Genomic DNA, 100,321 nt, shown 5'->3' on the forward strand with positions numbered 1-100,321 from the left:
GGCCTAAACGATTCCAAGAGAGCATTTTCCACTGGTTTTCCATCTATCCAAATTGCTACCTCATCTTTATTTTTCCATGATTCAAAATCTTTGTGTTCCGGATTTCTCTTTTCCACAGGACCGTTTTTATACAAAAGCCTTTCTTTTTGTGCTTCTGAAAGTTGAGAATAGCTTTTCTGTTTGTACTGCTTCTTTTCTTCGCTTTCGATTAAAAAAATGGCACCTTGGTAGTACTTTTCTTTTTCTGCCTCAACTCCACTAGTTGAAGTTTGAACTTTAGATTCCAATGAAGTAGCATTCTCAAAAACCGAAACTGAATCTTGAGCTGGCTTGTAAACACTTACTTTTTCTGCAAATACAGTCACTACAATCCCCAAAAAGGCAAATAGGCCAGCCAGTTTAAGAAGTTGAATTCCGGATTTCGATGTCTTGGTCATCATGGAAAATCGTTTTTTGGTAAGGGAAAATTTTAAGCTACTTCCGAGCGAAAATCCATTTTGCCCGGAAAGAACAGAAACAAGGAGATATTGGTATTCTTGGATAGGAGTTCTTTTGATCACTTCATGATCTGCAATAAACTCGTGATTGAGACGGATGGCCTGTAGTGCGAAATGTAAGCCAGGATGAAACCAGAATGGTATTAGCAAAAGCTCAATGAAGAGAATATCCCAACTATGTCTTTCCCGCACGTGGCATTGCTCATGGAGAAAAATCGGTTCGGGAATCCCTTCCTTTTCAAAGCTTGACTTGGGATAAAAAATATAATCAAGAAAGGAAAACGGAGGAGTCTCTCCATTTATTAAAACCAAATTTTCACCTCGGTAGCGGACCCGGATATTCTTCCGAATCTGATCTTGGATAAGATAAATATTCCGAAGAAAACGAATCAAGAAAACGACCACAACCAGAAGATAAATCCCCCATGCTATTTTTCCCCAAGCAATCTTCGTCGTATGAGAGTCAACACCTTTAGTAAATTCAATAGTAGTTATAGTGGTTTGAGATGGATAAACAGGGTCTTTAGAAGTCGAATTAACTCCCGAAAAAAGCTCTTCAGGCACTTCCTGCACCACTTCAAAGGTGATCAAAGGAATAAAAAAAGATCCAATGACGACAGACAAAAGAACGAAGCGATTAAATCGATACAAGACTTCCTGCTGCAAAAACAGACGATAAAATAGCAGCAATAGCAGTAAGCAAAGGATGGATTTGAGCAAGTATTCCATTACTTTTTTTGGTTTAGTTGGTCATCTATCATAGACTTTAGCTCTTTTAATTGAGCCTCGGTAAAAGAGCTTTGCTTCGCAAAAAATGAAGCAAACTGAGCAGGAGAATCATTGAAAAAGTTCTTTATCAGACCTTGAAGGTGGTTGCCAAAATAGGACTCTTTTGATACCAAGGGAAAATAAAGCCTAGCCTTTCCCTCTGTCTGATAGTCCACGAATTTTTTCTCCTGCATTCGTTTGAGCAAGGTGGAAATAGTAGTCGCTGCAGGCTTGGGATCAGGGTACATTTCAATCAGATCTTTCAGAAAAGCTTTTTCCTTTTCCCAAAGGTGATTCATTAATTCTTCTTCGGCTTTGGATAGCATAGATGTTGAGATTAACATTCTACAAATGTAGAAGAGTTTTATTATTCTACAAATGTAGAAGAATAGTTTTATGATATTTTTAGAAAAGCATAAGTGAATTCTAAAAACTGAGAAATAGGCACTTTAAAGGAGTTCGTTTCATAAACAGCTGAAAAACAACCTCTAAATACTTCCTCTCCAAGAAAAAATAATCAGCTGAGCTGAACAGAATTGTGAATTTTCGGCTTAAATACCCAGAAATTGATAATTTCACCACCTGCTCAAGAAGAAGACCATGTTAGCCGAACATATACGATTACAGGAAGATAGAGAATACAAAAAGCACTGGAAAAAATGGGGCCCCTATCTCACTGAGAGACAGTGGGGAACCGTCCGTGAAGACTATAGCCCTGATGGTGCAGCCTGGGAAAATGTGACACACGATGAAGCACGTAGCAAGGCATATCGCTGGGGAGAGGAAGGCATCGGTGGAATCTCCGACCACAAACAAAAACTTTGTCTTGCCTGGGCATTTTGGAATGGAAAAGACCCATTTATCAAAGAGCGACTTTTTGGATTGACAGGAAATCAGGGAAATCATGGAGAGGACGTCAAGGAAATCTATTACTATCTTGACTCCACGCCGACTCACTCCTACATGAAGATGCTTTATAAGTATCCTCAAGCCGAATTCCCTTACCAAAAACTACTTCTGGAAAATAAGAAAAGGCAAAAGACCGACCCTGAATTTGAACTGATCGACACAGGAGTCTTTGACGAGGATCGGTACTTTGACATTTTTATAGAATATGCCAAAAATGACGCAGAAGACATTGTCGCGAAAGTAACCATCCATAACAGAGGTCCCGAATCAGCTCCCATTTGGGTGATGCCCACGCTTTGGTTTCGAAAAACTTGGTTTACAGGTCACGAACCCTTCATGCCAAAGTTGAGTCTGGTCCGCTCAAATAGAATCAAAGCGTTCAATCCCAAATCAGGAAACTATTCCATCACCTTCAGTGGCAACCCAGATATTCGGTTTTGTGATAATGAAACCAATCGGGAAAGGCTCTACAATATCCCCAACGAGCGGGAGTTTCATAAAGACGGTATCAATGATTATCTGATCAAAAAGGATGACTCCAAAGTCAATCCAAAGTTTACCGGCACCAAAGCAGCGGCCATTTACCACCTTGACATTCCAGCTGGAGAAAAAGTAGAGATCAAAATGCGACTTCAGCATCAGTTGGAAGATCAGCCACTAGAAATTTGTGAAACCTGCTTAGAAGAAAGAAAGCGGGAGGCCGATGAGTTTTACAGTCAATTGCAAGATCGGGTTACGGATCCTGACCTAAGACAAATACAGCGGCAAGCCTATGCGGGCATGATGTGGTCTAAGCAGTTTTATTATTACGATGTAGAGCGGTGGCTGGAAGGAGACCCTGGGAGATATGTCCCTCCATGTGCTCGAAAGAAAGGCCGAAATCATCAGTGGCGACACCTTCAAAACTACGATATCATTTCCATGCCGGACAAATGGGAATATCCATGGTATGCGGCATGGGACTTAGCATTTCATTGTATTCCAATAGCTCGAATTGACCCGGAATTTGCCAAAGATCAGCTGCTACTGCTACTCAATGAGTGGTACATGCATCCCAATGGTCAAATCCCAGCCTATGAGTGGAACTTCTCGGATGTCAATCCACCGGTTCATGCTTATGCGGTGCAGCGCGTTTATCAAATAGATAAAAAAGCCAATGGAGGAAAAGGTGACCAGGAATTTCTAGAGCGTGCAATGCACAAACTCATGCTCAATTTCACCTGGTGGGTCAATCGAAAAGATAATGACGGCAAAAATATATTCGAGGGAGGATTCTTAGGACTGGATAATATTTCCATTTTCGATAGATCTGCAGCGGAGTATTATCAGGGCAAACTGGAACAAGCCGATGGTACTTCTTGGATGGCTATGTTTTCGTTGAATATGCTTCGAATGTCCTTGGATCTTTGCGAGTTCAACACTGTGTATCAGTACACTGCGACTAAATTTCTGGAGCATTTTCTCTACATCGCCGGAGCAATGAACAATATCTCAAAGGAACACATATCGCTTTGGGATGATGAGGATCAGTTTTTCTATGACGTTTTCCACTTCAAAGGAAAAGAGCCAGAAAAGCTAAAGGTTCGCTCTATTGTGGGTTTGATTCCACTTTTTGCGGTGGAGCCTATACGAGAAGAGCTCTTCGAAAGCCTGCCTGAATTCAAGAAAAGGCTGGACTTCTTTATGCGAGAAAAGCCAAAATTAGCAGCGCTGGTATCAAGTTGGATTCATCCAGGAAAAGGTAAACGCAGACTTTTCTCTTTGCTGCGAGGACACCGAATGCGAAGTGTCCTTCACAAGATGTTGGATTCCGAGGAGTTTTTGAGTGATTTTGGGATTCGATCCCTATCCAAATTCCATTTGGCCAAACCTTACACACTTCAAATGAACGGAGATGCCTATTCAATCAGATATACTCCCGGAGAGTCTGACACCCGGATGTTTGGAGGCAACTCAAATTGGCGAGGACCGATATGGTTCCCTATTAATTACCTGATCATTGAGTCGCTGAAGAAATTCAACTTCTACTATGGCGGTGACTTCTCGATCGAATACCCAACCGGATCGGGCAATTACCTTTCCATGGATATGATTGCAAAGGAACTTTCTCTGCGATGTATGAAGATTTTCATGCGAGATGCGAATGGAAACAGACCTGTCTTTGGGAATCAGGAAAAATTCCAGAAAGACCCTCATTTCAAGGATCACATATTATTCTATGAATATTTTCATGGTGATAGTGGCAAAGGCCTTGGCGCTTCCCATCAGACAGGATGGACAGGCTTAGTGGCAGAGATGATCCATAAGTATTACAAGGAAGAAAAACTAGAAGTACATGCCTCTACTCCCCTTTTTAGAAGCTAATCGCCTCGAAGCAGGCTGTGATGAAGTAGGAAGGGGCTGTCTTGCAGGTCCCGTCGTGGCAGCTGCTGTTATTCTACCTGAGGATTTTTCGAACCCTTGGGTAAATGACTCCAAAAAATTACTCAAATCGCAGCGGGAAGAATTGGTAGAAGAAATCAAGTCCACTGCACTTAGCTGGGCCATCGCAGAGGCAAGCGTAGCCGAGATCGACCAAATCAATATTTTGAATGCCTCTTTCTTAGCAATGAAGCGAGCTGTTTTGGGACTAAAAACTCAACCCCATCACTTATTGATCGATGGGAATCGATGGAAGTCTGATTTACAAATACCTCATACCTGCGTGATCAAGGGCGATGGAAAGTATGCCAGCATTGCAGCTGCTTCCATTTTGGCAAAAGTCTATCGAGATGATTTGATGGCCCAACTAGCAGAGGATTTCCCTTACTACGGATGGGAAACCAATGCAGGATACCCCACAAAAGTGCATCGAAAGGGAATCTCAGACCATGGAGCTACGCCGTGGCACCGATCAAGCTTTAAGCTTTTACCAGATCAGTTGGAGCTCAATTTTAAGTAGTTTATTTTTTAGGCTTTTCTACTACTCGCTCAAAAACCAGTTTACCACTATTGCCTGACTTTGTAATGGGTTCCAGCACCAATCTATTCTCATCAAAGTCTACGATTTTTGCCTTTCGCTCCATTTCTCCCTCACGGATGATCAATACATCCCCTTCACCGATCTCAATTTGAGCACGACGCTGTACGATGGTCTGATTGACCATGTCGGTATAGCGAAGGGAATCTCCTGGGGTAAATTGATATATCGTGGACTCAAGCCTATTCTTGATTCGATATTCCATATTTGCCCGGGTAGCTGAGTCGGCTTCTCTGAATTGGGCGGAATTTCTAATTCGATCAATCCCATCGAAGTAAACCAATTGCCATTTACCGATGAGTTGTTGTGCTTCTATGCTAGAAATGCTCAAGAAGAGCGAAAGCAGTACAGGGGAAAAAAAGGATAGGTTCATATTGATACCTAGGCAATTTTATTGCCAAAAAAAATTTTATCAGCCAGGAACAACTTTCACATTTAAAAAAGGAAGCCATTCCTCGGCATGTCTCTCGGCATAATCAGCCAAAAAATAAGATAGGGTTGGCTTAAAAGGAAGGATTTTTAGAGGCATTCCTGCTTCTTCCGGTGTCTTGTTTCCTTTATTTACGTTGCAGCGATTGCAGGCGGTAACCAGATTGGTCCAGGACGTTTTTCCACCCTTAGATCGAGGTACAACATGATCAATTGTCAAATGCTTCACCGATCCACAATACTGACATTCTCCATTGTCTCTTCGAAAAAGGTTAGCCCGATTGAGCATCACCCCCCGATAAGGAATGCTTTTATATTGATTAAGTCGGATGACAGCGGGATATTCAAAACTTCTACTAATGGTTCGGATCTGTAAAAGTTCGTAGGTGGATAGCATGGTTGCCTTCTCAAGCAAAGTAAGAACAATAGCCTTTTGGGCCGAAACCACTGCCACTGGTGAGTGATCTAAATTTAATACCAATACCCGCTTTTCCATCTTCAATTAAACACTGACCTAGCTTCCAAAACGACCTGTTTATTTCGATTGTTTGCAAGAAAACCCTCCCATTCCTCAAGATCTGATACTTTCATCCGACTATCCATCCAAAGTACTTCCTCCATGCCCAGGTAGATTGCGAATTGATCTTGACGAGAATCTTCATCATGAAAAATAAATAAATCTCCCGGCATGGCATGATTAAAAGGTAAAATTCTTCCGGGCAAAGTAGCTGAAGACCATTGATATCCGGCGATGGAGTAGATCAAAGCGAATCCCTGAAGCTCGTCCAAACCAAAAATACTTCGGCCTCCCGCTTGCCAAGGAGCATTGATATACCGAAGTGCAATTTCCAGTAATTCATCCCGATCTGCTCGCTTAGCATGGGCTCGGCTAGTTCCGGTAAAGCCTATAGTTTCCTGCCAATTGAAGAGCTCTAATTCCGAAAAGTGCAAGCGGCTTCCAGGCAGCAAATATAGATTTGTCCCCATATATTCTATGGCTGCTATGGGGCTTGTAACTATCTGAAAATCTTGGTCTAGAAAATTTTGATACTCGTCTTTGTGGATTTCCTTGAGTGACTTTGTCGAGATCCAGCCTCCCATTCTACTGTCCTCATGAAAAATGCGATACCACTGACGATCTGTAGACACAGCCAGTACTTGATAGCATTCCCCAAATAAAAGTTGGGAAATCATCGCCGAATTGGTACTTGGCTGTCGATATACGGGGAGCAGGGTTTGCCTACAAATCCCGAAGGAATCAATTAAGGGCCATTCGTTGAAGTTCTCTTTTGGCATCTTTAGCTTTCAAGTCCTGTCGCTTGTCGTGAGTCTTTTTACCTCTTCCGAGGGCAATTTCCATTTTTGCCAGCCCACGATCATTGATAAATATACGAACAGGAATGATAGTCAGCCCCTTTTCTTGGGACTTCGTGTGGAGTTTTTCAAGTTCTTTCTTATTGAGAAGGAGTTTCCGGTCTCTTACCGCCTCGTGATTATAGCTAGAAGCCATGGAGTAAGGGGCGATATGCATTTGCCTCACAAAAAGTTCCCCGTCTAAAAAAACGCAGAAAGACTCTGTGAGAGAGACCTTTCCCTCGCGGATGGATTTGATTTCCGTGCCTTTCAGCATGATTCCAGCTTTGAACGTATCAATAAACTCAAATTGAAAGCTTGCCTTCTTATTCTTGATATTGACAATCTTATCAAACTTCTTCTTATCTGCCATTTTAGATTTTCATTTTTGCAAGAGGCGTGACCTCCAAAGAGGAAAATTCCCCTTCCAAATATTTAAAGTGTGCTGCCATGGCTATCATCGCCGCATTGTCTGTGCAGTACTCAAATTTTGGAATAAAAAGTTCCCAGTTTCTCTTTTTTGCCTCCAATTCCAATGTCTTCCTCAACCCTGAATTAGCCGAAACACCCCCTGCTATGGCTATTTGCCGGATCCCAGTTTCTTTGGCAGCTTGCACCAATTTGATACGAAGCATTTCGATCAAAGTATATTGAATGCTTGCACAGAGGTCGAATAAATTTTCCTGAATAAAGTCCGGATTTCCTTGAAGTTGCTCTTTCAGAAAATATAAAACTGCAGTCTTGATTCCACTGAAGGAAAAATCCAGATTCGGCATTCGGGTCACCGGAAAATCAAAAGCTTTAGGATTTCCCTCTTTTGCATATTTATCGATCAAAGGACCACCTGGATAAGGCAAGCCGAGAAGTTTCGCCGTCTTATCAAATGCCTCGCCTACAGCATCATCCCGAGTCTCCCCAATTACTTGCATGTCCAAGGCTGAATTTACTTTGACCAATTGCGTATGGCCTCCACTTACTGTCAAACAGAGAAATGGAAAAGTAGGCTTGGGATCCTCAATAAAATGCGCTAAGACGTGCGCCTGCATATGATTTACCTCAATAAGCGGGATATCCAATGCCTGTGCCATTGCCTTGGCAAAACTCACTCCCACCAAAAGCGCTCCCATCAGACCGGGTCCACGGGTAAATGCTATCGCAGAAAGCTCAGATTTTGAAATACTTGCGGAATCCAATGCCTCCTGGACGACTGGCACTATATTTTCTTGATGTGCCCGAGAAGCTAGCTCCGGAACTACCCCTCCATATTTTTCGTGAACTGATTGTGTGGCGATGATATTATTAAGTACTTTGCCATTAGCGATCACTGAGGCGGATGTTTCGTCACAGGATGATTCGATAGCTAGTATGTAATTAGTCTTAGTACCCATTGGAAAATAAACCGAAAGTTACGGATTTTTTGCACAAAGCGTTCCGGATAGTCTTATGGGTAATCTTTTCTCTGACAGTGTTCCTGATCGCTGTTGCCCTATTGGTTCAAACTGCTCCAGTCCAAAATTGGCTCATTCAACGGGCTACTAATTTTCTGAATTCTGACAGTCAGTTTGAAACCTCTATTGGAAGAATTCACCTGAATTGGATGGACGCTTTGAGTCTCTCGGATGTAGAAATCCGAGATCACCGAGATAGTATCATGATTGGTGCAGGGGAAATCTTTGTGGATTTTGAATTGGGAAAGCTCCTTGCGGCAGGTCAGCCAAGCCTTGACCAGGTGAGGATCGAAAAAGCAAAAATTCAGCTTTTGACCCATCAAGGTGACTCATCAATGAATATTAACCTTTGGGTCAATGAATTAAGCAATCGTTTCAGCTCAGGAGGCGGAGGAGCAAGCCCGAAATTTGGGATTGGGCAGATCGATATGCGCAACTCAAGCTTTGCCTTGGTCAACTTCAATTCCGAGCCCATTTCTGAAGGCTTGGATTATAACCGTATGCGGTTTGAGGACATTAGCATTTCTGCCAGTGAATTCTACCTCGACGGAGGTGAAATTGGCATCAAGATAGCCCACATGGTTGGCCTCGAATCTGGGTCTGGATTAAATATCAAGGAATTTCGGACTGATTTCATTTACTCTCCCCGGTTTATGGAATTTGCGAATTTGAAGCTAGTAACGAATGAAAGTCACATCAAAGATTTTTTAAGACTGGAATATAGTTCAGTCGGGGCTTTCTCGGAATTCATTACCGAGGTGACAATCAATGCCAACATGAAAGAAACCACTTTAGGATTGGGAGATCTTCGCTTTTTCGCCCCTACTCTTCCCGATATTCAGGATGAACTAGTAATCACGGGAAACTTCACAGGTCCGGTTTCAGAAATCAAAACAGATGAATTTATTCTTAGACTCGGCGAAAAAACGGAGGTATTTGGATCGATTTTGCTAGACGGCTTGCCAGATATAGAAAATACATACATCAACCTTTCTCTTCAAAACTCCACGCTTGACACCAAAGATTTAAGTCCTTACTTGCCAGAATCCAGCAAAACGGAGGTTTTGAAATTTGGAACTATTCGCCTCAGTTCAAATTTCAGAGGTTTTTTAGATCGGTTCGATACGGATGGAGATTTTCGAACTTCAATAGGAAAAGTTTCAGGCAGGATCCGCTATGAAAACCAAAACGGGAAGAATGAAGTCGTGTCCCGAGTAGATGTTGAAAACTTCAATCTAGGCATCCTGACCGATCAGCGAGAAACTTTTCAAAAAATCTCATTAAGCGGTACGGTAGAGGCAGAAGGAAAGTCACTGGATGATTTGCTTTTGGACCTAGACGCCAATGTTTCAAATTTCGGACTATTGGGCTACAATTACACAGGGATCCAAACTGACGCAAAATACGGCTTGGAGCTTTTCGAAGGGAATATCAGCATCAATGACCCAAACCTAAAATTAAATGGTGGGGGAAGTATCAATCTAAAGGACAGCTCGGAAGCTATTTCTCTTCTGCTCACACTAGACTCGGCCAATCTTCAAGCTATTAATCTGATTGACACACCAGCATATTTCAAAGGAAAGTTGGAAATTGACACCCAAGGGATCAATATCGACGATTTGACTGGAATTATGCGATTCAATGATTTAGTCGTCGGCTACCAAGACAGGGTATTGGAAGTAGGAGATTTTTATTTTCAGTCACTTTTTGCCGGAGGTACGAGGACTATGTCTCTAAACTCTGACTACATCGTTGCTGGTGCGTCGGGTCAGTTTAAATTGGAGCAAATGGCAAAGGATTTACCTTTTTTGCTTCAGCAATATTTGGCCATACTTCTGCAAGACGAAGCCCCAGTGGCGGAAAACACGGACTATTTTTCTGTCCCTTACAATCTTGACCTGAATATCAACCTGATTGATATAAATCCCATTCTACGACTACTCAAACCCGATCTTTATATTTCTAAAAACACCCTAGTCGAAGGAGCATTTTATCAAACAGAAGAAAATACGATTTTCAACTTTTTCTCAGGGGTTGACACGCTACGATATGGTTCTAATGAAGCAAGGCAGGTAAATATTGATTTCAACACTTCCAAAATCATCAACAGTCCCGAGATTTTAGCTTCTTTTTACATCTTCTCAAAGCAACAAAATATTGGCGGAAAGCTCGATTTCAGCAATTTGGGATTTGAAGCAATTTGGAACAACGATGCCCTGGATCTGAATTTAGCCCTGGATCAGGACTCGACTCAAAGCAAGGCCCGTGTCAATGCAGTAGCTCAATTTTCCCCTTCTCAAACCACTCTACAGCTCAAGCCTTCCCAACTCACTGTACTAAGTAGTAACTGGCAGTTTGACCCCAACAACCTCGTCACACTCCTTCCCGGTTCTGTAAAGTTTGAAAACCTGATGCTCATTTCTGGCGAACAAAAAATTGACTTAGAGGGAGTTTTAAGCAATCGCCCGGAGGATGAATGGACTTTGAGCCTTGATCAGGTGAATGCCAATATTCTCAACACCCTGACTCCACAGGAATATGAAGGAAAGGTAAACGGACTGATTCGCTCCAGTACAGGAGAGGCAGGTAAAATGACTTTGGATGCCGAAATCGGAATAAAGAATCTGACGATTAACGAAATCCCTATCGGAGACCTCTCAACAGAAGCTCATCTTAAGGATGATGCAATGGTTTTGCAAATTGAAAATATGCTTGATGGAAAAAAAACCATCACTCTGGGAGGTGACTTGGAGCTCGGCTCTCTTGAATTTGATCTCAACGGAAAACTTCAAGAGGCAGAAATCAAAATTTTCGAGCCATTTCTCTCCAATTACCTCTCTGACATGGGGGGGCAGATCACCGGTGACATTCAGCTGAAAGGTGATGCCATTAATCCTACCTTGGTGGGTGAGGGAAAGATCGATCAGGGAAAATTACGTGTCAATTACCTGAATACTCTTTATCAATTGGATGGGAGCGTGCTTTTTACTCCAGGTCAAGTTCGCTTTGACAAATTAATTGCAAAGGATGTACGGGGAAATACAGCTGACCTGAAGGGTGGATTAAACTACCAAGGCTTGGATAACATCAGACTTGACATACAGGCTGACTTAAGAAACTTTCAAGTCATGAATACCTCTGCCAAAGACAATGAGGTCTTTTACGGGAACATTTATGTGACAGGGGAAATGGATTTAAGTGGAAATACCGATAATCTCATCATGGACGCAAGAGCAAGAAGTGAACGCGATACCCGGATTTTCATTCCTTTGAGCAGCAGTAATGAGCAGGTCAGTGAAGACTACATCACTTTTATCAATATTTATGATACAGTATCTGTCCAGTCAATTAATGAAGAAATAGATCGCCTAGACATTCAGAACTTCCAGATGAACTTCACCATGGAGGTAACTCCCGATGCCTATGCTGAAATAATCATTGACCCACGGACGCAGGAAAAAATCTCAGGACGAGGCAGAGGTGTCCTGACCATGAATATCGATACCCAAGGGACCTTCCAGCTGAATGGTACCTACGAGGTGACCGAAGCGAGTTATGATTTCTCCCTTTACAATGTCGTGAATAAAAAATTCACCGTACAGCCCGGGGGCAGAATATCTTGGTATGGAGATCCGTATGAGGGAATCCTCGACCTTACCGCACAATACACAGAGTCCGTATCTATTCAGCCTTTACTGGCCACGAGTACGACACAAGATCAGCAAAATGGTACCAACAGGCGTTACCCAGTCAGTGTTATCATGAATCTTGACGGGGAACTGATGTCGCCTGATATTTCCTTTGGTTTTGATTTCTCTGAGCTTCCCAATAGTGGAGAAGTTCAAACTGCCATCTCATCCTTTCAGTCTCGTATCGCCAACGATGAGCAGGAAATGAACCGACAGGTTTTCTCAGTGATCATGAGCCGTTCATTTTCTCCGGAGGGTCAGTTTGCAGGCGTCAACTCCATATCAAATAGCTTGGGGCAATTGCTATCAGCCCAACTTAATTCACTTGCCAGCCAAGTGGATAAAAACCTTGAAATCAATATAGACCTTGCCAACCTGGATCAAAACACCCTGGAAACTTTCCAGCTAAGTGTTGCCTATACTTTCCTCGACGGCCGACTAAGGGTGTCAAGAGATGGTGGATTTACAGATAATACCGGGCAGGCTGGAGCTGCATCCATCATTGGTGACTGGCAAGCTGAATACTTACTCACAGACGATGGGGTATATCGAATGCGAATATTCAATAGAAATAACTTCAATACCTTCACTTCGCTCTCGCTATCACAGAATATTGTCACCTACGGGGTAGCACTCACTCAAAATGTTTCCTTCAATTCTTTCTCCGAACTATTCCAGAAAATCACACAGCGGAAGGAGAAAAAAAGAAACACCTCCCTGATTGAAGACTCTGATAACTACCTCAGATTTCAAGAAGAAGCCGATTGGAAACCGATCGATCTAAGCCCGGTAGTGGAGAGACTTGATTCTATTTACAATAAACCCGTTCAAATTATCCATATCGATCAACGATAAGAAAACATTTTTGTAGGCTATGGGCTTATTTTGAAAAAGTAAATTATGCAAAAAATCACGCTGTTTTGGTTTCGACGAGACCTTCGTCTGGATGACAATACTGGACTGTATTACGCACTTTCGCAGGAGGAAAATGTACTCCCCCTATTCATTTTTGATCAAAATATCCTCGAAAAACTGGAGGATAAATATGATGCAAGAGTAGGCTTCATCCACGATCAAATCACAGATCTCAAGTCACAATTTGAAGAAAAAGACAGCAGCCTTCTGGTGAAAATTGGACGTCCTGTGGAAGTTTTCAAATCCCTTCTCGAGGATTACGACGTGCAGGCAGTCTATACCAATAGGGATTATGAGCCCTATGCCAAAGAGCGTGATAAGGAAGTGGCAAAACTTCTTAAGGAAAAAGATATTGAACTCTTCACCTTCAAAGATCAAATGATTTTTGAGCCGGGAGAAGTTTTGAATGGCTCCGGAGATTTCTACAAAGTCTTCACCCCATACAGTAGGGTTTGGCTAGAGGAGTTTAAAAAACAGACCATAGAGCCCCTGAATTATTTCCATTGGAAAAATCTTCTAGAGTGCAAAGCATTTGATCTCCCCTCGCTCAAAGAGGTAGGCTTCGAAAAATCTTCGATTGAAATTCCTCCTAAAATGACAGACGAAGATATCATTCGGCATTATGATAAAAATCGAAACTTCCCTGCAAAAGAAGGAACGAGTCGACTTGGAATTCACCTACGATTTGGCACAATCTCGATTCGGAAATTAGCCCTTACTGCCTCCAAACTCAACGATACTTACTTGAATGAATTGATATGGAGAGAGTTTTACATGACTATTTTGGCATACAATCCACAGGTGGTGGATAAGGCATTCAAGCCGGCGTATGACCAGATTCCATGGAGAAATAACGAAGAGGAGTTCAAAGCCTGGTGTGAAGGCAAAACCGGCTATCCTATAGTCGATGCGGGAATGAGAGAACTCAACACCACCGGATACATGCACAACCGTGTACGAATGATCGTGGCGTCCTTTCTTACCAAACACCTTTTGATAGATTGGAGATGGGGAGAGGCCTATTTCGCACGGAAGCTTCTGGACTTTGAACTTGCCTCTAACAATGGTGGCTGGCAATGGGCCGCTGGGACGGGAACGGACGCTCAGCCTTACTTCCGAGTATTTAATCCGGAGTCTCAAACAGACAAATTTGACAAGGATCTACGCTACATTAAAAAATGGATTCCTGAATTAGACAGCAATGATTATCCAAAACCCATCGTAGATCATAAATTTGCAAGGCAAAGAGCCATTGACACCTATAAAGAAGCACTAAATTCATGAATATCGGAGACCGAGTCAGACTACTACGAAGCACAGAAGAGGGAATTGTACGAAAAATTTCCTCTAGCGGTAGGATTGAAGTAGAAATCGAAGATGGGTTCACTATTCCTGCTCTCAAGTCTGAAGCGGTAGTCATCCACTCGGCCGAGGAAGCCTATTTTGGAAGAAAAGAAGAGGGAGTCGAGGAGGAAAAAACACCCTTACCTATTTCCAAGCCCAAGGATCAAGGTTTGTATCTTGCCTTTATTCCCATCAATGATCAAAACATCAGCCTGTACCTCATCAACGATAGCCGGGATGGATATTTGGTGCATTGCTCGGAGGTTTTTGGCACGAATCATCGGACGCTTTTCGCCGACAAATTACTTTCCGGAGAAAGCAAAAAATTTGATGACCGAATCCTAAAGCAACTCGATGAATGGCCGGCTTTTTTACTTCGGTTTTTTCCAATTCAAACCCAGCTAGGCCCAGAGAAGAAACCTTTTGAAAGAAAACTCAAGATCAAAGCTTCCCAGTTTTTCAAACATCTTGGAGAAGCACCTCTTTTGGGTAAGAGAGGATATCTTTTTCATTTGGCGCAAACCACCCATGATTTGGACGTTCAGAAACTGAATCTTGAGCTGGAAAATATCAAGCCAAAACCAATCACCGAACCCATCAAAAAGCCAGCAAAGCGAATCGATTTACACATCGAAGAGCTCGTACAAGACCCGACAGGAATGAGTAATTCGGAGATGCTAAGAATTCAGCTTGAGACCTTTGAAAAAAACCTCAATCAAGCAATTGCATCTGGAATGCATGAAATCACCTTCGTTCATGGAATCGGTAATGGAGTCCTCCGCAAAGAAATTCAAAAGCGACTGAGTGAATTGAGAAATATTCAGTACTTTAAGGACACCCAGAAGGATAAATGGGGATATGGGGCGACCCTAGTACGAATCTCTTGATCCATGCAGACTAAAGTTTCGCCTGTTTTTTCTGTTTTTGAAAAAAGCCATCAGGAGGCTATTCAATTGTTTTTCGAGCTTAGCAAGCGGATTCGATCCAAAAAAGCCGGGCAACTCTATGACAAGCTGCTATACCTCGAGCTATTCGCAGATTTGATTGGCAAAATCCATTTTGAGCAAAAAGAACTCTCTAACCAACTCATTCGGGACTTCAGGCCTTTGGAAAAAGATCTAAAAAAAATCATCCGCCTAAAGGCCGTAGAACAAGGGCTGGAAAAGAGACAATCAAATCTAGCTATCCGATATAATTCCTATGAGCAGTTTATCCAAACTCACAAGAGGGGATTGCATAAAGTAGCTTTTGATCGAATCGTGGGTAGTACTACCTCGGAATGGAGTCAACTACTCGACCAGGTCAAAAAATCAAGTAAGGGACTTAAAGTCCTTGAAGTGAGTACGGCGATTCATCAGTTGGTCCAAGATGAGTTGGAATTTTTCGAACTCGAGTGGAAAAAAGGAATGGATAGCCGAGCTTATAAAGACTTGCATTTGGGACTGCAGAAAATCATGAAGCTGGAACAACTGCTAGGGCATTTGGGATTAAACCCGATTTTCATAGCGCGTATTCATGCAGAAATGAAGCAAATGATTAATAGCCTGGATAGCTGGTATATCAATCATTTGGAGATTCAATTTCTCAGTCAGTTTTTGGCAGAAAAACCAAAGGTATCTCAGAAATACCTTGATTGGGCCAAGGAGTTGAAGCAGAAAAAGAAAGGCCTGTCTTCCGTGATCGAAAAACAGGCCAGTCAATTATTTGCTAAAATTCTCGGTTAATCAGATACCAGATAAAGCTTGAGCAAGATCATTTTTTAGATCCTCAGCATCTTCCACACCCACACTGAGACGGATCAGGGAATCTACCAAACCGACCTTTTCACGCTCTTCTTTTGGAATGCTGGCGTGGGTCATACTTGCAGGGTGGCCGCAAAGCGACTCTACTCCTCCCAAGGACTCTGCTAATGCGAAAACTTGGAAGTTTTCCATCACTTTCTTCGCATCTTCCAGACGATTGCCTTTCAGCGTAAATGAAATCATGCCGCCAAAGTCACGCATTTGTTTTTTAGCAATATCATGATTGGGGTGATCTTCAAATCCAGGCCAATATACCTTTTCAACTTTCGGGTGATTTTTTAAATAGGCAGCAATGGTCTTCCCATTTTGGGAGTGACGCTCCATCCGTAGGTGAAGTGTTTTGATGCCTCGAAGTACCAGGAAGCAATCCTGAGGACCTGGAGTCGCTCCGGAGGCGTTTTGCAAAAAGACCAAACGCTCTGCGAGCGAATCATCATTCACTACCAAAGCTCCCATCACCACATCCGAATGTCCGCCAAGGTATTTAGTCACCGAGTGCATCACGATGTCTGCTCCTAGATCGAGTGGGTTTTGGATAAAAGGGGAGGCAAATGTATTGTCCACAGCCACGAGTACTCCATATTTTTTTCCCAAGTCTGCCACTGCCTGAATATCAATAATATTCATCATGGGATTAGTAGGTGTTTCCACCCAGATCATCTTGGTATTCGCAGTGATTTTGGACTCGATTGCTGCCGGGTCTGCCATAGGCACAAAGTGAAACTTGATACCGAAAGGCTCAAACACTTTGGTGAAAAGCCGATAAGTACCACCGTAAAGGTCATTGGTACTGATGATTTCATCACCAGGTCGGAATAGTTTGATTACGGCATCGATCGCACCTAATCCGGATGAAAAACAGATTCCATGCTTGCCATTTTCAAGTGCAGCAAGATTTTGCTGGAGAGCAGTTCGGGTGGGATTATGGGTACGGGAATACTCATAGCCCTGATGATCTCCGGGAGAGCGCTGCACGTATGTGGAAGTCTGAAAGATAGGGGTCATGATAGCCCCCGTACTCGGATCTGGCTCTACACCTGCATGAATGGCTTTGGTTCCGAATTTCATATTTCTTTGTATAGTTGATTGATGAATAATAAAGTTAATTTGGGTTGATTTTCACTAAACTTGCGACATCCCAACCGCTGTAGGGAAGCCAAAGATGACAAAAAAGAGGAGTTTTTTCAACCAAATTTTATATTACCTCCAGAGGCATCCATTGGCGCTTCTTTCTTGGATTTGGGTGACTCTTGTACCTTTTTTGGGCAGCTTATGGGTGGTGTCAAATTATACTTTCTTTTCTGAAATCCCGATAAGCGGTTTTTCTTCCCTGAGTCTTTACACTCTCATTGCAGCCCTTGCTATGGGACTAGCTTTGATCCCCACTACACTTACCTCCTTGTTAACCGGCTATTGGCTCGGATGGATAGGTTTTCCGATTATGGTTTTGGCTTATTCCTTTGCCAATGTAATCGGCTATCTGCTTGGTCACTACCTTAATATAGATTTCAGAGATTTTGTTTTTCGAAAGTATCCAGATTTGGAATTAGCTTTTAAAAAACGAATGCAGCGAATCGGTTCTCTGATTTTCTTTGTCAGAATCAGCCCGGTAATACCTTTTGCAATTTCCAATTTCCTCTTTGCTTCGCTGAAGATCCCGCTCAAACAAGTACTGGTCTATGGTATCCCGGGAATGCTTCCCCGGACCTTGATGGCATTTCTTGCCGGAATTATCGCCAGTGATTTTTTGGAAGCCCGCGAAAACCTTCGAGAACCTTGGCAAATTCTTTTGGTATTCACCCTTTTGATTGCCAGTATCTGGGGGATATGGAGAAATTGGAAACTATCAAAGGCTTAGCGAAGTAGATACATTTTCCCATAGCCTTGCTTGAAGGCTCGATCTCCGGCAGAAGGCCGGTGTTCCATAAACTGGCCATTCTTTCTAATCAATACTCGGTAAATGTAAACTCCATTGGCTAGCTGATCTCCATATTCATCTCGTCCATCCCAGGCATATTCGGTGATATTATTTCCGATACGGATCGGCCCTAATTCATCCTGTAGAATTTCTCTGACCACCCGTCCTGTGACAGTCATGATCTGAATCTTGATCTCATCGGGAATTTCTGTTCCTGTCAGCGTGAAAACAAAGCGGACACTGGTGCTAAAAGGATTCGGATAAGGGTAAAAATTGGTAATTTGAGATTCATTGATTACTTCAAAATTAACCTGATATGGCTCCGGTGAATCTTCATTTTGAACTCGCAGCGTATATAAACCATCCTCTAATGGTCCGGGTTGGAAGGCCACGCGGAAGTCAGTATTCTCAGAAGCAGGCGTCCAAGTCAGATTAGGATTGGAGAAATTGATTCGTTCGAAATCACAGGATTCGCACTCTCGCTTAAGGAAAATATCCAATCCAACGGTATCCTTCTTCAACAAAATAGCTTGGTCATTTTTCAGGATGGCATTGATCATTACTGTAGGGGATACAATGTCCCCATCCATGATATAAACTCCGTCGAAATTCACATCCAGAATATCCTGGCTATCATCCCCTTCTACTTCAAAGTATACGCCTAAGTCCAGCTGATTATTTCGGAATGTCTGCTCGAGCTGTATCCTTGGATTGGCGAAAATCTCAATTTCATAGCTTCCGTTTTTCCCGACGGAATTAAACTCGATCGTCTCGCTGAGTCTCTCACCTGCTTTGAGAGCTGGGAATTTTTTGGAGAATCGCTCCACCTGCCTGGATTGACTATTGGTTATTTCCCAATTCACCTGAATAGAATCCAAAAAGTCATTTCTGGAAACATTCACAAATTCGTATTCCAAAATCCCAGTTTGTCCTTCAATCAATTTGACTGTTTCGGAGCGAGGATTTACCATTAATGCACCTTCCGGAACTCCAGTGTAATTCACCTGCCAAAAATTCAAGTCTGCCGGATCCGTGGATTCTGCATCTTGCATGCGATAACGAAGGCGGAGGTATGGATAAACTTCAGAATTGATAAATGAAAGGTCCAATTGCGAATCAGTCACTTCTGTAAGCAATACTTCTTCCTCTCCATTGGACTTGATACCGATGATATCAAAATTGGTTTCTTCTTCTTGGATCCAAGGTCTATCATTGATCTCCTGGACAAAGGCCTCCCAATTTCTTGCAGGACCGATTTGTGGTGTAATAATCAATCCCTCGCTTATATATCCTGTCAATTCTGTTTTGAAACTCAATGTTTGCTGGCTTGAAGGAACCTCAAAGTCAGGGTTGCCGATGATCTCAAGTGCTTCACCGGGCTTCATTCCTTTCCGTCCATACAGAATGTAGGGATCACCAGACTGCAAGTTCCGAAGAGTCACTTCACTGGCACCAAATTCCTTCAATCTTGCATAGGCTTGATCCGGCCAATCATCGAAATTGACACCTCCTACTGTGAAAATCACCACAAAATCTCCCTCTTCTACATTTTCGGTAAAATCATCCAAAATGGTCCTTCCGGGGGCTACTATCCAAGCATTTCTAATGCTCTGAATTAACTGAGGCGGTCGACCACATGATCTCCCATCCAAAATATCAAATCCCGGCACCGGTACTGGAAGGTAAGGTTGCAAGGTTTTCTGCTGAAAAGTCACCAAGCCCAAAGACCCATTTGGACAAAGTCGACTGTTAGCATTGTTGACATTGTCAATGATTTGCGGAACCTCATTTAAGAAAAATTGGGTATTTCTAAATGACAAACTATCTACTGCTGAACCCACCGTAAATACCTCAAAACCTAAATCCTGATCCAAGTACTTTAATCTTGAGGCATTTGAATTGACCTCTAGATTATTCAAAATATTCTCTCCAAACTGTGGTAATACCCGCTGAGTCCACCCCTCAGGACCATTACTGATGTAAGAAAATGAGGTAGTCGTCCAGGAATCAGTTTCACCTTGTCTTGGTTCCTGATATTTGGATCTCCAGAAATAAGTCACGGAATCAGGGCCCGTGAGTAATTCCACCGGCCAATTGAAAATTCCTTTAGTAGGAATTCGGATTTCTTTTCGATAGGCCGAATTGAAGCTTGCTGCAGTATCAAGTTGAACGATGACAATCCTTTCAGTTTCGTTTTTACCCGGGATTTGACCTATCAACTCCGCATTAGTTGAGTTTTCGATGGCATAGGCTTTAGGACTTAAGTGCAAAGTCCCACTGAGCGAAATAAATTGAGAAATACGAATCTGATTATTCGTCAGGGACATTTCCTCCACCTCCTGCTTGCTATTGACGATCAGTTCAAAGAAATTTTCTCCAGCTGAATTCACCTCCACATTTGGGATGGTGAAAAAGAGCGTATCCAACCTTTTTGTTGCCGGAATCTGGATTTCAGGGTAATTGATTACCGTCCCATCTGCCAGCTGTCTGCTGACTTTGTAATGAATAGAGTCAGAACTTGTAATCCCGATATTTCGAAGCACAAATGTCAGCTTCAGGCTATCCGTCAGGGTAGTAATGGGTTCATTTTCAAAGGTCCCTATCCTTGCCTCAGATTCTTCCAAATAATAATCGGGCTTATCGGCGGGGAAAAGTCGAGTAGCCGGATCTCCCAGTAGAATCATCTGCTCCATGTGGGAATAATTCAGTGGATTGAGGCCATATCGATTGACAAAATTGCCTTCCGCAGTCCGCTTGATCTCACCTACAGTTCTGAATATCTTGGCACTGTCAGCAAAAGCCTCCAAATAAAATTGCTCTGAATATCTTCGAAGAAATACGTCTACGCCAATGGATGAATTAGCCAGAATACCAGAAGCTCCTTTATCAGCTGTCATGACCCAGTCTTCTCCCTGCGTATAGTTAGTTCCGAAAGCACTTCCGTAATCACAGCCATTGAAGAGCATGATGGGATATTTCCCTTTATTTTGATAATTAATGGTAGGATCTGATGCAAAACCGATATCAATATCCAATATCGTAGGAGAGCCATGTCCAAAAAAAGTCACCAAAGAGCGTCCTTCATTTAAATCTCCTGTAATGTCAATTACCTCTACCACATTATTGGATCGCTTCCGGTAAGTGGTCACATTACCTCCTAAGAAATCAGATTCGGCGATAGCCTTAAATCCATTAAGGAAGCTGAAATATCGATCCAACTCAAACTCTGAAACCCCTCCTCCTAAATGGATGAGCTCTTTTTGCCAAGGTTCCGAAAGACCCAACTCATCCTTTTCAACAGCTTTATTTAAATAGATTTCAAGTTCCTGAGCATTCTTTGCTGGTATTCTTCCGATTGCTATCGCAGGCACGTTGGGGTTTTGGGGATCCAAATCGACCACGTACTCATTATCTGAAAAAGGATAACCTGCAACTGGCACTAAACTTTGAAAGGGAAACGCTGAAGGCCTATTTCGGTAGAAGTAAGTCACACCTGCCTCCCGAGCAGTTGAATAGATTGCAAGCGCCCTACCTGCTAGTAGCACATGAGAAGGTCTATGTGCGGGATAATATTCTTTCAAAAAATTATACAGGGCTACAGGGCTTTCTTCACCATAGGCATATTGATTATACATCTCCTCCATGAGTAGCGTGAGAGTATCGTAGCTGCCCCCTGTAGAAGATGTCCGGTGAGATGCATAAGCCTCCAATACATTTTCGAATTCCGTACCTGCTTTCTGCAACTCTCGATGACCAACCAAAAGATAGTTGGCACTTTGAGATAAATAATCTCTGAATCTCACACGCTCCAGCCTATCGACAGTCTGTATTTCGGAAAGGTTCTGGATTTTGATTTTACTTGCCTCAGTAGCTACTCCAGACTGTAGAACAAATAGACTTCCATTTTGGGTAATATTGAGAAACTCCGGATTACTAGGATCAGTGATTTCAAATGCCCGATACGCTGCTGCATCGCCGGGTAAAGAAATCCTAGACTCAGAAGCAGGGACGGAAATCTCCTCAGACAAAAAGTCAACCGATGGCTTGGACTTTTGATAATAAATCTGAGCGTAGGTGATCGAGATATTATCTGCAGATTCAGGACCTTGAGGGCTCACAGAGATTACTATATTTCCGTTTGGATCAAAATCCAAGAATTGTAGCGGAACTTCTAGCTCAAGCGATGAAAAACCTTCAAAAATAGCTTCCTGAAGTACTCGCTGTGTTCCGGCATTTCGACCAGCTCCAATTCTCACCAAATGAGGATTTCCTGACCGACCAGTTAGACCAATCACCAATCTAGGATTTCCTCCATTGACTACCTGGCCTAAATTTTCAAATGGAATATTCCGAACAGCACCCTTGGTAATTACGGTACTCATCCAGCCCTCTCCATTGTCATAACTAGATAGCCGGAATCCCAAGGTATAGCTTGCACCCAATGAAAATTGATCTCCAAAAACAACTTTACGACTACTCTCAAAGCTGGTGATTTCAGGAATACTGCCCGATACATCCGCTCTTTCAAGCATTCGTTTTCCAGTTCCTTCAGACTTGACGGTCAGGAAAAACGCCGTACTATCTGAGTGTAAATTAAAGTAGGGATTGGCTGGAAACTTATCTCGATAAAGCAGAGAATCTAGCGTAGCATCATTTCTCAAACCGTAAAACTCTATAAAATCACCACTTCCCAATTGTCCGTCTGCTTCACCCTCTACGAAAATGGCTACTTCTTTCCCCCGATGATACAAGCTCAGCTTTCTGGGGTCTAGAGAATTGAGGTTCAATCCTGCTGCTTCCAAAGACTCAGCTGGGATTCGGTGGACACCGTCTTTGGCTGTTTTAATCTTGTAATAGTCCTGCCCATAATTATACCATCGGGCTATCTGAGCCTGTGAGGATCCTACAGCAAAAAGGACCAAAGCAATTATCAATATGCGTTTCAGTAAGCCCATCCTTTATACTTTCTATCTTCCTCTTTGAGATTTTCTAATGAAACTTTCACACTAAAAATATGTGAATAAGGTGTCTCTGAAATATTTCCAATATCCGAAAGTGCATAATCGATTTGGAAACGCTGATTAATATTGAATCCCAAACCTGCACTAGGAAGGAAATTTAAACTTTCATTACCCTGAAAATCCTTGATGTACTGAAAATTACTCACTCCTGTACGCAGGAAAGCCACCTGCTTAAAACTCAGCTCCAAGCCAAGCCTTGGGTCAATACTCAGCAGAGAAGTAGAAATTAGCGTGTTTCTATTTCCATCAAAGGTCATATCCAGGTCAAGTGCTGAGACCAGACCAAATGTTTCTCCAAGCTGCCAGTAATAGCTGATGCTACTGATAGCCCTTGGCAAGGTGAGTTCCACGGAGTTGAGAGGCACTTCGTTATCTGTATCTGCGTAGATATCTCTTACCATCTCAGCATTATGAGCCCAAGCATTGAAGGTGGTGGTGATATCGCGCAGCATAAGGCCAACAGTCAGTTTATCCTTGTGATACATAGCTCCGATATCCAATCCGAAACCCCAAGCAGAGGCAAATTTTCCCACATTTCGGTGAATCACTTTGGCATTTGCCCCGACTTTGATTCGATCTGAAATCGCCCGAGAATACGTGAGCAAGAGCGCGTAGTCGGCTGCATTGAAAAACTGAATATTGTTGTAATTCAATGCACCGTTGGCGTCATATAAAAACCTAGTATCAGGAATATCATCAACTCCAAAGCGGATTAAAGAAACAGCAATTTGACTCTGATCCTTGATCGGTGTGGTAAATGCCAAGTAATCGTATTGAGCTATCCCCGCAAAATATTCAGCATGCATCAAGGTAGCCTCATAGCGATTTTTAGTGCCAAAAAGCCCAGCGGGATTCCAGTAGGAGGCCGTTACATCCCTTACGGCCGAAACCTGCGCTCCTCCCATTCCCAAAGCCCTAGCTCCTACCCCAATATTCAAGAACTCATTGGAATATTTTGGAGTAAGATCCTGTGCCTTCAAGGAGAACCCTGTTCCTAGAAGAGTGATGAGTGTAAAAATCCTTAGATAAAAGGCCTTCGATTGATTCACAAGGCCAAAATAACCAAATTCTTGTTAGATGGATTAATCTCAGAAATATTCCCTGGAGAAGCGCAAAAAAAATGTACGAGACCGAACACTTTTTTGTACGGTTCTCTACATTTTTTTATACACAAAAAGTCCAAGGGCAGGGCGCTCTTATTTTTTTCAAAATCTTTCAAATCCTACAAAAACCTCATTTAAACAACCCAAATAGGGATTTTTAAATGGTTTTCAATTCGAAACTCCCTACTTCATGCCTAGAATTAGGCATTACAAGGTAGCTTGGAAAAGATTGGTATCATTTTTCATTAATTATCAGCAAGGCAAATATCTTTTCAGTGAATAGAAGAGAATATTTTGGCTGAAAAAGACTATCACCACTATCGACATGAATATAGCCAACACACAAATTCAAATGAGAAAGGGACTACTAGAACTCTGTGTCCTTCATATCATTTCGCGCGATGAAGTTTATACCTCTGATCTTATAGAGGAACTAACTCAAGCGCAAATGATCGTAGTCGAAGGCACATTGTACCCTCTTCTCAATCGTCTCAAAGCTGCGGAGCTGGTCAAATACCGCTGGGTAGAATCTGAATCTGGGCCTCCGAGAAAGTACTATTCTATTACAGAACAGGGCAAAGAATTTCTCTCTACCCTACAGGAAACCTGGCAATCCATCTTGGATTCCACCCAAATGATCACCCGAAAAAAATAATCCAAGACCAAAGCAGAAGTAGTCGAAAAAAGAAAAAATCATGAAATCGAGCATTACTCAAAAAATACTAGGGCCAAAGCCCTTATCGATTGAAAATCCCATGCGAGATTCTCCCGAATCGAGTTCGGGACAAGCTTTGTGACCTCTTAAAAAAAATCACACACATGAAAAAGACCATAAGTATCAACATAAGCGGAATTTTATTCCACATCGAAGAGGATGGCTACGATACCCTTCGAAAATATCTCGATGCGATCAATAGACATTTCTCCTCTTACTCCGATAATCAGGAAATCATTTCTGATATCGAAAACAGAATTGCGGAGATTTTTCTCAGCAATCTTAAAAACAACAAGCAGGTAATCACTGCGGAAAACGTAGATAACCTCATCAAGAAAATGGGGACTATTGCAGATTTCGTCTCCGTAGAACAAGAAGAAGAAGCTGCTCCGGAGAAAGAAGAAACTACGCAAGAGGACTTCTATAAATACGTGACTCCTCCAGGAGATGAGAAGCAAGGGTATAAAAAACTCATGCGATCCGAACCCAAGAAAATTCTGGGAGGTGTATGCGCCGGAATCGCTAACTACTTCAGGATTGACCCGCTTTGGATTCGTTTGATTGCGCTTTTATTGCTCTTCAGCGGTCAGTTTAATAGCATATTCGAAGGCCCTGGCTTTTGGATTTTTGATGAGGTAAGATTTAAATTCTCATTTGGCTTCTTCACCCTGGTAGCCTACATCGTGATGTGGATCATCCTTCCAGTTAGCTATGATTATGAAGAAGATAAGTCGATCAAAAAGCTATACAGAAATCCTGACGACAAGGCCTTAGGAGGCGTAGCGAGTGGCTTAGCTGCTTATTTCGGAGTCGAAGTACTTTGGGTCAGATTGGCCTTCGTATTCCTTACCATAGCCGGTGGTTCCGGAGTATTGATTTACCTGATCTTGTGGATTATCACGCCGGTGGCCCTTTCCATCACTGAGCGAATCAAAATGAAAGGTGGGGAAATCACCTTGGATAATATTGATTCGACGCTAAAGGAAAACATGAACCCTATTCCTCCTCAGCCAGAATCTTCTGCAAAGAGAATTCTGATGGCACCGTTCCGGGTTTTGGGACAAGTAATTGAGGCAATAGGAAAAGCCTTAGGACCTTTGGGTAAATTTCTATTGGTAGTCTTTCGGGTCATATTTGGGATGATCGTCTTCTTTATTGGACTATCATTGACCATTTCACCTTTGATCGTACTAGCCTTCTTCTTTGAGTATCTCAATCCAAATGATTATGTCATGACGACAGGGGAAGTTCCTTTTGAGCTATTCACCGGAATTGTACCTAGTTGGCTAGCCATTAGTTCATCCTTCTTGATGATTATACCTGGTGTCATCTTTATGCTTCTTGGACTGAGTGTGCTGATTCGCAAGAATCTGGTTGCTAATCGATTCGGATTGATCGCATTTGCTCTTTGGCTCCTATGCTTGGGGATAGCTTTATTCCAAGTCCCAAGAATAGTCAGTCAATTCAAAAACGAAAATCGATATCAAGAAACTGAAATTATTTCCGCAACCGGTGGGACGATGGTATTGACCTTGGATAATCAAGCCGAAGATCCAGATTTTAATGAGGTCAGCCTTAAGCTGATCGGAACTCCCGATTCCTTAGTAACGCTAGAGAAGGAGTTTTTCTCCAGAGGAAAAACAAAGGCTGAATCATTGGAAAACGCAAAACTACTGTCATACAACATCAGCATACAAGATTCTGTAGTGACTTTCCCTCCTGGATATGATTACAGCGCTATTGAGATCTTTAGAGGTCAGCGCGTCAGTCTCACCATGTCAATCCCTTATGAAAAACCATTCATTATGGATCGATCTCTTTTGGAAATTCTCCGAAATACTATCTATAGAAATGGGTATAGAAATCGAGACGTACAGGAAGGAAATACTTGGGCCTTCAATGAGGCGGGCTTAGTTTGCCTTACCTGTGAAATTCCAGAAGTCAGTGATGAAGTGGATTATGAAGAGGAGGAAGATGCCGAAAACGAGGATCAAAATGAAAGTACGAGCAGAGAGACCTTAGACAGTCTTTCGAGGGCTAAATACCTGCAGCGACTCGATTCTCTTGACTAAAAAAAGAGGGACATTCCTAGCCGAGTGTCCCTTTTTTTGTAACTTCTCCAAAAAAAGATCAGATGAACATCAGCGCAAAATTTTTAGGAGGAGCAGGTTCAGTGACCGGTTCAAAATATTTGATTGATACTGGTGATTTTGAGTTTTTGGTGGATTGTGGGTTGTTTCAGGGAAGAAGAGAACTCAGAGAGCGAAACTGGGACAAATTCCCCATGCCTCTTGACCAAATGGAGGCAGTCATCCTTACTCATGCACACTTAGATCATATCGGATACCTTCCTCGTCTGGTAAAGCAAGGCTTCAATGGTCCGATATATTGCACAGAAGCCACCGCAGAATTAGCCAAAATTCTACTGTTGGACTCTGGAAAGCTCCAGGAAGAAGAAGCTGAATATGCAAGAAAAAAAGGCTACTCCAGACATGACAACCCACAGCCACTTTACACCGCAGAAGACGCTGAGGCTGTATTTCCGCTTTTCGTTACACAGGATTTCGAAAAGCCCTTTTCCATTCACCCCAAGATTACCGTCACCTATTATCATGCAGGTCATATTCTAGGTGCAGCCATTGTCAAAGTTTTGATTGAAGGAGATACCCAAAAAAAGCGACTAGTTTTCTCTGGTGACTTGGGCAGGTTCCATGATCCGATTTTGTACCCTCCTACCCTTATCCCAAAAGCTGATATTCTCTGGATCGAGTCAACTTATGGAGATAGAATTGCAACAAAATCACGCCCTGGAGAAGAATTGGCAGCTGCAATTACAGACACTTTTGACAGAGGAGGTTTGGTGATCATCCCTTCTTTTGCAGTTGGCCGTACCCAGCTGGTGATGTATCATATTTTTCAACTGATGCAAAAGGGAAAAATACCTAAAGTCCCTGTTTTTGTTGACTCCCCTATGGGTATCAATGCGACAGAGCTTTACATGAAGTTTCGAAATGATCATCAACTAAGTGCTGTACTTGAAGAGGAAGATGCTCATCCTTTTGATCATCCACAGCTCAAATACTATCGAAAACAAGAAGACTCAAAGTCATTGAATGAATTCAGAGGGAACGCGATCATTATTTCCGCCTCGGGGATGGCGACAGGTGGCCGGGTACTTCATCATCTATACCATCACCTTCCAAACCCAAAGAATGGGGTGATTTTCGTTGGTTTTCAGGCCGAAGGAACTCGTGGTAGGAGACTTATTGAGGGCGAAAAATTTATTACCATTTACGGAAATCAAGTGCCAAATGAAGCCAAAATCTATCAAATAGACGGATTGTCTGCACATGCTGACCAGGAAGAATTGATGGAATGGGCTGAAGGCTTTACCGAAAGTCCTAAAATAACTTTTATCGTACATGGAGAGGGGAAAAACTCCGAGGAATTGGCACATAAGTTGGACTTCGAACTAGGCTGGAGAACGATTATTCCAAATTACCTAGAGTCCGTTCTGCTTTTTGAAAATATTTAAGCCTACAAACATGTCTTCGAAAATTATCATAGCACTTCTTCTAATTCCCATTCTTATGACAAATTCCTGCAAGCCTCCACTTTCTGACGGTCAGGGAATACAGGGGAAAGTCACTTGGCTCGAGGGAAATCAAATGCCTATGATAAGCGAAGACGGAAAGTCCTCTGAAGTCAATCCAAAAGGAGTACCGGCAGAGCGAATGCTGCTGATTTATCCTTTGACTAACCTATCCGATGCGGCGCGAGAAGGAGCTTTATTCAGTAGAGTAAAAGGTGAGCCGATTGATTCTGTCCAGTCCGATGCAGATGGTAAGTACAGCATTCAGTTAGCTCCTGGAACTTACTCCATTTTTGTGAAGGAGGAAGAAGGCTTGTTCGCCAATATGTTTGATGGAAATGGAAGTATACAACCTGTTGTCGTCAAAAAGGCCGAGTGGACTACGTTGGATATCATCATCAATTACAAAGCATTCTTCTAAATGCTTAACCTACCAAGGCAAAACTTTAGTGGAATTCAGCGTTTCAAGCTTGATAAAAGTATGGCGTAAAAGCTATGCTAATTCAAACACCATATTTTATTCACTGATTTTCAGTTATTTAAATATTTTTTTAACTTATTTTCACGCTGCATGCAACCAATTTTTCAAAAGTAACATCTACCTCATTGAAAGCCACCAAGAATGTTATTTAAAACCAACTATTCTTCAGACGAAAAGCTAATCAAGGGATGCCTCAAAGGAGACCGTTCGGCTCAGCGGGCATTGTACGATAGCTATTCAGGCAAATTTCTGGCGATATGCCTTCGCTACCTGAAGAATAGAGAGCATGCAGAGGACGTAATGATCGAAAGCTTCATGAAAATATTCGAAAAACTACCTCAGTACGAGGGAAAAGGCAGCTTCGAAGGCTGGATGAAACGAATCGTCGTCACTCAGTCCCTCATGACTTTGAGAAGTAATCGCCATCTCATGATGGAAGTACATGTGGAAGAAGATCATCAATATGAGCACTTCCACTACGAAAGTACAGATCTCGAAGCAGAGGATTTAATGGACATGGTAGAAAGCCTACCTGTAGGATACCGGACAGTCTTCAACCTCTATGCAATTGAAGGCTATGCACATCAGGAAATTGCAGATCTACTGGGAATCAGCGAAAGCACTTCGAAATCCCAACTGAACCGTGCAAGGAATGTATTGAAAGAAAAAATCGCCAGTCAACAACTCATAAAAAAGAGAATCAATGGCTAAGAATAAAGAAAACTTGGATATGATTTTTCGGGAAAACCTGGAGAATCACGAAGTCAAACCCAGTCGATTGGCTTGGGAGAGACTTGAAAACCAGTTGCCTAAGCAAGAAAAGAAATCAGCCCCTTTTGTATGGTGGGCAGTAGCTGCAGCAGTGGTCTTATTACTTACCGTCGGTAGCCTCCTTCGCAGAACCGACAGTCCAATTGAAGAACAAAACCTTCTTTCGGAGGAAATCACCGAGCCGAACTCTGTGGAAACTCCACCAGTAACTATCGCTGAAACAGAAGAAGCTCAGAAAACTGATGAAAAGGAATCAAGTATTAAAATCATTAAGGAGGAAGAATCGCCAAGAAATGAGCCAAAACCACCTGTGAAAAATGAATTCCAGACTCCTCAAAACCTGATTGCGCAAGCGGAGACGGAAATCGAAGAACCAAAAGTCCGAGAAGAATTACCTGAAATCAGAATCAACAAAGAAGTAGAACTACCAAGTGTATCAACTGCAGAAATCAACCAAGGTCTATTGATCGCTGAAGCAAAACCTGTAGAAGAACCGGCATATCGAGTGACCATCATTTCCGACGGAATCAAAGAAGATAAAAACCTGATCGCTGATATCGGTCGAAAAGTCAATCAAGTAGAAGGTCTTTTGGGGAAAGTCGATGAAGGCTTTGCAAATCTACAGGATGCCAAAAACAACTTGTTTACTGCCCTGGTGACTCGAAAAGAAAAAGTAACTGAAGAATAAAAAAACCACCACCTATTTATTTATACAAAAATGAGAAAGTACCTGCTATTATTCTGCCTGATGGCCCTTGTGCAAACTGCTTTTGCATACAACAGCTTGCCATCCAATGATCACCTGATCAACAAAGACTCTGTGATAGTCGAATTCGGAAAATCCGGTAAAGTCGTGATTATCGTCGAAAATAAAGAAGATTTTGAACGACTTAAATCGATGGATATCAATGAGATAATCAGATCCCTGGGTCTTGAAGAAGATGAAGAGACTGGCGAATTGACTATCGTAGAAATCCGTAAGAAAGATGGATCGACCAAAGAAGTGGTGAAAGTACGAGAAGATGGACTGGAGACCGAAGTGCAAATCGGAGGTATGCGCGTCTATGTAGATGAAACAGGCGCCAATACCAAAGTCAAAATCGAAACCAATCGGTCCAAAAAGGAAGAACCCGCTTTTCGAACCTTCTTTAATGTGGACCTTGGCGTCAACAATTACCTCGACGCAGATGGACAATTTCCAACTTCAGACAATCCCTACGCAGTCAAAGGTTGGGGAAGCTGGAATGTGGGACTGAACTGGATGGCTGCCCAGCGTATTTCCAAGGGATTTTACTGGAATTTCGGTGTAGGCTTTCAGTTCTACAACTTCAAGTTTGAAAATCGAGACTTCCAAGCAGTACGAGGAGACGACATGATTGAGTTTACTCAGCGTACAGATGTAGACGGGTTCAAGAGCAAAATTTCAGCTTCTTACCTTACTGCCATGACCATGCTGGAATTGGACTTTGGGAGAATGAATGATAATGGGAGAAGAGGACTTCGAATCGCAGCAGGACCCTACGTAGGTTACAGATTGGGAGGTCAATCTAAATTTGTCTACCGCGAACTTGGAGGCTCAGGACGTAAAAAAGACAAGCAAAATACCGGCTTATACCTTAACAATTTGCGTTATGGCGTCCGGGGAGAAATCGGAGTAGGACGATTTACTTTCTTCTCCACTTATGACCTCAACAATCTTTTCCAAAACGGAAAAGGCCCTGAATTGAATCCGATTACATTTGGCATCGTATTCTAAACCACTCATTATAAGATTTTTACCAACTATCAATACAAAACCAATGAGAAAACTACCACTATTTATCCTAGCTCTTGTGATTTTTGCTTCGGGAACTTTTGCACAATCACAGGATACCACCAAAAAAGTGGAAAAGACTTTAGACTACACCATCATGGGCAAAAGCTGGACTGTCACCAAATACGCAGATGGCACCAAGCTCATAGAATGGGAAGAGGATAACCAGCTTGACAATGACTCCGAAAAGTACATCCGAAAGTCTACCAATAAGTTTTATTACAACTTTTTGGAAAGTGAAATAGGTCTCAGCATGTATCCAAATGATAAGGGCGCACCGCAGGTGAAACCTTGGGGAAGTTGGTATGTATCACTTCACTCTGTAGGTACTTGGAAGGCCAGTAAAAACTTCCATCTTCGATCCACACTGGGAGTGAATTGGTACAACTTTAAATTCGAGGATAGAGGTACTATCGCAGTGAGAAATCCTGATGGGCTTGACTTTGTCAACTTTGAAGATTTACCAAACGGTCCTGAAGGTGTACCTACCAAATCGAAAATTTCTGCTTCCTATGCCACGTTGACCCTAGTACCTACTTTTAGAACCAATGATGGCAATTTCAGAATTGGTGCTGGTGGCTATGCTGGATTTAGACTAGGTGGCAGAGGTAAATATGTCTATGACGACTTGGATGGTGATAAGCAAAAGGTCTTTACCAAATCCAACATGTATGTTGAAAACTTCCGGTACGGCCTCCGAGGAGAAATAGGTGTCGGCGATGTGACCTTTTTCTTCAATTATGATTTGAATGACTTGTTTCAGCCGGGCTTAGGACCTGAATTGCAAGCGATTAGTTTTGGACTTCGAGTAGATTAAAACCAATAACACACTATGAAATCGAGTATATCGGAGTTAACACACTTCGAAATAATTGTAAACCATACGAGATTCCATGTGACCTTTGAAAAACAAATTAAAATCACATGAATAATATTTTGAAAACTTTCAACCTCTATTTTGCACTACTTCTGATAGGAAGTAGTGCTTTTGCACAAAATGTCCTTGTGGACGTCAACAAATCCTATTCAAATATCGAAAAACTCGAAATTGAGGGTGGTTGGCTTGAAGTGACTTACGAAGGAGGCTTCGGAGACGAAGTTCAGGTAGAAGCATATCTAGAGTCCAATGACGAAGATCAGGACATCGTATTTGTCACGCTAGGTAATGTATTGAAAATCAAGTATGAGCGCGGAAGTCGCACCGTAAGCTGGGGAAACTCCAAAAACAATGGATACATCCGGATCAAAGGTCCCGAATCCATTCAATTGGACGTCCAAAACAGCTCAGGAAGTGCCAAGATCAGCCGGGTTAATTCCGAGACGACTCGTCTCAAAGTAACTTCTGGTAGAATCACTGCCGAAGATATTCAGGGGGATTTAATTATCGGTGGAACCTCAGGTAATTTAATAGCTTCGATCATTGGTGGCAACGTCACTGCATCCTTGACTTCAGGTCGAGGGGAAATCTCACAAGTAGACGGAGATGTTTCTTACAAATCCACCAGTGGTTCATTAAACGCTTCTGATATCAGAGGCGAAATCAACGTGCAGTTTACTTCTGGGAGAGCTGAACTAGAAAATATCGGTGCACTCGGCGCCTTGAAATTTACATCCGGATCGATGCGAGCTGAAAATGCCGGGCTTGGCCCAAATACCAGTTTTTCAGGTTCTTCAGGAAACTTCCGAATTCAAACCAATTCGAACCTGGAAAACTTCAATTTTGATCTGAGCGCATCTTCCGGTAACCTACGAGTAGGAAACTCTAGGGGTAATAAAAGTCTAGAACTGGATAATGGGGCTGCCTCATGGGTCAAAGGTAAGATCACTTCAGGAAGCATTTCCATTGAAAACTAAACCAACTATTTAATCACAAAAAAGCCCTTTTTGACTATCAAAAAGGGCTTTTTCATTTATGGTCTTGAAATCAAACGGGCAATTTCGCCTTCTTCTTTACTGAGCTTCAGTAGTCGCTTCATCCGGTCAGGTGTGACTTTAGCTAAAGAAAAAAACACGAGTGCCACTGCAAACATGATTACAAACCAGGCACTTTGGAAAAACAGTAAACCTACTGCACTGATCAAGGATATTAAAAACAGAAAACCAACGCGCTTTTGAGAAGCACGAAGATACTGCATCACTTTTCCTTCAAATACATTTTCTGATTTAGCTTTTTTCAATTCGTCCCGAAAAATAAAAAATTGGCCAATCAACAAGCCGTATCCAGAACCAATCATTAAGCCCCTGAAGAAATCTGGAATTTGAGGTAGATCCCAGTCTAAATTACCAGAAGTATAATAGAGGTATACAATTCCGAATATAGGCAGAGCAACCAACATCAATATCAGCGAGGTTACCTCCTGCTTTCGGTAGCTCTTTTTAAGCTTTTCTATATCTAATTCCAAAACTCTATTCGATTGTGATTTTAATGTCGTCACTCACTGCACGAGATGAGCAACATAAAATATATCCTTCTTCGATCTCTTTTGGACTTAGACCTGCATCCTCGTCCATTTTCACCTGACCAGAGGTAATTCTACCACGACAAGCAGTACAAAGCCCACTTTGGCAGCTATATGGCATATCCAAACCTGCTTCCAGACCAGCTTCTAAGATGGTTTTGTCCGGAGATACGCTTACAAGATGATCGTCACCTTCCAAAGTAATTTTCACATCCCTTGTCAAAACTCCCGAAGCAATCCCGGCTTTTGCATCTGCCTTGGCTTGCTCTGCAGCTGCTGAGAAAAAGCTTTCGGTATGGACACGCTCATCAGGTACTCCGATTTGGTTGAGAACATTTTGAGCAGTGCTCATGATTCCTTCTGGTCCGCAGAGAAAATAGATTTCTTCATATCGCTGCTCATACTCGGCATTAGCGACAAGTTCTTTGAATTTGTCTTGATTCAATCGGCCATGAGTTCCTGTCCACTCGGATGAAGGTTGGCTAAGAACATGCTCTACCCTTAGGCGATCAGGGTTGGCCTTTTCCAGCTTTTCGAGTTGATCCTTAAAAATGATCATTTCCTCATTTCGGCTGCAATAAATTAATGTCGCAATGGACTTGGGCTCATTGACCAAAACAGATTTTAATATCCCCATGATAGGCGTAATTCCACTTCCACCCGCTACCAGAATAAAGTGCCGCTGAAGTGAGCTGTGGAAATCAACCGTGAAATTTCCCAAAGGAGGTAGAACGTTGATAGTTTTACCCGGAAAAACCTTCTCATTGAGATAGTTGGAGAAAAGACCTCCGGCTACCTTTTTGACCGAAATCCCAGGAAAAGGATCGACGAAAGGAGATGTACAAAGGCTGTAAGAGCGTCTATGCTCCTTACCCTCAAAGTCCATAACCAAAGTCAAAAACTGACCGGGTTTGTACTCCAAGAAAGGTTCTGGCTGCTCAAAATATATACTTACAGTATCTGGCGTTTCCCTGACTACTTCCCTCACTTTTAAAGGTAAGAAATTTGACTTCTTCGCTTCAGGTTTCTTCTTCTTGAATAAATTAAACATTCCTACAGGGATATATTCGGGTGCAAAATTAATGAGGCAACTGACAATACAGAGCTTATGCCTGATTTTTCAATAGTCAAACCATAATTTCTTTCGCTTAGTTTGCTCTGATCGATAATTATTCTTCTATCGGGGCATATTTTCAGGCAATGCCGTAAATTGCAGCTCAAATTGGAAAGTACACCATCACCAATCTAATCATGGAATTCAATCCCCTGACCGCCATCAGTCCAGTAGATGGCAGATATGCCGGCAAAACCGAAGCTTTAAGAGCCTATTTTTCTGAATTTGCTCTGATCAAATATAGAGTTCATGTAGAGGTGGAATATTTCATCGCCCTTTGCGAACTCCCCCTTCCTCAATTGGCAGATTTTGACACGGATCTTTTTGCTGCGCTACGAAATATTGTAAAAAATTTCTCCCTTGAGGATGCAGAAGAGATCAAGGAAACTGAAAAGGTCACTAATCATGATGTAAAGGCAGTTGAATATTTCCTGAAGAAAAAATTTGATGAGCTTGGACAAGAGCCTTTCAAAGAGTTCATCCACTTTGGGCTTACCTCTCAAGACATTAATAATACAGCTACTCCACTCATGTTGAAAGAGGGAGTGGAGAAAGTAATCTTGCCTACGCTTGATAGTGTATTGAACAAACTGAGAGAACAAGCTAAATCTTGGGAATCCATTCCCATGCTGGCCAAAACCCATGGTCAGCCAGCTTCCCCTACTCGACTCGGAAAAGAGTTTCAGGTTTTTATCACTCGAATTGAGCAGCAACTTGAGCAACTCCAAGCAGTCCCCTATTCAGCAAAATTTGGTGGCGCTACAGGTAATATGAATGCGCATTTGGTTGCCTATCCACATTTGCCATGGAATGACTTTGCAAAGCATTTTGTAGAAAAATATTTAGGCCTTTCCCGCTCATTTCCCACTACTCAGATAGAGCACTATGATAATCTTGCTGCTCTTTTCGATGCAATGAAGCGCATCAACACCGTCTTGTTGGACCTTTCGAAAGATGTCTGGCAATATGTGGCGATGAATTATTTCAAGCAGAAAATCAAGGCTGGAGAAGTAGGCTCCTCTGCTATGCCTCACAAGGTAAATCCGATTGATTTTGAAAATGCGGAAGGAAACCTAGGTATTGCCAACGCACTTTTGGAGCATCTCTCAGCAAAACTCCCCATTTCGAGATTGCAGCGGGACCTGACAGACAGCACCGTCCTTCGGGTCATTGGAGTGCCATTAGGCCATATGCTTATCGCATTGGAGTCTCTAAAAAAAGGACTAGGAAAATTAGAGCTCAACAGAGCCGCGATCGATTCGGATTTACAAGAAAACTGGGCAGTAGTTGCTGAAGCCATACAGACTATTCTACGACGCGAGGGCTACCCAAAACCATATGAAGCGCTGAAGGATCTTACAAGAACAAATGAGAAAATCACCCAAGATTCCATCGCCAAATTCATCGAGGGTTTAGCCGTTTCAGATGAGATCAAGCAGGAATTGAAGCAGATTTCACCCTTCAATTACACCGGTCTTTAACGTAAAAAAGGAATGCATGAGCATTCCTTTTTTGTTTTCAATAAACTTAATTTAAGATGCTTTGGAGGGAAGCACCTGTAGGTACTTACGAGGGAGATTAATCAACATATTCTGGTAAATACCCGGGATTCTGATCACGAAATAATCTTTATTTCCCTTTTCGATACATTCCCCAACCATATTTTGAAGTGGTCCTCCGATTACCTCCACTTGCTCGCCGGGCTCGATTTCAGTACCGTCGGTTTCAACAGCTACTCCCGTTTCTACTATCCGTTTGATTTTATCCAAATCCTCTTCCCGAACCGTAGCATGCTGACCTGAAAAGTGGACGAATTTCACTGCACCAGGCTCTTGGAGACATTCCCAAAGCTGGTTTCGTTGGGTTTTGACAAATACATAACCATTAAAAAGTGGACGTTCTACTTTTTTCTTCCTATCGGACCATTGACGAAGTTCTGTCACCAAAGGAAGGTAAACGTCCCATCCCTTCTCTCTCAGTCTTTTCGCTACCTTTTTTTCCGAACGCGAAGCCGTGTACATCACGTACCATTGAAGTTCACTCATTTCTAAAATTTATTTGGGAAATCAAATTTACAAAATACCTTCTTGCAAATCGAATGCATTGGCTTTGACTATGATCAAAATGAAATCAAATCCTAGCCTGATAAGTATACAGCTGATAATATCGCCCTTCTAGCGCTATTAATTCATCATGTTTGCCGCGCTCCACGATCTCGCCCTGCTCGATAACCAAAATCTGATCTGCCTGTCGAATCGTACTTAATCGGTGAGCAATCACAAAGGTGGTACGCCCTTTCATCAATTCCTTCAAACTGGCTTGGATGAGCGTTTCTGACTCCGTATCCAGATTCGAAGTAGCTTCATCCAAGATGAGAATTTTCGGATCAGCCAAAATCGCCCTTGCGATAGCAATTCGTTGGCGCTGACCGCCAGAAAGCTTGACTCCTCGCTCACCAATCAAGGTGTCCAGCCCCTCCTCAAAGCGATCGGTGAACTCCTGAACATGAGCAGCATGCACAGCTTGTTTAAGTTGGTCTTCTGTGGCGTCCGGCCTTGGAAAAAGGATATTTTCGCGGATAGTACCTTCAAAGAGAAAATCATCCTGTAGCACGACACCCAAGCGGGAACGGTAAGACTCCAAAGTTACTTCACCCAAGTCATTTCCATCCAGTGAAATCTGTCCAGAATCAGGATTCAGAAAACTAGCTGCCAAACCGGCTATTGTAGTCTTTCCAGAGCCCGAAGTTCCGACGAGTGCAGTGACTGACCCTGCTGGAGCCTCGAAACTGATTTCTTTGACTACTTCTTTTCCTTCCTCGTATGAGAATGAAACCTTATCGAAAAGGACATCTCCTTTAAAATCATGGAGTTCGATTTTCCGCTTTTTATCATCCGATTCCAGCGGAGCATTCATGATTTCCTCCGTTCTATCCAAGCCGGCGAATGCTTCTGTGAGTTGGGAACCAATATTGGACATTTGAACGATGGGTGCGATCATAAATCCCAAGTAGAGCGTAAAGGCCAAGAAGTCTCCAAAAGTCATTTGACCTTCCATAATCATCCAGCCACCAATCCCCATGATGCCGGCAGATGCCAAGCCAAGTAATAAGGTCCCCGCCGAGGTGACAAAAGAGGTAGCAGTCAAACTTGATTTCACATTCTGAAAAAGCTCATCCACTCCTTTTTGGAATGTTTTGATTTCCTGCTCTTCGGCATTGAAGCCTTTGATCACACGGATCCCCCCTAGTGTTTCTGTAAGCCTTCCGGTGACTTGGGCATTGATTTTTCCCCGCTCTCTGAAAATTGGGCGGATTTTACCGAAAGCTTTCAAAGAAACAACTCCAAAGACAATCACCGGAACGAGAACATACAAGGTCATCATCGGTGAAATGCTGATTAATAAAATCAAGGAAATCACCGCAGTCAAAATTCCACCTATCATCTGTGCAAACCCAGTCCCCACCAAGTTGCGGACACCTTCCACATCACTCATAATCCGAGACACCAATTCCCCGGTTTTGGTATTGTCAAAAAACCGAATGGGAAGCTTGATGATATGACTTTGGACTTGGGAACGAAGCTTGGCGATAAGATTTTGTGCTTCTACCGAAAGGATTTGTGTCAGGGCATAGGATGTGACCGATTGAATCACAATGGCTGCAACCACTGCAATTATCAGCCATTTCAAAAGCTGTAGATCATTGGAGGGGATGACATCATCTACCAAGTACTTACTCGCACCGGGAAGAACTAATCCTGCTAATCGACTGATTACAATTAAAAATAATCCAAGCAGTAGGTGCTTTCGACGGGGCCAGACGATGGTAGCAAATACTTTTTGGATACTGACCCGCTTTTCTTTTGGTTTCTGTTTCATGATGTAGACAGGCAATTAATAAAGAATTTGTGGATTTGGTTCCCAGATAATAAAAAAGCCCGTCAAAATGACGGGCTTGAATTCTTTTTAGTTGAAAATCTTATTTGGTCTTGGGCAACACATTAGAAATCAGTGAAACCTTTTCAATAGGCTCTGAAGCATTGGAATAAATCCTCACGACAGAGTTCTGCTTTCCCATTTTCCCAGCTGAATTAAAGGAAACTTGAATCTCAGCTGATGCCCCGGGAGCGATAGGCTCTTTTGGCCAGCTAGGCACAGTACAACCACAAGTAGCGGCTACATTTGAGATTACCAATGGAGACTCACCAGTATTGGTCAATTCGAATGTGTGAGAAACTTTCTGACCTTGAACGATGTCGCCAAAATCAACAGACTTTTCCTTGAAGGTAATCACTGCGCCAGATTCACTTTGTGCATTGACTTGGATTACAAGTAAGAAGGCAAATAAGCCAAGTAGCAAACCGAATTTTTTCATATCTCTCATTATTTTAATTATTCAAATATTCAACTTTTCAATAATAACTCAAAATCCAGACCAGTATAAGATCCGAAGGGTATTTTAACTTTTTCTAACAGCCAGACATGCCCTTTTGTCAGCTTTTAGAAAAATTGCGGAGCAAAGTTCAGCAGGTAGAGTTCCTCCTTCGCACGGGTCACAGCAGTATATAGCCAGCGTATAAAATCACGATCAACCTGACCATCCGGTAAATATCCTTGATCCACAAATACCGCCTCCCACTGACCACCTTGGGCCTTATGACAGGTCAAAGCATAAGCAAACTTCACCTGAAGTGCATTTAAATACGGGTCTTTTCTGATCAATTCCGCTCGCTCAGCTTTACTTGCGACATCCGCATAGTCCTCCGAAACCTGATCGTAGAGCTTCCGGTATTCTTCACGCGTCAATGCTGGTGCAGCGGAATACAGTGTGTCTAGTAGCACCTTTGCTTCGAAATGAGGCTCATCCGGGTAATCCAAAAGCCTTAGCTCCAAAGTCGCAAATCGAAACCCATACAATTCCTCAAAGCTTCTGATCTTCATAATTTCGGCCATGTCACCATTTGCCAAAAAATTCACCCGGTCTGAATCAGCCATGTAAGTGTAGTTGTTTTTGACTATCATCAGCAAGTCCCCCGTATCAATTTCATTTTCATAGAAAAAAATCATGCGCCGAATGTATTGATTGTACTGCACCGCATTTTTATTGGACCGGGTTACAATCACGGTGTTTTCTCTTCCAAATTTGTCATATCCATAGCGCAGTCCATCTTCAAGCCGCTCACCCGTCATTTTGAAAATATCTCTAAACCCGCCTGTTTTTAATTTGATCTGAGGGTCTTTCTCACCCAAAAGCTGCCTTAATCCCGTCGCGTTAAATAAAATACCGGATTCTTGGCGCTGACGCATCACCTCAGTCAACTCAATTTGGGAGGCATTCAGCCGAAATTGCCTTTGCAAATATCCAGACTCCAATGCAGGACTGTATTCACTTCCCACCGGAGGTAGCTGTGCCGTATCCCCGACCAGAAGAAGTCGATTATTTTCCCCACTAAAAACAAAGCGAATCAGGTCCCCTAAAAGCGTTCCCGACATACCGCCATCGTCAGATAGCATGGAAGACTCATCGACAATAAATACCGTCTCCTTGAAGTAATTTTTCTGAAGAATAAAACCAAAGCCCAAACCCGACACTTCCTCTTTCGGCTTATAGATAATCTTGTGGATAGTAAAGGCAGACCGTGAACTATACCCAGCCATAACTTTGGCAGCCCTACCGGTAGGAGCAAGCAAAAGCGACTTCATTTTGAGTCGCGGAAGCACTTTGACCAGTGCAGAGACGAGCGTGGTCTTTCCAGTTCCGGCGTAGCCTCTTAGGATGAAGGTGGGCTTTTCCTCAGTCTCCTCTAGCAGAAATTCATCCATCCCAAGAAAAAACCGCTCCTGCCCCTCTGTTGGTTCAAAGGGAAAATATTTTCTGATAAAACCCGACGGTCTCTGACCTAGCTGAGTATCTTTACCCATAAGAGACGAAGGTAAATGAGAGAAGACAAAATAGGGCAAGAAATCGAATCGAAATTCGGAAATAAACTTCGGACGCGGGTAAATGGTGTATTGATCCGCGATGAAAAAATCCTGATGGTCCGACATAAAATGAGCGATCAGAGGGATTTTTGGTCAGTACCTGGAGGTGGGATGGACTTTGGATCGGATGCTCCCAGCAATTTGAAGCGGGAGTTTATGGAGGAAACCGGATTGGAAATCGAAGTTGGCAAATTCCTGTGTGTGCATGAATTTTTGAAGCCCCCTTTACACGCTATAGAATTGTTTTTCGAAGTAGAAATGAACGGCGGAAAGCTGCATTTAGGAATAGATCCAGAGCTCGAAAGCCAGAATCAAATCTTGAGCGAAATCGCATGGATGAGCTTAAAAGATCTTAAAAACGTACCTCAGGATTCTATTCATCAGGTATTTTGGGGAATAAAATCATTCCGAGAGATAGGATTGTGGAAAGGATATTTTAATTTTGGAAATAAATACCTAAAATAGCACGGCAAAAAAGAACCATCAACCTTACCCAGATTTTAAAACTCAAATCAAAATGAATCTAACCAAAGTCTTATCCTTCGTATTTCTTTTGGGTGCATTAGCACTTGGCTATTTCCTATGGAAAGGCGTCGATGATGTCGTAGAAGCAGAGAAAAGAATTGCTCTAATTGAAGGTGCTGTCATCGAAAAGCTTCAGATGCTTCGAGATGCCCAGCTTGCTTACGAAGCTTCCAATGGAAAATATGCTTCCACATGGGACAGTCTTAAAACCTTTATCCAAGAAGGTGAAATCTGGTTGATTCAGCGTACAGAAACAACCAAGCTACTTGACTACGGAAAAGAAGAGACAACTGTCACTTTCGATACGTTGGGTTCTGTTCCTGTGATTGACTCCTTATTCAATGAGCGTAAATTCCCTGACTTCGACCTTGATAGATTAGCAGTAGTCCCTGGTTCAGGTGGAAAGCAGTTTGAGTTTTTCGCAGATAAAATCGAGCGAAATAACTACATGATCAACGTTTTCGAAATTAGAGACCCTGCTCCTATCAACCCAGAAAGAAGATTGAACAACAACGAGAAGGCTCTTCGTGTAGGATCCAGAACAGATGCCTCGACTGAAGGTAACTGGAAATAATCCAAGCGAAATTGGAAACCACTCTAAAAGTATTTAAAAGTGATAAGTTTGATGCGGGTGATACCGCAAGCTTATCACTTTTTTTATACCCTAGCTTTTTAGCAATTTTTGCAAAGGATCAGAATCAAGCCAATATTGGTATTCATTTTTATCCAAAATTTGATTGGGGCTCTCTGGAAAAACTCATCATATCAGATCCATTGTTAAAAATCGATGTGCCAGCCAGGGTCTATCTTCATCAATCCGGATTCAGCTTGGTTCCTGGGGTTTTGTATTCGAGCGAAAATGACAGAACCTACCTTGAATATGTACAGGAACTTCCTGAAAAGTCTCATTTTTTCCACACATCACTGGACAGCAATAATGTTCAGATCGTTTCATTCATAGAGGAAAAGCTTAAGCGAAGCCTTCAGGCCCGGTTTACTGAAATTTCCTTTTATCATGGTTCCTGTTCTTTTCTGTCTTATCTCTTCAAAGAACGGTTCAATCTGATCGGGCAAGAAATACTTGTTAATCTTTTGGATGGTAAAATGTATCTAGCGGCCTTTACCGATCAAGAGCTTACTACCTTCAATATGTTTGAGATATCAAAGAAGGAAGACTTGCTCAAGTATGTACAGATTCTGATCAAGCAATTGAATTTTAATCCCAAGCACGTTCGGGTTACGATCTATGGAGTGCCTTCTAAGTCCGAAATCTCAGAAGAATGGGCTCAAGAATATTTCCACAATGTCCGGATTTTAACTCCTCATGCCAATCAGAACTATTCACACGGATTCAAAAAAATAAAGGATTTGGGTCTTTTTGAGGTATATTGGCAATATCAATAGAGATCATTTATACTATTTCGGCAGAAAACAGAATGCTCTCAAGGCAGAAAGTAGACCGCCGGTTTTCTAAAATTTCCCTAGTCTGCTTGATCAAAAAACACAGCTTTTTTTAAGAAGAAAACTCATGAAAAAAACAGCCATTTTCCCCGGATCTTTTGACCCCTACACCAAAGGACACCATGATATAGTCATGCGAAGCTTGGATATTTTTGATGAGGTGATTATTGGCATTGGGTATAATTCGACCAAGAAAAACCGCTATTTTGATATCGATCTCATGGTTAAAAAAATTGAGTCAGTGTACGAAGGTATGGACTCAGTGAAAGTTATTGTCTACAATGAGCTTACTTCAACACTCGCCAAAAAGCATGGAGCTAATTTTCTGATTCGGGGACTTCGTAATACCACCGACTTTGAATATGAAAATACCATTTCTCAAATGAACCGCTATCTCAACGAAGACTTGGAGACAGTTTTCCTGATTACCTCCCCGCAGTACGCCGCTATCAGCTCCACCGTCATTCGGGAAGTGCATCGCTATGGAGGAGATGTGAGCGAGTTTTTGCCTTATTCTATTTAAAATTTCCCTTCAGCATTTGCTTGAAAAGCCAGCGCATGGATGGATAGGAATTGATCAAAGCTACTTTAGCCTCCTCGATTCCAAACCATCGAATATCATCAATTCCCTCCTCCAATTGTGGAGTCATCTGACTATCATCTGTACAGGACATCGTATACCAGTAGGTCTTTTTTAGGATGCTTTTTCGGTTTTGGGTATAGGTATGCCAGGTGTTACAGATAGGACTTCCCATCTTGACCTTTATCCCACATTCTTCCTCCACTTCACGAAGTGCGCATTGCTCAGGAGTTTCGCCCTTATCGAATTTGCCTTTTGGAAAATCCCACTTTCCCAATCGATGGATCAGAAGTACTTTTTTGTCTTTTAAGACTATCCCCCCAGCAGCTCTGATCGTGTAGAAGCGACTTTTGATAAAGCTCTTAAGATCCCCCTTAGTCTGGGAGACCAAAGTAATGGAGTCTAATTCTCTCAGCTTCCGGGTCCTTAATTGGTACAAAATTCGAATCACTAAATCAACCGAGGGGTCCTTGAACAAAATATCGTCCTGCCAGAGCTTGATTGGGGGTAATTCCTGAGAGTCAGAAAATACTCCCTCGAATTTTTCAGGATTGACTAATTGCTTGTAGCTGATTATATCCAGCGGTTTGTCATTAATAAAAATCCGCATAAAAGCACGGCAAGGTTTAATGGTTATTTTTGAATGGAGGTACGCTTAGGGTTCTACCATTTCTTTGAGATTTAAAAATGCAGATTTTTTATACCAAGACAAACATTCCTTTCGGGTTTCCTGTATTTTTGGGCTATGGAAATTTTATCGAATGAACTAGCAGCTGAAGTAGCCGATCAATTATTGAAAATTCAAGCGATTCGTCTTCAGCCCGAACAGCCCTTTACCTGGGCCTCAGGTTGGAAATCCCCGATCTATTGTGACAATAGGCTTTCCCTATCATTTCCGAAGGTCCGTAACCTGATTCGGGATGGTTTGACTCAATCCATTCAGCATTTTTACCCTCAAGCCGAAGCGATAGCAGGTGTTGCAACTGCCGGTATTCCACAGGGGGCACTTTTAGCCAATGAGCTTGAACTCCCATTTCTCTATGTCCGATCCAAACCAAAAGGTCATGGAATGGAAAACATGATTGAAGGCCAAATTACCCCAGGTCAAAAAGTAGTGGTGGTAGAAGACCTTGTATCTACTGGAGGAAGTTCCTTGAAAGCTGTTCAGGACCTTCGCAATGCAGGATTTGAGGTCTTAGGAATGGTAGCCATATTCAGCTATGGATTTCCGGTAGCAGCTGAGAATTTCGAGAAAGCAGGAGTCAAATTAGTGACGCTATGCGATTATGAGCAACTTTTGCCGAGAGCGGTTGCAAAATCCTATATCGACGAAAAGGCACTTCAGTCACTTGGAACTTGGAGAAAAGACCCATCTGCTTGGGGATAAAGGGATGATTAGGCTTTTTTTCTAAAAAGGCCTATTGACCCTCCTACCCAGTCTTTGTCTTTATTGAATTTGACCCCTATCATTTCGCCTCGACTCAGACGGACTAGGTTTCCTGCTAGAGTAGGTTTTTCGTCAGCCTCAGGCCAGATTGCTAAGATTCGGACCTCTACCTTTACCAATCCATCCGGTGCCTGGATTACAGGCTTATAGCTCACTTTCTTTTGTAGCATATATAAGCCTTTGTCTTGGACTGCCTCAATATCAGCTTTAGTCACATTAAATATTACTCCTGCACCCGAGAAAGAAAATAAAGGCTTCAAAACGTAATTTTCAAGATCCTCTGGTATTTCCTGAAGCTCACTCAACAAAGTGGACTCAATAAAATAAGGTCCATGAAGGTGGGGAAGAATAAACTTTGAAATCCGCGTGTACCAATTGGGATGCCCGGCCCATTCTACCTCGAGTTCATCAGTAAAGCTGAACTCCATTTTCAAGTCTGGTCGAGCAAACAATTCATCAAACACTACCCGATTGTAGATTCGCTTTATCTGAACTTCTTGACCGTCTCGGTTTTTGTAAAAAAGCTTTTTCCCTTTTTTAATCACCTTAGTTACACAGCAAGTGGCAATCCCAAGGTCTTTTTCACAGTAAGAAAAATCTATTTTCGTATTTTGATTTTCAGGTTCAATTTCCAACAAAACCACTTCCTCCGGAGCATATTGACCTAAAATTGTGCTTTTCAGCAAAGAAAGACAGCTATCTTCATCCAGTCCTGATAGATAGGGAGTAAAGCCTTCCAGCATCGGGTAGACTTTCTTCAGCTTTTGAAAAAGATTATGCTGAAAATTGAAAATTGAAGGAAATCCCTGTACCTCAATCAGCTTAGGAGTAAGCACTCCATCTTCTTCACATACCCCAAAGTCAATTGCCATAAACTGGGTATGAAGGTCCTCATTCGGAACCTCAATATTCAAGTCAAGCGCCCTTTGGGTCAATTCCTTGAATTTTGGCTGCCTAATAAAAGTGACTAAGTCTTCGCAGGCCTGAAGTAACTTTTCCTTGAAATCATCAGGAATAAAGAAAGGCGTTTCTGCTACCCGAAAAGTAGGAGAATATCCAAAGTCATCTTGAATCGAGTCAAGAAGCTTTTGGTATTTTTGCGTCGAAAACTCAGCATTGAATTGCTTACGGTAAGATTCAATCATCGAGCATTAGATTAGAATTTTCTTTTTTCTGTAGGTATTGACAGCCTTTATGCCCCTTTCCAAAAAGTTAGGGATCAAAACCTGATTGGTCCTGACAATTTTATCTTCATCTACCAAGTGCTCGATCATATCTCTAAACTTGGCTTTACCTTTGACTGCGATGATTTTTTCCTTCACCTCCGGCTTTTTGAGGTGTTCCAAAAAAGAAATCGCATCTGCCTCCGGGTGGAATTGGGTTCCTACGATCTCATCGGAAAAGCGAATTCCCATCAAAGCCCGCTCGTACTCTACATGATTTCGAATCTTTTCTAAGGCGATGATTTTGGCACCCAACTGCTTGAATTTTCGTTTTTCAGGACGAATAACTTGATAATCTCTGCTATCTACTGCCCAAAAGGGATTGTCCAAATTATAAAACAGTGGGTCCAACAAGCCTTCCTCGGTCTTGTGGATAGTCATCACACCAAAGGAAGTAGATTTCCTTTTAGTGATATCTCCTAGCCCAAAGTGCTTACAGGCCATCTGAAACGAGTGACAGATTAGCAGTAAAAACTTCTTCTGGTTATGGTTTTGGTTCCAAATCCAAACCTGATCAAGAAAGTCGAAATATTTCAATTCCCATTCACCATTTCCCTCCAGTGGACTACCTGGCCCACCAGTTGAAATAAACAAGTCAAAATCCTGAACGTCCGGAACCTCTGATTTTCCCCGAACGTCAAAAACCCGAAAAGAAATGTGTTTCTGAAAACGTCCAACTATCTCTTGAATACAACGCATGCCCTGATTGGGCTCCCCGTCGTACATATCCAAAATAGCCAGATTGATTTTTGATTTTGCCACTGCGATTAATTTTTACGGGTCAAAGGTACGGCAAATACTCAAATACCTTCGGTAAATTTACCAGTGATATAGTCTACGACTTTTGCCAAGTCTCCAGTCTCACGATAGACTGCCAATTGCTGATCAGCTCCTGTGCCCTTAGCTAGAATTTGATGAACGTATTCCACTTCTTCTCTGCTGCCCAACTCATCTACCACATCATCAATAAAATCCAATAGCTCAGCAATCAATTCGATGGTTGGGACTTCTGATTTCTTACCAAAATCGATCAATTTGCCTTCAATCCCATTTCTTGCTGCACGGAATTTATTTTCTCGAATTAATGCGATACGGTAAATATTAAAGCTCGTGTTGCTCATCAATAGCTTGTAAAGCTTGGCAACCACAGCTTGAATCAGCGCGACGATGCAGGTAGTCTCTTCTACCGTCAGACACATATCGCAGATTCGAAATTCGATGGTACTAAAAAAGGGATGCATCCGAAGATCCCACCAGATTTTCTTGGGGTTATCAATGCAATTGGTCTTAACCAAAATCTCCAGATAATTGTCATAAGACTGAACCGAATCAAAGTATTCGGGAAGTCCTGTCCGTGGGAATTTGGCAAAAATCTTTGCTCGGAAAGCCTTAAAACCTGTATCTCTTCCCTCCCAAAATGGGGAATTGGTCGTCAGGGCATAAATATGGGGGAGAAAGTAGCAGGCCTGATTCATCAGCTGCAAGGCAGTTTCTCTATTTTCGATGCCGACGTGCACATGAAGACCAAAAATCAAATTGGATCTAGCGATATCTTTCAGCTCGTCCACGATATGATGATAGCGGGGCTCATCGGTGATAGCCTGATCCTGCCACTTGGCAAAAGGGTGAGTACTCGATGCTCCTACGATTAAGCCCTGCTTTCCGGCTAGCTCAGCAATTTTATTCCGTAAAAAAGCCACTTCCTTTCTGGCTTCCTGTACGTTTTGACAAATATTGGTACCAACTTCTACCACGGACTGATGCATCTCCGCTTTTACTTGCTCTCGGAGCTGAATCTTTCCTCCCTCCACAATTTTGGACATGTGTGAGCGAAGGTCCCTTGTTTCGGGATCGATGATCTGGTACTCTTCTTCTACGCCGAGTGTAAACTTCGGTAGTTTTTTATTGGAGACACTCATAATCAAACAGTTAAATACTAAAAGCGCTTAGCCATTTCCACGGAGTTTTTGACAAAAGTCCCCCAAGTCAAATTCATCTTTCCTGGTTTTTGAGCTTTTGCGTAGCGAATCGCCATGTTGGCTGCCTCCTCTACTACCCATTCAAAATTTTCCTGACCTACCGAATTGATATCGGCATCAGGTGCTGGATTACCAAAGTCTATGGCGTAAGGAATTCCATCCCTCACAGCGAATTCTACGGTATTGAAATCATAGCCTAATCCTTTACATAGATCAATCGTATATTTTTTGACCTTAGCTAAAAGCTTTTTCGAGGATGGTGCCCTGTCCACCACATAGCGAAGATGGTGCGGGTTTCGGGGTTCATATTCCATAATGCGAACCTCCTTTCCGCCAAGGCAATAGACACGAAAGTACTCGTCAAATACAATTTCTTCTTGTAGCAACATCACGAGTTGACCAGTTTCGGGATGCTTCTGAAAAAACTCTTCTTTATTCTCAAGTCTATAGACATTCTTCCAACCTCCTCCTGCATAAGGCTTCATGTAAGCAGGAAAGCCTATGTATTCAAACATGCCATCCCAATCGAGAGGAGCTGCAAGATTTCGAAAGGACTTAGAAGTAGTATCCGTGGGGTGCTCTGCCGAGGGCAATAATACCGTTTTTGGTAAAGGAACTCCCAACTGATCTGCCAGGGCATTATTGAAAAACTTGTCATCTGCGCTCCACCAAAAAGGATTGTTGATTACGGCTGTACCTGTCAGGGCTGCATTTTTCAAATAGGCACGATAAAAAGGGACATCCTGAGATATTCGATCAATAATCACCGCATAATCGGAAAGCTCATTTTGGATCACCTTGTCAATTTTCACTGCCTCGGCAATAATCCCCTTCTCTGCTTTTTGATTCACTCGATCGATAAAAGCCTGAGGAAAAGTATCTTCCATCCCGAAAAGTATTCCTATCTTCTTCATATTCTTATTGGATAAAATGGTTTAATCAAACTTAATTCTACTTAAATAGTGCGGAAACATCTCTTTCCAGACATCCCAATCATGGACTCTATCCTGCCTCACATCCAGCCAATGGGGGACACCTTTTTTATTGAGACAGTCGTCTAATTTCAGATTTGCATCAAAACAGATATCCCAATTGGAAGTACCCAGTACAATATCCATCTTCCATAGCTCATCATCATTTAATCCCGGAAGATATTCTAAGGGGCTGTTATAATAAATATCATCATGGTTATATCCATCCATGAAATCCCGAATATCAAAGGCACCTGACATGCTAAACATGTGGCTGACATAGCCCGGATGCCGGAAGGCAAAGTTGGCAGCATGATAGCCTCCAAAGCTACAGCCCGCTACGACGACCTTTGCTACAGCCGTATTCAACCGAATACGCTCCACAATCTCATGGCAGATCATTTTATCATAAGCCACGTGATTTTGGATGCGTTGATGGGGATGAATGTTTCTGTTGTAAAAGCTGTCAGCATCATTACTTTCTGGACAAAAAACCTGAATCAAACCCTGCTCAATATACCATTGGGCAGAACCGATCAAACCCATGTCTCGGTTTTCGTGAAAGGATCCTTTGGATGTAGGAAAAACTACCACCGGATAGCCTGCATGTCCAAAAGTCAACATCTGAACCTCTCGATTGAGATGGGGAGAATACCATTTGAAATATTCCTCTTTCATAAAATTTCCCAAAAAGATTAATGGTCGTAAGTTTTGAAAAACTATTCAAAATATCTTGAAAAGCAAAGGATATTCTTCTTTACTCAAAAATTAAAAAATCAAAGCCTAGACCTAGAAGAAGATTGAGGAAAATATTTCTTAGAAAAGACTAATCGGAAAATACCGAACAGTACTATCCCAAGCATAATAGCCACGGCAATCCATTTTAAGGTCGTAGCAACGGAGGCTGTTAGGGTAAGTACCTTAGAAGGCTCTGGAAAAATCTTCAATAGTCGTAATACCAGTAGGTTTTCAATAAAATCAAAGGAAGCTACCAAAAAAGGAAGGAAGACAACTCGCTTCATCCCCATCAGCCTGTATAGTAATCCTGAGAAAAAGACACTGTATACAATCAAATACGGTAAATCAAGAAACCATATCCCCTTCCGATAAAGGTCTCTTGTATCCATATCCATTGCTGAGAGGGAATTCCATGCTTCCGAAAATGTATAGGCAAATTTCAAATCCAGCGCATATTCCTTAGGCATAAAAAAGGAAAGCGATAAATTAAAAGCAATCATCATCAAGAAAAAGGCGATTAATGATCCCTTTTGAGATAAACTTCTAAAAGTTGATTCCATAAAAAAGCTTTAAAAGAATCCGAATTTACTCAATATCAATTAGTTAAAAAATTCTAAATGGATTTTTTATCAGCCTTTTTGAAACCATTTAGAATACATTGGGTAATTTCTGGCTGTTCGTTCGATGACTTCTTTCATCTCAGGACCTATTTCTTTGACTTTTTTGGCTGGCATACCTGCATAAATGGAATTTGCCTCTACCACCGTATTTGCCAAGACCACAGCACCCGCGGCAATCACTGCTCCAGAGTGCACAACAGCTCCATCCATAATGATCGCCCCCATTCCTACCAAGACCCGATCATGAATCGTACAGCCATGCACTACCGCATTATGAGCGATAGATACCTGATCGCCTATGTAGGTTCCGGCTTTTTGGTAGGTACAATGGATGACTACCCCATCTTGAATATTTGTTTGATTGCCTATCCGGATTTCATGCACATCTCCTCGTACCACGGCATTGAACCAAACCGTACATTCATCTCCCATGATGACATCACCGACCACAGTGGCATTTGGCGCTAGCCAGCATGACTCTCCGAAAATTGGCTTTTTGCCGTTTAGCTCCATTATTAAGGGTTCCTGCATTGAGTTTTTGATTTTTGAACAAATTCAAAAAAAAATCTGAGAACCAGAACTTTTTGTTTTAATTTTGGTTTTCCGTGTATATACATCAAATTTGAAACTAAACACAAACCATTATGAAGTTATTTAAACAAACAGGCCTATTTCTTTCGGCTGCCCTTTTGACATTCGCATGCGGCGCACCAAGTGAAACTGTAGAAACATCTGAAGCTAAAGAAGTAGCAGAAGCTACTGGACAAACTCTAAACCTAGACATGGATGCGACTACCATCTCTTGGAGAGGATACAAGCCGGCTGGTCAACACTTCGGAAAAATCCCCGCTACCGAAGGTTCTTTGGTAGTGACTGGTGATGAAATTACAGGTGGAAAATTCACATTTGACATCACAGGTTTGAAAATCGAAGACCTAGAGGAAGGTTCTGAGAACTACGGCAAACTTTGGGGTCACTTGCAGTCTCCTGATTTCTTCGATGCTGCCAACCATCCAACTGCAACTTTTGAAATTACAGGAATCGAGCCTTTCGCTGCTGGTGATGTAATTGCAGATATGGAGCAATTCGAGACAGACAATACGCCAATGGCTGCATCTGAGCTTTCTCCAGAAACTCCTACTCATTGGATCAGCGGAAACTTGACCATGAGAGGTACTTCCAAAAACATCAAGTTCCCAGCTGCAGTTGCGATGGAAAATGGTGTAGTTACTGCAAAAGCAGGCTTCAACATTGATCGTACTGAGTGGGGTCTTTCTTACGGAGACGAAGCTAACGCAGTTGACAAGGCAAAAGATCAGTTTATCTACAATACTGTATCTTTGATGCTTGACGTAAAAGCAAACTAATTACAATCAACCAATTTTAATCAAGGGAATTCTTCGGAATTCCCTTTTTTTTGTATTGTGAACTCGCACACCTATCCATTTTCAGAAGAAAAAGATCTCCCTCATTTACTTCGCTGGATTGATCAAAATTACAGTCACTATCTTTTAACTCAGGGGAATAATCACTCCTACCCCAAAGACCCATTTCCCAATCAAATTCTAACCGGAAACCAAGCAATCAATTCAATCGAAGAGCTTGAAAAAAGATATTCGAAAGAAGCTCTGGCCGGTATTTTTTCTTATGATTTTAAAAATCAGATCGAGAAACTATCGAGTAAAAACCCGAGTTTCTTTGAGCTACCTGACTTTCTGTTTTTCCAGCCCGAACTCCAGCTATCCTGGAATAATTCGGAGATCAGTTCTAGCCAGCCATTACCACCAGAAATTTTCAATCTAGTTTGCCCAAAACCAAAAACGACATCAATTAACATTCATTCTCAGACAAGCAAAGAGGAATATCTGAAAAATTTTCGAATGATTCAGGATGAGATCCGTGAGGGCAATACCTATGAAATGAACTATTGCATAGCGTACCAAGCGGATTTTGAAGACATGGACCCAGTCTATACCTTTCTCAGGTTGAATAAAAAGTCTCCGATGCCATTTGCGGCACTTTTTAAAGCTGGGGAAAAATACATTCTATCTGCCTCACCAGAACGTTTCCTGAAAAAAACAGGGAATCAACTCATCGCCCAGCCGATCAAAGGAACTGCCAAAAGGGGACAAAATGAAGCAGAAGACCTCAAAAACAAAAAGCAGCTCCATGCAAGTGAGAAGGAACGTGCGGAGAACCTCATGATCACAGACCTCATGCGCAATGACCTATCCAAAGTCTCGGAAATAGGATCGGTTGAGGTTCCAGAGCTCTTTGGACTCTACTCTTTTCCCAGAGTGCATCAAATGATCAGTACTGTATCGGCTACCCTCAAACCAAATGCAACCTTTAGACAAATCATTGAGGCCACTTTTCCGATGGGAAGTATGACAGGTGCCCCCAAAATCAAAACCATGGAGCTCATTGAACAATTCGAAAACTTCAAAAGAGGCTGGTTTTCAGGAGCCTTGGGTTTCATAAACGAAAGTGGGGATTTTGACTTTTCGGTAATAATCAGGAGCATCATCTTAGATCAATCGAGCAAAAAACTCTATTTTGCTGTAGGCAGTGCCATCACCATCGATGCCGAAGCTGAGCAAGAGTATGATGAATGTCTGCTAAAAGCAAATGCTATCCTGGAGGTCCTGAGTGGAAAATAAAGAAAGTAATCCTAGCCAAATCATCCGAAAAATAATCCATGTCGACATGGATGCCTTCTATGCCTCGGTGGAGCAACTGGACCATCCTGAATGGCGTGGAAAGCCTCTGGTAGTTGGAGGTAATGCGGCAAGAGGCGTGGTGGCAGCCGCTAGCTATGAAGCGAGAAAATATGGAATTCACTCAGCCATGTCCTCCGTTTTGGCAGCTAGGAAATGTCCGCATCTTATTTTTGCACCTCATCGATTTGACCGCTATCGAGAGCTCTCACGGCAGATCAGGGAAATATTCTTTGAATACACTGACTTGGTTGAGCCCCTTTCTTTGGATGAAGCATTTTTGGATGTGACGGAAAATAAAATGGGGCTCAAGTCCGCCATTTTAATCGCCAGGCAGATACGGCAAAAAATCAAAGAAAAAACAGGACTGAATGCCTCAGCAGGGGTCAGCTACAATAAGTTTTTGGCAAAAATCGCTTCCGATCTAAATAAGCCCAATGGACAAGCAGTGATTTTGCCTGAAGAAGCCGAAGAATTTTTAGAAAAGCTTCCGATCAAAAAATTCTTTGGAATAGGAAAGGTCACAGCCGAAAAAATGGAAAAGCTCGGAATATTCAACGGCAAAGATCTCAAGGAATTTTCCCTCCAATTCCTCACCAAGAAATTTGGCAAGTCCGGCCTTCACTACTACAATATCGTGCGAGGAATTCACCTGTCAGAGGTTCAGCCTCACCGGGTCCGAAAGAGTCTCAGTGCAGAAAACACCTTCGAAAAGGACCTCATCAGCCTCGAGGAAATGGAAATGGAATTGAAATCAATTTTCGAAGAGGTAATCAAGCGAAGCCAAAAAGGGGGAATCAAAGGCCGAACGGTTACGATCAAACTTAAATACGCTGACTTTACCCAACAGACTCGAAGCAAAACTTTGGAACAATATCCCGAACCGGCTCAAATCTGGGAAGTGGGTCTAGAGCTGTTAAGGCAGGAAGAAATCCCCAAAGCCATCAGGCTCTTGGGGCTTGGCCTTTCCAACCTCAATATCACTGAAGAACAGGTGCATTTTGGAGAGCAGCTGAAAATCCCTTTTGAATAAAGCTGGACTTTTCAGCTATTCAAATAGAATTCAATGGCCTTTCCCAGACGAGTAAAAGTATCTTTAAATACCTCCTCATTCTCCTCCAGCAGCGTTACTCGAAATCCTCGCAAATCAGAACAAAACGAGGAAATCGGAACGACACAAATCCGCTCAGCAGCTAGTAAATAATAGACAAATCGCTTATCCAATGGCATATTGGGTTCAGTGAGCCAAGAATCCAGTAAATCTTTCAATTTCTGGTCTTCGATGGGCAGAAATTGATTTTCAGAAAGTCTTCCTTCCTCAAAAACAATGGTATTGTAAAAAGCCCCTTGGGTTGGGTTAAACTTAATCCCATTGATATCACCCAAAATCTCTCGCATCCAGTCACTGCGTTTTCCAATTTGCGCATTCGCTCTCTCTCGATAAGAGAAATAGGCAGGATGACTCATAATCCTTGGAATGGATAGCTGCGGTAAAATGGTTGAGCAAACCTCGATCATCTTGGCATTTTCCAATGTCTGGCAGAGCTTGGAAAACTCCTCAGAAGCTTCCCGATTGTAAAATTCCATCCAGCCACAGCGTGCTCCAGGCCATGGGAATTCCTTGGAAATTCCTTTCAATGAAATTGCAGGACGGCTTCCGATTACTTCAGCAAGGGCAACTGCTTTGATACCATTGTAGGTAATATTCTGATAGATCTCATCAGCGATTAGCAGAAGCTTAAATTCCTCTGCTATTCTCACAAAGCCTTCTAATATCTCTTTGGGATACACCATCCCGGTTGGATTGTCGGGGTTGATAATCAGAATCCCGACAATGGACGGATTGTATTTGACTTTCAGGTACAGGTCCTCCATGTCCGGAAGCCACTGATTATCCGGATCGAGTTTGTAGGTAATTGGAGCCGCATTGGCATGAGCAGCCTCTGCAGAGCTGTGGGTAGAGTATGCGGGAGAAGGACCGATGATCCGGGCTGTTGGTACCAAAAATTGATACAATTTGGCGATTGCATCTCCTAGCCCATTGAAGAATAAAACATCTTCTGCTGAAATTTGAGCGCCTCCTTTTTCATTATTGAGATCAGCAAGAAATCTCCTCGTTTCCAGTACCCCTTTGGAGTCGGCATATCCGTAGGTTTGATCTTCCTTAAGCAGCTCAGAAATAATGGATTTCATCCAGTCTGGAATCTGATTATTCTTCTGGATTGGATCCCCGATATTCTCCCAGGTCATCCCATAGCCCAAGGCCTCGATTTGCCTTGCTTTCTTGACAATTCCACGAATTTCATAGGAGAGTTCTTCGGCTCCTGGTCTGAGGAGTAGCTGTCTCATAGTGTAAGAGGCTGGTTGGTGAAAAATTCCTCACAAAGAAAAGGAAAAGTAAGGTGATTTTTTAAATGCCAGACAAAAAGGAAAGTCCATAAGCTCACGAAACTTCTTTCAGCCTAAGAGGTTTACCCAAGGTATTTTCCAACTTGATTATATCCTTTCCGTTTACCTATTTTATTGCCCGATTCCCTTCCTTTAAAATTCTATTTCTAAGTGGTTTTTATCCGTATTCTATTCTTCCTGCTCTTTCTAGGACTTATTGATTGGTATTCTTACCAAGCTTTCAAAACACTCTTTCCAAACCAAAACTGGGTCAAAATCGGTTTTTGGGTGTTTTCAATTGGGATTTACCTATTCGCCATCTTCGTTTTCCTGACTTTTGACCGAATCAATGTTGGTTTGAATTTCGGAAGGCTGATCTCACTTCTGGTGCTTTCTATCCTCCCTAAGCTGATTATTCTGGTTTTTCTTTTCGGTGAAGATATCACACGAATTGCTAGAGGTGTTTTTCAGTCGATCAGTGGAACTAACAATGGGGATTTCTTGCCAGAGCGACGGAAATTTATCAGCCAAACCGCCCTGCTACTTTCTGCCATTCCTTTTTTGGGAACCCTGCATGGGGTACTGATTGGAAAATACCGCTACCGGGTGATGAAGCATACCCTGGAATTTGATGACCTCCCGGAGGAATTTGATGGATTTACTATCACCCAAATTTCGGATATTCACTCCGGAAGCTTCGACAACAAAGAAAAACTGGAATACGGAGTGGACCTCATCAATCAGCAGGAGTCAGATATGATTCTATTTACGGGTGACTTGGTGAATAATCATGCAGGAGAAATGGAACCCTGGATCGGGACTTTCCAAAAGCTAAAGGCTCCGATGGGCAAGTATTCCATTTTGGGTAATCATGACTATGGGGACTATGTGGCTTGGCCAAGCAGAGAAGCCAAGGTCCAGAATCTTCAGCGCCTTTGCAAAATCCAGGAAGAATTGGGCTTCAAACTTCTTCGAAACGAAAGTATAAAAATTCAAAAAGGAAATTCCAGCATAGACCTAATCGGCGTGGAAAACTGGGGAAAAGGCTTTGCTCAATACGGGGATCTAAACAAAGCTACCACCAATCTGGAAGAAAAAAGTTTTAAGATTCTGATGAGTCACGATCCCTCCCACTTTGATGAGGTAGTCAAAAAATTCTCCCAACTGATCCATCTCACCCTGAGTGGGCATACCCACGGGATGCAGTTTGGAATTGAGATTCCTGGATTTATCAGATGGAGTCCCGCTTCCCTTCGCTATCCGAAATGGGCCGGGCTCTACGAAGAATTGGGTCGCTACCTCCACGTCAATCGGGGTTTTGGGTTTTTGGCCTTTCCGGGAAGAGTGGGAATTTGGCCTGAGATTACTGTGCTGGAGTTGAGGAGGAAAAAGGAATACATTAATAAGACCTATGGAAAATCTAACTCTACCCTTTCTTTGAATCGAAAAAAGAGTAAAACTGGATTATCATCACTCTGAATATTTAAAGCTCGCAACCTCTCTAGGTAAAAATTATCTTTTGTTTTAACCTCCTCTAACATATCTAATAACATAGGGGCATCTATCACAAATAGATGATACCCTAGTTGAGAACTGAGTTCTACACTAATTCCAATCGAATTGATACCCGGAATAATAGTCAAATCATTCTCAATATTTTTAATTGGGTAAGCTATTTTTGACTTTTTATCCCAAATAGCCATTTTAGAGTAAATTCCTTCACCAAAGCCTAAAAACATAAAGTCAGAATGGACTTGTAAATTATTTGAAAAATAAACCAAATTAAACTCCTTGGCCATGTTGAGCTTACCTAGTTCGGAACCAGTACTGATTCTTGAATAATCAACCTCCCGTTCTGAAAAGCGAACACGATAAATATCTTTGAGCTGATCATTATCAAAATCCAAGAAATATGGATTTTCTGTATCAGAAAAATAAAAACCTTCTTTTTCCCATTTTGGAAAGATAAGATGATCCTTACCCATCCCATATTTGGATTGATCTTGAGAAAGAAACTTTTCATTTAAATCAATTTGTTTTAAAACCTTAAAGGACGAATCAAGAATAATAATCTGATTACTTTGGTACGAACTATTCTCCCGAGTTAGGTGATACTTACTATTGAACCACTTGAAATCTGTCAATGGACCTAGTGTATCTAATTTCAAATCGCGCCCTTTTTTCTCAAAAATGTTTTGAAAAACCAGTTTATTGGTAGCATTACTATAGATTATTATCTCATCATCAGATAGGAGCTGCACATCTCTCTGAAATTTATACTCTCCCGGCCCTTCACCTTCAGTTCCGATCAGCCTTAATAGATTCCCTTTCCAATCAAATTGAAAGATTCTCTGAGTGATTTTCCTATCTGTTATAATTATTTTTTCTTGATCAAAATACACCTCACTTACCTCCCCGATCAACTCCCTATCATCCAAAGGAACTATAAAACAGGTATCAAAAAATTGACTGGCATCGAAGGTGATCGGTTGGTCAAGGTCAATCAAAATCTCTTTTTCTTCTGTATCAAATCGATACTCCTGCTTGGAGTTACAGGAAAACAATCCAATGACAATCAAAAAAAGAAAAGGATATCTAAATATAGACTTCATAATTAGTCAGAAAATATCAATAGACTGTCAGTCATTTTTTTTTAAAATCAACCTAGTCTTTACCTTTTTTCAATCCTGCTTTCAGCATCATTCCCTGCGAAATAACCAGAAAAACCATGGCAATCGCAGTAAAATTAGGGACAGTATCTGATTCATTAAGCCATAAACCACTTTGCCATAAAGAAAGGCCTCCAATCACCAAAGCAATCAGAATCATGGCTATGTGAAATCTAAATCTTCGCTGACTCATGGGCTAAAAATATTTTATGTAAGAAATCAAACTAATTATTAAAAAACAACTCCCTCAAGAATTTCTTTTTGAGGGAGTTTATTTCTTACTAAATCCTTTAATACTACTTCAAATTCTTATACCGAATTCGCTTCGGCGTCACATCACCAAGCCGCTTTTTCTTGTTTTCCTCATAGTCGGTGAAATTACCTTCAAACCAATATACCTGAGAATCACCTTCAAAAGCCAAAATATGCGTACAGATACGATCCAAGAACCAACGGTCGTGGGAAATGATCACCGCACAGCCACCGAAGTTTTCCAAAGCTTCTTCCAAGGCTCGTAGCGTGTTTACATCCAAGTCGTTCGTCGGTTCGTCCAAAAGCAGCAAGTTTCCGCCTTCTTTCAGCATCATGGCCAGGTGAACCCGATTACGCTCACCGCCTGAGAGTACTCCAACTTTCTTTTCCTGATCTGCTCCGGCAAAGTTGAACTTGGACACATAGGCACGGGAATTAACTTCCTTGTTGCCTAGCTTCATATGCTCATTCCCATCCGAAATAATCTGGTACACCGTCTTATTCGGATCCAAAGAATCATGCTCTTGATCTACATAGGAAAGCTGTACGGTCTCTCCCACTTCAAAATTACCTGAATCAGGCTTTTCCTGACCGGTGATCAGTTTAAACAAAGTAGTTTTACCGGCACCATTTGGACCGATGATTCCGACTATCCCACCTTGTGGCAAAGCAAAACTTAAGTTTTCAAACAATAACTTATCCCCATAAGCCTTCGAAACATTATTTGCCTCAATGACTTTGGCTCCCAATCGTGGTCCCGGCGGGATGAAAAGCTCCAACTTCGCTTCTTTCTCTTTTGCTTCTTCTCCGACCAACTTATCATAAGCATTTAGACGGGCCTTGCCTTTAGACTGTCGGGCTTTGGGCGACATACGAATCCATTCCAATTCCCGCTCCAAAGTCTTCTGACGCTTGGATTCGGTTTTTTCTTCTTGCTTTAGTCGGTTTTGCTTTTGCTCCAGCCAAGAGGAATAATTCCCTTTCCACGGAATCCCTTCTCCTCGATCCAATTCCAAAATCCAGCCGGCTACGTTATCCAGGAAGTATCGGTCGTGGGTCACTGCGATGACCGTACCCTTATAGTTTTGCAAATGCTGCTCCAGCCAGTGGACAGATTCTGCATCCAAATGGTTGGTGGGTTCATCCAAGAGGAGTACGTCCGGCTCCATAAGTAGAAGACGGCAAAGAGCAACCCTTCGCTTTTCTCCTCCAGAAAGATTGGCTACGTTGGCCTCTGCAGGAGGAAGTCTCAAGGCATCCATAGCCTTGTCCAGCATGACATCCAGTTCCCAAGCATTGGCTGCGTCCAGTTTTTCCTGAACCTCACCCTGACGCTCGATCAGCTTATTCATCACATCCGGATCTTCCATCAAGGCCGGATCCATGAATTTTTCGTTGATCTCTTCAAATTCTTTGAGCAGATTGACCGTGTCAGCTACGGCCTCCTCTACTACTTCTTTGACTGTTTTGGTCGGATCGAGCTTAGGCTCTTGTTCCAGCATTCCTACAGAGTATCCTGGGGAAAATACCACTTCGCCGAGGTAATCCTTGTCAATGCCTGCAATGATCCGGAGCAAGGAAGACTTACCCGAGCCATTCAAACCTAGGACGCCTATTTTGGCACCATAGAAAAATGAGAGATAGATATCTTTGAGTACTTTTTTCTGCGGGGGATAGACTTTTGAGACCCCTGCCATCGAAAAGATGATTTTTTCTGCGCTCATGCGTTGAATTTTTCCTGAAAATTTGCGTTAAATAGCAAAGATGCAAAAAAAGGCCATTCTTAGGATAAGTGCTTTTGAATTAATTAATTTGCGGAAAATTGAAAACAACCACCTAACCTACTGTAGTGCAATGGAGCATCCGTACGGATATATCAAAGACAACAAGGTCTTTCTGAAGGGATTTTTGGGAAAACCTGATCGGGAAATTGGAGAGGTGAAAGAAGATGAACCTTCGACCATTGCCTATTTTGAGGATAGATTCACTCAGATTCAGGAGAAGGTAGAGAAGCTCAAAAAGGATATTGAAGAAAACCAAAACAAGGGTTCTTTCCTCATGAAGCTGATTCACCTGCGTGATTCGCTCTATGAATCCGATGCCTTGGGTGATTTCGTGCCGATAATCGAAGAACTGAACGGCCTAGAAGAATACCTCAATGAAATCATTCAGGCAAACCGTGCCAAAAACTTTGAGATCAAAAAGGGTTTGATCCAAGAGGCAGAAGCCCTCAAGGATGATACAGACTGGAAAGAAACAGCACAGGCATTTAAGGATCTAAAGATGCGTTGGATCAAAACCGGTCCCGTAGAAAAAGAACTTGAAGAGGGGATTGAAAATCAATTCCAAGAAGCGGTTCAGCATTTCTTCGAAAACCGTAGACATTTCTTCGAAGGAATGGCTCTGCAAGCCGAAGAAAATATCAAGGTCTATGAGTCACTGGTGGTACAGGCCCGAGAAGCCCATGACTTGCCAGATGCGAAGATGGCCTTTGAGATCAGTAAGAAAATCCAAAAAGAATGGAAATCTGCCGGGAAAGTTCCTGCCGAAAAGCGTCAGCCTCTTTGGGATGAGTTTTCCAAGCTGAACAACCGAATCTTCTCGAAATACAAGCGAACACTAAATCCAGGTCCACAAATGCATCCCCGAGAGGTGATGAAAAGGGTGGAAACACTGACAGAAGAAATCAAGAAACTGGCCGGAAAGGACACTTCACCTGAGTTGATCGCAAGAGCGAAGGAAATTCAGCAAGAATGGAGAAAGCTTCCTCCTAAGAAACCAAAAGACGCGAATTTACTAGCGCGGTCCTTTCAATTCTTCTCAGACATTGTTTTTGAGAAAGCATTCTTGGACAAACTTGTGCATGGAAAATATGCTGATTTTGATCAAAAATCAGAAATGGAACAAAATCAGATCAAAACTGCTTTACTGAGAGATCTTCTTCATCGAGATCAGACAGAATATGAGACTGCTCAAAATAATTCGGACAATTTTCAGGTCAGGAGCAGCGATTTTGAAATCATGATGAAAAAAAAGTTATTTGGACTGAAGCGGAAAGTAGACGTAAAAAATTATGTTTTGAAGCAACTTTCTCAGAAATAATCAGTACAAGCTTACATATTTAAAAAAATAGATAATTTTGCAGCCTTTAAAATCCGGAACACTCTAAAACGAATACTATGTACTGGACACTCGAACTAGCCTCCTACTTGGAAGATGCTCCATGGCCAGCGACCAAGGACGAATTGATTGATTATGCAATTCGCTCCGGCGCACCGATGGAAGTGGTAGAAAACCTCCAAGAACTGGAAGATGATGGGGAACCTTATGAGACCATCGAAGAAATTTGGCCAGATTACCCGACCAAAGACGATTTCTTCTTTAATGAAGATGAATATTAATGCCAAAGCCTCGGATATTTTCGGGGCTTTTTCTTTCTACCTGGGATTTTAAATTCCCAAGACCTGCCTCAGTCGGGAGTACCCGGTCTTACTCACAGGTAGCTTTTTCCCATTTCTCAAAAAGACTAAATAGCTATCCTTTTCATAGGGCTCTATCCGCGTGACTTCATTGAGATTCAAAATATAGGACCGATGAATCCGCGCAAAACGATCGGGCGAAAGCGCTTCTTCCAAGGACTTCATGGTCATCTTTTTTAGAAAAGCCCCTGATTCGGTCACAATATTCACATAGTCATCTGCCGCTTCGAAGTAGCTTACCTGATCGACAGGGATAATTTTGATTTCATTTTTCACCCGTACCACGAGCCGCTGACTCTTTTCGGCAAGTGATGAAATAGCCGAATTTTGCCCACCTTCCTCCGCTTCATATCGCTCCAGAAAACGGTTTAATGCTTGCTGGAATCGTGATTTAGAGAAGGGCTTAAGCAAATAATCGATCGCCTTGGCGTCAAAAGCAGCCAGCGCGTATTCATCAAAAGCCGTGGTAAATATCACAGCGGGAGGCTCATCCAAGAGCTCTAGCATCTCAAATCCCGTGATCTTTGGCATCTGAACATCCAGAAAAATCAAGTCAGGCTGATGCTTTTGAATGGCCTTCAATCCTTCAAACCCATCCTGACATATTTCCAAAATTTCGAAACGACTATCTGATCTCAGAAATTCTTCGACTATACCCGCAGCTAGGGGTTCATCATCGATAATGAGGGTTTTGATCATTTTGGCTGGGGGATTTTCAAAGTGACAGTAAATATATTTTCTTCTGAAAGGGTGCTGAGCAGATCATTTCTACCAAAAAGTAAATAAAGCCTACGCTTCACAGAACTCAGTCCAAAGCCCAATCCTTTTTGTTGGGGAACTTCTGAGTCGTATGGATTCTGCAAATGAACCAAAAGATAAGGAGACTCGACACTAGCCTGAACTCGGATTTGAACCTCTCCCCTTACTCCGTACAACCCGTGTTTGATTGCATTCTCAAGGAGTGGTTGGATCAAAAGTTGGGGAATTTGTAGTTCACGGCAATCATCCGAAATATCAAATTCGACTTTCAGTCTATGTCCAAAGCGTACCTTTTCGATTTGAAAATACATCTCCAAGTACTCCAACTCCTCCGACAAAGTAGTCCAGGACTTCAGATCCTTTCGGATAGTTCCTCTCAGAAAATCTGACAGCAACAATACCATTTCTCTGGCTTTTTCAGGCTGACTGACTACCAAAGCACTGATGGAATTGAGACTGTTAAACAAAAAATGAGGTTGCAATTGCTGCCTTAATTGACTCAGTTCGGCTTCCTTGCTGAGCTCCAGCATATGCAATTCGCGATCCTGACTTTGCTCCTGCTCCTCCAATCGGGAGACAAGCATGGCTATCAGGCTAATCATCACTCCAGCCAATGCCAAAATAGCCCATCTCAAATAGAAGTTTTGTCTTAGGAAAGTGATGTAATCTCCATGCTCTTCAAATACCCAAGCCATACTCAACCTATGCAGGAGTATAAAAAGAAATGAAAGAGCAAGCGGTAAAGTCAATAAGACTAAAACCTTTCCACTTTTTGGATTGTAAAAAGTAAATATCCGGTCAAGAACCATGACCATCCCTACAAAAACAAGGGAAAAGACACTGCTATCAATTCCAGCTATCAGGTCCTCGACACCATAGTAGCTCAGGACCAAAAAAGAACCAAGGAGCCAGGCCAATCCTGCTCCTTGGATGATCCAATAGTAAGTTTTGGTAGATCGAAAAGCTCTAGCAAGCATTTATTGCTGATTTTTCTTCAAAATCCATTAAAAGGACCTGATTTCCAAACCACCGAAGAAACAAGTACCACGTAGAACCAATACTTTCTCCGGATCTACTTCTGTCTGACTGTACATTCGCTTATCCTCTACTCCTGCTGCAATATTGGTGATCTCCACTCGCACATCCCAATGAGGTGGCACCAGAATCTTAGTCCCTCCGAAGATCACATCTATCTGTAAATAAACAGTTCCTGAAAAATCCGCCTGCGTCAGATCCAGATCTATTCCTCCAAATGCTGCAGTCAGTTTACCACCTTCAAATTTCTTGGAAAGAACCCGCTTGTTGACTCCTGAGAAAATTGCATCGATATTGACACGATCATTGTAAGAAATCCCAGAAATACCCTGAAAATTTTTCTTGGCTCCATCAGAGGTATTTGACTTCGACTCATCTGAACCGGCTTGAGCCTCTGCACTGCTGGAATCACTGGAGTCCAAAGGACTTGACTGGAATTGCTTATTCCGCATTTGCTCCTGGACATTTTCCATGATTCGTTTTTCCTTTTGCTTCTGCGTGATCAGGTAGATCCCCAATGCTATCAAGCCTAGCGGAAGCAGGTAATTTTCAAGTCCGAAATCAAAATAGAATTCCCGCTCTAGCAGAAAATACACCCCTAAAAAGAGCATGATAAATCCAAAAAAGGATTTGAATTGATGCTTAATGGATACCACAAGGCCAATTACAATGAGAATCATGGGCCAACTTAGTAACCAGGAGGGATAGAAAATCCCGATCTTTCGAAGTAAAAGTAAAACGCCAAGGCCGAGAATAATGAACCCGAATATCAGGCCTCCGTCATTGTTGGATTTTGGTTTAGAATAGTTTGCCATCGCTTTGTTTGTTTAAAATTGATGATCAAAACTATCTCAGCTACCGCCAATTCAAGAATACTATTCGACTAGGCTGTTGAAAAATCGGTGAATGCTCCAAAAAAGTCGGTAAAAACTCCGGAGTTTTTTACCGACCGCCTCTCCTTTCGGCCAAATACGCTGCGTAATCCATATCTTCCGGCGTAGTAATCTTTATGTTTTCCGGATTTCCGGAGATAAGAGTCACTTCCCAGCCCTGATGCTCATACACGGTTGCATCGTCTGTAAACTGTGGTAATTCGGTAACCTGAAAAGCCTTTCTGATCCGCTTCAAATCAAAAGTTTGTGGAGTCTGTACCAAGCGGAAATATTGACGCTCTTGATAAAAGTTTTTTCCATCGTCAGTAAGCTTTCGAATGGAATCTTTCAAGGCGACCACAGCTACCGCGCTTCCTGTTTCCGCTGCCTTATCGAAACTTTCTTGGATGACTGATTCATTCACAAAAGGTCGCACGCCATCGTGGATAGCCACTAAGCCTTCCTCAAAAGAAATTGCGGATATACCGTTTTTAACAGACTGAAATCTGGAATTACCGCCCGCTATTAGCTGATGGGGTATCCGGAACTGAAACTTCAGACAGAGCTCTTTCCAATAAGCGAAATCATCTTTGGGAATCACCAAAATCAATTCAATCGCTGAATCCACTTGATGAAAAACTGATAAGGTATGCATCAGAATTGGCAACCCTGCTATCGGAAGATATTGCTTGGAGATCGGTGCACCCATGCGCGTCCCACGACCTCCGGCTACTAGTACAGCCGCTTTTTGCATTTTGTTTTTTTGCAAATCTAAAGTTTCCAAATTTACTTCAGGTAAATTCCTGATTAAGTCCCTGTAAAAATAAAAAAAGCTCCTTTTGGGAGCTTTTAGTATTTAGAGAATCAGCATTGCATCTCCGTAGGAGAAGAACCGATACTTTTCTTTGATTGCTTCTTTGTATGCTTTCATAATCAAATCATAGCCTCCGAATGCCGCTGCAGTCATCAATAAAGTAGACTCAGGCAAATGGAAATTCGTAATCATCGCATTGGCGATCTTAAACTCGTAAGGTGGAATGATAAACTTATCAGTCCATCCGCTGGAAGCTTTCAAATGATTGCTGGCAGTCACGGAAGATTCCACCGTCTTGAGAACGGTCGTACCTACTGCTACCACTCGCTTTTTGTGATCTAGAGCTTCGTTGACAAGCTTGACGGTTTTCTCAGGAATATCATAATTCTCTGAATCCATCTTATGCTTCGTCAAGTCTTCCACATCTACTTGTCTGAAAGTACCAAGACCCACATGAAGCGTAATTGGCGTTACTTCGATACCTTTCAGCTCCAATCGCTTCAAAAGATGCGGCGTAAAGTGAAGCCCTGCTGTAGGCGCAGCCACTGCACCGACATTCTTCGCAAAAACAGTCTGGTAACGGTCGCGATCTTCTGGCTCTACCTTTCTGTCGATGATTTCTTTCAACAACGGAGTCTCACCTAAGGTGTCAATAGCCTTATAGAACTCCTCGGGAGTGCCATCAAAAAGGAATCTGATCGTACGACCCCTAGAGGTGGTGTTGTCAATGACTTCAGCCACTAAGTCAGAATCGCCGAAGTAAAGTTTGTTTCCTACACGGATTTTTCTTGCGGGATCCACGAGAACATCCCACAGTCGGAGCTCAGGATTGAGTTCACGAAGAAGAAAAACTTCGATCTCAGCTCCTGTCTTCTCTTTGTTGCCGTATAATCTTGCCGGGAATACTTTGGTGTCGTTGGTGACAAAAACATCACCTTCGTCAAAATAATCCAGAATATCTTTAAAAGATCGATGCTCAAATTCCCCGGTTTTACGGTGAACGACCATCAAGCGTGATTCATCCCGATTGGGCGTTGGATACAAAGCAACAAGCTTTTTGGGGACGTCAAATTTGAAATCTGATAATTTCATAGAGAAGTTTTAGATGAATGGGATTCTTTAGAGTTTTTTCACTCTAAAAAGTGCAAAGATAAGAATATAATGTGCAAAATCCGCTAACTTTAGAGATTGATTTCACCAACTATAATGCCATGTTATTTTTGAGACTTTCTTGGGAAAGCTTCCGGTTCGCTATCAACGCACTGAAATCTAACCTTACCCGCACCACTCTTTCTCTATTGGGTGTAACCGTAGGTATCTTCGCGATCATCGCAGTATTCACACTGGTAGACTCCCTTGAAAACAATATCAAATCATCCTTTTCCTTTCTAGGAACCAACGTAATTCGTGTTGACAAATTCCCCTTCCAGTCTGGCCCTCCCGGAAATTTCCCCTGGTGGAAATATTTCAGAAGACCGAATAGCACTGTAGAGGAATATGAGTTTCTAAAAAGCAGATTGACCACCGCTGAGGGTATCACCATCGCAGCATCTGCTAGCACCACTGTCGCAGCAGGAAGTAATGCTTTCCAAGGTGTACAATTGACCGGAGCCTTCGAAGACTACTCAGACGTCTACGATGTACCCATCGAGGAGGGTCGTTTTTTCAACGGAAATGAAATCAAAGCTGCCCGAAATCTGGCAGTGATCGGAAAAACTATCGCTACGACCCTATTCCCTAATGAACCTGCACTCGGCAAAGAATTCAAAATGCGCGGTCTCAAGTTTGTCGTAGTAGGTGTTTTGGAAGAAGAAGGTAGCGGACTATTTGACCTTCCATCCAAAGACGAGGCCTGCATCATTCCTTACCCAACTTTCACCAAGCTTTTCAATACCGGGAAAAATGGTATCAATCCTACCATTGCCGCCAAGGGAAAAGAAGAAGATGTAGGTTTGGTCAATATTGAAAATGAAATGATTGGTCTCCTGAGAGCAAAAAGGGCATTGAAGCCAACCGAAGACGATACCTTTTCTCTAAACAAAACTGAGTTCCTCCAAAATGCCATTGGGTCTGTATTTGATGTAATTTCCGGTGCAGGCTGGGTGATCGGAGGATTTTCGATCCTTGTTGGAGGTTTTGGTATCGCCAATATCATGTTCGTATCGGTACGTGAGCGTACCAACATCATCGGAATTCAAAAGTCACTGGGAGCTAAGAATTACTTTATCCTTTTCCAGTTCCTGTTTGAAGCAGTTTGCCTAAGTCTAATCGGAGGAGGAGTTGGAATTATCCTCGTATACTTCCTCAGCTTTGTGCAGCTTGGAAGTTTGGATCTAGTCCTCTCCCCTGCCAATATCATCTTAGGTTTGGGGGTCTCATCGATCATCGGAGTGGTATCCGGAATCGTGCCAGCCACTTTAGCCGCCCGATTGGATCCGGTTGAAGCGATTCGAACAGCTTAAAAATAATTACTACCAAAAAAGGGAAGCTTTCAACGGCTTCCCTTTTTTTGTTTTGATGTCTCGTCCTGAAATAAGTTGACACAAACACGACTTATTATGGAAAAAGAGGACTTGCCTTTACTTAATGAGACTGCCACGCTTCGCTACTGATGACGAATAACTTTGTGCAAATTAAAATCATGTCAGTCCGAGCGGAGTCGAGAACCCTTCGATTTCGAGACTCTCGTCTCTTTAGTGCTCAGGGTGACTAAAACAGGTGCTTAATTTTAACTTCCGTCATCTGGTTTTGTGCATTATCCTAAATGTTAAGCCTCGCAGTGACGTCACCTCTGATAAAACCATTGTTTTTCCCTAAAAACCCTATTCTTCCATATCCCCCGCCGGATCAACTGGAATCAGACCTGAAGCAGCTTTGATTTTGGTTTCTAGCTCTTCCATCAATTCAGGATTGTCTAGAATTAGGTTCTTCACCGCATCTCGACCTTGACCTAGTTTTTCACCATTATAAGAGAACCATGAGCCTGCTTTCTTGATGATATCAAACTCAACCCCCAAGTCAATGATCTCCCCGACTTTGGAAATCCCCTGTCCGTACATGATATCAAACTCCACCACTTTGAAAGGTGGTGCCACCTTATTCTTGACCACTTTGACACGGGTACGGTTACCAGTGACATTATCAGCACTTTCTTTGATCTGACCAATACGACGGATATCCAGACGTACGGAAGCATAGAATTTCAAGGCATTACCACCCGTAGTAGTCTCTGGATTTCCAAACATCACCCCGATCTTCTCACGGAGCTGATTGATAAAAATACAAGAACAACCAGTCTTATTGATTGCACCGGTGAGCTTACGCAATGCCTGAGACATCAAGCGAGCCTGAAGACCCATTTTGCTATCTCCCATTTCACCTTCCAATTCACCTTTTGGCACCAAAGCAGCTACGGAGTCAATCACGATGATGTCAATTGCTCCAGAACGAATCAGATGCTCAGCAATCTCTAGAGCTTGCTCACCATTGTCAGGCTGTGAGATCAAGAGGTTTTCGATATCGATCCCCAGTTTCTCGGCATAGGTCTTATCAAAGGCATGCTCCGCATCAATAAATGCCGCAAGCCCACCCGCTTTCTGTGCTTCGGCAATGCAATGCATTGTCAAAGTCGTCTTACCGGAAGATTCCGGACCATAAATCTCAATCACACGACCACGGGGAATACCTCCAACTCCCAGAGCCAGGTCTAGACCAAGCGAACCGGTAGAAATAGCAGGGATATCCGCTACGTGATTGTCACTAAGCTTCATGACAGTGCCCTTTCCATAGGCCTTCTCCAGTTTATCGATGGTCAGTTGTAGTGCTTTTAATTTTTCTGCGTTATTACTCATGTGGATATTGATATAGATATTTCAAATAAAGTTAAAACTTGCTAAGCCATGGCCAAAATCATCCGCCGACTTGCTTTCGATAGGCAAATTCGTATTTTTCGTCACTATTCGGCATGCTTTTTCGTACCAAGCATAAAAATACCAGCTTTTTGTCAGGGATTGTCATAAAAGATGAACGTAATTACTAAAATAACATCACTTCTTCTCGCTTTGGCTCTTTTTCAGCCTTCTCTATGGGCTCAGGAAAAAAACTTTCCCTTCACCTATGGGGAGGAGTTGAACTTCGAAGTAAGCTATGGCTGGTTTAATCTGGCTGATGCCAAAATGGTAATTGCCAAAAATCCTGAAAAAATCGAGGACAAGGAGCATTTTAAGATTGACGTCTACGGAAAAACCAAAGGAGCCGCTACCATTTTTGGAAGAGTAAATGACAACTGGGGCACGATTTGGGACAAAGAAACCAAGCTTCCCTCAAGATCTTATCGACATATCGAAGAAGGGAGATACCGAAAGCATGAACAGGTATATTTTGACCATCAGGAAAAAAAAGCCGTGATGGAACTCTACGATCGGGAAAATAAAAACCTGGAGAAGGTTCAGGAATTTGATCTGCCCGGCAGCGTGCAGGATATCGTCAGTGGATTCTATTACCTCCGGACCCTAGACCTATCTAAAATGAACAAGGGACAGAGCGTAAACATCAAAGGTTTCTTTGACAAAGAAATATATAACATAAAATTAATCTACGAGGGTCAGGAGAAAATCAAAACCGACCTGGGCGAGGTAGATACCTACATTTTTTCACCACAAATCCCCAAGAACAAACTTTTCCGTGGTGAATACCCTGTGACTGTTTGGGTGACTCAGGATCAAAACAAAATTCCTGTAAAAATTAAGGCCAATCTCTTCTTGGGATCCCTGAATTTGGACCTGAAATCAGCCAAAGGACTTCGTTATTAACAGTCACAAATTCTTAACCCTGTCTTAACATTTCGGTCAAGGAAAGTCGCTGGGATTGATGTAAATTGGATAATTGCTGAACTAGGCCTCAAAAACTTGCTGCCTATCCTCAAATATTCTTTAATTTTATCCAAAATCAACTCCAAGAAACCCAATGGGCGACAAGAAGAAAATCAAAGTCCTGGTCGTAGATGACGAGCCGGACATTGTTGAGATTCTAAAGTACAACTTGCAGAAAGAAGGTTACGACGTCGAGACTGCCGAAGACGGAATCAAAGCGGTGAAAAAAGCCTCCAAATTTCATCCCGATGTCATACTACTCGATATCATGATGCCCAATCAGGACGGGGTCGAAACATGCCTGCAAATCCGGCAAATCCCTGAGTTGAAAAATACCTTCATCATCTTTTTGACAGCTCGAATGGAAGAGTATTCCGAAGTAGCTGCCTTTGATGTGGGTGCTGATGATTACATTACCAAGCCTATCAAACCGCGGGCATTGATGAGTAGGATATCTGCACTATTCCGGAGAGAATCCAAAAAAGAGCAGGAGCAGTCCCAAATCAAAATTCGAGATCTAGTAATCGATCGAGGCAGCTACACGATTGAAAAATCAGGCAAAACCATCACCCTTCCCAAGAAGGAATTCGAACTGTTGTTTTTCCTTGCCAAAAACCCTAATATGGTATTCAGTAGAGATGAGCTTCTTCAGAATATTTGGGGTGCTGACGTATTTGTACTGGCCCGCACCGTGGACGTACATATCCGAAAGGTTCGCGAAAAAATCGGAGATGACTACATCACTACTGTGAAAGGTGTAGGATACAAGTTCGATTTAGGATAATTCATGCTCAATACTTCCCGAGGGATTTCTTTTGTACTGGCTTTAGCCATTGCCTTGCTTGTCGTGGCTTTTTTATCCCTGCTGGATGAAGCAAGCTTTATTCTTATTTTGGTCGCAGGCGGTTTGGCTTTTTCATCTGCTTACCTGCTGATCACGATTACGCTGGAGTTTTTGGTCTTTCGGGAGATTGGAAACATCTACACCATGCTGGAGAAGATTCAGAAAAAGGATCTGTCCGAAATCTCTGACAAAAAATCCAAGTCATCCATCTCCCCACTTCGAAAGATCAATGCCGTGATCAATTCCTATGCTGTGGCGCGGCAAAAAGAAATCGACGCACTTCAGAAAAACGCCGAGTTCAGAAGGGAATTTATCGCAGATATCTCCCACGAGCTCAAAACACCCATTTTTGCCACGCAAGGCTATATCCATACTTTATTGGATGGGGCGATTGACGATAAGCAGGTGAGGATGAAATTCCTCAAGCGTGCTGCCAAAAGTCTAGACTCGTTGGATAATCTGGTCCAGGATCTTCTGACGCTTAATCAGATGGAAAGCGGGGTCATCAAGTTTGTCTTTGAAGACTTTGACCTGAAAGAAGTCATCGAAGAGGTCATGGAAGAGCTGGAGCACAAGGCCAGCAAGCGAAAGGTGCAGATTGATTTCAACTACGAAGCTGATAAGAATTACATCACTCATGCCGACCGGCAAAAAATCTATCGGGTCTGCCAAAACCTGATCTTCAATGCAGTCAAATACAATCATGACAAAGGCGAAGTCATCATTGGCTTGAAAGCTCACAAAAATCACATCCAAGTAGATATCAAAGACGATGGACAGGGAATCCCTCCTGAGGATCTGAAGCGAATTTTTGAGCGCTTCTACCGAGTGGAGAAGAGCCGAAACAAAAAAGAAGGCGGAACGGGATTGGGATTAGCGATTGTTAAGCATATTCTGGAAGGACACAAAAGCAAAATTTCTGTGAGCTCTACAGTGGGAAAAGGATCGATTTTTAGTTTTTCTTTGCCTTTGGTGAAAGAAAATAATCATGAAAATCCGTAAAAAATAAGCCCCACCTTTAATTTCGTCTTATCATCTTCACTGTATCTGAAAACGTAAACTCCGGGTAAAATTGTCCGCTTTCTAGGAGTTTTTTAAACTCTTCGGGAGTCAGTAGTATTCCGCCCTGAGACATATAAATGGGCTCACCCATGAGCCATGTTCGATTTTCTGAATCCGGATCGTTTATGGGACCTTTTACTCCCGTAGTATACCCTTGATTTTTAAGCTCATGCCCCAAAACTGATCGCATCAAATCAAAATTATCTAAAATAATGGGGGACCCCGTCGCTGTGAGTATTTTCAAATCCTCGCCTAGAATCAAAGTTTGCTCCCCATAGTCCTCACCCACTTCATTCTCCTCCTTGACCAATCCTTTCGAATCCAAAATTAAAGGGATATCAGAAGGCATCTTTTCCGACCAATTTGTCCTAAATTCATCGGAGTCGTAATCCAAGACAAATAAAAATCCAACAAACTGCCGATCGATTCCTGTCAAAAATTTACTCCACATTTCGATTTCTAGTTCGATACGAGGGTTGTCTACTTTGACAAATCGTACTATCGCAACCTCTTTATCCAACTCACGGCTAACTTGCTTGCTACTTTCTGTCATTACCTCTGACGAAAATAGGGGATCAAACTTTCTTTCCATTGACGCTTGACCAAAGGACTTCCCAAACATGAAAAAACAAGCTAAAATTAATACCGATCTAATTTTCATTACTAGGTAATTTATAAATCAATAATTCCGGGTCTCTTGTTGCACTAGATGCAAAAAGAAGTTTCCCATCAGGATCGACGGCAATGGCTTTTACAGGTTGCCCTAAATTTAATATAGCTTGCGGGTTTCCCTCCCAATCTAATTGATATACTTGACTAGGCAACAATCCAGACTTACGGATTTGCCCATCTGCTTGTCTCACTTTTTTACCAGAAAAAAGAAAGAAAATGGAAGACTTACTTCCTGATGAAGAAAAAAAATTCAATTCTTCATCTAATGAACCAACAGCCGACCTTGTTCCGTCGGATAGCTCCTCAACCTGAATGTAATCCTCACCCCAATTCCATTTCTGAATTTGGAGTTCATCATCTTTTTCGGTCAAAATACCAAATTCTGGATATGCTCGAATCCCATATGCAATCTTAGCTTCTGTCGGATGAGCGCAATAATAGGCCTGATGAGCTAGAGATTGAGATTCTCCACCAGGATAATCCCCATGGGTTTCAAATTGCTTTGTTGCCAAAGTATAGGATGCAAATCGATGCAAGTAGGTTGAACCAATCACCTTACCCTTGGCAAAAACCCTAGCTCCAATAAAGCGATCTCCATTTGTTTCAAAAGTAAATGAATTCAGGGGTTGCGGATTTTCTTTAAATAGATCTTCAACTGAATAGGTATAATTAAATAGACCATCGCCTATTATCAGCTGATTTTTTTGATAATCTGTCAAAAAATAGCCCCCTTCTGCAACTAACTCATTAGGACCCTCGCCTCGTTTACCAAAATTCTTGACAGCTCCAGTCTTGAGGTCAATAAGTTTAAAAGTATAATCATTCGTGAGGTATTCATTCACCACAACCACACTATCAATATAGCCTAGAATGTACATATTCCTAAAAAAGGGGCTTCCATCTGCAACTTCAAATGGGATTCTTTCAAGTTGAATTTCTTTGATTGCGGAAAAATAATCTTCAAAACTTTCACTCTTTTTAGATTCTTGACAAGAAACTAATAAACAAAAAAAAGCACCTATTATCATTAAGAGAAAAACTCCCTCTAACTTGGGTAAATTTGAAACTACAGGAACGTCCATTGATTTAAGCAAGGCACAAGTAAGGTACGCCATAGTATTCCCTGTAATCAGGATTAAAGGTAACCTTACAAATAGGTGGTACAGGTTGGCCATTAATATCACAACATATAGCATCAACATCCCCAAGTTCACCTGCCGTTAATTCAATTCCGAAATTAAATTTTACATCGAGATGACCAGAATTAGATGATTGACCAATTGCGGTCAAAAGTGATCCCCCTAAAAAAAGAAGCAAGACGAGTAAACCTATAAAATAATTTTTCATGACAATGCGTTTTCTTTAATTGAAATTATGTTATTCGTAAGCTAACCAATAAATAAACAAATAGCCACGTTTTTAGTCGTTTTTTGAAGTTAAATCACTGATTTCTAGCGAGCCTTCCCATAAATTTTCTGGGCAACTTCACTTTCACGGGCTGCGGTAATTTTGATTGTTTTTTTAAGTCTCTTTTAATTAATTTTAAAAAGACTTTATTACCGATATGAAAAAACTACTACTCTTTTTTCTAGTAATTTTAGCAGGATCTCTTTCTTCATGCGAAGAGGGTACACAACCCTGCTACCCTATTGATAACAATCGGATTAATATTCAGGTATTAGACAAAGCAGGCAAGGATCTCCTGGATCAAACTAATAAACTTGCCTTCAGCTCTAATCAGGTTAAAATCTTTTATGAGCGCAACGGATCACTGGAGGAATTCTACAATGGACAAATGACCAACATGCGAAGAAATTTTCGAATTATCCCGCCCGAGGCAGGGGAAGACTTCTATAGTATGGAAGTTATCTTGGATACCGAAAAAACAGTGATCCAATGGAATGCCTCGGACGCAGATACCCTTTTCGCCAATATTGTTCCAATCGGTGATCCGGATTATTGTCCTACAAGGATGATTAAAGAAGTCTATCATGAAGGAGAACTCAAATGGGGTGGATCCACATCCAAAACCGGAAGAGGATTTACCATTGTCAAAGAGCGATAGTTTTCTTTTTATACTTTCCAAATCCTTCTACGCGGAAGGATTTTTTTTAACCTTTCATTTCCCTACCTTTGCGCTCCCCTTGAAGTGACAGGGGAGATTTCATGAAGAAAGTAGATTTTAAGGCTCTTATTCTATTTGAAAACGAGGATTACTTGGTAATCAACAAGCCGCCTTACCTGTCGAGCTTAGACGATAGGCACGAGGCGCAGAACATTCTGGACCTTGCCAAGATGCACACAGCAGATGCCCAGCTGTGTCATCGCCTGGACAAGGAGACCTCCGGATGTCTGGTGATTGCCAAGAACCCAGCCGCCTACAGGCACTTGGCGATGCAGTTTGAAAATCGAAAAGTCAACAAAGTCTATCATGCTGTCGTCGAAGGGATCAAGGAATATGAGCAGTTGCTCGTAGATCGCAATCTCATCGCCTCGGCCAAAGGAGTCGCCAAAGTAAGTAAAGAAGGCAAGCCAGCCCAGACGGCTTTTCATACGATGAAGACCTACCGAGCCCACTCCCTGATCGAATGCCGCCCCATCACAGGAAGGCTACATCAGATTCGGGTTCATCTCGCTTTCCTTCAATCACCGATCTGCGGAGATGATCTTTACGGCGGGAAACCGCTCTACCTTTCTTCACTCAAGCGTCGCTTCAACTTGAAAAAAGAGACCGAAGAATTACCCATCATGCAGCGGGTTTCTTTGCATGCTTTTTCCATAGGATTTGAGGGTTTGGATGGAAAAGAGATCATTGTAAATGCTCCTTATCCAAAGGATTTTCAAGTATTGGTAAACCAGCTGGAGAAAAACAGCTGAAAATCAGTGTGAAAAAGTATCGAGGAATTCAGGTTTCTGAGGCTAAACCTATGAAATCGAACATTTTACCTATCCTAATTTAAGGATTACGGTAATGATGTGAGATTCCATGTGACCATTGAAAATCATCATAACCACATGAAAATTAGGAAGTAGCCTTGGAAATATTTTGCATGGAAAATAAAATACTTCTATCTTTGTGTCCCTTTTTGGGGGTCGAAAACATTTAACAAGCTAAAAATTAAACAGTTACACAGTGGATACTCTAAGCTATAAGACCATATCTGCCAATGACGCGACTGTAGACAAGCAATGGGTGGTAGTGGATGCCCAGGCTGCAGTTTTAGGTCGTTTGGCCAGTGAGGTAGCAAGAATCTTGAGGGGGAAAAACAAGCCCAACTTCACCCCTCACGTGGATTGTGGTGACAATGTCATCGTAATCAACGCAGACAAGGTCAGACTGACCGGTAGAAAGTGGGACGAAAAGGTATATGTACGTCATACCGGCTATCCCGGTGGTCAGCGTATCTCTACACCAAGATTGCTCAAGGAGAAATCCTCAGCTATACTAGTAGAGAAAGCCGTAAGAGGCATGCTGCCTAAGAACAGACTCGGAAGAAAAATGTACGGTAATCTGTATGTGTATGAAGGTGCTGAGCATCCTCATGAAGCACAGCAGCCAAAAACCATCACGCTCTAATCGATAAATCATGGACGTAATCAATACAATCGGTAGAAGAAAAACCTCTGTAGCCAGAATTTACCTAGCTCCAGGAAAAGGTGAAATTACCGTCAACAAAAGACCGATCGAAACGTATTTCCCATTCGATCTACACCAGATCGTCGTAAGACAACCTTTGGCTCTCGTAGGAGAAGAAGGCAACTTCGACATCAAGATCAATGTAGATGGTGGTGGAATCAAAGGACAGGCAGAAGCTGCCCGTATGGCGATCGCCAGAGCACTTTGTGAAGTAAATGAAGAGCACAGAGGCGCATTGAAAAAAGAAGGATTCTTGACTCGTGACCCAAGAATGGTCGAGCGTAAGAAGCCAGGACGTAGAAAAGCAAGAAGAAGATTCCAATTCTCCAAGCGTTAATCGGAACTTCCTCCATTATATTAGAAACCAATTTATTTCATGTCAAAAATCGAATACAAAGACTTACTGGATGCTGGTGTTCACTTCGGACACTTGACGAGAAAGTGGGATCCCCGTATGGCTCCATTCATTTTTATGGAGAAAAACGGAATCCATTTGATCGACCTCAACAAAACCCTTGCCTGCCTCGAAGAAGCATCCGCCGCAGTCAAGCAGATCGTAAGATCAGGAAAGAAAGTGATGTTTGTCGCTACCAAAAAGCAAGCTAAAGACTTGGTAGCTGATGAAGCACGTCGTCTCAACATGCCTTACGTGACCGAAAGATGGTTGGGTGGTATGCTGACCAACTTTGCCACTATCCGCAAATCCTTGAAGAAAATGTCTTCTTTGGATAAGATGATGAAGGAAGATGCCTTCAAAAACATGGCAAAGAAGGAGAGACTGATGATCTCCAGACAAAAGGACAAAATGGAAAACGTACTAGGCGGTATCGCTGATTTGACTCGTCTTCCTGCAGCCCTTTTTGTGGTAGACATCAAGCGTGAGCACATCGCCATCGCTGAAGCACACAAGCTTGGTATCCCTGTTTTCGCCTTGGTAGATACGAACTCCAACCCTAACGAGGTGGACTTCCCTATCCCAGCCAATGACGATGCGTACAAATCTGTCAATCTTCTAGTAAAAGCATTTGGTGCGGCCATCGAAGAAGGTCTAGCTGAGCGCAAGAAAGAAAAAGAAGAAGCTAAACTTACCGAAGAGGAAGAAGCTAAAAGAGCAGTGGACGCAGAAACCAAAGAGTAAAATCCACACAGATTTTGAAATATTAAAAAATTGAACATCCGGCTCAGGTCGATGTTCAATTTTTTGTTTTAACCAATCTCCGGGTCGCTAATTTGCTTCCCAATCAAGAAGAATTTCTATCGTTTAATTCCATAAATAGATCAAAAATGGCAATTACTGCACAAGACGTAAACAAACTGAGACAAATGACCGGTGCCGGTATGATGGACTGCAAGAAAGCTTTGACAGAAGCAGAAGGTGACTTCGACAAAGCGGTAGACATCCTCCGTAAAAAAGGTCAAAAAGTATCTGCTTCCAGAGCAGACCGTGAGACCAAAGAAGGTCAAGTAGTAACGCATGTATCCGAAGACGGAAAAACAGGAACTATCCTTTCATTGACTTGCGAAACTGACTTCGTAGCAAAGAATGATGAATTCGGAGCTTTTGCCAATACACTTTTGAACTTGGCAGTTGAAAAAGGAGCTAAATCAGCAGAGGAGCTCTTGGCTCTACCTTTCGAAAACATCACTGTAACTGAGAAAATCGTCGAAATGACCGGTAAAATCGGTGAGAAAATCGAAGTATCTCATTTCGAAATCGTCAACGCTGAAGCGGTAGTTCCTTACATCCACTCCAATGGCAAATTGGGTGTATTGGTAGGTCTAAGCAACACCAGCGGTGCTGATGTTGAAGAAGCCGGAAAAGACGTTGCGATGCAAATCGCTGCTATGAATCCTGTAGCAGTAGATAAAGACGGCGTAGATGCCTCTACAATCGAGCGTGAAATCGAAGTAGGTAAAGACCAGGCAAGAGCTGAAGGAAAGCCTGAAGAGATGTTGGAAAAAATTGCGATGGGCAAATTGAACAAGTTCTACAAAGAGAACACTTTGCTTAGCCAGTCTTTTGTGAAAGACAATTCTAAAACCATCGCTCAATACCTTGACGGTGTGAGCAAAGGCATGACTGTTTCCTCATTCAAGCGTATTTCTATCGGGTAATCAATCCATGAATGATATCAAAAACCCTTCTGGAGAAATCTAGAAGGGTTTTTCTTTGGATCAGCACAAAGAAAAAGGTCACTGCTTCCAGCGACCTTTTTCTTATTCTTTTCCCTTCATAAATAAAAGCTTTTTGATCTAGCTTCTTGTCTCTGATTTCTTACTTCTATCTCAGGGTTCTAATGCGGCAACTCCCGGAAGCACCTTTCCTTCCATGTATTCCAGCAAAGCTCCTCCGCCAGTAGAAACGAAGGACACCTGATCACCAAAGCCAAATTTGTTGACGGCAGCAGCAGAATCTCCACCACCGATCAAAGAGAAGGCTCCCTGCTGAGTGGCTTCTACGACCGCCTCAGCAATCGCCTTGGTTCCTTTGTCAAAGGACTCCATCTCAAAGACACCCATCGGGCCATTCCAAAGAATAGTCTTGGACTTCAATACTGTCTCGGCAAACAGCTCACGTGTTTTAGGACCTATATCCAATCCCATCCAGCCATCTGGGATTTCACCCTTATTGGCCAAGCCCTGCTCCGCATCATTTGCAAAAGCTTTCGAAATCACCGTATCCAAGGGAAGAATCAAATTCACTCCCTTGGCCTTAGCCTTTTCCATCAGTTCCAATACAAAGTCCAACTTATCAGCTTCCAAAAGGGAATCCCCAATCGTACCACCCTGTGCTTTCGCAAAAGTGTAAGACATTCCTCCACCGATAATCAGATTATCTACTTTGTCCAAAAGTCTTTCGATGATCAAAATCTTATCCGAAATCTTAGCCCCCCCCATGATGGCTGTATACGGCCGCTCAGGGTTTCCAAGGACCTTGTCGGCATTCTCCAACTCAGAAAGCATCACATAGCCACAAACTTTATCATTGAAAAACTGTGCAATTACAGCTGTAGATGCATGTGCTCTGTGAGCTGTTCCGAAGGCATCATTGACATAGATATCCCCCATGCCAGCTAGTTTCTTGGCAAATTCAGCATCTCCTTTTTCTTCCTCTTTGTAAAAACGGAGATTCTCCAGAAGCAATACCTCCCCTGCCTTCAATCCTGCAGCCAGATTCTTAGCTTCAGACCCAATACAATCCGGCGCAAACTTGACAGGACGTCCAAGAGCTTTCTCCAAATCAAGAAGGATATGCTTGAGGGAAAATTTATCCTCAGGTCCGCTTTTTGGACGTCCAAGGTGGGACATCAAAATAGCCGAACCTCCATCATTCAAAATCTTTTGAATGGTTGGTAAAGCAGCTTGGATTCGGGTATCATCCGTTACTTTTTGGTTATCATCCAAGGGAACATTAAAATCCACACGGATCAGTGCCTTCTTACCTTCAAAACTTAAATTATCGACATTTTTAATTCTAGGATTCATAATAGAATTTAGTTTAATAGATTTCAGTTTATTTCAAAAACTGCCTGAATTTATTAAGAATTCGGACAAAAAACGACTTTCAATCAGCCTAATGCCGCTGCTCGGCGAAGACGATCATTGATCGCTCGTCCTAAGCCCTCCTCGGGCATCCACTCTGCCAAAATAAGATTCACATCACTTTCGTCCAGACTTCGCATATAGCCAAAAAGATGGCGGGCTGCTTCGGCCAAATCAGCCGCATCACTCAGTTGATATTGGGGAAAATCTGCGGGAAGGGGAAAGTCCCGAGCTAGGCTTAATACCGCAAAACGCTCGCCTTTCTCCAAATATTCAGGAATCAATCTTTCCAAATCACCCACCAAAAATGGTTTTCTCGGTGCATAATGGCTTTTGAGTAGTCCCGGTGCTGCAGGATTGGAACTGCTATGAGATCGAACCTCTACCTTTCCAACAATCTTTTCAATTTCCCGAAGGTCCAAACCGCCCATTCGATAAATCACTAATTGATCTTCCTCCATCCCAACGATGGTACTCTCTAAGCCTATCTGACAGGCACCTCCATCCAAAATATACTGAATTTTATCACCCAGCTGGGCTTGTACGTGCCCAGCCTGCGTCGGGCTGATATACCCAAATGGATTGGCACTTGGTGCAGCTAGGGGGAAAGCTAGCTCTCCAAGAAGCTTCAATGCGACAGGATGCTGAGGAACCCGAACGGCAACCCGCTCCAGACCGGCCGTTACCAAGTCAGAAATAATTTCTTTTTTCGGAAGTAATAGGGTCAAAGGGCCCGGCCAAAAAGCTATCGCCAACTTTTCCAAAGGCTGAGGAACTTCCTTCACGAAGGCCTTCAATTTTTCAAACGAGTCCGTATGAAGAATTAAAGGATCGAATGAAGGTCTGTTTTTGGCTTCAAAAATTTTGGCAACGGCTTGATCATTCAAGGCATTACCTGCCAAACCATACACCGTCTCAGTCGGAATAGCGACTAAGTTTCCGTCTGCTAGAATTTGCTTTGCCTCGGCGATATCTTTTCCGATGACAGCCATGATCAATCACAGAAATCGTTGATCCAGGTTTCAGCCTCCTGATAGCCTAGGGAAAGCGCCATTTTCAAATCCGCACAACCTTCATTCTTTTGGTTGAGTGCACTCAAACGAGTGACGCCCAAAAGATAATAGGCCGCTCCGTTTTTGGGATCCAGATTGACCGCATTGGTAAGAGACTCTAGCGCACCTACCGGGTCGTTGTTACCCATTTGCGCTTTTCCTTTGTTGAAGTGAACTAAGGCCTGATTGGGGTTGGACTGAAGAGCCATATCAAAGTCTAAGATCGCATCCTCGTAGGATTCATTGCTCAGCAAAGCAACGCCACGATTATAGTAAATATCGGTTTGGGCAGGATCCAGACGATTAGCCATGTTGTAATCGGAGATTGCTTCCTTGAAATTCCCCAACTCAAAATGGGCATTTCCACGGTTGAACCATGGCTTGTAACTGGCGGAATCGGCCTCAATTCCCTGAGAAAAAACAGGAATCGCTTCTTTGTATTTTTCCATTTGGAAAAGAGCCACTCCTTTAGCATTCAATGCTTGTCCTTGAGAAGGGTTTTGATCCAATACTCGGTCGAAAAGGGAAATAGCTCCTTCCCATTCCTGAGAATCCATTTTTTCTATTCCCGCTTTCATCAGCTCCTCCTCGCTTGGCGAACAAGCAGAAAAGCCTATTAGCAATAATGCAACTATCCAGATTTTTCTCACGATTCAAATGATTTTGGCGCAAAGATAGGCAATCAGGCGCTCTTGTGCAGGTCTGATTCCAAAATAGCTCGATGTTCGGCTGGAATCGGAACTGGCTTCATATTTTTCATGGACACAGATACCATGACAGTTTTACATTTTGCAAAAATGGTAGATTGATCTTCACTGGCTAAAACCTGCTCCAGATCAAATGATGAATTCCCCACACGGGTACAACTGACCCAAGCCTGGACTTTGTCATCCAAATGAATGGGCTTTACGTAATCGAGCTCAATTCGTGCCACTACAGTACCAATCTCCATGATGTTCCAGTCGCATTTCTCGTAAAGGTATTGGGCACGGGCATGCTCGAAATAATTGAAGAAGATCCCATTATTGACGTGCATGTAGCCATCTATGTCCGAAAAACGAACCTGAATGGGAACCGAGAATTGAAAATTTTCCAAGGGGAAAGATCGCTTTTGGGTTACAGTAGAATCTCAGATTTGCTGGTTTTCTCTAGCATGCGCAGAATGGATGGGTTATATCCAATCATATCAGCCACCGCATCAAAACTAAACCAAGCCAATGAAATACTTTCATCACTCATCTGTAGCGGCTCATCGATATCAGCCTCAATCAGAAACCGTACATCGTAATGAAAATGCTCGGAAACGTGCGGACGCTCAGGAATGATGTGCTTGTCCAAATCAAAAATTCGTTCTTCGACGAGCATAAGGTTTTTAAGCCCGCTTTCCTCTCCAGCTTCCTTGAGAGCTACCTCGATGAGATTCTCATTTCCGTCTGCGTGCCCTCCCAGCTGCAGCCAGCGCCCGAGTTTTCGATGAAGTGTTAATAGTGTATGTGTCCGATCCTTATTGACAATCCAAGATGAAGCCGTGAAATGCCCTGCCAATCGCTCCCGCTTATAGGCCAAAGGATCCAAAGTCAATTCTGCAAAATCCTTGACAAAGGCCGCTTCCTCTTCGTAGGGAGTTCGGTAAGTTTCCAGCTGGTTTTTTAATATCGTTCTATCCATGTTGTGTTTCGAATAATCGGTCCATCATCTGATCAAAAGGTTTGGCATTTTGATATAGGCGATCGGAATAGACCGTGACTAAGAGTTTTAGGTAGCTGGGTTTATTGTCCACACTTATTTTCTCGATGCTTACATTGCCGAAGAGCTGAGAAATCAACTCATTCTCTACAGGAGCTTGAAGCGGAGGCTTCAAGTAAAACTTTTCGGTAACTCGAACCTGATTATTGATTTCTTCCATTTTCCGGTCCAAGCTCACCTGCTTATACCCCAAAGCTAGGATGCGTCGGGAGAAAGCCAAGAAAAGTTTAGAAAAAGTTTCTGCTGTAAAGGGAGGCTCAAAGGTGACAGCAAAGCCATTCGCATAGGGAGACTGAAAAAGATGTACCTGAGGGCTCTCGTTGATCCCTGTTCGCTTGAGATGATAGCTTCTATACACCTTATCAAAAAGGCCAGCTGCTTCTTCGGTTTCTATCCACCGATCGATCTCTTCCAAGTCAGCCTCCTTGACCGCATAGTTTTCCTTATGCTTGACAGGTGATTTGGCTGGGTTTTTAAAGATTTTGCCAAATAGATCATCGAAGAAATTATTCATTGATGGATAGTTTAAGATTCCCTTGGGATGTCACTTGAAGTTGGCCTTCATCTGTAAGTCTTCGTACCAATTGGGCAAGAATCTCAGACTTTTTGCTGCTGAGGTGACTTTGCAATAGACTCTCTTTTAACTCTCCATGCTGCCTCAAAGTTTCGAACAGCCAGGCTTTCAGGTTCCTTTCTTCCTGCTCGGGGTTCTTGGAAAGTTGGATACACCAGTCACAAATTCCACATTTTTTATCAGTTTCTTCTCCGAAATACTCCTGGATAAATTGTGTCCGACAAAGAAGATTTTGATGAGCATACATGACCATACTTTTGGCCTTTTCCAGTGTCAACTCTCTTCGAAGGTCTATTCGTTTTACATTCAAAGGCAATTTTCCCGCATCGTATCGCCCTGTCAAAAAGGTGATTTGCGGCTTGTCCTTGCGCTTTTCATAGTCAATGATATCCATTTGGGTCATCTTCTCAAGCGACTTGATAACCTGGGTTTCGGAAGTTTCCAGCAGCTTGGAGAGCTTCGATTCCTGAATTTTGATGTACTCTGAAAACAGATTTCCCCCATAGGTTCGAAGCAAAATTTTGATCAATGGATCTAGCTTTGCCTGTGAAATCTGAAACTCATACAGCTGCTGGGGGTTGACCAGAAAATGAATTTTTGAAGGGCTAAAAAAGCTTTCATTCATTCCGATAAAACCTTCCTCTTCGAGAACTTTCAAGGCATAAAAAGTTTCCAGCACACCAAGGTTATAAGTTTTTGCAAATTCTCCCCACTCAAAATCGAAGCTGCTGAGCATATTACTTCCCACTGCGATCTGAAAATAATTTGCCAGGGACTGGTAAACCCGCTTGACAAATTCAATATGAGGATAGACCAGGGCCGCCTGCTCCATCAGTTTTTCAAGATTCTCTTCGCTGCAAAGCAAAACCGCATAGGCCGGCTTGCCATCTCTTCCTGCTCTTCCAGCCTCCTGATAGTAGCTTTCGATATTTTCAGGCACATCCGAATGCAAAACGATCCGAACATCCGGCTTGTCAATCCCCATCCCAAAGGCATTGGTAGCTACCATCACCCGAACATTCCCCTTCATCCATTCTTGCTGACGCTTAGAGCGGTCTGCCATGGACATTCCGGCATGGTAGTACGTTGCTGAGATTCCCAATTGACCCAAAGCCTTGGCAATATCCTGCGTAGCCTGTCGGTTCCGAACATACCAAATAGCGGAACCAGGAATACGGCTTAAGATTTCCTTCGCTTTGACGAGTTTGTTTTCAACCATGCGAACATGGTATCCCAGATTTTCACGGGCAAAACTCTGTCGGAAAATCACCGGGTTTTTCATTTCCAGCTTTTCCTGGATATCCTCCACAACTTGGGGGGTAGCAGATGCAGTCAATGCCAAGATCGGCACATTCGGATGAAAGGGCTTAATCTCAGCAATCTCCAAATAAGGTGGCCGAAAATCATAGCCCCACTGTGAAATACAATGAGCTTCATCGACGGCAATCAGATTGACGGGCATTTGCTTGAATCGCTCCAAAAAAAGCTCCGATTTGAGACGCTCGGGAGACACATAGAGGAATTTATAATTCCCGTGCACGCAATTATCTAATACTCGGTCTATTTCCCGATAGCTCATTCCTGAATAGATGGCTTGAGCCAAAATCCCCTTACTTTTGAGTTGATCGACTTGATCCTTCATCAAAGCAATCAAAGGGCTAATGACCAGACAAATCCCTTCCTGTACAAGAGCCGGAATTTGGTAGCAGAGAGACTTCCCTCCCCCAGTAGGCATGAGCGCAAAAGTATCTTTCCCATCCAAAACAGACAGGATCACTTGCTTTTGGACCGGACGAAAATCATCGTGCCCAAAAACCTGCTTTAAGATATCTTTGGCCTGCTTTTCCAATTACCAGTTTGGGGTTTCTTTATTCAAAAAAGTAGCAATTCCGTCCTTACAATCCTGATGCGAGCGGGACTCTGCATTCATTTTTGCAGCGAGCAGCAATTTTTGTTCGCGTTCCTCCCGATGAATATTTCGCAGCAAAAGTTTAGTTGCCCGCATGGAATTGGCAGAATTTTTTTCTACCAGTCTTCCAGCAAATTCGGCAACCGTTTCCATCAGTTGATCTGACTCAGCGAGTTCGGTGATAAGGCCAAGATTAGCTGCCTTTTGCGCAGAAATCAAATCACCAGAAAGGAGTAATTCCTGAGTTTTGGCGGCGCCAATCTGCTCCTGAAGGAATACAGAAACCAAAGCAGGAATAAAGCCGATTCGAACTTCCGTATAGCCAAAAAGTGCCTCAGGCACTGCGAAAGCAAAATCACAAACTGTCACCAAACCACAGCCACCTGCCAAAGCATGCCCTTGCACAGCGGCTATAATGGGCTTAGGGAAATTATAAATCCGATCAAACAGGCTCATCAGCCGCATACTGTCCTCCAAGTTTTCTTCGGGAGTAAAGTCCTGCATCTTTTGAATGTAAGCGAGGTCAGCCCCGGCACAAAATGCTTTCCCTGCAGCTGCCAAAATCACCACCTTCACATCTTCCTCATTCTCCACCCGATCCAAAATTTCCAAAAGCCCACTGACTAATTCTGGACTCATGGCATTTCGCTTTTCGGGGCGATTAAGGGTGATTTTTCCTATCCTATAAGATTTTTCAAAAAGGACAATATCGTTCATTATTCTTTGGGTTTACTTGGACAAGTTAGGACAGTGTAGGGCTTTTTCAAAAAGTCAGTCGAAGAGCAGTAAAAGGAATCTCTAAGCTTTTGGAATCTGAATGTTTAATCCATCCTTGAGAATCCCACATTTGAATATTCTGAGGAGATTTTTGACCCAAAACCATTCGCTTTCCATTTATTGTCAAATCCAATTCGGAGAAATATAAATCACCTTCTTGGGTAGAGAAAACCTGAAGTTCCTGAGGATCATTTCCCCAATTGCTTTTGACACGATTTGGAAGAATCACATAATCTGCATCTTCCGAAGAAATACTTTGATTATAGGATTTCAATTCTACTCCTGTCCAATAATCAATGGCCCAACCTTCCTCTGCCCGGTAGATGACCACTTCTGGATTTTGATTGAAAATCAACTGAAGCATGCCACTCATAGCCCAAACAAACAATAAAGCTACTGACCAAAAAGCAAGCTGTTTCTTTGGAACATACTCCCATGCCGCCCAAACTAGCAGCAATGACCAAACCAAAAGCATGGTGACTGGCTGAATGGTGAGTTCGTTTAAGCGGAAAGGCAAGAGCCGAAAGGCCTCCAAAATCCAAAGTTCCAGCTGAATTAAACTGCCGACTACCCACCCCAAAGCTTTTCCCAAAAAAGGAATCCAGCCGATTAATAACATGGGAATCCCAACCTGCATGATTAAGAAGGTGATAGGAATAACCAACAGGTTGGCTGGCAGAAACCAAACCGGAAAACTATGGAAATACCAGACTGAAAGTGGAAAAGTAGCGAGCTGCGCCGCAATTGAGACTGCTCCAAGCTGCCAGAGGTATTCTAAAATTCGACTTTTCGGATACCAGACCCTTACGATGAGTGGTTGAAGCAAGACGATTCCTGCTACTGCCAAATAGGAAAGTTGGAATCCAACTTCTGTGATCACTCCCGGATTAACGGCAATCATTAAAATCGCCGAGAAGGCCAAAATATTGAATATGGGTGGCTTGCGATCCCGAAGCTGACCGAGGACAATCAAGGTAAACATGACAGATGCCCGCACTACGGAAGGAGAAAGACCCGTAATAGTCGCGTATGTCCAAATGACCAAAACCAGAACTAAGAGATAGCTTTTTCGAGCCAATCCGGATAATTTCAGAGGCCGAATCAAGAACAACAAAACCGCTACCAGAATCCCAACATGAAGTCCAGAGACTGCCAAAATATGCATAACACCAGCTTCAGAATAAGCCTGCCGGGTAGATCGATCCAATTGGTTCTTTTGACCGAGAAGTAGAGCTTTAGCAATAGGCAAAGAAGACTTCTGAGGAATGTGTTTCTCTAGGAGGTCACTTAGACTTTTCCGTAAATCATCAGCAAAGAAGTAGAATGGTCGATTAGTTTCAACAGATATAATCTGTGATTTTCCCTCCGGGATAAATTGTCTGGCAGTGATGCCTTTTCGAGAAAGAAAGCCTTTGTAGTCAAATTCATTTGGGTTTCTGGGAGCTTCAATCTGCTCCGGCTTATCGGACACGAGTACCCATTGGCCGGGGATAAACTCGCTTGCTGATTGATGATAAATGATGATTTGCTGGTTGACTTTGATCCATTTGGAAGAATCAAAATAATACTGGGCTAAAAGCAGATTTTCCTTGGAGTTGGGCTTTTGCAGATCATAAGCTTGTACTTGGGCAAGGTAAGGACCATCCAATACAGTTTCTTTTTGCTCTTCCCGATGAAAAGAAGGGAGCAACCAACCCAACACAATCAACTGTGAATACGCTAACCAGGTCAATATGGAAAGATCTGCCTTTTGACGGACTGCTAAAAAGTAAATCAACCACAGAAGTACTATCGAAATCAAAAAAACCAACTTGGAAACCCCAAAAGGAAACAGAAAACTCAAGCAGATTCCTGCCAAGAAAAATAGAAGGTATCTCAAAAAAGGATAATCGGAAAACCTCATCTTCAAAAAGCTTTCCTACAATTTACGGTAAAAAAAAGCCATCCCAAAAACTTAGGATGGCTTCATAAGAAATTTTTAGATCTTAAAACCGATAGCCAAGGCTAAACCCACCGTTGAGTTCTATTCTTGTAAATCGATCTGCGACCTCATTACTAAATCCTCTAGCAATACTGACATAGGGTCCAAATGCAAAGCTTTCTGAAAGCTCCCACTTAAATCCGGCACCGACTCCAATCATAAAGGCATTCATATTGGTGGTTGCGATACCGCCATCTACAGGCTCTTCAAATTCACCAAACCGAATCTTCGCTAGTGGGTAAAGAAAGAACCTACCGTTTGGGTTGGTCCCAAAGTAAAAATTCATGGCAGCCTGAACAGAATTTGTTTTGTAATTCTTTCCGTTAGCCTGAGAATTATACCCAAATCTATCATTGATATGCAATTGCAGATCGAGTGAAGTATCCTCTGAAAGAAACTTCTCGTATCCAATTTCAATCGATCCAAGGGCAATCAGATTTGCGAAATTTAGTTTGATTTCATTCGTTCGATCTCCACTAAAGGCATTGCCACTACTACTGGAGACGACGGTTTGACTGTAAGCATTGAACCCAAAAACCAGGGTTAAAAGAAGAATGGTTAAATTTTTCATATTTAGATTCTAAACAATAAATGGTAAAAACAAAATTACTATTTTTTAGCCTAACTCCATTTTGTAATGGAGAATATTACATTCCTCGAATTGATCACCTACTTTTTTGAAACCAAACTTGGCATAGAGAGGAACAGCTTCCAGTTGAGCATGTAGGTAGCGCTTTTTGTCTGCAGCGTCCGGATGAACCATAATATCTCTTAGAACGGCTAAGACCAAAGCTTGCCCTACACCTTTTCCTCTGGCATCTTTTCGAACAGCAAAGCGCTCCAGTTTGATGCCATAGGGGGTAAACCTCCATCTAGCAGTTCCTACAGCCTTTCCTCCTAATGACGCGAGAAAATGGGTAGATGTTTCTTCAAATTCATCATATTCATCAGCAGCGTCCACTTTTTGCTCCACCACGAATACTTCCTCCCGAATTTTGAAAATGATATCCCTTCCGGCTTTACCGGTCACTTTTTCTACTAGCAGGCTCATTTCTTGAATTTTCCTTTTCGATTTGATGCTTATCGTATGCTTCGATTATAGCTTTGACAAGTTTATGTCGGATCACATCTTTTCCGCTCAAATTGACTATTCCAATACCTTTAACACCATCTAGGATACGAAGTGCTTCCCGAAGACCGGATTTTTGCCTAATTGGTAAATCCACTTGAGTCTGATCCCCCGTGATAATCACCTTGGAATTGGGCCCCATTCGAGTCAAAAACATTTTAATCTGCTCAGAAGTGGTATTCTGCGCCTCATCCAAAAGCACAAAGGCATCATGAAGCGTCCGGCCTCGCATATATGCAAGGGGAGCGATTTCGATCACGCGGGTCTCTTGATAATACTTAAGCTTCTCCGGTGGAACCATGTCCTGAAGCGCATCATAAATGGGTCGCAGGTAAGGATCGAGTTTTTCTTGCAAATCCCCTGGTAAGAAACCAAGATTTTCACCAGCTTCTACTGCAGGACGGGTAATGATTATACGTTTGACTTCACGGTTCTTCAATGCTCTCACAGCGAGCGCCACAGCAATGTATGTTTTCCCGGTACCTGCCGGTCCCAAAGCGAAGACCAAATCATTTTTGAAAGAGGCCTCCACAAGTTTGCGCTGATTGGGGGATTTGGGCTTGATGACCAAGCCTTTATTCCCAAATACAATGACCTGATCCCTGCTTGACTGCTCGAAAGGGATCCCTTCCATATCGAGATAGTCCTTCACCTTGTCAGGACTGAGGTGTCCGAATCGCTCCACGTGCTCCAAAAGAAGGTTGATCAGATTATTAATGCGTAGGATTTCAGGAGCACCGCCTTGAATTCGGATTTCGTTGCCCCGAGAGATGATTTTGCTTTGTGGAAATGCCTGCGCCACCTGACGGATGTTTTCATTTGCTTGCCCTAAAAATTCTGCAAGGGGCACATTTTCCAGCGTGATTACTTTTTCTACCAAATTTTTTAATCAGTTAAATATTCTTGAAGGGGCTGAGATATTATTCTATTTTTGTCTCAAAGCCCTCTCAACAAAAGTACATAATTTTAATTGACTTGCTTCTATGGCCTTGGTGACATTCATCTCAGATTTTGGAGATCAGGATCATTACGTACCTGCTGTGAAAGCCAAAATGTTGGCGATCAATCCGCAATTGAATATCATTGACTTATCTCATCATATCAAGTCATTTGATCTGGAGCAAGCTGCTTTCATTTTAAAGGCATCATTTAGAGATTTTCCGAAAGGAACAGTGCACTTGGTAGCGGTCAATACTACCGGCGAAATGACTCAGGGATACATTGGTGCAAAACTGGAAGAGCATATTTTTATCGCTCCAAACAACGGCATTCTAAGCCTTCTGGCTGATAAAGAACCGGGGATTCTAGTCAAATTTGCAGATATCCACGTGCAGGAAAGTAGCTTCCCAGCAAAAGACATCCTAGCTCCGATCGCTGCCAAAGTAGCGTCGGGAGCTGCCATCCATGATTTTGGTGGGCCTTTAGATCAATTCAAAAAAGCCATGCCCCGCAATCCCAAGGCCACCCGAGAATTTATCACAGGGCATGTCATCCGAGTGGATCGCTATGGAAATGCTATCACAAATATCAGTAAAGAACTATTCGACAAATTGAACCCGGGTAATTTCACCATTGAAATCGGTAGAGAGAGGCTTGATCGCCTTCATACTGGATTTGGACAGGTGGACCTAGGTGACTGTTTCGCCTATTTCAATAGCCTAGGACTGCTAGAAATCGCAATCAATCACGGAGATGCTGGTTCCCTTCTTGGCTTGCGCTTTGAGTCTGTGATTACCATTTATTTCAATCCCTAACTCATGCTAATCCGAATTGTACGAATGACCTTTCAGGAAGAAAAGGTCGCTGCTTTTTTAGAAAACTTCGAATCCAATAAGAAAAAGATTCGCTCATTTCCCGGTTGTCGGCATCTTGAACTTTGGCAAGATGAAAATCAGAAAAATATTTTCATGACCTACAGTCATTGGGATAGTGAGAAAAGTCTGAATGAATACCGTGATTCTGAGCTTTTTAAATCAGTTTGGAGCTATACGAAGACCCTTTTTTCGGATAGACCTCAGGCCTTCAGCACAAAAAAGTTGGATGAAGTAGAAATCTAGGGTTGGAGAAAAATAAAATTGTATTCATATTTGCATCCCGTTTGGAAAGCAACGGGGAATATTGAAATGCCCAGGTGGCGGAATTGGTAGACCTGCCTTTGCCGGCAGGCAGGCGCGTTGGTCTTAAACACCAACATGCCTAAATTGAAATATTAGCTGCCCAGATGGCGGAATTGGTAGACGCGTTGGTCTCAAACACCAATGCCTTCGGGCGTGCCGGTTCGACTCCGGCTCTGGGTACACTGTTAAGCTCCTTCTGAAAAGAAGGGGCTTTTTTTGTTTTCAGGATCGCTGGAGGAGAAGTCTATCCCGATGCAGCGTAGCGGATATCGGGAACTCCGGACCTACCTTCGGTAGGCAGGCCTGGGTACAAAGGCTCTCAGAAATGTGGGCCTCTTTTGCTTAAATATCCGCTATCTATGGACTTTCAGATTACATACTTTTAAGTCAAAAATCATGTAATTTGAAAGTTAAACTTTCAAATTACATGATTTTCAAGCTTTTCACGAGTAAAGACCCTCGCCGTCTACCCCACAAAATAAGCCTCCAATTCCCGCATCATTTCTGATTTCTCACTGAGATCACGAATGATCTTCCCTTTCTCCAATAGCACGATCCGATCGCAGATTTCTGTCACATGATTCAGGTCGTGGGAAGAAATTAAAAAGGTCCGCTTAAACTCATCCTTTTCCTTTGAAATCAGTTTTTTCAGACGAATCTGTGAACTTGGATCGAGATTTTCGAAGGGCTCATCCAAGAACACGACCTCCGGATTTCCCAATAAAGCAGCTGCAATCCCAACCTTTTTCAAATTCCCTTTTGACAGGTCACGGATGTATTTCTTTTTTCCTCGAACTTCATCATTGAACAGCTCCGCAAACTTCTCGAGATGAACCTCCAAATCGGCTTCAGAGAGTCCGTGAATCTTTCGGAGCGTCTCGAAATACTCATCTGGAGTCAGGTAGGAAAGCAACATATGTTCATCCAAATAGGCTCCTGTGAATTTTTTCCACTCCTCGCCTTGATTGACTACATGCCCCTCTAGCAACACCTCTCCTGAGGTGGGTCTTACAAGGTCAAGCATAATTCGAAAAAGCGTAGTCTTGCCAGCACCATTATTGCCTACCAGTCCGAAGCACTCTCCTTTGGGGATTTCCAAAGATTCTACGTCAAGCACCACAGCCTCCTTGTATTGTTTCTTGAGATTCGTAACAGTTATCATAATTCTTGTCTAAATGAAGATGAGATTTCGTATTTATTTTGATAGACGCGTCGGATATTCAGCGCACTTAATTTTTTATAAAACAGGATGCCGAACAAGCCAAAAATTGCCAATGCCGCCAATCCTGCGAAGTCATTAATCAGCAAAGCAAATGGAAGGTATATCACATAAGGAAGGATCATCATGGGAATCACCATCAGCCATTGCGCGGCGCCAACTCCCTCATAATTAAACATGGCTCCCTTATTCAAATCCATCGGCTTGGGCTTCCAAAGCGCCAGATAAATAATGACATGAATCAAGACTCCGATATTGAACAAAAAGGTCGCGATATGAACCAGCAAAATCTGCCAACCAAAATAGACATAAGGGACCGAAGCAAGAAAGCAAATCACTGAAATAGAAATGAAAAGCAGGTATTTGCCACGTACCAATTGCTCAACACCATCCTTTCGGTTCAGGTAAAAATCAAAGCTCCCGGAATTCCAGCTGAGGAACAACTGACCATACTGAATCATAAATATCCCGGTGATAAAAACCCCAACAAATACGAATATGAAACTAATTCCCCCATCCTCTGAGGCATAAGCCGGATTGGTGTAGAAGATCAAACCATAGAGCAAAAAGAAAGCAGAAAGCATCAGATAGGTTCTACTCTTTTTGTGGCGGACGATCAACTTCCATTCTACATTGGCGAGCTCCCCTGCCAAACCAAATCGCGAAAGAAAACCAATCGATTGCCCTCGTACTTGAGAGTCATTGTCAGAAGAAAGGTCTTCTAGATAGGCATTATCCACATGATAGCGAAAGCATAGCCAATAACTCCCAACAAAAACCAAAGACAGAACTGCCAGTGGTAAAATTGAATTCACGGCCAGATCAAATATTGGTTGAGTCAATTCACCCAAATTATACCACCCCAAATAGGTAGAACCTCCACCTAAGACCAAAACCGCCATCACAATGATCAATCCAAGGGTGGAGTCCTCGAACCGCTGCTTAAACCAGAGCATAAACCAATGCAAAATCCAGCTTGTAAGCACCAAAGAACCTATCCATCCCAAAGCACCCATGCTACCAAATTCGGGAGCAATGCTTTGAATGCTAAATGGCAAAAAGATCAAAAGTGCAATAATATTCAGCGGAGAAATAAAAGAGCGGATCAGCAACAAATGCATGATTTTCCGCTTACCGACAGGAAGATGCAAGAGACTTTCCAAATCTACCACTGGTAAATTTTGAATAAAGTACCGGTAAAGAAACTCGGTCAAAAAGTAAAAGATCAGAAAGCTATTCAGAAAAGCAATAGGGTCCTGACCTTCGGCAAAATTCTCAATGATCCTTCCCAAGAAAAGACCGGCCAAGAGCAGATAGCTTAGCAGGAGCAGAATAATGAACCCCAAGAAAATATTGGTCATGAGGCTTTTGGCAAAAGCTGTGGACCTGACAGATTTCAGGTATTGCAGTCGAATTAATTCAAAAAACATAGGCAGTCAGATAAAGGGCTTTTGTTTATTTTGCTTGAAATTAAGGATTAAGCTTACATTTGATCGAGTTAAATACCAAAAAAATCGGATAAATGCAGGAATTAAACCAAGAGCTAGGATTTTTTGATGCTGTGGAAGCACGGAGGTCGGTGCGGATTTTTGATCAAGAAGGCTCATTTGACCATGACAAAGTCCAAAAGTGTCTGGAAGCTGCCATCCTTTCCCCCAATAGCTCCAACCTACAGTTATACCAGTTTATTCGAGTACCGGAATCCTCTCCACTTAAAGACCCGCTAGCCCAACTTTGCATGCGTCAAAAAGCAGCTACGACTGCGCGTGAATTGGTTGTGGTAATTACACGCAGGGATGTGTGGAAGTCTCGAGCCAAAGCAAACTATAATTTCATCCTCAACTCCAATCAGAATCAACCAGAGAAAAAGGTCAAGCAAGCAGGAAATTATTATAAAAACCTAATCCCTAAACTTTTTGGTAAATATCCCGGCTGGTCACTGATCAAAAAGCTGATCGCTTGGTGGGTGGGAATGCGAAGACCTATGGTCCGGGAAGTCGGAGAAACAGAGGTACGAATTTCCGTCCACAAAAGCGCTGCTTTGGCGGCCATGACTTTTATGCTGGGAATGAAAGCAGTAGGCTATGATACTTGCCCTATGGAAGGCTTTGATTCCAAGCGGGTGAAAAAGTTGCTGGACTTACCAACCGGCTCTGAAATCTGCATGATTATCGGATGTGGCAAAGGACTACCGGAAGGAATTTATGGACCTAGATTTCGAGTACCAAGCTCAGAGCTTATAGTCGTGAAATAAAACTAAAGGAGGATAATATGTATCAGTCCGAGCGGAGTCGAGGACTCTTCGACTCCACTCGAACTGACAAAGTTTAGCCTCGATTAAGGGTTCAACTTTCCTAAAATATCCTTTGCCTGATGCCACTGAAGCCTAGGACCGAATTGGCTGACGATCTGAGAACTCGCCATCGATGCCAGCTTTCCGCTTGATGCATAGCTGTGACCATTCGTGATCCCATACAAGAAGGCGCCTGCAAACATATCTCCTGCACCATTACTATCGATCGCATTGGTCTTGTACGGCTCAATATCTATGAATGTATCTCCATCGAAAATCATTGCTCCATTTTTACCCTGAGTAATCACAAAGTGCTTCGCCGCTTTCTTCATTTCTTCTCTCGCTTCCATCAGATTATCCTTGCCGGTGTAAAGCATGGCTTCTTCCTCATTTGCAAAAAGCAAATCCACACTTGGGCCGATTACATCGTCGAAGTTCTCTTTGAAATATTTGACCATTGCCGGGTCAGAGAAGGTCAAGGCAACCTTGGTTCCGGCTTCTTCTGCTACTTTTTTGGCATGTAGCATGGCTTCTTTTCCATTCGGAGAAGTCACTAGATATCCCTCTATGAATAAGTACTTGGAGTCACTAATCGCCGAGTCATGAATATCCTTTACAGAAAAGTTTTGGGTGATCCCCAAAAAGGTATTCATCGTACGCTCGGAGTCTTCGGTTACCATCACCAGACATTTTCCGGTGACCCCATTTTCCAATCTCTCCGGCACTAAGGCCACGTCGACTCCAGAATCATTCAGGTCTTTCAAATAAAAATGTCCTAATTCATCATCCGCCACTCGAAAACAGTAAAAAGACTTCCCTCCAAATTGACTTACTGCAACGATGGTATTGGCTGCTGATCCACCGGCTTGCTTCTTAGCTTCGGCAGTATTGATTACTCCCATCAGTGAGTTTTGTCGCTCTTCATCAACTAGCGTCATTAAGCCTTTTTCTACTCCATTGTTCGCAAAAAACTGATCAGTAACTTTGAACTCGATATCTACCAAGGCATTTCCTATGCCTGTTACGTCGTATTTTTTCATTTTTTAATAGTTGGAAAGTTGTAATGTGTAAAGGTTGTAAAGTTGGTTCACTTCATTATTCGAAATTCAGCATTCGATATTCGATATTATAACATCAAGCTCTAAGAAAATGGGCTGAAGCTCATTAAAACAGCGTATTTCGTAAATCGTACTTCATCAATCAAAAATCGGGTGTCTTTCAAATGGTTTTTCCCGATCAAACAAGTAGCGATAGGTATGATGAGTTTTGTAAATCTCTGCCAAAAGCTGCTCACAAACACGCATCATCTTGGGATTAAAATCCCCAATCCAGTTCATCTCGATAGTTTTGTAAGGAAACTTGGGACTGTTGCTCATTTTATCATAGCTGATGATCATGGCACTTTCTACGCCCTTGCTTTGATGCTCCGGTACCACCCCAAATACCAAACCGAGCATTTTATTGGGAGGTGAAAAGGTCTTATACCAGAGAAATTTCAACTTCCCAAGTAAGTCCATTTTCCCATTGACATGCTTAAAAATCTGATTGATCTCCGGAATTTGAATAAAGAATCCCACTGGTTCGCCTTTGTAAAATGCGAAGTAAATCAAACGAGGATCAATGATGGGTTTCATTTTCCCAAACATCAACTTGGCTTCCTTCAGCGCAATGGACTTCCCCATGTGACGCGCCCAAGCCTTATTGTAAACCGTCATAAAATATTCCGGGGCCTTCTCCTGAAGCTCTTTTCCTTTGATATATCGGAAAGAATAATCAGGATTGTCGATGACCGCATTAGCACGCTTGATCATTTTTGCATCAAATCCCACATCCTGAACCGGTCGCATGTAGGTAAACTGCTTGAAATACAGTTTGAACCCATAGTCTTCGAAAAACTTCTGATAGTAAGGGAAATTCCAAGGCATATTATAATTCGGCTCGGAAAATCCATCCACAAGTAGCCCCCACCATTTGTCCCGCTCTCCAAAGTTTATTGGCCCATCCATCGCTTCCATCCCTTCGCTTTTCAGCCAATCTTTTGCTACATCAAAAAGCATAAAAGCCGCCTCCTGACTATCAATGCACTCAAAGAAACCCACTCCGCCAGTCGGTTGCTTTTCCTTCATCTTTGGATTGATAAAGGCCGCAATTCGACCGATTGTCTGGCCTTTTTCGTCCTGAAGCAGCCAACGCTTCGCTTTAGCACCATTTCGAAAAAGCTTATTCGTCTCAGAATGAAAAAGCCCTTCGATATCTTTATCAAGGGGACGGATCCAGTTTTTCTCGTTTTTGTAAAGCCTAACAGCCATCTCGATAAACTCTTTCTGATGGGCAGGTGCGGTGACTTCGATCAGCTTCATTCGGGTGATTTTAGATCGGCTAAATTAGTGGATCGAGGGCAAAGGGCAAAAAGATGAGAGAAGTGAAAAATATCACGCTTCTGTAAAAGCAAAAGAACACAAGTTGGATACTTTACGCTCTATCTCAGTTTCCCCAAAACTACCTCCCGGTATCGCAAACCTATTGGTATCATTCCACTCCCAATTTTCACCTGATTCCCTTCAATAAATTCCACTTTGGAAATATTGATGAGGTAAGACTTATGGGTCCGCACGAAGAGCTCCGAGGGCAGCTCTGCCTCCAGCCTTTTCATGGTCGAAGTGATAATCAGCACCTGATTTATCAAGTGAACCTTCGCATAATCCCCAAAAGCTTCTAAATATAAGATATCATCAAAAGCGGCTCGATAAAGCTTCTTATCCACCTTCAGCATAATATGCTCCGGAGTCTCCTCAGATGTAGTTTTGAGTCGGTTCTTCACCTTTTGGATAGCCTGCAAAAAGCGGTCAAAAGCGATAGGCTTCATCAGGTAATCGACCGCATCCAATTCAAAACCCTCCAAAGCAAACTCAGGATATGCCGTCGTAAATATCACCAAGGGCTTTTCCTGAAGGGATTTGTAAAAATTGACACCTGAGAGCTTGGGCATATTGATATCTAAGAGCAGGAGGTCAACCGACTGTCTTTCAAGTCCGGAAATAGCCTCCAGGGCATCTTTATATTCAGCAGTTAGAATCAGGTCCGGATGATCCTCAATAAATTGTCTTAAAATATCCCGGCTTAAAGGTTCATCATCGATAATGGCGCACTTAATCATGATAAAGTCAATTTAACAAAAAACTCTTCCGCACTCTTTTTCACCAGTAGCTCATGCCTTTCTGGATAGATCAACTCCAGCCTTCTTTGGACATTTTCCAGGCCAATGCCTCCATACTTACCTCTTTCCATATCATCTACTTTCCCCAGATTATTCCTCACTTCAAAGACTATTTGAGTGCCTACGCTTAATGCGATTTGGACAAACCCAGCTTTGGTTTCCCCTTTCATGCCATGCTTGAAGGCATTTTCTACCAAAGGAAAGAAAAGCAAGGGCGCCACAATGGCAGAAGCTAATTCTCCTTTGACCAAAAAGTCAACCTGCGAATGATCGTCCAAACGAAGCTTTTGCAATTCGATGTAATTTTCCAGCATCTCCACCTCTTTGGAAAGAGGTACCTTTTCTTCGCTTACTTCATAGAGCATGTAGCGAAGGAGATTGGAAAGTTCCAAAACGGTCTCCGCTGTTTGCTCACTTTTTCCCAAAGCCTGGGAGTAAATACTATTCAGGCTATTGAACAGAAAATGAGGATTAATCTGGGTTTTCAGTGAATTCAACTCGAGGGAAAGATTCTCTTTTTCTACTTCTTGTAGCTTGTACCAAGACTTGGACAACTTGATCAAGGTTGTCAAAACGAGATAGATGACAAATATAAAAATCAAAATCTGCCACTCTGTAAATGAGACCATGTAGTAGTCCGAATCCATCAAGGGGAAAATCACCTCAAAGGTCAATTCGTGCACCGCATAACTGGCCAAAAGAAGCATGGGAATACTGGCAAAATAAAGGAGATACTTTTCCCTCTCAAGAAACCTCGGAATCAACACCCTCAAATTCACATAGACCAAAAACACCAAGGGGACGTGAAACAACAGAGAGTAAAAAAAGTCGATAAACTTGAAGAGGCTGGCTATGGAAAAATAGCTCCCGATGGCATATATGGATAGTACCCAAAAGGCTCCATGCTGAATCCATTTCTTATTCAAAATCGTTGGTATGCCCTTCATGAGTCTATCCTTTCGTAAATATCAGCGTCTTCAAATACTGTCTCATCTTCAGAATATCGCTCGAGAAACTTCTGAATTTCTTTAGGCTGTGCCGTAATCAAAACGGTCCCATCGACATTCTCATGTCTGAGCCGGATAAGATTGCTTTCAAAAAGGCGATTAAGCTTTTCCAGATCAAAGGGAGTCAAAACCAATTTCTGCCCAGTAAGACGAAGCTTCAAGAAGGTATGAACGGGTAAGACATTGGACCCAAAACCATCATCGGAATACTCAGCAAGAGGAAAAATGTCCAAAAAATAATCTTTCCCGATTTTGGCTATGTGACCGATATATTCAATCAACTTCCCATTGTCCATTACGCTGACTCGATAGCTTTCCTCAAAATTAGAATAAGCTGTTCCTTTGATGCTAGCGGAACGCTTGCTTACCTTGGAAACGGCTTCTACGGTATTTCCCAAAGCTTCAAAAGTTTTCCCCATTGCATCAAGTGCAATACCCACATCAGAACTTGGGGAATCAGTTTTGGCAATACTCTTTTTGGCTATTTCTTCATAAAACATCCGAATAGAATCCCGATTATAAGTCATTTTACCATTGACTTTCATTCCATCGGCCGCATTATAGCGAATTGTCATATCGCCGACGGTTACCGAATCGGTATATTCTTCTTGGGATTGATCTGTGGAAGAATCTGCCGAACTGACCACCAAATCCTCCTCTTCAGACATTCTGGTAAATTCAATGTAATCCCCATCTTCCTCAGGCAATTGCCAACGACCGACTAGCTCCGGGATAAAAACCAGTGTGTCTTCCGTGTAAATTGGAAAAAGGGAATAGACACAGGAATTGAGTAAAACCAGGAGAGCTCCTACTGCAAAATAAGCGCTGAATCTTTTCATGATAAATCGTTTGAGTTGGTTATGAACTCAAATTGTGACATAGCATGAAGATCCTAAAAAAATATCGATGAACTCATTAAAAATCCAGACAAACGCAAAAAAGTCCCTAGCTAACCTGCTTCCTCTCCGATTGTGATCGGAGTATGTTCTTTGGTTAAAAT

The 100,321-nt window shown here is 42.4% G+C and carries 97 protein-coding genes and 1 tRNA gene; 42 read left to right on the top strand and 56 right to left on the bottom strand.

The genetic code is table 11. The annotated features are described in order from the left end of the window. On the bottom strand, positions 1-1,226 hold a 1,226-nt coding region (locus tag OU792_RS08905), incomplete at its 3' end, for a M56 family metallopeptidase (protein ID WP_274669978.1). Beyond that, positions 1,226-1,591, bottom strand: a complete 366-nt coding sequence (locus OU792_RS08910; protein WP_134202340.1) for a BlaI/MecI/CopY family transcriptional regulator — start codon at positions 1,589-1,591, stop codon at positions 1,226-1,228. The genes OU792_RS08910 and OU792_RS08905, both read right to left, overlap by 1 nt. Positions 1,592-1,865: 274 nt before the next feature. Between OU792_RS08910 and OU792_RS08915 the strand changes: the two genes are divergently transcribed. Then, positions 1,866-4,538, top strand: a complete 2,673-nt coding sequence (locus OU792_RS08915; protein ID WP_274669979.1) for an MGH1-like glycoside hydrolase domain-containing protein — start codon at positions 1,866-1,868, stop codon at positions 4,536-4,538. Continuing rightward, complete coding sequence (locus OU792_RS08920) at positions 4,510-5,115, top strand: ribonuclease HII (RefSeq protein ID WP_274669980.1); 606 nt, start codon at positions 4,510-4,512, stop codon at positions 5,113-5,115. Before OU792_RS08915 ends, OU792_RS08920 begins: the two co-directional genes overlap by 29 nt. A gap of 1 nt (position 5,116) precedes the next feature. On the opposite strand, the gene OU792_RS08925 is transcribed toward OU792_RS08920, so the two are convergent. Genes OU792_RS08925 through tsaD form a run of 5 tightly spaced genes read right to left on the bottom strand, consistent with a single transcriptional unit; the run spans position 5,117 to position 8,363 of the window. Then, on the bottom strand, positions 5,117-5,566 hold the full coding sequence (locus OU792_RS08925; protein WP_134202337.1) for a hypothetical protein: 450 nt from the start codon (positions 5,564-5,566) through the stop codon (positions 5,117-5,119). A gap of 39 nt (positions 5,567-5,605) precedes the next feature. Next, positions 5,606-6,118 (bottom strand): HNH endonuclease, encoded by a 513-nt coding sequence (locus tag OU792_RS08930; RefSeq protein WP_035483114.1) that lies wholly within the window; start codon positions 6,116-6,118, stop codon positions 5,606-5,608. Between the two features lie 2 nt (positions 6,119-6,120). Further along, positions 6,121-6,918 carry an SH3 domain-containing protein gene (locus tag OU792_RS08935; RefSeq protein WP_134202336.1) on the bottom strand — a complete coding sequence of 266 codons (798 nt, stop codon included), beginning with the start codon at positions 6,916-6,918 and terminating at the stop codon, positions 6,121-6,123. Then, positions 6,881-7,348 carry an SsrA-binding protein SmpB gene (gene smpB, locus OU792_RS08940; RefSeq protein ID WP_024284948.1) on the bottom strand — a complete coding sequence of 156 codons (468 nt, stop codon included), beginning with the start codon at positions 7,346-7,348 and terminating at the stop codon, positions 6,881-6,883. The genes OU792_RS08935 and smpB overlap by 38 nt, the downstream gene beginning before the upstream one ends. Position 7,349: 1 nt before the next feature. Continuing rightward, complete coding sequence (gene tsaD / locus OU792_RS08945; RefSeq protein WP_134202335.1) at positions 7,350-8,363, bottom strand: tRNA (adenosine(37)-N6)-threonylcarbamoyltransferase complex transferase subunit TsaD; 1,014 nt, start codon at positions 8,361-8,363, stop codon at positions 7,350-7,352. A 29-nt stretch (positions 8,364-8,392) separates the two neighbouring features. On the opposite strand from tsaD, the gene OU792_RS08950 reads away from it, so the two are divergent. From OU792_RS08950 to OU792_RS08965, 4 genes are read left to right on the top strand one after another with little or no spacing between them, the layout of a single operon-like run. Then, complete coding sequence (locus OU792_RS08950; protein ID WP_134202334.1) at positions 8,393-12,967, top strand: translocation/assembly module TamB domain-containing protein; 4,575 nt, start codon at positions 8,393-8,395, stop codon at positions 12,965-12,967. Positions 12,968-13,012: 45 nt separating this feature from the next. Beyond that, on the top strand, positions 13,013-14,311 hold the full coding sequence (locus OU792_RS08955) for a cryptochrome/photolyase family protein (RefSeq protein WP_134202333.1): 1,299 nt from the start codon (positions 13,013-13,015) through the stop codon (positions 14,309-14,311). Then, the gene (locus OU792_RS08960; protein ID WP_134202332.1) at positions 14,308-15,258 is read left to right on the top strand and encodes a Smr/MutS family protein; all 951 of its coding nucleotides are present in this window, start codon (positions 14,308-14,310) and stop codon (positions 15,256-15,258) included. The genes OU792_RS08955 and OU792_RS08960 overlap by 4 nt, the downstream gene beginning before the upstream one ends. A gap of 3 nt (positions 15,259-15,261) precedes the next feature. Further along, positions 15,262-16,095 carry a hypothetical protein gene (locus OU792_RS08965; protein ID WP_134202331.1) on the top strand — a complete coding sequence of 278 codons (834 nt, stop codon included), beginning with the start codon at positions 15,262-15,264 and terminating at the stop codon, positions 16,093-16,095. Here the strand turns inward: OU792_RS08965 and OU792_RS08970 are convergent, their stop codons facing one another. Beyond that, positions 16,096-17,253, bottom strand: coding sequence for a cystathionine gamma-synthase (locus OU792_RS08970; protein ID WP_274670022.1), 1,158 nt, complete (start codon positions 17,251-17,253; stop codon positions 16,096-16,098). Positions 17,254-17,452: 199 nt separating this feature from the next. Here OU792_RS08970 and OU792_RS08975 point away from each other — a divergent pair, with 199 nt between their 5' ends. Then, complete coding sequence (locus OU792_RS08975) at positions 17,453-18,031, top strand: TVP38/TMEM64 family protein (protein ID WP_166669411.1); 579 nt, start codon at positions 17,453-17,455, stop codon at positions 18,029-18,031. On the opposite strand, the gene porU2 is transcribed toward OU792_RS08975, so the two are convergent. Together porU2 and OU792_RS08985 are read right to left on the bottom strand one after the other, a co-directional pair. Further along, positions 18,028-23,046, bottom strand: a complete 5,019-nt coding sequence (gene porU2, locus OU792_RS08980; RefSeq protein ID WP_274669981.1) for a putative type IX secretion system sortase PorU2 — start codon at positions 23,044-23,046, stop codon at positions 18,028-18,030. The genes OU792_RS08975 and porU2 overlap by 4 nt on opposite strands. Continuing rightward, positions 23,034-24,131 carry a putative type IX sorting system protein PorV2 gene (locus OU792_RS08985; protein WP_446698886.1) on the bottom strand — a complete coding sequence of 366 codons (1,098 nt, stop codon included), beginning with the start codon at positions 24,129-24,131 and terminating at the stop codon, positions 23,034-23,036. The genes porU2 and OU792_RS08985 overlap by 13 nt, the downstream gene beginning before the upstream one ends. A 409-nt stretch (positions 24,132-24,540) precedes the next feature. Here OU792_RS08985 and OU792_RS08990 point away from each other — a divergent pair, with 409 nt between their 5' ends. From OU792_RS08990 to OU792_RS09030, 9 genes are all read left to right on the top strand, one after another. Further along, positions 24,541-24,870, top strand: coding sequence for a PadR family transcriptional regulator (locus tag OU792_RS08990; RefSeq protein ID WP_024284937.1), 330 nt, complete (start codon positions 24,541-24,543; stop codon positions 24,868-24,870). Between the two features lie 164 nt (positions 24,871-25,034). Next, positions 25,035-27,002 carry a PspC domain-containing protein gene (locus tag OU792_RS08995; protein WP_274669982.1) on the top strand — a complete coding sequence of 656 codons (1,968 nt, stop codon included), beginning with the start codon at positions 25,035-25,037 and terminating at the stop codon, positions 27,000-27,002. Between the two features lie 62 nt (positions 27,003-27,064). After that, positions 27,065-28,465: an MBL fold metallo-hydrolase gene (locus tag OU792_RS09000; protein WP_274669983.1), complete on the top strand. Its 1,401-nt coding sequence runs from the start codon at positions 27,065-27,067 to the stop codon at positions 28,463-28,465. Positions 28,466-28,520: 55 nt separating this feature from the next. Beyond that, on the top strand, positions 28,521-28,943 hold the full coding sequence (locus OU792_RS09005; RefSeq protein WP_274669984.1) for a carboxypeptidase regulatory-like domain-containing protein: 423 nt from the start codon (positions 28,521-28,523) through the stop codon (positions 28,941-28,943). 201 nt (positions 28,944-29,144) lie between these two features. After that, positions 29,145-29,714: an RNA polymerase sigma factor gene (locus OU792_RS09010; protein ID WP_026945318.1), complete on the top strand. Its 570-nt coding sequence runs from the start codon at positions 29,145-29,147 to the stop codon at positions 29,712-29,714. Further along, positions 29,707-30,462, top strand: coding sequence for a hypothetical protein (locus OU792_RS09015; RefSeq protein ID WP_274669985.1), 756 nt, complete (start codon positions 29,707-29,709; stop codon positions 30,460-30,462). Before OU792_RS09010 ends, OU792_RS09015 begins: the two co-directional genes overlap by 8 nt. Before the next feature lie 30 nt (positions 30,463-30,492). Next, entirely contained in the window at positions 30,493-31,530 is a 1,038-nt protein-coding gene (locus OU792_RS09020; protein ID WP_274669986.1) for an outer membrane beta-barrel protein, read from the top strand. A gap of 43 nt (positions 31,531-31,573) precedes the next feature. Continuing rightward, on the top strand, positions 31,574-32,404 hold the full coding sequence (locus OU792_RS09025) for an outer membrane beta-barrel protein (protein ID WP_274669987.1): 831 nt from the start codon (positions 31,574-31,576) through the stop codon (positions 32,402-32,404). Between the two features lie 107 nt (positions 32,405-32,511). Beyond that, positions 32,512-33,441: a DUF4097 family beta strand repeat-containing protein gene (locus OU792_RS09030; protein ID WP_274669988.1), complete on the top strand. Its 930-nt coding sequence runs from the start codon at positions 32,512-32,514 to the stop codon at positions 33,439-33,441. A gap of 56 nt (positions 33,442-33,497) precedes the next feature. Here the strand turns inward: OU792_RS09030 and OU792_RS09035 are convergent, their stop codons facing one another. Further along, complete coding sequence (locus OU792_RS09035) at positions 33,498-33,989, bottom strand: hypothetical protein (RefSeq protein ID WP_222584710.1); 492 nt, start codon at positions 33,987-33,989, stop codon at positions 33,498-33,500. 4 nt (positions 33,990-33,993) lie between these two features. Next, positions 33,994-35,097, bottom strand: a complete 1,104-nt coding sequence (locus OU792_RS09040; RefSeq protein ID WP_134202318.1) for a ferredoxin--NADP reductase — start codon at positions 35,095-35,097, stop codon at positions 33,994-33,996. A gap of 200 nt (positions 35,098-35,297) precedes the next feature. On the opposite strand from OU792_RS09040, the gene purB reads away from it, so the two are divergent. After that, a complete protein-coding gene (gene purB, locus OU792_RS09045; protein WP_274669989.1) occupies positions 35,298-36,641 on the top strand; it encodes an adenylosuccinate lyase in 1,344 nt (447 codons plus the stop codon). Positions 36,642-36,692: 51 nt separating this feature from the next. Here the strand turns inward: purB and OU792_RS09050 are convergent, their stop codons facing one another. From OU792_RS09050 to OU792_RS09065, 4 genes are all read right to left on the bottom strand, one after another. Next, a complete protein-coding gene (locus tag OU792_RS09050) occupies positions 36,693-37,205 on the bottom strand; it encodes a UpxY family transcription antiterminator (RefSeq protein WP_134202316.1) in 513 nt (170 codons plus the stop codon). 85 nt (positions 37,206-37,290) lie between these two features. Further along, positions 37,291-39,039: an ABC transporter ATP-binding protein gene (locus OU792_RS09055; protein WP_274669990.1), complete on the bottom strand. Its 1,749-nt coding sequence runs from the start codon at positions 39,037-39,039 to the stop codon at positions 37,291-37,293. Positions 39,040-39,139: 100 nt separating this feature from the next. Next, the gene (locus OU792_RS09060; protein WP_274669991.1) at positions 39,140-39,535 is read right to left on the bottom strand and encodes a DUF1573 domain-containing protein; all 396 of its coding nucleotides are present in this window, start codon (positions 39,533-39,535) and stop codon (positions 39,140-39,142) included. A gap of 125 nt (positions 39,536-39,660) precedes the next feature. Then, the gene (locus OU792_RS09065; protein ID WP_274669992.1) at positions 39,661-41,082 is read right to left on the bottom strand and encodes an ATP-dependent DNA helicase; all 1,422 of its coding nucleotides are present in this window, start codon (positions 41,080-41,082) and stop codon (positions 39,661-39,663) included. A gap of 15 nt (positions 41,083-41,097) precedes the next feature. Here OU792_RS09065 and OU792_RS09070 point away from each other — a divergent pair, with 15 nt between their 5' ends. The 4 genes from OU792_RS09070 to coaD all read left to right on the top strand — a co-directional run bounded on the left by OU792_RS09070 (position 41,098) and on the right by coaD (position 43,651). Continuing rightward, the gene (locus tag OU792_RS09070; protein ID WP_024284922.1) at positions 41,098-41,607 is read left to right on the top strand and encodes an NUDIX domain-containing protein; all 510 of its coding nucleotides are present in this window, start codon (positions 41,098-41,100) and stop codon (positions 41,605-41,607) included. A gap of 52 nt (positions 41,608-41,659) precedes the next feature. Then, positions 41,660-42,241: a hypothetical protein gene (locus OU792_RS09075; protein WP_026945306.1), complete on the top strand. Its 582-nt coding sequence runs from the start codon at positions 41,660-41,662 to the stop codon at positions 42,239-42,241. A gap of 11 nt (positions 42,242-42,252) precedes the next feature. After that, positions 42,253-43,071 (top strand): DUF3822 family protein, encoded by an 819-nt coding sequence (locus OU792_RS09080; protein WP_274669993.1) that lies wholly within the window; start codon positions 42,253-42,255, stop codon positions 43,069-43,071. A gap of 124 nt (positions 43,072-43,195) precedes the next feature. Beyond that, on the top strand, positions 43,196-43,651 hold the full coding sequence (gene coaD / locus OU792_RS09085; RefSeq protein ID WP_026945304.1) for a pantetheine-phosphate adenylyltransferase: 456 nt from the start codon (positions 43,196-43,198) through the stop codon (positions 43,649-43,651). Here coaD and OU792_RS09090 read toward each other — a convergent pair. After that, positions 43,644-44,318 carry an NUDIX hydrolase gene (locus OU792_RS09090; RefSeq protein ID WP_026945303.1) on the bottom strand — a complete coding sequence of 225 codons (675 nt, stop codon included), beginning with the start codon at positions 44,316-44,318 and terminating at the stop codon, positions 43,644-43,646. The two genes, coaD and OU792_RS09090, sit on opposite strands and share 8 nt — an antisense overlap. A 135-nt stretch (positions 44,319-44,453) precedes the next feature. Between OU792_RS09090 and pyrE the strand changes: the two genes are divergently transcribed. Continuing rightward, on the top strand, positions 44,454-45,095 hold the full coding sequence (pyrE, locus tag OU792_RS09095) for an orotate phosphoribosyltransferase (protein ID WP_134202312.1): 642 nt from the start codon (positions 44,454-44,456) through the stop codon (positions 45,093-45,095). 8 nt (positions 45,096-45,103) lie between these two features. Here pyrE and OU792_RS09100 read toward each other — a convergent pair whose 3' ends face one another. From OU792_RS09100 to OU792_RS09130, 7 genes are all read right to left on the bottom strand, one after another. Continuing rightward, positions 45,104-46,300: a hypothetical protein gene (locus tag OU792_RS09100; protein WP_274669994.1), complete on the bottom strand. Its 1,197-nt coding sequence runs from the start codon at positions 46,298-46,300 to the stop codon at positions 45,104-45,106. 6 nt (positions 46,301-46,306) lie between these two features. Next, complete coding sequence (locus tag OU792_RS09105) at positions 46,307-47,140, bottom strand: type 1 glutamine amidotransferase (protein ID WP_342453730.1); 834 nt, start codon at positions 47,138-47,140, stop codon at positions 46,307-46,309. 38 nt (positions 47,141-47,178) lie between these two features. Then, a complete protein-coding gene (locus tag OU792_RS09110) occupies positions 47,179-48,297 on the bottom strand; it encodes a carboxylate-amine ligase (RefSeq protein WP_274669995.1) in 1,119 nt (372 codons plus the stop codon). A gap of 17 nt (positions 48,298-48,314) precedes the next feature. After that, positions 48,315-49,271, bottom strand: coding sequence for an ATP-grasp domain-containing protein (locus OU792_RS09115; protein WP_134202309.1), 957 nt, complete (start codon positions 49,269-49,271; stop codon positions 48,315-48,317). Between the two features lie 21 nt (positions 49,272-49,292). Beyond that, complete coding sequence (locus OU792_RS09120) at positions 49,293-50,006, bottom strand: esterase family protein (RefSeq protein ID WP_274669996.1); 714 nt, start codon at positions 50,004-50,006, stop codon at positions 49,293-49,295. 98 nt (positions 50,007-50,104) lie between these two features. Continuing rightward, positions 50,105-50,626, bottom strand: coding sequence for a hypothetical protein (locus tag OU792_RS09125; RefSeq protein WP_222584700.1), 522 nt, complete (start codon positions 50,624-50,626; stop codon positions 50,105-50,107). Between the two features lie 69 nt (positions 50,627-50,695). After that, on the bottom strand, positions 50,696-51,217 hold the full coding sequence (locus tag OU792_RS09130) for a gamma carbonic anhydrase family protein (protein WP_051260695.1): 522 nt from the start codon (positions 51,215-51,217) through the stop codon (positions 50,696-50,698). A gap of 113 nt (positions 51,218-51,330) precedes the next feature. Here OU792_RS09130 and OU792_RS09135 point away from each other — a divergent pair, with 113 nt between their 5' ends. From OU792_RS09135 to dinB, 3 genes are read left to right on the top strand one after another with little or no spacing between them, the layout of a single operon-like run. After that, a complete protein-coding gene (locus tag OU792_RS09135; protein WP_026945296.1) occupies positions 51,331-52,053 on the top strand; it encodes a YceI family protein in 723 nt (240 codons plus the stop codon). A 57-nt stretch (positions 52,054-52,110) separates the two neighbouring features. Further along, positions 52,111-53,346 carry an anthranilate synthase component I family protein gene (locus tag OU792_RS09140; RefSeq protein WP_274669997.1) on the top strand — a complete coding sequence of 412 codons (1,236 nt, stop codon included), beginning with the start codon at positions 52,111-52,113 and terminating at the stop codon, positions 53,344-53,346. After that, positions 53,336-54,436 carry a DNA polymerase IV gene (gene dinB / locus OU792_RS09145; RefSeq protein ID WP_134202306.1) on the top strand — a complete coding sequence of 367 codons (1,101 nt, stop codon included), beginning with the start codon at positions 53,336-53,338 and terminating at the stop codon, positions 54,434-54,436. The genes OU792_RS09140 and dinB overlap by 11 nt, the downstream gene beginning before the upstream one ends. Positions 54,437-54,447: 11 nt before the next feature. On the opposite strand, the gene OU792_RS09150 is transcribed toward dinB, so the two are convergent. Then, positions 54,448-55,752 carry a pyridoxal phosphate-dependent aminotransferase gene (locus OU792_RS09150; RefSeq protein ID WP_026945293.1) on the bottom strand — a complete coding sequence of 435 codons (1,305 nt, stop codon included), beginning with the start codon at positions 55,750-55,752 and terminating at the stop codon, positions 54,448-54,450. Between the two features lie 210 nt (positions 55,753-55,962). On the opposite strand from OU792_RS09150, the gene OU792_RS09155 reads away from it, so the two are divergent. Beyond that, positions 55,963-57,270: a metallophosphoesterase gene (locus tag OU792_RS09155; protein ID WP_274669998.1), complete on the top strand. Its 1,308-nt coding sequence runs from the start codon at positions 55,963-55,965 to the stop codon at positions 57,268-57,270. Here OU792_RS09155 and OU792_RS09160 read toward each other — a convergent pair. The 3 genes from OU792_RS09160 to ettA all read right to left on the bottom strand — a co-directional run bounded on the left by OU792_RS09160 (position 57,201) and on the right by ettA (position 60,436). Further along, positions 57,201-58,403: a 6-bladed beta-propeller gene (locus OU792_RS09160; RefSeq protein ID WP_274669999.1), complete on the bottom strand. Its 1,203-nt coding sequence runs from the start codon at positions 58,401-58,403 to the stop codon at positions 57,201-57,203. The genes OU792_RS09155 and OU792_RS09160 overlap by 70 nt on opposite strands. 52 nt (positions 58,404-58,455) lie before the next feature. After that, complete coding sequence (locus tag OU792_RS09165; RefSeq protein WP_274670000.1) at positions 58,456-58,653, bottom strand: hypothetical protein; 198 nt, start codon at positions 58,651-58,653, stop codon at positions 58,456-58,458. Positions 58,654-58,756: 103 nt separating this feature from the next. After that, the gene (gene ettA / locus OU792_RS09170) at positions 58,757-60,436 is read right to left on the bottom strand and encodes an energy-dependent translational throttle protein EttA (RefSeq protein ID WP_274670001.1); all 1,680 of its coding nucleotides are present in this window, start codon (positions 60,434-60,436) and stop codon (positions 58,757-58,759) included. A gap of 130 nt (positions 60,437-60,566) precedes the next feature. On the opposite strand from ettA, the gene OU792_RS09175 reads away from it, so the two are divergent. Next, positions 60,567-61,814, top strand: coding sequence for a DUF349 domain-containing protein (locus OU792_RS09175; protein ID WP_274670002.1), 1,248 nt, complete (start codon positions 60,567-60,569; stop codon positions 61,812-61,814). A 77-nt stretch (positions 61,815-61,891) separates the two neighbouring features. Beyond that, on the top strand, positions 61,892-62,113 hold the full coding sequence (locus tag OU792_RS09180) for a DUF2795 domain-containing protein (protein WP_024284896.1): 222 nt from the start codon (positions 61,892-61,894) through the stop codon (positions 62,111-62,113). 48 nt (positions 62,114-62,161) lie between these two features. On the opposite strand, the gene OU792_RS09185 is transcribed toward OU792_RS09180, so the two are convergent. From OU792_RS09185 to queA, 5 genes are all read right to left on the bottom strand, one after another. Further along, on the bottom strand, positions 62,162-62,890 hold the full coding sequence (locus OU792_RS09185; RefSeq protein ID WP_274670003.1) for a LytR/AlgR family response regulator transcription factor: 729 nt from the start codon (positions 62,888-62,890) through the stop codon (positions 62,162-62,164). Then, positions 62,887-63,927, bottom strand: a complete 1,041-nt coding sequence (locus OU792_RS09190) for a sensor histidine kinase (RefSeq protein WP_274670004.1) — start codon at positions 63,925-63,927, stop codon at positions 62,887-62,889. The genes OU792_RS09185 and OU792_RS09190 overlap by 4 nt, the downstream gene beginning before the upstream one ends. A 27-nt stretch (positions 63,928-63,954) precedes the next feature. Then, the gene (locus tag OU792_RS09195; RefSeq protein WP_026945286.1) at positions 63,955-64,800 is read right to left on the bottom strand and encodes a LiaF transmembrane domain-containing protein; all 846 of its coding nucleotides are present in this window, start codon (positions 64,798-64,800) and stop codon (positions 63,955-63,957) included. Positions 64,801-64,927: 127 nt separating this feature from the next. Then, complete coding sequence (locus tag OU792_RS09200) at positions 64,928-65,611, bottom strand: 2-C-methyl-D-erythritol 4-phosphate cytidylyltransferase (RefSeq protein ID WP_274670005.1); 684 nt, start codon at positions 65,609-65,611, stop codon at positions 64,928-64,930. A 102-nt stretch (positions 65,612-65,713) separates the two neighbouring features. Continuing rightward, positions 65,714-66,763: a tRNA preQ1(34) S-adenosylmethionine ribosyltransferase-isomerase QueA gene (queA, locus tag OU792_RS09205; protein WP_026945284.1), complete on the bottom strand. Its 1,050-nt coding sequence runs from the start codon at positions 66,761-66,763 to the stop codon at positions 65,714-65,716. A gap of 119 nt (positions 66,764-66,882) precedes the next feature. Here queA and OU792_RS09210 point away from each other — a divergent pair, with 119 nt between their 5' ends. Then, complete coding sequence (locus OU792_RS09210; protein WP_026945283.1) at positions 66,883-68,133, top strand: ABC transporter permease; 1,251 nt, start codon at positions 66,883-66,885, stop codon at positions 68,131-68,133. A gap of 360 nt (positions 68,134-68,493) precedes the next feature. On the opposite strand, the gene recA is transcribed toward OU792_RS09210, so the two are convergent. Then, entirely contained in the window at positions 68,494-69,522 is a 1,029-nt protein-coding gene (gene recA, locus OU792_RS09215) for a recombinase RecA (protein WP_026945282.1), read from the bottom strand. A gap of 171 nt (positions 69,523-69,693) precedes the next feature. On the opposite strand from recA, the gene OU792_RS09220 reads away from it, so the two are divergent. The 3 genes from OU792_RS09220 (at position 69,694) to OU792_RS09230 (ending at position 72,388) form a co-directional block, all read left to right on the top strand. Then, positions 69,694-70,482 (top strand): DUF3108 domain-containing protein, encoded by a 789-nt coding sequence (locus tag OU792_RS09220; protein WP_134202299.1) that lies wholly within the window; start codon positions 69,694-69,696, stop codon positions 70,480-70,482. 154 nt (positions 70,483-70,636) lie between these two features. Beyond that, on the top strand, positions 70,637-71,326 hold the full coding sequence (locus OU792_RS09225) for a response regulator transcription factor (protein ID WP_026945280.1): 690 nt from the start codon (positions 70,637-70,639) through the stop codon (positions 71,324-71,326). Positions 71,327-71,329: 3 nt separating this feature from the next. Next, positions 71,330-72,388 carry a sensor histidine kinase gene (locus OU792_RS09230; protein ID WP_134202297.1) on the top strand — a complete coding sequence of 353 codons (1,059 nt, stop codon included), beginning with the start codon at positions 71,330-71,332 and terminating at the stop codon, positions 72,386-72,388. 16 nt (positions 72,389-72,404) lie between these two features. Here OU792_RS09230 and OU792_RS09235 read toward each other — a convergent pair whose 3' ends face one another. From OU792_RS09235 to OU792_RS09245, 3 genes are read right to left on the bottom strand one after another with little or no spacing between them, the layout of a single operon-like run. Then, positions 72,405-73,109 (bottom strand): hypothetical protein, encoded by a 705-nt coding sequence (locus OU792_RS09235; protein ID WP_134202296.1) that lies wholly within the window; start codon positions 73,107-73,109, stop codon positions 72,405-72,407. Beyond that, complete coding sequence (locus OU792_RS09240; RefSeq protein ID WP_222584687.1) at positions 73,099-74,202, bottom strand: TolB-like 6-bladed beta-propeller domain-containing protein; 1,104 nt, start codon at positions 74,200-74,202, stop codon at positions 73,099-73,101. Before OU792_RS09240 ends, OU792_RS09235 begins: the two co-directional genes overlap by 11 nt. Positions 74,203-74,206: 4 nt before the next feature. After that, positions 74,207-74,467 carry a hypothetical protein gene (locus OU792_RS09245; RefSeq protein WP_134202294.1) on the bottom strand — a complete coding sequence of 87 codons (261 nt, stop codon included), beginning with the start codon at positions 74,465-74,467 and terminating at the stop codon, positions 74,207-74,209. A 217-nt stretch (positions 74,468-74,684) separates the two neighbouring features. On the opposite strand from OU792_RS09245, the gene OU792_RS09250 reads away from it, so the two are divergent. The 6 genes from OU792_RS09250 to tsf all read left to right on the top strand — a co-directional run bounded on the left by OU792_RS09250 (position 74,685) and on the right by tsf (position 78,872). Beyond that, positions 74,685-75,185 carry a hypothetical protein gene (locus tag OU792_RS09250; protein ID WP_134202293.1) on the top strand — a complete coding sequence of 167 codons (501 nt, stop codon included), beginning with the start codon at positions 74,685-74,687 and terminating at the stop codon, positions 75,183-75,185. A 101-nt stretch (positions 75,186-75,286) separates the two neighbouring features. Continuing rightward, positions 75,287-75,997 (top strand): RluA family pseudouridine synthase, encoded by a 711-nt coding sequence (locus tag OU792_RS09255; RefSeq protein ID WP_274670006.1) that lies wholly within the window; start codon positions 75,287-75,289, stop codon positions 75,995-75,997. Between the two features lie 256 nt (positions 75,998-76,253). Further along, positions 76,254-76,697, top strand: a complete 444-nt coding sequence (rplM, locus tag OU792_RS09260; protein ID WP_026945277.1) for a 50S ribosomal protein L13 — start codon at positions 76,254-76,256, stop codon at positions 76,695-76,697. Between the two features lie 10 nt (positions 76,698-76,707). Beyond that, positions 76,708-77,094, top strand: a complete 387-nt coding sequence (gene rpsI / locus OU792_RS09265) for a 30S ribosomal protein S9 (protein WP_026945276.1) — start codon at positions 76,708-76,710, stop codon at positions 77,092-77,094. A 39-nt stretch (positions 77,095-77,133) separates the two neighbouring features. After that, entirely contained in the window at positions 77,134-77,895 is a 762-nt protein-coding gene (gene rpsB / locus OU792_RS09270; RefSeq protein WP_026945275.1) for a 30S ribosomal protein S2, read from the top strand. A gap of 146 nt (positions 77,896-78,041) precedes the next feature. Continuing rightward, positions 78,042-78,872: a translation elongation factor Ts gene (tsf, locus tag OU792_RS09275; RefSeq protein ID WP_274670007.1), complete on the top strand. Its 831-nt coding sequence runs from the start codon at positions 78,042-78,044 to the stop codon at positions 78,870-78,872. 171 nt (positions 78,873-79,043) lie between these two features. Here tsf and OU792_RS09280 read toward each other — a convergent pair whose 3' ends face one another. From OU792_RS09280 to OU792_RS09335, 12 genes are all read right to left on the bottom strand, one after another. Next, positions 79,044-80,243, bottom strand: a complete 1,200-nt coding sequence (locus OU792_RS09280) for a phosphoglycerate kinase (protein ID WP_222584681.1) — start codon at positions 80,241-80,243, stop codon at positions 79,044-79,046. 83 nt (positions 80,244-80,326) lie between these two features. Further along, the gene (locus OU792_RS09285) at positions 80,327-81,292 is read right to left on the bottom strand and encodes an L-threonylcarbamoyladenylate synthase (protein ID WP_274670008.1); all 966 of its coding nucleotides are present in this window, start codon (positions 81,290-81,292) and stop codon (positions 80,327-80,329) included. A gap of 2 nt (positions 81,293-81,294) precedes the next feature. Beyond that, positions 81,295-82,002, bottom strand: a complete 708-nt coding sequence (locus OU792_RS09290) for a tetratricopeptide repeat protein (RefSeq protein ID WP_274670009.1) — start codon at positions 82,000-82,002, stop codon at positions 81,295-81,297. 32 nt (positions 82,003-82,034) lie between these two features. Beyond that, positions 82,035-82,448 carry an acyl-CoA thioesterase gene (locus OU792_RS09295; protein ID WP_274670010.1) on the bottom strand — a complete coding sequence of 138 codons (414 nt, stop codon included), beginning with the start codon at positions 82,446-82,448 and terminating at the stop codon, positions 82,035-82,037. A 20-nt stretch (positions 82,449-82,468) separates the two neighbouring features. Beyond that, on the bottom strand, positions 82,469-83,020 hold the full coding sequence (locus OU792_RS09300; RefSeq protein WP_274670011.1) for an NUDIX hydrolase: 552 nt from the start codon (positions 83,018-83,020) through the stop codon (positions 82,469-82,471). After that, entirely contained in the window at positions 83,013-83,612 is a 600-nt protein-coding gene (locus tag OU792_RS09305) for a hypothetical protein (RefSeq protein ID WP_026945268.1), read from the bottom strand. Before OU792_RS09305 ends, OU792_RS09300 begins: the two co-directional genes overlap by 8 nt. Further along, positions 83,605-85,521, bottom strand: a complete 1,917-nt coding sequence (locus OU792_RS09310) for a RecQ family ATP-dependent DNA helicase (protein WP_274670012.1) — start codon at positions 85,519-85,521, stop codon at positions 83,605-83,607. Before OU792_RS09310 ends, OU792_RS09305 begins: the two co-directional genes overlap by 8 nt. After that, a complete protein-coding gene (locus OU792_RS09315) occupies positions 85,522-86,298 on the bottom strand; it encodes an enoyl-CoA hydratase/isomerase family protein (RefSeq protein ID WP_274670013.1) in 777 nt (258 codons plus the stop codon). Between the two features lie 46 nt (positions 86,299-86,344). Beyond that, positions 86,345-88,261: a ComEC/Rec2 family competence protein gene (locus OU792_RS09320; RefSeq protein WP_274670014.1), complete on the bottom strand. Its 1,917-nt coding sequence runs from the start codon at positions 88,259-88,261 to the stop codon at positions 86,345-86,347. An 82-nt stretch (positions 88,262-88,343) separates the two neighbouring features. Then, entirely contained in the window at positions 88,344-88,910 is a 567-nt protein-coding gene (locus OU792_RS09325; RefSeq protein WP_134202283.1) for a DUF3575 domain-containing protein, read from the bottom strand. A 45-nt stretch (positions 88,911-88,955) separates the two neighbouring features. Beyond that, positions 88,956-89,390: a GNAT family N-acetyltransferase gene (locus OU792_RS09330; protein ID WP_274670015.1), complete on the bottom strand. Its 435-nt coding sequence runs from the start codon at positions 89,388-89,390 to the stop codon at positions 88,956-88,958. Next, the gene (locus OU792_RS09335) at positions 89,359-90,348 is read right to left on the bottom strand and encodes a PhoH family protein (RefSeq protein ID WP_026945262.1); all 990 of its coding nucleotides are present in this window, start codon (positions 90,346-90,348) and stop codon (positions 89,359-89,361) included. Before OU792_RS09335 ends, OU792_RS09330 begins: the two co-directional genes overlap by 32 nt. 103 nt (positions 90,349-90,451) lie before the next feature. Between OU792_RS09335 and OU792_RS09340 the strand changes: the two genes are divergently transcribed. From OU792_RS09340 to OU792_RS09350, 3 genes are all read left to right on the top strand, one after another. Then, positions 90,452-91,222, top strand: a complete 771-nt coding sequence (locus tag OU792_RS09340; RefSeq protein ID WP_274670016.1) for an SAM hydrolase/SAM-dependent halogenase family protein — start codon at positions 90,452-90,454, stop codon at positions 91,220-91,222. Positions 91,223-91,225: 3 nt separating this feature from the next. Beyond that, a complete protein-coding gene (locus OU792_RS09345; RefSeq protein ID WP_100628189.1) occupies positions 91,226-91,525 on the top strand; it encodes a putative quinol monooxygenase in 300 nt (99 codons plus the stop codon). 158 nt (positions 91,526-91,683) lie between these two features. Further along, a tRNA-Leu gene (locus OU792_RS09350) sits at positions 91,684-91,765 on the top strand. Positions 91,766-92,051: 286 nt separating this feature from the next. Here the strand turns inward: OU792_RS09350 and OU792_RS09355 are convergent. Beyond that, on the bottom strand, positions 92,052-92,747 hold the full coding sequence (locus OU792_RS09355) for an ABC transporter ATP-binding protein (RefSeq protein WP_222584671.1): 696 nt from the start codon (positions 92,745-92,747) through the stop codon (positions 92,052-92,054). Beyond that, the gene (locus tag OU792_RS09360) at positions 92,744-94,234 is read right to left on the bottom strand and encodes a DUF5687 family protein (protein WP_274670017.1); all 1,491 of its coding nucleotides are present in this window, start codon (positions 94,232-94,234) and stop codon (positions 92,744-92,746) included. The genes OU792_RS09355 and OU792_RS09360 overlap by 4 nt, the downstream gene beginning before the upstream one ends. Before the next feature lie 92 nt (positions 94,235-94,326). Between OU792_RS09360 and OU792_RS09365 the strand changes: the two genes are divergently transcribed. Then, positions 94,327-95,058 (top strand): nitroreductase family protein, encoded by a 732-nt coding sequence (locus OU792_RS09365; protein WP_134201568.1) that lies wholly within the window; start codon positions 94,327-94,329, stop codon positions 95,056-95,058. Positions 95,059-95,141: 83 nt separating this feature from the next. Here the strand turns inward: OU792_RS09365 and OU792_RS09370 are convergent, their stop codons facing one another. From OU792_RS09370 to OU792_RS09390, 5 genes are all read right to left on the bottom strand, one after another. Continuing rightward, positions 95,142-96,137 carry an adenosine kinase gene (locus OU792_RS09370; protein WP_134201567.1) on the bottom strand — a complete coding sequence of 332 codons (996 nt, stop codon included), beginning with the start codon at positions 96,135-96,137 and terminating at the stop codon, positions 95,142-95,144. 156 nt (positions 96,138-96,293) lie between these two features. Beyond that, positions 96,294-97,457: a hypothetical protein gene (locus OU792_RS09375; RefSeq protein ID WP_274670018.1), complete on the bottom strand. Its 1,164-nt coding sequence runs from the start codon at positions 97,455-97,457 to the stop codon at positions 96,294-96,296. Between the two features lie 119 nt (positions 97,458-97,576). Further along, positions 97,577-98,254, bottom strand: coding sequence for a LytR/AlgR family response regulator transcription factor (locus OU792_RS09380; RefSeq protein WP_274670019.1), 678 nt, complete (start codon positions 98,252-98,254; stop codon positions 97,577-97,579). Next, positions 98,251-99,261, bottom strand: a complete 1,011-nt coding sequence (locus OU792_RS09385) for a sensor histidine kinase (protein WP_274670020.1) — start codon at positions 99,259-99,261, stop codon at positions 98,251-98,253. The genes OU792_RS09380 and OU792_RS09385 overlap by 4 nt, the downstream gene beginning before the upstream one ends. After that, a complete protein-coding gene (locus tag OU792_RS09390) occupies positions 99,258-100,160 on the bottom strand; it encodes a hypothetical protein (RefSeq protein WP_274670021.1) in 903 nt (300 codons plus the stop codon). Before OU792_RS09390 ends, OU792_RS09385 begins: the two co-directional genes overlap by 4 nt. Between the last annotated feature and the right edge of the window lie 161 nt (positions 100,161-100,321).

The organism is Algoriphagus sp. NF (genome assembly GCF_028823735.1).
Taxonomy (GTDB): domain Bacteria; phylum Bacteroidota; class Bacteroidia; order Cytophagales; family Cyclobacteriaceae; genus Algoriphagus; species Algoriphagus marincola.

What these genes read in the sequence shown, in the direction of transcription:
- OU792_RS08910 (WP_134202340.1), bottom strand. Translation starts at nt 1,591, where the DNA reads ATGCTATCCAAAGCCGAAGAAGAATTAATGAATCACCTTTGGGAAAAG.
- OU792_RS08915 (WP_274669979.1), top strand. Translation starts at nt 1,866, where the DNA reads ATGTTAGCCGAACATATACGATTACAGGAAGATAGAGAATACAAAAAG.
- OU792_RS08920 (WP_274669980.1), top strand. Translation starts at nt 4,510, where the DNA reads ATGCCTCTACTCCCCTTTTTAGAAGCTAATCGCCTCGAAGCAGGCTGT.
- OU792_RS08925 (WP_134202337.1), bottom strand. Translation starts at nt 5,566, where the DNA reads ATGAACCTATCCTTTTTTTCCCCTGTACTGCTTTCGCTCTTCTTGAGC.
- OU792_RS08930 (WP_035483114.1), bottom strand. Translation starts at nt 6,118, where the DNA reads ATGGAAAAGCGGGTATTGGTATTAAATTTAGATCACTCACCAGTGGCA.
- OU792_RS08935 (WP_134202336.1), bottom strand. Translation starts at nt 6,918, where the DNA reads ATGCCAAAAGAGAACTTCAACGAATGGCCCTTAATTGATTCCTTCGGG.
- smpB (WP_024284948.1), bottom strand. Translation starts at nt 7,348, where the DNA reads ATGGCAGATAAGAAGAAGTTTGATAAGATTGTCAATATCAAGAATAAG.
- tsaD (WP_134202335.1), bottom strand. Translation starts at nt 8,363, where the DNA reads ATGGGTACTAAGACTAATTACATACTAGCTATCGAATCATCCTGTGAC.
- OU792_RS08955 (WP_134202333.1), top strand. Translation starts at nt 13,013, where the DNA reads ATGCAAAAAATCACGCTGTTTTGGTTTCGACGAGACCTTCGTCTGGAT.
- OU792_RS08960 (WP_134202332.1), top strand. Translation starts at nt 14,308, where the DNA reads ATGAATATCGGAGACCGAGTCAGACTACTACGAAGCACAGAAGAGGGA.
- OU792_RS08965 (WP_134202331.1), top strand. Translation starts at nt 15,262, where the DNA reads ATGCAGACTAAAGTTTCGCCTGTTTTTTCTGTTTTTGAAAAAAGCCAT.
- porU2 (WP_274669981.1), bottom strand. Translation starts at nt 23,046, where the DNA reads ATGGGCTTACTGAAACGCATATTGATAATTGCTTTGGTCCTTTTTGCT.
- OU792_RS08990 (WP_024284937.1), top strand. Translation starts at nt 24,541, where the DNA reads ATGAATATAGCCAACACACAAATTCAAATGAGAAAGGGACTACTAGAA.
- OU792_RS08995 (WP_274669982.1), top strand. Translation starts at nt 25,035, where the DNA reads ATGAAAAAGACCATAAGTATCAACATAAGCGGAATTTTATTCCACATC.
- OU792_RS09000 (WP_274669983.1), top strand. Translation starts at nt 27,065, where the DNA reads ATGAACATCAGCGCAAAATTTTTAGGAGGAGCAGGTTCAGTGACCGGT.
- OU792_RS09005 (WP_274669984.1), top strand. Translation starts at nt 28,521, where the DNA reads ATGACAAATTCCTGCAAGCCTCCACTTTCTGACGGTCAGGGAATACAG.
- OU792_RS09010 (WP_026945318.1), top strand. Translation starts at nt 29,145, where the DNA reads ATGTTATTTAAAACCAACTATTCTTCAGACGAAAAGCTAATCAAGGGA.
- OU792_RS09015 (WP_274669985.1), top strand. Translation starts at nt 29,707, where the DNA reads ATGGCTAAGAATAAAGAAAACTTGGATATGATTTTTCGGGAAAACCTG.
- OU792_RS09020 (WP_274669986.1), top strand. Translation starts at nt 30,493, where the DNA reads ATGAGAAAGTACCTGCTATTATTCTGCCTGATGGCCCTTGTGCAAACT.
- OU792_RS09025 (WP_274669987.1), top strand. Translation starts at nt 31,574, where the DNA reads ATGAGAAAACTACCACTATTTATCCTAGCTCTTGTGATTTTTGCTTCG.
- OU792_RS09030 (WP_274669988.1), top strand. Translation starts at nt 32,512, where the DNA reads ATGAATAATATTTTGAAAACTTTCAACCTCTATTTTGCACTACTTCTG.
- OU792_RS09040 (WP_134202318.1), bottom strand. Translation starts at nt 35,097, where the DNA reads ATGTTTAATTTATTCAAGAAGAAGAAACCTGAAGCGAAGAAGTCAAAT.
- purB (WP_274669989.1), top strand. Translation starts at nt 35,298, where the DNA reads ATGGAATTCAATCCCCTGACCGCCATCAGTCCAGTAGATGGCAGATAT.
- OU792_RS09050 (WP_134202316.1), bottom strand. Translation starts at nt 37,205, where the DNA reads ATGAGTGAACTTCAATGGTACGTGATGTACACGGCTTCGCGTTCGGAA.
- OU792_RS09055 (WP_274669990.1), bottom strand. Translation starts at nt 39,039, where the DNA reads ATGAAACAGAAACCAAAAGAAAAGCGGGTCAGTATCCAAAAAGTATTT.
- OU792_RS09060 (WP_274669991.1), bottom strand. Translation starts at nt 39,535, where the DNA reads ATGAAAAAATTCGGTTTGCTACTTGGCTTATTTGCCTTCTTACTTGTA.
- OU792_RS09065 (WP_274669992.1), bottom strand. Translation starts at nt 41,082, where the DNA reads ATGGGTAAAGATACTCAGCTAGGTCAGAGACCGTCGGGTTTTATCAGA.
- OU792_RS09070 (WP_024284922.1), top strand. Translation starts at nt 41,098, where the DNA reads ATGAGAGAAGACAAAATAGGGCAAGAAATCGAATCGAAATTCGGAAAT.
- OU792_RS09075 (WP_026945306.1), top strand. Translation starts at nt 41,660, where the DNA reads ATGAATCTAACCAAAGTCTTATCCTTCGTATTTCTTTTGGGTGCATTA.
- coaD (WP_026945304.1), top strand. Translation starts at nt 43,196, where the DNA reads ATGAAAAAAACAGCCATTTTCCCCGGATCTTTTGACCCCTACACCAAA.
- OU792_RS09090 (WP_026945303.1), bottom strand. Translation starts at nt 44,318, where the DNA reads ATGCGGATTTTTATTAATGACAAACCGCTGGATATAATCAGCTACAAG.
- pyrE (WP_134202312.1), top strand. Translation starts at nt 44,454, where the DNA reads ATGGAAATTTTATCGAATGAACTAGCAGCTGAAGTAGCCGATCAATTA.
- OU792_RS09100 (WP_274669994.1), bottom strand. Translation starts at nt 46,300, where the DNA reads ATGATTGAATCTTACCGTAAGCAATTCAATGCTGAGTTTTCGACGCAA.
- OU792_RS09110 (WP_274669995.1), bottom strand. Translation starts at nt 48,297, where the DNA reads ATGAGTGTCTCCAATAAAAAACTACCGAAGTTTACACTCGGCGTAGAA.
- OU792_RS09115 (WP_134202309.1), bottom strand. Translation starts at nt 49,271, where the DNA reads ATGAAGAAGATAGGAATACTTTTCGGGATGGAAGATACTTTTCCTCAG.
- OU792_RS09120 (WP_274669996.1), bottom strand. Translation starts at nt 50,006, where the DNA reads ATGAAAGAGGAATATTTCAAATGGTATTCTCCCCATCTCAATCGAGAG.
- OU792_RS09125 (WP_222584700.1), bottom strand. Translation starts at nt 50,626, where the DNA reads ATGGAATCAACTTTTAGAAGTTTATCTCAAAAGGGATCATTAATCGCC.
- OU792_RS09130 (WP_051260695.1), bottom strand. Translation starts at nt 51,217, where the DNA reads ATGCAGGAACCCTTAATAATGGAGCTAAACGGCAAAAAGCCAATTTTC.
- OU792_RS09135 (WP_026945296.1), top strand. Translation starts at nt 51,331, where the DNA reads ATGAAGTTATTTAAACAAACAGGCCTATTTCTTTCGGCTGCCCTTTTG.
- OU792_RS09150 (WP_026945293.1), bottom strand. Translation starts at nt 55,752, where the DNA reads ATGAGACAGCTACTCCTCAGACCAGGAGCCGAAGAACTCTCCTATGAA.
- OU792_RS09160 (WP_274669999.1), bottom strand. Translation starts at nt 58,403, where the DNA reads ATGAAGTCTATATTTAGATATCCTTTTCTTTTTTTGATTGTCATTGGA.
- OU792_RS09165 (WP_274670000.1), bottom strand. Translation starts at nt 58,653, where the DNA reads ATGAGTCAGCGAAGATTTAGATTTCACATAGCCATGATTCTGATTGCT.
- ettA (WP_274670001.1), bottom strand. Translation starts at nt 60,436, where the DNA reads ATGAGCGCAGAAAAAATCATCTTTTCGATGGCAGGGGTCTCAAAAGTC.
- OU792_RS09175 (WP_274670002.1), top strand. Translation starts at nt 60,567, where the DNA reads ATGGAGCATCCGTACGGATATATCAAAGACAACAAGGTCTTTCTGAAG.
- OU792_RS09180 (WP_024284896.1), top strand. Translation starts at nt 61,892, where the DNA reads ATGTACTGGACACTCGAACTAGCCTCCTACTTGGAAGATGCTCCATGG.
- OU792_RS09185 (WP_274670003.1), bottom strand. Translation starts at nt 62,890, where the DNA reads ATGATCAAAACCCTCATTATCGATGATGAACCCCTAGCTGCGGGTATA.
- OU792_RS09190 (WP_274670004.1), bottom strand. Translation starts at nt 63,927, where the DNA reads ATGCTTGCTAGAGCTTTTCGATCTACCAAAACTTACTATTGGATCATC.
- OU792_RS09195 (WP_026945286.1), bottom strand. Translation starts at nt 64,800, where the DNA reads ATGGCAAACTATTCTAAACCAAAATCCAACAATGACGGAGGCCTGATA.
- OU792_RS09200 (WP_274670005.1), bottom strand. Translation starts at nt 65,611, where the DNA reads ATGCAAAAAGCGGCTGTACTAGTAGCCGGAGGTCGTGGGACGCGCATG.
- queA (WP_026945284.1), bottom strand. Translation starts at nt 66,763, where the DNA reads ATGAAATTATCAGATTTCAAATTTGACGTCCCCAAAAAGCTTGTTGCT.
- OU792_RS09210 (WP_026945283.1), top strand. Translation starts at nt 66,883, where the DNA reads ATGTTATTTTTGAGACTTTCTTGGGAAAGCTTCCGGTTCGCTATCAAC.
- recA (WP_026945282.1), bottom strand. Translation starts at nt 69,522, where the DNA reads ATGAGTAATAACGCAGAAAAATTAAAAGCACTACAACTGACCATCGAT.
- OU792_RS09220 (WP_134202299.1), top strand. Translation starts at nt 69,694, where the DNA reads ATGAACGTAATTACTAAAATAACATCACTTCTTCTCGCTTTGGCTCTT.
- OU792_RS09225 (WP_026945280.1), top strand. Translation starts at nt 70,637, where the DNA reads ATGGGCGACAAGAAGAAAATCAAAGTCCTGGTCGTAGATGACGAGCCG.
- OU792_RS09230 (WP_134202297.1), top strand. Translation starts at nt 71,330, where the DNA reads ATGCTCAATACTTCCCGAGGGATTTCTTTTGTACTGGCTTTAGCCATT.
- OU792_RS09235 (WP_134202296.1), bottom strand. Translation starts at nt 73,109, where the DNA reads ATGAAAATTAGATCGGTATTAATTTTAGCTTGTTTTTTCATGTTTGGG.
- OU792_RS09240 (WP_222584687.1), bottom strand. Translation starts at nt 74,202, where the DNA reads ATGGACGTTCCTGTAGTTTCAAATTTACCCAAGTTAGAGGGAGTTTTT.
- OU792_RS09245 (WP_134202294.1), bottom strand. Translation starts at nt 74,467, where the DNA reads ATGAAAAATTATTTTATAGGTTTACTCGTCTTGCTTCTTTTTTTAGGG.
- OU792_RS09250 (WP_134202293.1), top strand. Translation starts at nt 74,685, where the DNA reads ATGAAAAAACTACTACTCTTTTTTCTAGTAATTTTAGCAGGATCTCTT.
- OU792_RS09255 (WP_274670006.1), top strand. Translation starts at nt 75,287, where the DNA reads ATGAAGAAAGTAGATTTTAAGGCTCTTATTCTATTTGAAAACGAGGAT.
- rpsI (WP_026945276.1), top strand. Translation starts at nt 76,708, where the DNA reads ATGGACGTAATCAATACAATCGGTAGAAGAAAAACCTCTGTAGCCAGA.
- rpsB (WP_026945275.1), top strand. Translation starts at nt 77,134, where the DNA reads ATGTCAAAAATCGAATACAAAGACTTACTGGATGCTGGTGTTCACTTC.
- tsf (WP_274670007.1), top strand. Translation starts at nt 78,042, where the DNA reads ATGGCAATTACTGCACAAGACGTAAACAAACTGAGACAAATGACCGGT.
- OU792_RS09280 (WP_222584681.1), bottom strand. Translation starts at nt 80,243, where the DNA reads ATGAATCCTAGAATTAAAAATGTCGATAATTTAAGTTTTGAAGGTAAG.
- OU792_RS09285 (WP_274670008.1), bottom strand. Translation starts at nt 81,292, where the DNA reads ATGGCTGTCATCGGAAAAGATATCGCCGAGGCAAAGCAAATTCTAGCA.
- OU792_RS09300 (WP_274670011.1), bottom strand. Translation starts at nt 83,020, where the DNA reads ATGGATAGAACGATATTAAAAAACCAGCTGGAAACTTACCGAACTCCC.
- OU792_RS09305 (WP_026945268.1), bottom strand. Translation starts at nt 83,612, where the DNA reads ATGAATAATTTCTTCGATGATCTATTTGGCAAAATCTTTAAAAACCCA.
- OU792_RS09315 (WP_274670013.1), bottom strand. Translation starts at nt 86,298, where the DNA reads ATGAACGATATTGTCCTTTTTGAAAAATCTTATAGGATAGGAAAAATC.
- OU792_RS09320 (WP_274670014.1), bottom strand. Translation starts at nt 88,261, where the DNA reads ATGAGGTTTTCCGATTATCCTTTTTTGAGATACCTTCTATTTTTCTTG.
- OU792_RS09325 (WP_134202283.1), bottom strand. Translation starts at nt 88,910, where the DNA reads ATGAAAAATTTAACCATTCTTCTTTTAACCCTGGTTTTTGGGTTCAAT.
- OU792_RS09330 (WP_274670015.1), bottom strand. Translation starts at nt 89,390, where the DNA reads ATGAGCCTGCTAGTAGAAAAAGTGACCGGTAAAGCCGGAAGGGATATC.
- OU792_RS09340 (WP_274670016.1), top strand. Translation starts at nt 90,452, where the DNA reads ATGGCCTTGGTGACATTCATCTCAGATTTTGGAGATCAGGATCATTAC.
- OU792_RS09345 (WP_100628189.1), top strand. Translation starts at nt 91,226, where the DNA reads ATGCTAATCCGAATTGTACGAATGACCTTTCAGGAAGAAAAGGTCGCT.
- OU792_RS09355 (WP_222584671.1), bottom strand. Translation starts at nt 92,747, where the DNA reads ATGATAACTGTTACGAATCTCAAGAAACAATACAAGGAGGCTGTGGTG.
- OU792_RS09360 (WP_274670017.1), bottom strand. Translation starts at nt 94,234, where the DNA reads ATGTTTTTTGAATTAATTCGACTGCAATACCTGAAATCTGTCAGGTCC.
- OU792_RS09365 (WP_134201568.1), top strand. Translation starts at nt 94,327, where the DNA reads ATGCAGGAATTAAACCAAGAGCTAGGATTTTTTGATGCTGTGGAAGCA.
- OU792_RS09370 (WP_134201567.1), bottom strand. Translation starts at nt 96,137, where the DNA reads ATGAAAAAATACGACGTAACAGGCATAGGAAATGCCTTGGTAGATATC.
- OU792_RS09375 (WP_274670018.1), bottom strand. Translation starts at nt 97,457, where the DNA reads ATGAAGCTGATCGAAGTCACCGCACCTGCCCATCAGAAAGAGTTTATC.
- OU792_RS09380 (WP_274670019.1), bottom strand. Translation starts at nt 98,254, where the DNA reads ATGATTAAGTGCGCCATTATCGATGATGAACCTTTAAGCCGGGATATT.
- OU792_RS09385 (WP_274670020.1), bottom strand. Translation starts at nt 99,261, where the DNA reads ATGAAGGGCATACCAACGATTTTGAATAAGAAATGGATTCAGCATGGA.
- OU792_RS09390 (WP_274670021.1), bottom strand. Translation starts at nt 100,160, where the DNA reads ATGAAAAGATTCAGCGCTTATTTTGCAGTAGGAGCTCTCCTGGTTTTA.